The organism is uncultured Kluyvera sp. (assembly GCF_902485085.1).
In the GTDB taxonomy this organism is placed as follows: domain Bacteria; phylum Pseudomonadota; class Gammaproteobacteria; order Enterobacterales; family Enterobacteriaceae; genus Kluyvera; species Kluyvera ascorbata.
Genome location: NZ_CABTJS010000168.1, coordinates 1 through 102,456, shown reverse-complemented (window position 1 = coordinate 102,456; position 102,456 = coordinate 1). Strand labels below are relative to the sequence as shown.

General features: G+C 54.6%; 95 protein-coding genes, 4 pseudogenes and 1 other annotated feature. Of the genes and pseudogenes, 57 read left to right on the top strand and 42 right to left on the bottom strand.

Translation table 11 applies throughout. The features are described 5' to 3' along the window. The 7 genes and pseudogenes from RDN66_RS20790 to RDN66_RS20760 all read left to right on the top strand — a co-directional run. Positions 1-963: toprim domain-containing protein (locus RDN66_RS20790; RefSeq protein ID WP_308538155.1), on the top strand; the 963-nt coding region annotated here is incomplete at its 5' end. 145 nt (positions 964-1,108) lie between these two features. Continuing rightward, positions 1,109-1,510 (top strand): YidB family protein, encoded by a 402-nt coding sequence (locus RDN66_RS20785; RefSeq protein ID WP_123650970.1) that lies wholly within the window; start codon positions 1,109-1,111, stop codon positions 1,508-1,510. Positions 1,511-1,631: 121 nt separating this feature from the next. Further along, positions 1,632-2,444: a sugar-phosphatase gene (gene yidA / locus RDN66_RS20780; RefSeq protein WP_202216901.1), complete on the top strand. Its 813-nt coding sequence runs from the start codon at positions 1,632-1,634 to the stop codon at positions 2,442-2,444. A gap of 201 nt (positions 2,445-2,645) precedes the next feature. Then, positions 2,646-3,634: pseudogene (locus RDN66_RS20775) on the top strand (hypothetical protein). Continuing rightward, a complete protein-coding gene (locus RDN66_RS20770; protein WP_374044036.1) occupies positions 3,622-4,761 on the top strand; it encodes a BamA/TamA family outer membrane protein in 1,140 nt (379 codons plus the stop codon). The pseudogene RDN66_RS20775 and the gene RDN66_RS20770 overlap by 13 nt, the downstream one beginning before the upstream one ends. After that, positions 4,758-5,882, top strand: coding sequence for a DUF4056 domain-containing protein (locus RDN66_RS20765; protein WP_374044033.1), 1,125 nt, complete (start codon positions 4,758-4,760; stop codon positions 5,880-5,882). The genes RDN66_RS20770 and RDN66_RS20765 overlap by 4 nt, the downstream gene beginning before the upstream one ends. Before the next feature lie 64 nt (positions 5,883-5,946). Continuing rightward, positions 5,947-7,173: a DUF3748 domain-containing protein gene (locus RDN66_RS20760; RefSeq protein ID WP_202216904.1), complete on the top strand. Its 1,227-nt coding sequence runs from the start codon at positions 5,947-5,949 to the stop codon at positions 7,171-7,173. A gap of 1 nt (position 7,174) precedes the next feature. On the opposite strand, the gene RDN66_RS20755 is transcribed toward RDN66_RS20760, so the two are convergent. Continuing rightward, positions 7,175-7,504 (bottom strand): YceK/YidQ family lipoprotein, encoded by a 330-nt coding sequence (locus RDN66_RS20755; RefSeq protein WP_035896432.1) that lies wholly within the window; start codon positions 7,502-7,504, stop codon positions 7,175-7,177. Between the two features lie 239 nt (positions 7,505-7,743). Further along, positions 7,744-7,820 (top strand) — a sequence feature (ROSE (Repression Of Heat Shock gene Expression) occurs in the 5'-region of heat shock genes and acts as an RNA thermometer to modulate expression.). Between RDN66_RS20755 and ibpA the strand changes: the two genes are divergently transcribed. From ibpA to RDN66_RS20730, 5 genes are all read left to right on the top strand, one after another. Then, positions 7,814-8,227, top strand: coding sequence for a small heat shock chaperone IbpA (ibpA, locus tag RDN66_RS20750; protein ID WP_035896433.1), 414 nt, complete (start codon positions 7,814-7,816; stop codon positions 8,225-8,227). Its footprint overlaps the feature before it by 7 nt. A gap of 101 nt (positions 8,228-8,328) precedes the next feature. Next, a complete protein-coding gene (ibpB, locus tag RDN66_RS20745; protein WP_035896434.1) occupies positions 8,329-8,757 on the top strand; it encodes a small heat shock chaperone IbpB in 429 nt (142 codons plus the stop codon). A 90-nt stretch (positions 8,758-8,847) separates the two neighbouring features. Continuing rightward, positions 8,848-9,150 carry a type II toxin-antitoxin system HigB family toxin gene (locus tag RDN66_RS20740; RefSeq protein WP_185668144.1) on the top strand — a complete coding sequence of 101 codons (303 nt, stop codon included), beginning with the start codon at positions 8,848-8,850 and terminating at the stop codon, positions 9,148-9,150. 4 nt (positions 9,151-9,154) lie between these two features. Next, positions 9,155-9,514 (top strand): type II toxin-antitoxin system HigA family antitoxin, encoded by a 360-nt coding sequence (locus RDN66_RS20735; RefSeq protein WP_202216905.1) that lies wholly within the window; start codon positions 9,155-9,157, stop codon positions 9,512-9,514. Between the two features lie 140 nt (positions 9,515-9,654). Next, on the top strand, positions 9,655-11,316 hold the full coding sequence (locus RDN66_RS20730; protein ID WP_248537986.1) for a putative transporter: 1,662 nt from the start codon (positions 9,655-9,657) through the stop codon (positions 11,314-11,316). On the opposite strand, the gene RDN66_RS20725 is transcribed toward RDN66_RS20730, so the two are convergent. Next, positions 11,273-12,022 carry a GntR family transcriptional regulator gene (locus RDN66_RS20725; RefSeq protein WP_035896436.1) on the bottom strand — a complete coding sequence of 250 codons (750 nt, stop codon included), beginning with the start codon at positions 12,020-12,022 and terminating at the stop codon, positions 11,273-11,275. The genes RDN66_RS20730 and RDN66_RS20725 overlap by 44 nt on opposite strands. A gap of 298 nt (positions 12,023-12,320) precedes the next feature. On the opposite strand from RDN66_RS20725, the gene RDN66_RS20720 reads away from it, so the two are divergent. Both RDN66_RS20720 and RDN66_RS20715 read left to right on the top strand, forming a co-directional pair. Continuing rightward, entirely contained in the window at positions 12,321-13,943 is a 1,623-nt protein-coding gene (locus RDN66_RS20720) for an alpha-glucoside-specific PTS transporter subunit IIBC (protein ID WP_202216908.1), read from the top strand. Next, complete coding sequence (locus RDN66_RS20715) at positions 13,940-15,262, top strand: 6-phospho-alpha-glucosidase (RefSeq protein ID WP_308538154.1); 1,323 nt, start codon at positions 13,940-13,942, stop codon at positions 15,260-15,262. The genes RDN66_RS20720 and RDN66_RS20715 overlap by 4 nt, the downstream gene beginning before the upstream one ends. Before the next feature lie 194 nt (positions 15,263-15,456). Here the strand turns inward: RDN66_RS20715 and RDN66_RS20710 are convergent, their stop codons facing one another. Next, positions 15,457-16,914 (bottom strand): sulfatase, encoded by a 1,458-nt coding sequence (locus tag RDN66_RS20710; protein WP_035896439.1) that lies wholly within the window; start codon positions 16,912-16,914, stop codon positions 15,457-15,459. Between the two features lie 157 nt (positions 16,915-17,071). Next, complete coding sequence (locus tag RDN66_RS20705; RefSeq protein ID WP_202216909.1) at positions 17,072-18,487, bottom strand: aryl-sulfate sulfotransferase; 1,416 nt, start codon at positions 18,485-18,487, stop codon at positions 17,072-17,074. A gap of 260 nt (positions 18,488-18,747) precedes the next feature. Between RDN66_RS20705 and RDN66_RS20700 the strand changes: the two genes are divergently transcribed. The 8 genes from RDN66_RS20700 to RDN66_RS20665 all read left to right on the top strand — a co-directional run bounded on the left by RDN66_RS20700 (position 18,748) and on the right by RDN66_RS20665 (position 26,195). Further along, complete coding sequence (locus RDN66_RS20700) at positions 18,748-20,100, top strand: glycoside-pentoside-hexuronide (GPH):cation symporter (protein ID WP_308538153.1); 1,353 nt, start codon at positions 18,748-18,750, stop codon at positions 20,098-20,100. A 69-nt stretch (positions 20,101-20,169) separates the two neighbouring features. Beyond that, positions 20,170-20,517, top strand: a complete 348-nt coding sequence (locus RDN66_RS20695) for a YidH family protein (RefSeq protein ID WP_035897558.1) — start codon at positions 20,170-20,172, stop codon at positions 20,515-20,517. Next, positions 20,507-20,869: a DUF202 domain-containing protein gene (locus RDN66_RS20690; protein WP_035897560.1), complete on the top strand. Its 363-nt coding sequence runs from the start codon at positions 20,507-20,509 to the stop codon at positions 20,867-20,869. The genes RDN66_RS20695 and RDN66_RS20690 overlap by 11 nt, the downstream gene beginning before the upstream one ends. Before the next feature lie 14 nt (positions 20,870-20,883). Continuing rightward, the gene (locus RDN66_RS20685) at positions 20,884-21,987 is read left to right on the top strand and encodes an anaerobic sulfatase maturase (RefSeq protein WP_308538152.1); all 1,104 of its coding nucleotides are present in this window, start codon (positions 20,884-20,886) and stop codon (positions 21,985-21,987) included. A 109-nt stretch (positions 21,988-22,096) separates the two neighbouring features. Next, on the top strand, positions 22,097-22,909 hold the full coding sequence (locus RDN66_RS20680) for a helix-turn-helix domain-containing protein (RefSeq protein ID WP_035897563.1): 813 nt from the start codon (positions 22,097-22,099) through the stop codon (positions 22,907-22,909). Positions 22,910-23,155: 246 nt separating this feature from the next. Beyond that, a complete protein-coding gene (locus tag RDN66_RS20675; protein ID WP_035897565.1) occupies positions 23,156-23,470 on the top strand; it encodes a PTS sugar transporter subunit IIB in 315 nt (104 codons plus the stop codon). A gap of 9 nt (positions 23,471-23,479) precedes the next feature. After that, positions 23,480-24,868, top strand: a complete 1,389-nt coding sequence (locus RDN66_RS20670) for a glycoside hydrolase family 1 protein (RefSeq protein ID WP_202216913.1) — start codon at positions 23,480-23,482, stop codon at positions 24,866-24,868. Between the two features lies 1 nt (position 24,869). Then, a complete protein-coding gene (locus RDN66_RS20665) occupies positions 24,870-26,195 on the top strand; it encodes a PTS sugar transporter subunit IIC (protein WP_035897569.1) in 1,326 nt (441 codons plus the stop codon). Between the two features lie 47 nt (positions 26,196-26,242). On the opposite strand, the gene RDN66_RS20660 is transcribed toward RDN66_RS20665, so the two are convergent. The 4 genes from RDN66_RS20660 to dsdX all read right to left on the bottom strand — a co-directional run bounded on the left by RDN66_RS20660 (position 26,243) and on the right by dsdX (position 31,687). Then, on the bottom strand, positions 26,243-27,538 hold the full coding sequence (locus RDN66_RS20660; protein ID WP_202216914.1) for a BNR repeat-containing protein: 1,296 nt from the start codon (positions 27,536-27,538) through the stop codon (positions 26,243-26,245). Beyond that, on the bottom strand, positions 27,538-28,809 hold the full coding sequence (locus RDN66_RS20655) for an MFS transporter (protein ID WP_035895018.1): 1,272 nt from the start codon (positions 28,807-28,809) through the stop codon (positions 27,538-27,540). The genes RDN66_RS20660 and RDN66_RS20655 overlap by 1 nt, the downstream gene beginning before the upstream one ends. A gap of 200 nt (positions 28,810-29,009) precedes the next feature. After that, the gene (gene dsdA / locus RDN66_RS20650) at positions 29,010-30,332 is read right to left on the bottom strand and encodes a D-serine ammonia-lyase (RefSeq protein ID WP_202216915.1); all 1,323 of its coding nucleotides are present in this window, start codon (positions 30,330-30,332) and stop codon (positions 29,010-29,012) included. 17 nt (positions 30,333-30,349) lie between these two features. Beyond that, on the bottom strand, positions 30,350-31,687 hold the full coding sequence (dsdX, locus tag RDN66_RS20645) for a D-serine transporter DsdX (RefSeq protein ID WP_035895020.1): 1,338 nt from the start codon (positions 31,685-31,687) through the stop codon (positions 30,350-30,352). 226 nt (positions 31,688-31,913) lie between these two features. Here dsdX and dsdC point away from each other — a divergent pair, with 226 nt between their 5' ends. Continuing rightward, positions 31,914-32,840 carry a DNA-binding transcriptional regulator DsdC gene (gene dsdC, locus RDN66_RS20640; protein WP_308538151.1) on the top strand — a complete coding sequence of 309 codons (927 nt, stop codon included), beginning with the start codon at positions 31,914-31,916 and terminating at the stop codon, positions 32,838-32,840. Between the two features lie 97 nt (positions 32,841-32,937). On the opposite strand, the gene emrD is transcribed toward dsdC, so the two are convergent. Together emrD and RDN66_RS20630 are read right to left on the bottom strand one after the other, a co-directional pair. Further along, positions 32,938-34,122 (bottom strand): multidrug efflux MFS transporter EmrD, encoded by a 1,185-nt coding sequence (gene emrD, locus RDN66_RS20635; RefSeq protein WP_035895023.1) that lies wholly within the window; start codon positions 34,120-34,122, stop codon positions 32,938-32,940. Positions 34,123-34,297: 175 nt separating this feature from the next. Then, positions 34,298-35,131 carry a DMT family transporter gene (locus tag RDN66_RS20630; protein WP_202216916.1) on the bottom strand — a complete coding sequence of 278 codons (834 nt, stop codon included), beginning with the start codon at positions 35,129-35,131 and terminating at the stop codon, positions 34,298-34,300. A 220-nt stretch (positions 35,132-35,351) separates the two neighbouring features. Between RDN66_RS20630 and ivbL the strand changes: the two genes are divergently transcribed. The 7 genes from ivbL to uhpT all read left to right on the top strand — a co-directional run bounded on the left by ivbL (position 35,352) and on the right by uhpT (position 42,561). After that, positions 35,352-35,450, top strand: a complete 99-nt coding sequence (gene ivbL / locus RDN66_RS20625; RefSeq protein WP_072011409.1) for an ilvB operon leader peptide IvbL — start codon at positions 35,352-35,354, stop codon at positions 35,448-35,450. Positions 35,451-35,553: 103 nt separating this feature from the next. Continuing rightward, positions 35,554-37,242: an acetolactate synthase large subunit gene (gene ilvB, locus RDN66_RS20620; RefSeq protein WP_202216917.1), complete on the top strand. Its 1,689-nt coding sequence runs from the start codon at positions 35,554-35,556 to the stop codon at positions 37,240-37,242. A 3-nt stretch (positions 37,243-37,245) separates the two neighbouring features. Continuing rightward, complete coding sequence (ilvN, locus tag RDN66_RS20615) at positions 37,246-37,536, top strand: acetolactate synthase small subunit (RefSeq protein ID WP_035895026.1); 291 nt, start codon at positions 37,246-37,248, stop codon at positions 37,534-37,536. A 73-nt stretch (positions 37,537-37,609) separates the two neighbouring features. Then, positions 37,610-38,200 (top strand): transcriptional regulator UhpA, encoded by a 591-nt coding sequence (gene uhpA / locus RDN66_RS20610; protein WP_035895027.1) that lies wholly within the window; start codon positions 37,610-37,612, stop codon positions 38,198-38,200. Next, positions 38,200-39,702, top strand: a complete 1,503-nt coding sequence (gene uhpB / locus RDN66_RS20605) for a signal transduction histidine-protein kinase/phosphatase UhpB (protein ID WP_202216918.1) — start codon at positions 38,200-38,202, stop codon at positions 39,700-39,702. The genes uhpA and uhpB overlap by 1 nt, the downstream gene beginning before the upstream one ends. A 9-nt stretch (positions 39,703-39,711) precedes the next feature. Then, complete coding sequence (locus tag RDN66_RS20600) at positions 39,712-41,031, top strand: MFS transporter (protein ID WP_106924829.1); 1,320 nt, start codon at positions 39,712-39,714, stop codon at positions 41,029-41,031. A 138-nt stretch (positions 41,032-41,169) separates the two neighbouring features. After that, positions 41,170-42,561, top strand: a complete 1,392-nt coding sequence (uhpT, locus tag RDN66_RS20595) for a hexose-6-phosphate:phosphate antiporter (protein WP_035895031.1) — start codon at positions 41,170-41,172, stop codon at positions 42,559-42,561. Positions 42,562-42,604: 43 nt separating this feature from the next. Here uhpT and RDN66_RS20590 read toward each other — a convergent pair whose 3' ends face one another. Further along, entirely contained in the window at positions 42,605-43,507 is a 903-nt protein-coding gene (locus RDN66_RS20590; RefSeq protein ID WP_202216919.1) for a LysR family transcriptional regulator, read from the bottom strand. A gap of 105 nt (positions 43,508-43,612) precedes the next feature. On the opposite strand from RDN66_RS20590, the gene RDN66_RS20585 reads away from it, so the two are divergent. Together RDN66_RS20585 and RDN66_RS20580 are read left to right on the top strand one after the other, a co-directional pair. After that, on the top strand, positions 43,613-44,065 hold the full coding sequence (locus RDN66_RS20585) for a DUF1198 family protein (RefSeq protein ID WP_123650991.1): 453 nt from the start codon (positions 43,613-43,615) through the stop codon (positions 44,063-44,065). Positions 44,066-44,179: 114 nt separating this feature from the next. Beyond that, the gene (locus tag RDN66_RS20580; RefSeq protein ID WP_035895052.1) at positions 44,180-44,692 is read left to right on the top strand and encodes a polyketide cyclase; all 513 of its coding nucleotides are present in this window, start codon (positions 44,180-44,182) and stop codon (positions 44,690-44,692) included. A gap of 45 nt (positions 44,693-44,737) precedes the next feature. On the opposite strand, the gene RDN66_RS20575 is transcribed toward RDN66_RS20580, so the two are convergent. Further along, positions 44,738-45,061 carry a DNA-binding transcriptional regulator gene (locus RDN66_RS20575; protein ID WP_202216920.1) on the bottom strand — a complete coding sequence of 108 codons (324 nt, stop codon included), beginning with the start codon at positions 45,059-45,061 and terminating at the stop codon, positions 44,738-44,740. Further along, positions 45,045-45,404: a type II toxin-antitoxin system RelE/ParE family toxin gene (locus RDN66_RS20570; protein ID WP_202216921.1), complete on the bottom strand. Its 360-nt coding sequence runs from the start codon at positions 45,402-45,404 to the stop codon at positions 45,045-45,047. The genes RDN66_RS20575 and RDN66_RS20570 overlap by 17 nt, the downstream gene beginning before the upstream one ends. A gap of 213 nt (positions 45,405-45,617) precedes the next feature. Between RDN66_RS20570 and RDN66_RS20565 the strand changes: the two genes are divergently transcribed. From RDN66_RS20565 to nepI, 3 genes are all read left to right on the top strand, one after another. Continuing rightward, positions 45,618-45,959 carry a type II toxin-antitoxin system RelE/ParE family toxin gene (locus RDN66_RS20565; RefSeq protein WP_308538150.1) on the top strand — a complete coding sequence of 114 codons (342 nt, stop codon included), beginning with the start codon at positions 45,618-45,620 and terminating at the stop codon, positions 45,957-45,959. 9 nt (positions 45,960-45,968) lie between these two features. Further along, positions 45,969-46,268, top strand: coding sequence for a helix-turn-helix domain-containing protein (locus RDN66_RS20560; RefSeq protein ID WP_035895037.1), 300 nt, complete (start codon positions 45,969-45,971; stop codon positions 46,266-46,268). Between the two features lie 84 nt (positions 46,269-46,352). Further along, complete coding sequence (gene nepI, locus RDN66_RS20555) at positions 46,353-47,537, top strand: purine ribonucleoside efflux pump NepI (protein ID WP_035895038.1); 1,185 nt, start codon at positions 46,353-46,355, stop codon at positions 47,535-47,537. A gap of 129 nt (positions 47,538-47,666) precedes the next feature. Here the strand turns inward: nepI and phnX are convergent, their stop codons facing one another. Further along, the gene (gene phnX / locus RDN66_RS20550; RefSeq protein ID WP_202216922.1) at positions 47,667-48,476 is read right to left on the bottom strand and encodes a phosphonoacetaldehyde hydrolase; all 810 of its coding nucleotides are present in this window, start codon (positions 48,474-48,476) and stop codon (positions 47,667-47,669) included. A gap of 9 nt (positions 48,477-48,485) precedes the next feature. Beyond that, positions 48,486-49,589, bottom strand: a complete 1,104-nt coding sequence (phnW, locus tag RDN66_RS20545; protein WP_202216923.1) for a 2-aminoethylphosphonate--pyruvate transaminase — start codon at positions 49,587-49,589, stop codon at positions 48,486-48,488. Between the two features lie 141 nt (positions 49,590-49,730). Between phnW and phnR the strand changes: the two genes are divergently transcribed. The 5 genes from phnR to phnV all read left to right on the top strand — a co-directional run bounded on the left by phnR (position 49,731) and on the right by phnV (position 54,452). After that, the gene (gene phnR / locus RDN66_RS20540; RefSeq protein WP_035895042.1) at positions 49,731-50,450 is read left to right on the top strand and encodes a phosphonate utilization transcriptional regulator PhnR; all 720 of its coding nucleotides are present in this window, start codon (positions 49,731-49,733) and stop codon (positions 50,448-50,450) included. 210 nt (positions 50,451-50,660) lie between these two features. Beyond that, positions 50,661-51,674: a 2-aminoethylphosphonate ABC transporter substrate-binding protein gene (gene phnS, locus RDN66_RS20535; RefSeq protein ID WP_202216924.1), complete on the top strand. Its 1,014-nt coding sequence runs from the start codon at positions 50,661-50,663 to the stop codon at positions 51,672-51,674. 5 nt (positions 51,675-51,679) lie between these two features. After that, the gene (gene phnT, locus RDN66_RS20530) at positions 51,680-52,789 is read left to right on the top strand and encodes a 2-aminoethylphosphonate ABC transport system ATP-binding subunit PhnT (RefSeq protein WP_308538149.1); all 1,110 of its coding nucleotides are present in this window, start codon (positions 51,680-51,682) and stop codon (positions 52,787-52,789) included. A gap of 2 nt (positions 52,790-52,791) precedes the next feature. Then, a complete protein-coding gene (phnU, locus tag RDN66_RS20525; RefSeq protein WP_202216926.1) occupies positions 52,792-53,652 on the top strand; it encodes a 2-aminoethylphosphonate ABC transporter permease subunit in 861 nt (286 codons plus the stop codon). A gap of 2 nt (positions 53,653-53,654) precedes the next feature. Beyond that, positions 53,655-54,452 carry a 2-aminoethylphosphonate ABC transport system, membrane component PhnV gene (gene phnV / locus RDN66_RS20520; RefSeq protein ID WP_308538148.1) on the top strand — a complete coding sequence of 266 codons (798 nt, stop codon included), beginning with the start codon at positions 53,655-53,657 and terminating at the stop codon, positions 54,450-54,452. Between the two features lie 271 nt (positions 54,453-54,723). Here the strand turns inward: phnV and RDN66_RS20515 are convergent, their stop codons facing one another. The 4 genes from RDN66_RS20515 to RDN66_RS20500 all read right to left on the bottom strand — a co-directional run bounded on the left by RDN66_RS20515 (position 54,724) and on the right by RDN66_RS20500 (position 58,310). Further along, on the bottom strand, positions 54,724-56,112 hold the full coding sequence (locus tag RDN66_RS20515; RefSeq protein WP_035896238.1) for a carbohydrate porin: 1,389 nt from the start codon (positions 56,110-56,112) through the stop codon (positions 54,724-54,726). Positions 56,113-56,274: 162 nt separating this feature from the next. Continuing rightward, positions 56,275-56,577 carry a PTS lactose/cellobiose transporter subunit IIA gene (locus tag RDN66_RS20510; RefSeq protein ID WP_147281519.1) on the bottom strand — a complete coding sequence of 101 codons (303 nt, stop codon included), beginning with the start codon at positions 56,575-56,577 and terminating at the stop codon, positions 56,275-56,277. Positions 56,578-56,660: 83 nt separating this feature from the next. After that, positions 56,661-57,983, bottom strand: coding sequence for a PTS sugar transporter subunit IIC (locus RDN66_RS20505; protein ID WP_202216927.1), 1,323 nt, complete (start codon positions 57,981-57,983; stop codon positions 56,661-56,663). A gap of 12 nt (positions 57,984-57,995) precedes the next feature. Next, the gene (locus tag RDN66_RS20500) at positions 57,996-58,310 is read right to left on the bottom strand and encodes a PTS sugar transporter subunit IIB (RefSeq protein WP_035896235.1); all 315 of its coding nucleotides are present in this window, start codon (positions 58,308-58,310) and stop codon (positions 57,996-57,998) included. A 296-nt stretch (positions 58,311-58,606) separates the two neighbouring features. Here RDN66_RS20500 and RDN66_RS20495 point away from each other — a divergent pair, with 296 nt between their 5' ends. The 3 genes from RDN66_RS20495 (at position 58,607) to RDN66_RS20485 (ending at position 62,421) form a co-directional block, all read left to right on the top strand. Continuing rightward, the gene (locus RDN66_RS20495; RefSeq protein WP_035896234.1) at positions 58,607-59,557 is read left to right on the top strand and encodes a LacI family DNA-binding transcriptional regulator; all 951 of its coding nucleotides are present in this window, start codon (positions 58,607-58,609) and stop codon (positions 59,555-59,557) included. A 202-nt stretch (positions 59,558-59,759) separates the two neighbouring features. Continuing rightward, positions 59,760-61,136 carry an aromatic acid/H+ symport family MFS transporter gene (locus RDN66_RS20490; protein ID WP_035896233.1) on the top strand — a complete coding sequence of 459 codons (1,377 nt, stop codon included), beginning with the start codon at positions 59,760-59,762 and terminating at the stop codon, positions 61,134-61,136. A 13-nt stretch (positions 61,137-61,149) separates the two neighbouring features. After that, complete coding sequence (locus RDN66_RS20485) at positions 61,150-62,421, top strand: gallate dioxygenase (protein ID WP_035896232.1); 1,272 nt, start codon at positions 61,150-61,152, stop codon at positions 62,419-62,421. Here the strand turns inward: RDN66_RS20485 and RDN66_RS20480 are convergent. Then, positions 62,414-63,688: a LysR family transcriptional regulator gene (locus tag RDN66_RS20480; RefSeq protein ID WP_202216928.1), complete on the bottom strand. Its 1,275-nt coding sequence runs from the start codon at positions 63,686-63,688 to the stop codon at positions 62,414-62,416. The two genes, RDN66_RS20485 and RDN66_RS20480, sit on opposite strands and share 8 nt — an antisense overlap. Before the next feature lie 129 nt (positions 63,689-63,817). On the opposite strand from RDN66_RS20480, the gene galB reads away from it, so the two are divergent. Genes galB through RDN66_RS20460 form a run of 4 tightly spaced genes read left to right on the top strand, consistent with a single transcriptional unit; the run spans position 63,818 to position 67,230 of the window. Next, complete coding sequence (gene galB, locus RDN66_RS20475) at positions 63,818-64,558, top strand: 4-oxalmesaconate hydratase (RefSeq protein WP_202216929.1); 741 nt, start codon at positions 63,818-63,820, stop codon at positions 64,556-64,558. Then, the gene (locus tag RDN66_RS20470) at positions 64,555-65,268 is read left to right on the top strand and encodes a 4-carboxy-4-hydroxy-2-oxoadipate aldolase/oxaloacetate decarboxylase (RefSeq protein WP_202216930.1); all 714 of its coding nucleotides are present in this window, start codon (positions 64,555-64,557) and stop codon (positions 65,266-65,268) included. Before galB ends, RDN66_RS20470 begins: the two co-directional genes overlap by 4 nt. 1 nt (position 65,269) lies before the next feature. Then, positions 65,270-66,355, top strand: coding sequence for a 4-oxalomesaconate tautomerase (locus RDN66_RS20465; RefSeq protein WP_308538147.1), 1,086 nt, complete (start codon positions 65,270-65,272; stop codon positions 66,353-66,355). A 2-nt stretch (positions 66,356-66,357) separates the two neighbouring features. Continuing rightward, the gene (locus RDN66_RS20460; protein ID WP_202216932.1) at positions 66,358-67,230 is read left to right on the top strand and encodes an NAD(P)-dependent oxidoreductase; all 873 of its coding nucleotides are present in this window, start codon (positions 66,358-66,360) and stop codon (positions 67,228-67,230) included. Between the two features lie 91 nt (positions 67,231-67,321). Here RDN66_RS20460 and RDN66_RS20455 read toward each other — a convergent pair whose 3' ends face one another. Beyond that, positions 67,322-67,615 (bottom strand): YicS family protein, encoded by a 294-nt coding sequence (locus RDN66_RS20455; protein ID WP_202216933.1) that lies wholly within the window; start codon positions 67,613-67,615, stop codon positions 67,322-67,324. A 208-nt stretch (positions 67,616-67,823) separates the two neighbouring features. Between RDN66_RS20455 and RDN66_RS20450 the strand changes: the two genes are divergently transcribed. Then, positions 67,824-68,741 carry an Rpn family recombination-promoting nuclease/putative transposase gene (locus tag RDN66_RS20450; RefSeq protein ID WP_202216934.1) on the top strand — a complete coding sequence of 306 codons (918 nt, stop codon included), beginning with the start codon at positions 67,824-67,826 and terminating at the stop codon, positions 68,739-68,741. A 40-nt stretch (positions 68,742-68,781) separates the two neighbouring features. On the opposite strand, the gene RDN66_RS20445 is transcribed toward RDN66_RS20450, so the two are convergent. The 8 genes from RDN66_RS20445 to RDN66_RS20410 all read right to left on the bottom strand — a co-directional run bounded on the left by RDN66_RS20445 (position 68,782) and on the right by RDN66_RS20410 (position 79,941). Beyond that, complete coding sequence (locus tag RDN66_RS20445; protein WP_035896226.1) at positions 68,782-69,684, bottom strand: EamA family transporter; 903 nt, start codon at positions 69,682-69,684, stop codon at positions 68,782-68,784. Between the two features lie 91 nt (positions 69,685-69,775). Further along, on the bottom strand, positions 69,776-71,227 hold the full coding sequence (murP, locus tag RDN66_RS20440; RefSeq protein ID WP_202216935.1) for a PTS N-acetylmuramic acid transporter subunit IIBC: 1,452 nt from the start codon (positions 71,225-71,227) through the stop codon (positions 69,776-69,778). A gap of 24 nt (positions 71,228-71,251) precedes the next feature. Continuing rightward, positions 71,252-72,151 (bottom strand): N-acetylmuramic acid 6-phosphate etherase, encoded by a 900-nt coding sequence (gene murQ, locus RDN66_RS20435; RefSeq protein WP_035896224.1) that lies wholly within the window; start codon positions 72,149-72,151, stop codon positions 71,252-71,254. A gap of 161 nt (positions 72,152-72,312) precedes the next feature. Beyond that, positions 72,313-73,476, bottom strand: a complete 1,164-nt coding sequence (locus RDN66_RS20430) for a multidrug effflux MFS transporter (RefSeq protein ID WP_308538146.1) — start codon at positions 73,474-73,476, stop codon at positions 72,313-72,315. A 165-nt stretch (positions 73,477-73,641) separates the two neighbouring features. Further along, complete coding sequence (locus RDN66_RS20425) at positions 73,642-75,003, bottom strand: efflux transporter outer membrane subunit (RefSeq protein ID WP_202216937.1); 1,362 nt, start codon at positions 75,001-75,003, stop codon at positions 73,642-73,644. 3 nt (positions 75,004-75,006) lie between these two features. After that, positions 75,007-78,114, bottom strand: coding sequence for an efflux RND transporter permease subunit (locus RDN66_RS20420; protein ID WP_202216938.1), 3,108 nt, complete (start codon positions 78,112-78,114; stop codon positions 75,007-75,009). Further along, complete coding sequence (locus RDN66_RS20415; protein WP_308538145.1) at positions 78,114-79,235, bottom strand: efflux RND transporter periplasmic adaptor subunit; 1,122 nt, start codon at positions 79,233-79,235, stop codon at positions 78,114-78,116. Before RDN66_RS20415 ends, RDN66_RS20420 begins: the two co-directional genes overlap by 1 nt. A gap of 136 nt (positions 79,236-79,371) precedes the next feature. Next, positions 79,372-79,941, bottom strand: a complete 570-nt coding sequence (locus RDN66_RS20410; protein WP_035895966.1) for a TetR/AcrR family transcriptional regulator — start codon at positions 79,939-79,941, stop codon at positions 79,372-79,374. Positions 79,942-80,129: 188 nt separating this feature from the next. Between RDN66_RS20410 and RDN66_RS20405 the strand changes: the two genes are divergently transcribed. After that, on the top strand, positions 80,130-80,546 hold the full coding sequence (locus tag RDN66_RS20405; RefSeq protein ID WP_202216939.1) for a GNAT family N-acetyltransferase: 417 nt from the start codon (positions 80,130-80,132) through the stop codon (positions 80,544-80,546). Between the two features lie 81 nt (positions 80,547-80,627). On the opposite strand, the gene RDN66_RS20400 is transcribed toward RDN66_RS20405, so the two are convergent. Then, positions 80,628-82,130 (bottom strand): MDR family MFS transporter, encoded by a 1,503-nt coding sequence (locus tag RDN66_RS20400; RefSeq protein WP_115074399.1) that lies wholly within the window; start codon positions 82,128-82,130, stop codon positions 80,628-80,630. A gap of 91 nt (positions 82,131-82,221) precedes the next feature. Between RDN66_RS20400 and RDN66_RS20395 the strand changes: the two genes are divergently transcribed. From RDN66_RS20395 to RDN66_RS20380, 4 genes are all read left to right on the top strand, one after another. Next, positions 82,222-82,881, top strand: a complete 660-nt coding sequence (locus RDN66_RS20395; protein WP_202216940.1) for a TetR/AcrR family transcriptional regulator — start codon at positions 82,222-82,224, stop codon at positions 82,879-82,881. A 98-nt stretch (positions 82,882-82,979) separates the two neighbouring features. Then, positions 82,980-83,501: a protein disulfide oxidoreductase gene (locus tag RDN66_RS20390; RefSeq protein WP_035895974.1), complete on the top strand. Its 522-nt coding sequence runs from the start codon at positions 82,980-82,982 to the stop codon at positions 83,499-83,501. Positions 83,502-83,630: 129 nt separating this feature from the next. Next, the gene (locus RDN66_RS20385) at positions 83,631-83,843 is read left to right on the top strand and encodes a DUF1471 domain-containing protein (RefSeq protein WP_202216941.1); all 213 of its coding nucleotides are present in this window, start codon (positions 83,631-83,633) and stop codon (positions 83,841-83,843) included. Positions 83,844-83,858: 15 nt separating this feature from the next. Further along, positions 83,859-84,959, top strand: coding sequence for an alkene reductase (locus tag RDN66_RS20380; RefSeq protein WP_202216942.1), 1,101 nt, complete (start codon positions 83,859-83,861; stop codon positions 84,957-84,959). A 68-nt stretch (positions 84,960-85,027) separates the two neighbouring features. Here RDN66_RS20380 and RDN66_RS20375 read toward each other — a convergent pair whose 3' ends face one another. The 7 genes from RDN66_RS20375 to RDN66_RS20345 form a co-directional block, all read right to left on the bottom strand. Further along, a complete protein-coding gene (locus RDN66_RS20375; protein ID WP_202216943.1) occupies positions 85,028-85,309 on the bottom strand; it encodes a hypothetical protein in 282 nt (93 codons plus the stop codon). 101 nt (positions 85,310-85,410) lie between these two features. Next, on the bottom strand, positions 85,411-86,331 hold the full coding sequence (locus tag RDN66_RS20370) for a LysR substrate-binding domain-containing protein (RefSeq protein ID WP_202216944.1): 921 nt from the start codon (positions 86,329-86,331) through the stop codon (positions 85,411-85,413). Positions 86,332-86,388: 57 nt separating this feature from the next. After that, positions 86,389-87,366, bottom strand: a complete 978-nt coding sequence (locus RDN66_RS20365) for a spore coat protein U domain-containing protein (protein WP_202216945.1) — start codon at positions 87,364-87,366, stop codon at positions 86,389-86,391. Between the two features lie 28 nt (positions 87,367-87,394). Continuing rightward, entirely contained in the window at positions 87,395-89,674 is a 2,280-nt protein-coding gene (locus tag RDN66_RS20360) for a fimbria/pilus outer membrane usher protein (RefSeq protein WP_227675124.1), read from the bottom strand. A gap of 70 nt (positions 89,675-89,744) precedes the next feature. Next, positions 89,745-90,452 (bottom strand): molecular chaperone, encoded by a 708-nt coding sequence (locus RDN66_RS20355; protein WP_202216947.1) that lies wholly within the window; start codon positions 90,450-90,452, stop codon positions 89,745-89,747. 14 nt (positions 90,453-90,466) lie between these two features. Further along, the gene (locus RDN66_RS20350; protein ID WP_202216948.1) at positions 90,467-90,976 is read right to left on the bottom strand and encodes a spore coat protein U domain-containing protein; all 510 of its coding nucleotides are present in this window, start codon (positions 90,974-90,976) and stop codon (positions 90,467-90,469) included. A 410-nt stretch (positions 90,977-91,386) separates the two neighbouring features. Next, positions 91,387-94,158, bottom strand: a complete 2,772-nt coding sequence (locus tag RDN66_RS20345) for an autotransporter outer membrane beta-barrel domain-containing protein (RefSeq protein ID WP_202216949.1) — start codon at positions 94,156-94,158, stop codon at positions 91,387-91,389. Positions 94,159-94,968: 810 nt separating this feature from the next. Here RDN66_RS20345 and RDN66_RS20340 point away from each other — a divergent pair. Further along, on the top strand, positions 94,969-95,451 hold the full coding sequence (locus RDN66_RS20340; protein WP_035895992.1) for an Hcp family type VI secretion system effector: 483 nt from the start codon (positions 94,969-94,971) through the stop codon (positions 95,449-95,451). Beyond that, a complete protein-coding gene (locus tag RDN66_RS20335) occupies positions 95,448-95,927 on the top strand; it encodes a DUF2778 domain-containing protein (RefSeq protein WP_072011421.1) in 480 nt (159 codons plus the stop codon). The genes RDN66_RS20340 and RDN66_RS20335 overlap by 4 nt, the downstream gene beginning before the upstream one ends. A gap of 321 nt (positions 95,928-96,248) precedes the next feature. On the opposite strand, the gene RDN66_RS20330 is transcribed toward RDN66_RS20335, so the two are convergent. After that, positions 96,249-96,539 carry a SymE family type I addiction module toxin gene (locus RDN66_RS20330; protein WP_308538144.1) on the bottom strand — a complete coding sequence of 97 codons (291 nt, stop codon included), beginning with the start codon at positions 96,537-96,539 and terminating at the stop codon, positions 96,249-96,251. Between the two features lie 92 nt (positions 96,540-96,631). Here RDN66_RS20330 and RDN66_RS24365 point away from each other — a divergent pair. After that, positions 96,632-96,822, top strand: a pseudogene (locus tag RDN66_RS24365) (hypothetical protein). A gap of 20 nt (positions 96,823-96,842) precedes the next feature. Here the strand turns inward: RDN66_RS24365 and RDN66_RS20325 are convergent. The 4 genes and pseudogenes from RDN66_RS20325 to RDN66_RS20310 form a co-directional block, all read right to left on the bottom strand. Beyond that, a complete protein-coding gene (locus RDN66_RS20325; RefSeq protein ID WP_202216951.1) occupies positions 96,843-97,070 on the bottom strand; it encodes a hypothetical protein in 228 nt (75 codons plus the stop codon). A gap of 661 nt (positions 97,071-97,731) precedes the next feature. Then, positions 97,732-99,192: a metallophosphoesterase gene (locus tag RDN66_RS20320; RefSeq protein ID WP_202216952.1), complete on the bottom strand. Its 1,461-nt coding sequence runs from the start codon at positions 99,190-99,192 to the stop codon at positions 97,732-97,734. Then, positions 99,174-100,100, bottom strand: a complete 927-nt coding sequence (locus tag RDN66_RS20315; protein ID WP_202216953.1) for a hypothetical protein — start codon at positions 100,098-100,100, stop codon at positions 99,174-99,176. The genes RDN66_RS20320 and RDN66_RS20315 overlap by 19 nt, the downstream gene beginning before the upstream one ends. Before the next feature lie 237 nt (positions 100,101-100,337). Next, positions 100,338-101,333, bottom strand: a pseudogene (locus tag RDN66_RS20310) (IS3 family transposase); the annotation flags it as partial. Positions 101,334-101,399: 66 nt separating this feature from the next. Here RDN66_RS20310 and RDN66_RS20305 point away from each other — a divergent pair. Then, a pseudogene (locus RDN66_RS20305) lies at positions 101,400-102,341 on the top strand (IS110 family transposase); the annotation flags it as partial. Positions 102,342-102,456 lie beyond the last annotated feature (115 nt).

Below are 102,456 nucleotides of genomic sequence, written 5' to 3'. Positions count from 1 at the left end.
CCGGACAAACTGCGTTATCACAGCATCATCATCATGACCGATGCGGACGTCGACGGCTCGCACATTCGTACGCTGCTGTTGACCTTCTTCTATCGTCAGATGCCGGAAATCGTTGAACGCGGCCATGTCTACATTGCACAGCCACCGCTGTACAAAGTGAAGAAAGGCAAGCAAGAACAGTACATCAAAGACGATGAGGCTATGGACCAGTACCAGATCTCCATCGCGCTTGATGGCGCAACCCTGCACACTAACGCCAGCGCACCAGCGTTAGCGGGTGAGCCGCTGGAAAAACTGGTTGCCGAGTTCAACGCGACTCAGAAAATGATCAACCGTATGGAACGTCGCTTCCCTAAAGCGCTGCTGAAAGAGCTTATCTATCAGCCGACGCTGGTGGAAGCTGACCTGTCCGACGAACAGAAAGTCACCCGTTGGGTGAACGCGCTGGTGACCGAGCTGAACGAAAAAGAACAGCACGGCAGCCAGTGGAAGTTTGATATTCAGCACAATGCTGAACAGCAGCATTTCGAGCCTATTATTCGCGTCCGTACCCACGGCGTGGATACCGACTACGTGCTGGACAGCGAGTTCGTTAACGGTGGCGAATACCGTCGTATCTTCACGCTGGGCGAGAAGCTGCGTGGCCTGGTGGAAGAAGACGCGTTCATCGAACGTGGCGAACGCCGTCAGCCGGTTTCCAGCTTCGAACAGGCGCTGGATTGGCTGGTGAAAGAGTCCCGTCGTGGTCTGGCTATCCAGCGTTATAAAGGTCTGGGCGAGATGAACCCGGATCAGCTGTGGGAAACCACCATGGACCCAGACAGCCGCCGTATGCTGCGCGTGACCGTGAAAGATGCCATTGCCGCTGACCAGCTGTTCACCACCCTGATGGGTGATGCCGTTGAGCCGCGTCGTGCCTTTATCGAAGAGAACGCCCTGAAAGCCGCGAACATCGATATCTAATCCGTATCGTAGCCCGGCCGAGCAGCGCGACGCCGGGGTATCAACGCGAAAAACGCCTGAATTTTTTCAGGCGTTTTTTTATGCCCGCCGTCGACGAACTATACTTCTCTACGTCTTCTCTTAACCGTCATTCCGAGGTGGAAAAATGGGTCTTTTTGATGATGTGGTGGGCTCGCTGCTCAGCGGCGATGCGGGTAAATATCAGGCTATCCTGAGCTGGGTCAACGAGCAGGGCGGCATTCAGGCGCTGCTGGAGAAACTGCAAAGCGGCGGACTCGGTGACATCGTTTCATCCTGGATAAGCAATCAACAAAGCAATCAATCCATTAGCAGTGACCAGGTAGTCTCGGCGCTCGGTGCCCCCGCGGTGTCAGATCTCGGTGAAAAGCTGGGGACCGACGCCAGCTCCGCTTCAACGATGCTGGCGGAATATCTGCCGAAAATCGTCGATGCGCTGTCGCCAAAAGGCGAGGTGGACCCACAGGCGCATAACGATTTGCTGTCCGCGGGCATGGATCTGCTGAAAGGTGGCAAGCTCTTCGGTTAACGATGCGGCAAAAGGGGAGCACGCTTTGCGCGTTGTATCCCCGTTTTAAGCGCTGCTGGCTACTGTTTTTTGAGCTAAACCGAGTTAGCATGAGAACAGACTCATCTAACCTGGGGATCTCATGGCTATCAAACTTATTGCAATCGACATGGACGGAACGTTGCTGTTGCCGGACCACACTATTTCTCCTGCGGTAAAAAACGCGCTGGAAGCGGCACGTGCTAAAGGGGTGAACGTGGTTCTGACCACCGGTCGTCCGTACGCCGGTGTACACAGCTACCTGAAAGAACTGGGGATGAACGAGCCGGGAGATTACTGCATTACCTATAACGGCGCGCTGGTGCAGAAAGCCGGCGACGGCAGCACGGTGGCACAGACCGCGCTGAACTACGATGACTATCGCTTCCTGGAAGAACTTTCTCGCAAAGTGGGCTCCCACTTCCACGCGCTGGACCGCAACACGCTGTACACCGCAAACCGCGACATCAGCTACTACACGGTGCACGAATCCTTTGTCGCCACTATTCCACTGGTGTTCTGCGAAGCCGAAAAAATGGACCCGGCAACCGAATTCCTCAAGGTGATGATGATTGATGAACCGGCCATTCTGGATAAAGCGATTGCCCGCATTCCGCCGGAAGTGAAAGAGAAATACACCGTACTGAAAAGCTCACCATACTTCCTCGAAATCCTTGATAAGCGCGTGAACAAAGGCACCGGCGTGAAGTCGCTGGCCGACGTGCTGGGCATCAAGGCCGAAGAGGTGATGGCTATCGGTGACCAGGAAAATGACATTGCGATGATTGAATACGCTGGCGTTGGCGTGGCGATGGATAACGCGATTCCAGCAGTCAAAGAAGTGGCGAACTTCGTTACTAAATCAAACCTGGAAGACGGCGTTGCCTGGGCGATTGAAAAGTACGTCCTGTCCTGATGTTCCTGTTGCCCGGCATTGTCCGGGCACTAACCTTAAGATTGTTTGGAAAATTGTTATTGTATTATCAGGTGTGAAACCGCACGGAAGTCCCCCCAATTAGCCCGTAATTTCTTTACTCTCCCACCCTCTTTTATCTCCGGGCAGATCTGCCTGCAAATGCACTTTTTTATGATTAACAAACGCATCCGTCTGGTGCTGATGATGTCATCCTGTTCGGTTTTTCAGACCTGGGCTGCGACGGATTCTGACTCGACGCTGACACCGCTTTATGGCTATCAGGATGATAGTCAGGCCACCCCTTTGCCTGCGAAACCTGCGGCCGCTGTACCTGAAGAAAGCCACTCCGTTTTACCGTTCTTAGGTGACGAAGCGCGTAAGCGCGGCTATGAGCTGCCATTACCGTTTGGCTTGAATATTAACTACATGAATATCAGGCAGAATATTGATGTGGATAGTATCAATTTCAACGGGCTGTCTCTGAAAGGCCATTCGCTGGATAACGCCTTTAAAATCAACGTGGGTAATACCCGTGAAAGAAGCAAAACCGAAACGGTAAAGCTGGATGCCTGGCTACTGCCGTTTATGAACGTGTATGGCCTGGTGGGATATACCGACGGGCACTCCGTTTCACAGATTGGTGTTGATGTGCTTGGACCACATGGGCACTCAATTCCACTGGCACCAAAGTATAAAAACCAACTGCAAAACCTGGCATTTCAGCTCGATTTCAAAGGCACAACCTACGGCGTCGGTACCACGCTGGTTGGCGGCATCGGCAACTGGTTTACCGCCTTTGACGCCAACTACACCCAGACGCGGTTCGATATTCTTGATGGCAGCATCGACGCGTTCACTATTTCTCCGCGTATTGGCTACCGTTTTAACACGCCGGGCAACGATACCCTGCATCTGCCTTCCGGCAAGTTGAACCTGTGGGTGGGCACCATGTATCAGGACGTGCAGCAGGAGTTTAAAGGCAGCCTGAGCGACCTTACGATGCCGTCCGCCGCGCTGCAGGATATGGTGAATCTGGCGAACAAAGATAACAAAGGTCGTTTCGATGTAAAACAGCACCTGTCATCGCCGTGGAACGTGCTGGTGGGCGCGCAGTATGAGCTCACCTTACCACTGAGATTGGCTTTGCCGACCGCAACAGCTTCTTTGTTGCGGGGGAATATCGCTTTTGACACGCCTCGGCCTGCTCTTGCTGTGCTGCCTGTTTGCTGGACAAGTTCAGTCGGCGCTGCCGACTCGTGACCAGGTTGACGGCTGGCTGAAAAAGCTCGGCGCGAGCGATAACTTTGACGCCAGCAAAGGCGTCGACTGGGGCGTCATGCCGGGGCCGTTTTATACCCCTGAACTGGGGCTCGGCGTGGGTACGGCGGTGGTGGGCATGTATCGCCCGGACCCAAACGATACGGTCAGCCAGAACTCAACCCTGACGCTGAGCGGCTACTTCAGCTCAACCAGCGCCTTTGGCCTGACAATGCAAAATTATGCCTTTTTCGCCGACGATCGCTGGCGTTTCTTTCTTGATGGCTCACTGACCGATACCCCAACATACTACTGGGGACAGGGTTTTAGCGCGGGTGATAAAGACAGTAAAAAAGAGCAGTACACCGCCCAGGACCTCGATTTACGCCCCACGGTATACCGCCGGCTGGCACCGAATATCTATCTGGGGGTGGGCTGGTCATTGCACGCCCAGCATGCGGCGCAAATAAATAATGATGACCCGCAAAAAATTAACAGTACCGCGCAGGGAGAGTCGGTGCTGAGCTCCGGTAGCAGCGTCGAGTTGAGCTGGGACGATCGAGATTTTGTCCCTAATCCGCGCAAAGGGCAGTACGCCGATCTCCGCTACACCCGCTTTACGCCGGATGTCGGCAGCGATACCCGCTTCGATGAATACCAGCTGCATTACAGCCGCTACCACTCCCTCGACGACAAAAACGTACTGGCCTGGGAAATGGACGGCGCGTTCACCCAGGGCGACGTCCCCTGGACGATGATGCCGCTGCTCGGCAGCAATCAGCGGATGCGCGGCTACTACGAAGGTCGCTACCGGGATAAAAATGCCGTTAGTGGTCAACTGGAATACCGCCGCAAGCTTGACTGGCGGCACGGCGTGGTGGGGTGGCTGGGCGCTGGCACCATGGGGCCGTCTTTTCACTCGCTGGATGATGGTCGTTGGTTGCCCTCGGCGGGGGTGGGCTATCGCTTTGAGTTTAAGCCGCGTGTTAACGTGCGGCTGGATTACGGCATTGGCAAAGGCAGTAGCGGGTTTTATTTTCAGGTGGGAGAGGCATTTTGAAGGCGTTGATTAAAATGGTATCGCTACTGGCGCTATTTGCTATCACGCGAGCCGCAGCCGCGCTGCCGGTGGCGTTGGATTTAGGTGAAAAAGCAACGGCGCAGACGGTGAGTGCCTGGCCCACGATGCCCCCGCAGTCGCTGCCCAAAGGGCTGCGTCCATGCTGCGCTTTTGGCTATAACCTGCATGCGGAACTGTTGGGCATGCCGGTACCGTTCTATCGATTGGATAACGTGGTCAATGCCAGCCACCTGGGCCAGCATCAGTACAACGATAAGCTGCTGGCCGGGCTGGAAAATTTGACGGGCTTAAGTAGCGAAAATAACGGTATTCTCTACACCACCCGCGGCGGTTTTATTGATACCGCCCACGTGCGCGATACCGCGGATATGACGGTCTATATCTTTAGCCAGCTGCTGCCGAAACTTGGCCAGACGTTTACCCTCGATCTGGAGAGCGAACTGGCGCAGCGTCGCCTGGTTTTTAAAGCGTTTACCCCGCCTACCGATCCCGTTGAGCGTTACACGCTGGCCGCCTGGCTTGCGGCCCATCTGGCCTTTCAGGTCGCGGAATGGCACGAAATTGCCCAATGGTATGGTTTTGAGTCCGTTCCCGGTTTTTCGGAGGGCGTTTCCGCCTTTTCGCCGGAAGATCTCTACTCAAACCTGCTCGGCGCGCGCTTGGCCGTCTCGCTGATTCTCGACGGACAAACTGTTTCCCAAGGAGTCTACAATGCGGCGATGGGCACGGCGCTTACTCAGGCGCTAATGCATCTGGGCGCGCAGCCTCCAGCGATGACCCGCTTCCATTTCGATATGCTGGACGGCCGCTGGTGGAACAGCCAACGCCGCGTGCCGGAGAAATATCTGGTGCTGCATCGTAATTTTGAGATGGGCGATAACCGGCTGCCAACCCGTGTGCCGGGGGAGCAAACCACACCGCAGCGCCTGACGCTGCCGCACCGCTGGCAGGGTATTCGTCTTCAGGAATTAGGTCAGCTTCAGCTATGGCCTGGAACGTCGATGGAACAGTTGCCACCGCCTGAACGGTATTACACCGCGGTAGATTTCCCCACGCTTGCCGCCAGCGCGCAACGTGCCGATGTTCCCTCTCACCGCTAAAGGCTTATGGGATAAGACGCGCGCGTGGTAAAAAGAGGCGGTATCTTTTGACCGGGACTCCGCCATGAAACAAATCACCTTTGCACCGCGTAATCATCAGCTTACTAATACCCGAACCTGGACGCCGGATAGCCAGTGGCTGGTCTTTGATGTGCGCCCATCTGGCGCGTCGTTTACCGGTGAAACCATCGAGCGCGTGAACGTGCATAGCGGCGATGTTGAGGTGATTTATCGCGCAAGTGAAGGCGCGCACGTTGGCGTCGTCACGGTGCATCCCTCTGCCGAACAGTACGTGTTTATCCACGGCCCGGAAAATCCGGATGCCCAGTGGCAGTACGATTTCCACCATCGCCGCGGTGTAGTCTCGGCCCACGGTCAAATCCAAAATCTGGATGCGATGGATATCACCTCGCCCTACACGCCTGGCGCGCTACGCGGCGGCAGCCACGTCCACGTCTACAGCCCTTGCGGAGAGTACGTCAGCTTTACCTACAACGACCACGTGATGCACGAATACGACCCTGCACTGGATCAGCGTAACGTTGGCGTGGCGACACCGTTCGGCCCGGTTACGCCGCGCGGCCAGCATCCGCGGGAATATGCCGGTAGCCACTGGTGCGTGTTGGTGAGTCAGACAACGGCGCAACCACAGCCTGGAAGCGATGAGATTAACCGCGCCTATGAAGAGGGCTGGGTCGGTTCCTCCGCGCTGGCCTTTATCGGCGACACCGTTTCGCTGACCGGCGAAAAAGTGCCTGAGCTGTTTCTGGTGACGCTGCCGCGCGACGAGGCGGGCTGGAAGCAGGCGGGTGAAGCGCCACTATCAGGAACGGCGACAACGCTGCCTGCGCCGCCGGCAGGCGTTCGTCAGCAGCGACTGACCTTTACCCATCAGCGTGCTTATCCTGGGCTGGTGAATATTCCGCGCCACTGGGTGCGCAGCAACCCGCAGGGGACGCAGATTGCGTTTCTGATGCGTGATGACAATGGCGTCGTGCAGCTGTGGCTGATCTCACCCGCAGGCGGCGAGCCGCACCAGCTTACGCACAATGCGTCAGATATTCAGTCGGCGTTTAACTGGCATCCATCCGGAAAGGGACTGGGCTTTGTGCTGGAGGGACGTATTGCGATGTGTGATGCGCAGACCGGTGCAGTGACGTTTTTAACGGCCGATCACGCAAATCCACCGTCGGCGGATGCGGTGGTCTTCTCACCTGATGGTCAGTTTATTGCCTGGATGGAAGATGTGGCTGGCTTTCGCCAGCTATGGATAACCGAAACCGCCCGCTGAATCAGGGGGCGGGCATTGGCGCTGGCGGAATAACCGAATTGGTTGCCAGCGTCTCTTGTTCGCTCTTTTCTACGCGGGAGCGAACGGAGCTATCTTTACGGAAGAAGTCCCACGGCAGCAGTACGGTGTCCATCACCGCCGTAAACGGCATATCAATGGCGACCAGCGATTTGGCGACCCAGCCGCTGTCATCGTCGCCCAGCATCGCGGCGCTTGCACGCGTGCCAGGATACGTTCCCTCTTTGCCGCCAGTATGCGACATGACGCTGGAACACCCTCCTGACAAGAAGATCCCCCCAACCAGCGCCGCTTTAATCAGAACATTTTTCATAGTGAGTTCTTCTCGTCACGGGCATAAAACGCCCTTCTTTGGGTTATATCTACCCATTGCCAAAATAGGAAGTACCGGCTTGCCGCTCTGTGGCGGCTGTCGCACTTTGGCCTTTTGTGCCATACCCAGTCTAAGCGCTCTGGGGGAAAGTGCAAAAAAAGTAAGACATGAGGACTTGAAAATGGTTCTTTTCACCACATTTTATTGGTGTAGCCAAGAGGAACACGCCTTCGGGGTGTTTGGGCTTCAACAACCTGTCCATGATGGAAGGTGATTAATTTCTCGCTGATTTTCAGGAGCTATTTAACTATGCGTAACTTTGACTTATCCCCGTTATACCGTTCTGCCATCGGTTTTGATCGTCTGTTCAACCTGTTAGAAAACAATCAAACGCAAAGCAACGGCGGCTACCCTCCGTACAACGTTGAACTGGTTGATGAAAACCACTATCGCATCGCGATTGCCGTGGCCGGTTTTGCGGAAAGCGAGCTGGAAATCACCGCGCAGGACAACATGCTGGTGGTAAAAGGCGCGCATGCCGCAGAGCAAAAAGAACGAACCTATCTCTATCAAGGCATCGCCGAGCGTAACTTTGAGCGCAAATTCCAGCTTGCGGAACACATCCACGTACGTGGCGCAAACCTGGTGAACGGCCTGCTGTATATCGAACTGGAACGCGTGATTCCAGATGCGGATAAACCGCGTCGTATCGAAATTAATTAATGATACAGGGCCGCCTGTGCGGCCCTGTTAGCTAAATCATCAATCGGCTTGCCGTCAGGGAGCCGGAAGGTACTTACTCGCTTCTTAGAAGGAGAAACACAATGCGTAACTACGATTTATCCCCACTGCTGCGTCAATGGATCGGTTTTGACAAACTGGCGAACGCGCTGCAAAGCACCAGTGAAGGCCAGACCTTCCCACCGTACAACATCGAAAAAAGCGACGATAACCACTACCGCATTACCTTAGCGTTAGCCGGATTCCGTCAGGAAGATCTGGATATTCAGCTCGAAGGCACACGCCTGACCGTAAAAGGCACGCCTGAGCCGCAGGAAAAAGAGACCAAATGGCTGCATCAGGGGCTGGTTACCCAGGCCTTTAGCCTGAGCTTCACCCTGGCAGAAAATATGGAAGTCGCCGGCGCGACCTTTACTAACGGCCTGCTGCATATCGACCTCACTCGCAACGAGCCGGAAGCTATCGCGCCACAGCGCATCGCTATTAGCGAGCGCCCAGCGCTGGATAGTTAACCGCGATTAGACGATGAAGCCCTGGGATATCCCGGGGCTTTTTTGTACACCCTTCTTGATTTAGTCCCATTTTGGGACCATGATGAGGGCGTGAAGATTATCGCTATAGCAACATTAAGGGATTTTTGGACGGCAAATCCGGACGCAGAACAGCCGTTAAAAGCTTGGGTAGACGAGGCAAAGAAGGCCAACTGGACTACCCCTGCAGAGATTAAGGAACAGTACCGCACGGCTAGCATCCTGAAAAACAGGCGTGTGGTATTCAACATAGCGGGGAATAAATATCGTCTCATTGTCGCCATCGCTTATCAACGCGGTGTGATATTTGTGAAGTTTCTTGGCACGCATAAGCAGTACGACGCCATCGATGCTGAGACAGTGAGTATGGAGTAACAGCATGACTATTAAGCCTATTAAAACTGAGCAAGACTATAAAGCGGCGCTTAAGGCCGTTGAGCCTTATTTTGATAACGAACCAGCCGTTGATACACCGGAAGGCGACTATTTCGAAGTGATGTGCCTGCTGATTGAAGAGTATGAAGCGAAAAATCACCCCATTGACCCACCCGAAGCGATTGAAGCCATTCTGTTTCGCATGGAGCAGCAAGGGTTAACGGTCAAAGATTTGGAGCCTGCTATTGGCAAATCGAATCGTGTTTATGAAGTTCTGAAAGGGACTCGAACTCTTACACTGCCGATGATTCGCCGCCTGCATAAGCAATTTGGTATACCGCTTGAAAGTCTTGTGGGCATTTAATTGTTCTCAAATGGCGGGGCGATAAGAGGCTATATCGCCCCGTTTTACCAACTCATTATTGTGCGCCGTACTACATACAATCACCCAACCCTTCGTCCATAATCCCTGATGTTAATAATGTTATTCACAGGGAAAAGGCGATGAGTGATATAGCATTGACGGTAAGTGTCCTGGCGCTGGTGGCGGTGGTCGGTCTGTGGATTGGCAACGTCAAAATCCGGGAGATAGGCTTTGGCATCGGCGGCGTGTTGTTCGGTGGGATTATTGTCGGCCACTTTGTCGATCAGGCTGGCATCACGCTAAGCAACCCGATGCTGCACTTTATCCAGGAATTCGGCCTGATTCTGTTCGTCTATACCATCGGGATTCAGGTGGGGCCGGGTTTTTTTGCCTCGCTGCGCGTCTCGGGCCTGCGGCTGAATCTGTTTGCCATCCTGATTGTGGTTCTTGGCGGCCTGGTCACCACGCTGCTGCATAAAATCTTCGCGATTCCGCTTCCCGTCGTGCTGGGCATTTTTTCTGGTGCGGTGACCAATACCCCCGCGTTGGGTGCCGGGCAGCAAATTCTGCGCGATCTTGGCGAGCCGTTTAGCGTCGTAGACCAGATGGGTATGAGCTACGCGATGGCCTACCCGTTTGGTATCTGCGGCATTCTGCTCACTATGTGGCTGGTGCGTCTGTTCTTTCGCATTAACGTCGACAAAGAGGCGCAGCGCTTCGACGAGCAGGCGGGTTCCAGCCATTCCCATCTTCAGACCATCAACATCCGCGTTGAGAACCCTAACCTGAACCACATGGCGATTCAGGATGTCCCCGTTATCAACAGCGACAAAATTATCTGCTCGCGCCTCAAACGGGGTGAAACGCTGATGGTGCCGTCGCCAACGACCATTATTGAGCTTGGTGACCTATTGCACCTGGTGGGTGAAGCGGCGGATCTGCATAGCGCGCAGTTGGTGATTGGCAAAGAAGTTGAAACGTCGCTTTCCACACGAGGAACGGATCTGAAAGTGGAAAGGGTGGTGGTGACCAACGAGAAGGTATTGGGCAAGAAAATCCGCGATCTACACTATAAACAGCGTTATGACGTGGTGATCTCCCGCTTAAACCGCGCCGGGGTTGAGCTGGTCGCCAGCAGCAATGCCAGCCTGCAGTTTGGCGATATCCTCAACCTCGTGGGGCGTCCGGCGGCCATTGATGCCGTAGCCTCCGATCTTGGCAACGCCCAACAAAAATTGCAGCAGGTCCAAATGCTGCCGGTGTTTATTGGTATTGGCCTTGGCGTACTGCTTGGTTCCATCCCGCTGTTTATCCCCGGCTTCCCGGTCGCGTTAAAGCTCGGGCTGGCGGGCGGGCCGCTGATAATGGCGCTGATCCTGGGCCGCATCGGCAGTATCGGTAAGCTCTACTGGTTTATGCCGCCAAGCGCCAACCTGGCGCTGCGCGAGCTGGGGATCGTACTGTTTCTCTCGGTGGTGGGGCTCAAGTCCGGTGGCGGTTTTGTTGAAACGCTGGTGCATGGCGAAGGGCTGAGCTGGATTGGCTACGGCATCTTGATTACCGGCATTCCGCTGCTCACCGTGGGCATACTGGCGCGGGTGCTGGCGAAGATGAACTACCTGACCCTGTGCGGCATGCTGGCTGGTTCGATGACCGACCCTCCAGCGCTGGCGTTTGCCAATAACCTGCACGCGACCAGCGGCGCGGCGGCACTCTCCTATGCCACCGTCTACCCGCTGGTGATGTTCCTGCGTATCATCACGCCTCAGCTTCTGGCGGTGCTGTTCTGGGGGATGAGCTAGGGCTTTGAATGCGCCTGAGGTGATAATCCACCTGGTATTCGCTGGCGTTGCGAAACATCACGGAATAATTAAGAAACTCACCGCTGTCGCTGTAAGAAAGGGAGGTAATACGCAGCAGCGGTGTTTGTTCGGGTATGTTCATCGATTGGGCCAACTGCTTATCAGCCAGCACCGGTGCCAGGCTTTCATAGTTGCCGCTTATCGTTATGCCACACTCTTTCTCGATGTAATCAAACTTTGACCCCTCCAGATGCACCAGCGACAGGTTACGAAAAAGCTTAACCGGCATATAACTGTCTTCAAGCATCAGGGGCTTCCCATCAACGTAGCGTACCCGTCGGGAAAAATAGATCCGCTCATTGATTTGAATACGGAGCTGGCTGGCTATGGCGGGAGGAGCGGGCATCACTTCGAAAACCAGGACATGACTTATCACCTCTTTGCCCTGCTTGCGCAATACCTCGGCCAACCCCGTCAGGTTTGAGGTTTCATGGTGAATGTCTTTATGAGCAACATAGGTGCCGCTGCCCTGCCGACGAACCACAAGGCCCCATTCAACCAGCAGGTCGACAGCTTTTCGGATGGTCATTCGCGCCACGCCAAATTCCTGAGCTAACGCTTTCTCGCCTGGAATCGGGCTGCCAATGTTGAAATCGGATGAATTCAGCCGCAATCGCAGCCTTTCAGCAATAGATTTATAGATCACTTGTAGATCTCTATTCCCTATCCCAGCAGGGTTATTGAACCGCTGTTTCTTATTAAAAAGTAACCAATTACAGGCGAATAATGAGAATGCGCATAACGGCACGGAATTAAGTCATATGACATGTCTATTTTTATCCTAAAAATTAGACAACATCGCCTGAAATAAAACCATGAAAGCGATCACGAATCGCACGCTCCCCGCATGTTGTCTGACGGGCGAATTCCTATTCTCGTAGCAGGCCGGAAATCAACATTAATAAGGCCACTTACCCTACGAGTTGTTAAATGAGGATTGCTAAATGCTCAGTCAAATACAACGCTTTGGCGGCGCCATGTTTACCCCGGTTTTATTATTTCCCTTCGCGGGGATTGTGGTGGGTATCGCCATCATGTTGCGTAATCCAATGTTTGTGGGTGAAGCACTCACCGCACCTGATAGCTTATTTGCTCAGATTGTTCACATTATTGAAGAAGGCGGCTGGACGGTATTCAGAAACATGCCGCTTATTTTTGCCGTTGGTTTGCCGATTGGCTTGGCTAAACAGGCACAAGGGCGAGCCTGTCTGGCGGTACTGGTTAGCTTCCTGACCTGGAACTATTTCATCAATGCGATGGGAATGACCTGGGGACACTTTTTTGGCGTCGACTTCTCCGCTGATCCGGTAACGGGAAGCGGGCTGACGATGATTGCCGGGATCAAGACGCTGGATACCAGCATCATCGGCGCGATTGTCATCTCGGGCGTTGTGACCGCGTTGCATAACCGCTATTTCGATAAACCACTGCCGGTTTTCCTCGGTATTTTCCAGGGTTCTTCGTTTGTGGTTATTGTGGCTTTTCTCGCCATGATCCCCTGCGCGTGGTTAACGCTTTTAGGCTGGCCAAAAGTCCAAATGGGCATTGAATCGTTGCAGGCATTTTTACGCAGTGCCGGAGCCTTGGGCGTCTGGGTATATACCTTCCTTGAGCGCATTCTTATTCCGACGGGTCTGCATCACTTTGTCTACGGTCCCTTTATTTTTGGCCCGGCGGCGGTTGAAGGCGGAATTCAGGTTTATTGGGCTCAGCATCTCCAGGAGTTCAGCCAAAGCACAGAATCACTCAAAACGCTGTTCCCGGAAGGCGGCTTTGCGCTGCACGGTAACTCAAAAGTGTTTGGTTCCGTCGGGATTGCGCTGGCGCTTTACTTCACCGCAGCGCCTGAAAACCGCATCAAGGTCGCGGGGCTGCTCATTCCTGCCACGCTGACAGCCATGCTGGTAGGGATCACGGAACCGCTGGAGTTCACCTTCCTGTTTATCTCTCCACTGCTGTTCGCCATTCACGCCGTATTGGCGGCCACCATGTCGACCGTGATGTACATGTGTGGCGTGGTAGGGAACTTTGGCGGTGGCCTTCTTGACCAGTTTATCCCGCAAAACTGGATCCCGATGTTCCATAACCATGCGTCTGTGATGTTTACCCAGATAGGTATCGGCGTGTGCTTCACCGCCATCTACTTCGTCGTCTTCCGGGCCTTGATCCTGCGCTTCAACCTGAAAACGCCGGGCCGTGAAGACAGTGAAATCAAGCTTTACAGCAAAGCAGACTACCAGGCCGCGCGTGGCAAAACCTCTGCGGCTGGCGCGAGTGACACGAAATTAGGCCAGGCGGCGGGCATCCTCCAGGCGCTGGGCGGGGCCGCCAATATTGAAAGCATCAACAACTGTGCGACCCGATTACGTATTGCGCTAACCGATATGGCTAAAACGCAAAGTGATGACGTATTCAAAGCGCTGGGCGCGCACGGTGTGGTGCGCCGCGGAAACGGTATTCAGGTCATCGTTGGCCTGCATGTACCACAGGTCCGCGACCAGCTTGAAACCCTGATGAAAGATTCTCTACAGACCGAACAAACCACCATGACGGAGGCAGTATCATGAAAAAATTCTCAGTTGTTATCGCAGGCGGCGGCAGTACTTTTACCCCAGGTATCGTCTTGATGCTGCTGGCAAATCAGGATCGTTTTCCACTGCGAGCGCTGAAATTTTACGACAACGACGGTGCGCGTCAGGAGACGATTGCAGAAGCCTGTAAGGTGATTCTTAAAGAGCAGGCGCCGGATATTGAATTTAGCTACACCACCGATCCACAGGCCGCGTTTACCGACGTCGATTTCGTGATGGCCCATATTCGCGTAGGGAAATACCCGATGCGTGAAAAGGATGAGAAGATCCCACTGCGCCACGGTGTACTGGGTCAGGAAACCTGTGGCCCTGGCGGCATTGCGTACGGCATGCGTTCCATTGGCGGTGTGCTGGAGCTGGTGGATTACATGCAAAAATACTCGCCGAATGCCTGGATGCTCAACTACTCCAACCCGGCGGCGATTGTAGCGGAAGCGACCCGTCGCCTGCGCCCGGATGCCAAAATCCTCAATATTTGCGACATGCCTATCGGCATTGAAGGACGGATGGCGCAGATTGTTGGTCTGAAAGATCGTAAGCAGATGCGCGTTCGCTACTACGGGCTGAATCACTTTGGCTGGTGGACATCTATTGAAGACCTTCAAGGGAACGATTTGATGCCTAAATTACGCGAAAATGTCGCGAAGTACGGCTATGTTCCGCCATCAAACGACCCGCATACGGAAGCCAGTTGGAACGATACCTTCGCCAAAGCGAAAGATGTCCAGGCGCTGGATCCGGACACCATGCCGAACACCTATCTGAAATATTACCTGTTCCCTGACTATGTTGTGGCGCACTCAAATCCGGAACGTACCCGTGCCAACGAAGTGATGGATCATCGTGAAAAGAATGTGTTCAGCGCATGCCGGGCGATTATTGCGGCGGGTAAATCCTCGGCGGGAGATCTGGAAATTGACGAACATGCTTCTTACATCGTCGATCTTGCTACCGCGATCGCCTTTAACACTCAGGAAAGAATGCTGCTCATTGTGCCGAACAACGGTGCCATCCATAACTTTGATGCCGACGCGATGGTCGAAATTCCATGCCTCGTTGGCCATAACGGCCCGGAACCGCTGACGGTGGGTGATATTCCAAACTTCCAGAAAGGGATGATGGGTCAGCAGGTTGCGGTTGAAAAACTGGTCGTCGATGCCTGGGAACATCGTTCATACCACAAGCTGTGGCAGGCGATTACGCTGTCGAAAACGGTGCCGAGCGCTTCCGTGGCGAAAGCGATTCTTGATGATTTGATTGAAGCCAATAAGGACTATTGGCCGGAGCTGCACTAAGCGGTAGAGCCCGCAGTTTTTTGCTGCGGGCTCGGTTTTAACAGAACAGATTCAGGCGCGTAAATTGCCCAATAGGGCCCCGGCGCGGTGCAAGAAGTTATCGCGCCCGGTGTGTGGATATCGGTGGCGCCATAAGACGACAACATGCGTCGACATAATGAATCAAACATTACCATAATGGCTTTCAAGGCCGCTTATCCTTGGGTTGGTTTTTCTAGCCCCAGACGTTGATATTGTTCTTCCGGCGCGTCGTTCTCAGCCATCATACGGACTATCTCTTTTTTCAACCGCTCGATAACCGCCGGATTGTGCTGAGGTGTTGCCTGGCGTGGATCGTCGGTCACGTTAAACAGCACGCTTTGCCAGTTATGCTCAAGCGGCACCATACCAAGACCAATATCGGCGATTTTCATTAGTCGGCAACCTTTGGTAAAGCTAAAGGACTCTACCATCTCTACCTGTTGTAGCTCCTGTGGGGTGAAGGGATGACGCATATGGGTCGGCATTAAGGTGTAGTGGTTGAGCGGGCGGTTGGCTTGTATCGGGGCGTGGGTGTACACCCAGGTGCCGTCGGTACAGCTCACCTGAGCGCCATAAACGCCAAACAGCGCCGTTTCGCGGACCGGGGTATCGCTGGAAATTGTCTCCTTCAGTGCTTTACCCTGCATATCCTGCGGGATGGGCAGATTAAAGTAGTCCAGTAACGTAGGGGCTAAATCAATGGTCTGAACCAGCTGGCGGCTTCTGCCAGTTTTTTTGCTGCGCGGATCGTAAATAAACAGCGGGGTGTGGGACACCTCTTCATAAAAATTGGCATCGTTAGCTTTGGCCCACCAATCGTGTTCGCCAAGCAAATAGCCGTGATCGGTGTTGATAATCAACAGCGTATCTTCCCAGAGGTGATATTTGTCCATCATGTCGAGCACGCGACCAATACCGACGTCGCACATGTCCAGCAACCCGCTGTACTCTTCGCGTAGATTCTCCATCCATGGACGTTCTTCGTCCGTCACCTGCGCGTAGTTCGGCCAGTCAAACTCAGGGCCAGCCTTTTTCTCTTTTTGGCGACGATGGAAAAATGGCTCATGTGGGTCGAAGGTTTCAATTTGCAGAAACCAGTTATCTTCCTCGTGGAATTTCTCAATAAATTCGAGGCCGAGGTCGAACGTTTTCTCAATGGGGAATTTATCCTGCTGGAGGATTTTCTCTCTGTTGGCACGATCCTGCGACATTATCTGGCCCAGATGCGGCGGGAACTCCTGGGTTTTGATATCAGGCTCCCAATGGTCACCTTCCTGACCGCGAACGATTTCCCAGGACGCATAGCGATTATGATAGGTACAGCCACCATCTTCCCAGTAATGATAATGGTCGCTGATTAAATGGCTGTGTATGCCATTATGCTTCATGATTTCAAAACAGGAGTCGTCGAAAGGTTCTAATGGCCCCCAACTACGGTGCAGAAAATTATAGCGCCCGGTATGTAATTCGCGCCTGGCAGGCATGCAGGGTAGGCTGCCGACGTAGCTTTTATCAAATACCATGCTGTTTTTAGCCAAACGAGAAAAATTAGGGGTATGGGTCCAGTTGGAATTATATGGGCTGAGATAATGTCTATTCAATGAATCATACATAACCATTATTGCTTTCATACTTTCTCCTGCAGATAATGCATCTAAGTGAGGGGAAGCTAATAGTTATTGCGGTAGGATGTATCAGAGAAAGATCACATAAGGGAATAATCATAAGTTGAATGTGGAATATCATAATAACCGAGCGTCAGAAATTCCACTAACGCTCGGCCATTATTTAGATCAGTTGACGTAGTTCATCATAGGAAAAAATATGTCCACGATAAGTCAGGGCAGGGTAAACAGCGTAACATTCAACCGCGACGGTATTATTGGTATCAATGATAAAAAAGTTGCTGTCAACGCCGTACATGATGCTGTAATAATCGGCCACCTCATGAACCTCTGAGGTTATATTGCTACGCTGACCGGCAATGTCAAAAACATCCAGTAGTTCTACTGTCCTGGCCGTGAGATCGATACCATACACCAGACACTGAGAATCAAACGGTGCCTCATAATATTCATCAGGAATTGGGTCCTCCATTTTCTTATCATTCTCAGTACCATCGTCAAAAAGTGCGGCTTTGTTGTTAAACAGCGTAATAGCCAGACGGTTTTCTGTCATGTAGTTAGCATATTTCGCGTTGGTTGTTGGATAAACGGCATGTTCACCGTTTGGATAGATAAAGCTATCGGCATTAATGGGTTGCAGGTTAACAGATTCGGCAACCAGTGAGTAATTGGGGTTGTCGATAGTCCACTCAATATCGCCATTTTCATAGTTGATGCCGTAAATAGTGCTGGTAGAGCGGTTGTTTAAAATAAGTTGATTAACCTGAGAGCTGAACGCCAGTGAATTAAAATGAATATCATTAGGTTGGGCGTCAATGCAGACATCCTGATTATCAAATAGTGAGGAGTAGTTGCGCGACCACAGTACTTCGCCGGTTGCGACATCATATTTGTAGATAGCGGCCTGTTGTCGTTGCTCAGCGGTCTGGTTTTCCAGTGGGGTCATCAGGCAGAACATGTTGCCGTCTGGACCAAAGGTAATGTCGTGATGAAAACCATTACCTGCGGGGGCCTGGAAGGTTTGGCGGGCCTCACCTAATAGATTCATTTGTTTCAATGTTTGTGCGTAGGTTTCACCTGAGGTGGCAAAGATATCGAAGCCGGGATAAATAGCGCTACCGTCACTCTTCAGATTGTTATTATCCCAGGCGTCGGCAAATGCCATACGCAGGTCACCATTTTTATCGTAGGCGGTGTAATAACAGGTTACCAGCCAGCCGTTGTATAACGTCTGGCTAGCAATTTCTTCGTCATTGATAATGAAGTCAACGGTCAGTGGTGTGTCACCATAATCCTGGCCAGTGGTGTCAGCGATAACGCTGAGTGTTTCATGGCTGCCATCCGAAAAAAAACACTCAATAATGATGGTGTTTTCTGCGTTGGCATAAAGGCCAATGACGGGAATGACTGGGTTTAATGTGTATTCATCATTTTCATAGGTAAACGCACTGTCCGGAGTTTTTCCTTGAACGTGATAACTGAATCTCATTGGTAGAACGGCGGTAATGTTAACGTTTGCGGAGAGCATGTTTTGGTTGAACGGATTAACGATAACGCTAGTCTGAATATCGGTAGACATAATGGTCCTCTTTGTTTTTTAAGTGAATGCAGATAATTTTTAATGGCAGCCTAGATGAATCTGAGGATACTATTCAATATGTGAGGTGAATTGTTGATGTGTTTTTATATAATATATTTATGGAGTGTGCTTTCGTGATGTAATTGCGAGCCTAATCACATATAAAAATAAACATAAAGAGAAAAGCAAAAAACATAATTCAAAAATATAAAATGCTAATCTTAATATGGCGTCAGATGATTCAAACCAACGGATAAATTATGAATAATTCGCTGTTGACGCTAAAAGAGAAGATCGGCTTTAGTCTGGGTGATGCGGCAAGCCATATTGTTTTCGACAATGTGATGCTGTATTTAATGTTCTTTTATACCGATATAGCGGGCCTGCCAGCGGCTTTCATTGGAAGTATGTTTCTGGTAACACGAATATTAGATGCTATTTCCGATCCCTGCATGGGATTACTTGCAGACCGCACACGAACTCGCTGGGGAAAATTCCGTCCTTGGTTGCTCTGGGCCTCAATCCCCTTTGGCATCAGTTGCGTCCTGACCTATACCGTACCGGATTTATCGCTTACAGGAAAAATGGTTTACGCGACAATAACCTATATCTGTCTGACGTTGATGTACACCATCGTCAATATCCCATACTGCGCACTGGGCGGTGTTATCACTAGCGACCCTCAGCAGCGAATGTCTTTGCAGTCCTGGCGTTTCGTTCTGGCGACTGCGGGTGGGATGTTATCCACCGCACTGATGATGAACCTGGTCGACTGGTTCGGCGGTGGTGATAAAGCGTTTGGCTTTAAAGCCAGCATCACTCTGCTGTCAGTGATTGCCGTTGTGATGTTTTTTATCTGTTTCTCTACCACCAAAGAGCGTGTTGTCGCCCCGCCAACCAGCGTGGGTTTTAAAGGAATGCTGGGTGATTTACGGGATATCTGGAGAAACGATCAATGGCGAGTGGTTGGGTTTCTGACAGTGTTTACTATTGTTGGCACTTCAGTTCGCGGCGGCGTAATGATGTATTACGTCACCTGGATTATGGAATCACCTAAACTCTTTTCAATATTCCTGACCACCTACTGCGTGGGCAATATTGTGGGCAGTGCCATAGCGAAGCCGCTCAGCGGGCGATTCTGTAAAGTCTCGGTATTTATCTACTGCAACCTCATCCTGACTTTACTGAGCTTTGCGATGTTTTTTGTGCCAATGGACACCATGGTGGTGATGTTCTGCCTGATCTTTGTGATTGGCGTACTGCATCAGATTATGACGCCGATTAAATGGGTGATGATGGCTGATACGGTGGACTACGGTGAAGTGGTCAGCGGTAAGCGCCTGACGGGAATTAGCTTCGCAGGCACGCTGTTTGTGTTGAAAATGGGCCTCGCCGTCGGCGGCGCGGTAATTGGCTGGATGCTGGCCGCAGGGGGATATCAGGCCGGAGCCAGCGCGCAAACCCCTGCTACGCTTAACACCATTATCGCGCTATTTACCATTGCGCCAGGGATTTGCTATCTGCTTTGTGCGCTTACGGCAAAACTGTTCTACAAGCTGACGACCGAGAAAATGACGCAAATTTCAGCTAACCTGGTCGTGCAGCCTGATTGATTGTTTTAGCCCAGTGGTCAGGTAGAATTGTTGATACTTTGAACAATCGGGAACCATCAAGGAGTAAAGATGAAAATTTCCCGCCTTGGAGAAGCACCCGATTACCGCTTTTCACTGGCTAATGAGCGCACGTTTCTGGCGTGGATTCGCACCTCGCTGGGATTTCTGGCCGCGGGTGTGGGGTTAGATCAGCTGGCACCCGACTTCGCGACGCCGGTGATTCGCGAGGCGCTGGCGCTCCTGCTGTGCCTGTTTGCCGGTGGTCTGGCCATCTATGGCTACCTGCGCTGGCTGCGTAATGAAAGAGCGATGCGCCTGAAAGAGGATCTGCCCTATACCCGCAGCCTGCTGGTGATAAGCCTGATCCTTACTCTTGTCGCCGTGGTGGTGATGCTGCTGGTGCTTTATGCCGGATAGCCGCAAAGCCCGCCGTCAGGCTGACCCTGGGCTACAGCCTGAGCGCACGTCACTGGCCTGGTTTCGCACCTTGCTTGGCTACGGCGCGCTGATGGCGTTAGCGTTGAAGCATAATTGGCATCAGGCAGGCGCACTATTTTGGGTTTCGCTAGCCGTGTTGGCGGTTGTCGCCATCATCCTCTGGCGCTACACCCGCAATCGTAATGTAATGGACGTTAAGCACAGCGATTTTTCCCAGCCGGGCGCGGTGCGTGACAAATTTATGATCTCTCTCGCGGTGTTATCCCTCGCAATGTTGTTTGCTGTTACCCACATTCGCCAACTCATTATTTTTATCAGGGATTTAGCATGACAGGATGTCAGGTAATGGCCAAACCGGCCAGCTCTCGCTGTAACCTTAACTGCCGCTACTGTTTCTATATCGAAAAACCCGAACAGCCGATGATGGATGACACCACGCTGGAGCGATTTATCAGCCAGCACATCGCGGCGCAGCCGGGGCCGGAGGTTAGTTTTGCCTGGCAGGGCGGAGAACCTACGTTGTGCGGGCTGGCTTTTTTCCAGCGCGCGCTGGCGTTACAAAGGCAGTATGCCAATGGCAAAAAGATCCACAACGCCTTCCAGACCAATGGCCTGTTGCTCAACGATGAATGGTGTCGTTTTTTTCGCGAGAACGGCTGGTTGGTGGGAATTTCACTCGATGGCCCGGCGGACCTTCACGATGCCTGGCGCGTTAATCGCAGCGGCAAACCGACGCACCATAAGGTGATAAAGGCAATTGAGACGCTGACGAAACACGGCGTTGAGTTTAATCTGCTGGTGGTGGTTAATCGCCTGAATAGCCAGCAACCGCAGCGCTTGTATCGTTATCTCCGCGGCCTCGGCACGCCGTTTTTACAGTTTATTCCGCTGGTTGAGCGCAATGGTAGCGGCAAGCTCAGCGCTGAATCGGTCACCTCTGAGGACTGGGGTGCCTTTTTGACGGGCGTATTCGATCTCTGGGTACGTGAAGATATTGGCCGGGTTTATGTTCAGCTGTTTGACTCGACGCTTGGCGTCTGGAGAGGCTATCCGTCGCAGATGTGTGCATTCAGCGAAACCTGCGGCCATGCTTTTGCGCTGGAGGCTAACGGCGATCTCTACCAGTGCGATCACTACGTGTATCCCGAATATTATATCGGCAATATTCATCAACAGACGCTACAGGCGCTGAACGTGACGCCTGAGGCGATCGCTTTTGGGCAGCAAAAAAAACAAAGTCTGAAAGATGACTGCCGCCAGTGTCCAGTGCTTCAGTTTTGTCACGGCGATTGCCCAAAACACCGGCTGGCCAACGGCAAAAGCGCGCTTTGTCACGGCTATCGCCACTTTTTCACCTACAGCGCGCCATACATGAAAGCGATGCGTGACCTTCTCAAACAGCGCCGCTCACCGCGGGAATTGATGGCGATGTTAAGCCAGGCTTCATAAGCTTTTTCTGTTTGCCAGACGGGTCTGCCGGATGGCAAACAGGTCAAGGTCTCCGCTACGGATTCTGGTATCACTATCTCTTCACTGTGATGATGCATCTGGAGTCTCTATGCCGCTCGTGCTGCCCCGGGAAACGCACTTTCACCATCCGCTGGAAAGCGTGGTATTCCATTTCTGGAAACCGGAAAAAAATATCAGCCATGAACACACCCATGAATACTGCGAACTGTTTCTGGTGGGCAGCGGCAGCGGGATACACGTCATCAATGAAAAACCGTATCTGCTGAGTAGCGGTACGCTCTGCTACCTGAATCGCCAGGACTACCATCTGTTTGAAGAAATGAAAGCGTTACAGCAGGTGAATCTGCTTTATCTGGGGCGCGATAACTTCAACTTTATCAAGCAGATCGACTATCTCCTGCCGCAAGAGGATGAGAGTAACGTCTGGCAGGTGGACGTAGGCATTATGCAGCGGGTATTTGACCGTCTCGCCAGCCATAACGAAGCGGAGTTCAGCGACAAACTGCTGGCGGAAAGCCATAAAGAGATGATTTTTCTTGAAGTGCTGCACACTCTGAATCTGTGGCGCTATAAAACCCAGGATTTTCACTCCAGCGAAGACCGCATCAGCCAGGTGCTGATTCGCCTCAACGGCCAGTGGCAGCAGCCGCTCGACCTCGACGCGCTGTGCCACGAATTCGGTCTCTCCCGACGCACGCTCCAGCGTGGTTTCAGCGACTACACCGGCGTCTCTCCCCAGCAATATCTCGCCCGCGTGCGGCTATTGCAGTCACACTATCAGCTGCGTTTTACCAACGATTCGGTGAACGACATTGCGATTCGCTGCGGCTTTGGAGACGTTAGCTACTTTTCTCGGGTTTTTCGTCGTCAGTTTGGCGTTTCACCAAATCAGTGCCGTTAATCGGCCAGAGTGGGAGGTAATGCATAAAAAACGAATAAAAATAACACTAATAAATTTAAAAATAACATTTGCATCTTGCTGTTTATAAGAAATAAATTGTCATTTTATTCATCTGTAACAATAAAAGTACCAGCGATATAAATCGGTTTTGTGCCGCCCTTCACTTGTCGCTTTCTACCATACTACGCAGAATATATTTTGCCGCATTTCAGCGGAATATCACGCTTATAACGCCAGGGGAAAATGATGAAGAAGATCTTTTTATGCTGCGCAGCGGGCATGTCGACCAGTATGTTAGTAGAAAGAATGAAACAATCTGCCGCTAGCCGCGATATTGATGTGGATATTACCGCCGTCCCGGTTTCTGAATTCGATCAGATCATCGAAGAGGCCGACGTTATTTTGTTAGGCCCGCAGGTGAAATTCCAGCTTCAGCGTTTAGCGGCCGCCGCTGAGCCGCAGGGCGTGCCGGTGGCTGCTATTGATATGATGCAATATGGCTCGATGCAGGGCGATAAAGTTCTGGATCACGCGCTGTCTTTATTAGCCAAAGCACAATAAGGACGGGCCATGAAATACCATTTTCCTGATAATTTCTGGTGGGGCACCGCAACCAGCGCCACGCAATCTGAAGGCCGAATTCCCGGCGATGGCAAAGGCGATAATATCTGGGATTATGCCTCGCATCACTTTAACGAGCGCTTTTTCCAGGGCGTCACGGCGGATGATACCTCGACGTTTTATCAGCATTATCGGGAAGATATTCAGCGCGCTAAAGATATTGGTCTGAACTCCTTTCGCACCTCGCTCTCCTGGTCGCGGCTGATCCCCGACGGCGACGGTGAGGTCAATCAACAGGCGGTAGCGTTTTATAACGCCGTGATTGATGAATTGCTCGCGCATGGTATTGAACCCTTTATTAATCTCTACCACTTCGATATGCCGATGGCGCTACAGGAAAAGGGCGGCTTTGAAAATCGTGAAGTGATTGATGCCTTTGCCCGCTATGCGCGTATTTGCTACCAGCTGTTTGGCGATCGCGTCCGCTATTGGTTCACCTTTAACGAACCGTTAATTCCGGCAGAAGCAGGGTATTTACACCCTCGTCATTACCCCTATGTCACCGATTTCCGCCGCGCGGCACAGGTGTTGCACCACATTGTGCTGGCGCACTGTAAGGCGGTGGCCGCGTGGCGTGAATTGGGTCTCGACGGGCAGATTGGCATTATTATGGACGTTATTCCCGTCTACCCGCGCAGCGATACGCCGGAGGATTTACGGGCCGCCGCCATGGCTGACCTGTTTTATACCCGCAGCATTAATGAACCTATTTTATTGGGGAAATACCCGGACGAACTGGTGGCGATTCTACGCGAACATGATCGGTTGCCGGAATATTTAGCACAAGACTGTGCGCTTATCGCCAATACGCGTATCGACCTGCTAGGAATTAACTATTACCGTCCGCGTCGGGTAAAGGCGCGCGAAACGCCGCTGGCAGAGCCACACGGTTTTGTGCCGGAGCGCTTCTTTGAAGAATACATTATGCCGGGACGCAGAATGAATACCTCGCGCGGCATTGAGATTTATCCTGCGGCGCTTTATGACATCGCGATGGTGGTGAAAGAACGCTACGGCAATTTACCGTGGTTCGTTTCTGAAAACGGCATCGGTATTCAGGACGAAGAACAATTTATGGTGAACGGCCAGGTGCAGGACGATTACCGCATTGAATTCCTGAAAGAACATTTGGGCTATCTCCATCAGGCAATAGCTGACGGCAGCCATTGTCTGGGTTACCACATGTGGACGTTTATTGACTGCTGGTCGTGGCAAAACGCCTATAAAAATCGCTACGGATTCTATCGCCTTGATTTAGTCACCCAACAGCGGTCGCTGAAAAAATCCGGGCAATGGTTCTCAACGGTGATTGCCAATAACGGATTCGAGGGGGAGTAACATGTCTTACTTTGAACGGCTGGCGGAAAAAATGCTGCCGGTAGCGAATGCTATTGGCAATCAGCGCCATATGCAGGCTATTCGTAACGGCTTAATCTCTATTCTACCGCTGACGATTGTCGGTTCGTTTTTCGTTATTCTGCTGAATATCCCGATTAAAGGGTACATGGATTTTATCGCACCGTGGCGCGATATTCTTGATGTGCCTTTCCGCTTTACCGTCGGGCTGATGTCGCTGTACGCCGCGTTCACCATCGGCTCGTTTTTGGGCAAAAGCTATAAGCTCAACGACATTACCAGCGGCCTGCTGGCGATGCTCGCCACGCTGCTGATGATTGTTCCGGTCAATATTAAAGAGGGCGTTACCGTCGCCGGTGATGCGATTTCCGGGCGTTATATTCCGGTGGCTTCGCTGAGTTCACAGGGGCTGTTTGGGGCGATCATCTCCTCGCTGATTGCCATTGAAATCTATCGTTTTATTAAAGTGCGCAATATCGAAATTAAGATGCCCGCAGGCGTGCCGCCGGTGGTTGCCAGCTCCTTCTCGGCGCTGTTTCCGACGCTGGCGGTGGTGCTGATTTTCTGGGTTCCACGACACTTTTTAAACATCGATATCAACGCCATCATCAGCTACATCATCATGCCGTTGAAAGGCTTTATGACCGGCACCAACCTGTTCGGCGGTATCGTCACGCAGTTCTTTATCGACCTGTTCTGGGTCTTTGGTATTCACGGTCACGCCGTAATGGGGCCGCTGATTCGCCCGCTGTGGGATCAGGCGATTGTGCAGAATATGGAGTTATTCCAGGCCGGGACCAGCGCTTACGACCTGCCGAATATCTTCACTGAACAGTTCTTCCAGTGGTACGCGCAGATGGGCGGTACGGGATCGACGTTAGCACTGGTGGTGTTGTTCATCCGATCTAAAGTTATCTATCTGAAATCACTGGGTAAGTTGTCATTTATTCCCGGCCTGTTCAACATCAATGAACCGATGATTTTCGGCGCGCCGATCGTCATGAACCCGATACTGGCAGTGCCGTTTATCCTGGCGCCGATGGTCAACACGGTGGTGGTGTATCTCTTTACCATCAGTGGATTGATTCCGCGCATGATGGTGAAACCGCCGTTTACCATCCCGGCGCCGCTGGGGGCGCTTATCACCACCAACTGGAACCTGATTGCCTGCGGTCTGGTGTTTATCTGCTTCTTTATCTCGTTGGCTATCTACTACCCGTTCTTTAAGGTCTATGAGAAGAAAATGCTGGAAACGCAGCAGGCCCAGCAGGAAGAAGAGGAGAAGGCGAAGCTGCTGGCGGATGCCTGATAGGATCAAAGTGCGCGCCCGCCGCTGCCCTGGCAGGCGCGCTTTTATTAATTTTTGACTTCAATGACTTCCAGCAGCGTGGACCCGGTTTTTGCCTCGTGTGGCACATCGCGGAAAATAGGCAGTGATTCCCAGCGCAGCCAGTAGCGATTCTGCGGACTGTAGTCGCTGTTTTGCGCGGCGATCAACTGCACTTCCGCCTGCGGCGCAATACCCTGCTGCGGTTGTCGCAGCGCATCAGGCAGCGGTGAAATCAGCGGGCGTTTGCCCACCACCGTAAGCTCCCGGTCATCAATAATCCACACTCCGCTTCCGGCCCAAATAGAGGTCCACTCCACCTCAAGTTTGCCGTTGCCGATAGCGCGCGGCGCACTGAGCGTCACGTCTGGCGGAATCGACCCGCCGCCGTTAAAGTCCCAGCGGAATTCCCATTGGCTGATCTGCGTTTTTTGCCAGCGACCGGTGCCATCCGGGCGAGCCAGGTAGGCCTGCGACAATCCCCGGTCATCATAACGATGATAGATCAGAACCGGGCGCGCCTGATTATCAAAGCCCACTTCCTGCACCATATTAATCAGCCCGCCGCCGATGCCCGCATCGTCGACAATCTCGCCCTGATGGCGGGCAATGGGCAGCGTGAGCGGCGTGCCGTCTGATTTTTCCCAGTGCTGAAGGTCGCGGCTGCGTGCGTACGAGAGGTTATTGTTGGTTTCGCAGTGCGGCGTTTCGCGCCACATCCACACCATATGCCAGTAGCCGTCCGGCCCCAGCAGCGGCCGGCGGGCGTAGCCGTTGCGTGCGCCTTCTCCGTTGAGCAGCGGTGTCTCCAGCAGGCGCGACCACTGCTGACGCTCGGCGTCGAAAATGTTGTACAGGTCATCGCCATTACCGCTGCAACCGTCGCGATAGCGGAACAGCAGGCGGCCCTGCACGTCTTTGAAGAACACCGGATAGGTGGCCCGCGCTTCGCGTTCGCCGGTCATCGACGGCACGCACTCCAGGGTGGTGACGTCCAGCGGCGCGCGGCTTCTGAAGTAAATAAGCGGATCCACGTGCATATTGCCGGAAAGATGCAGGTATCCGGCGCTATCTACAGCCATCGTCAGATAATTGTGCGAATCAAACTCAGTGATATGTGAATAACGTTCACGCTCTGGCAGCCAGAGCCCCTCTGGTTGAAACGTCTGCCATGAGCCGTCGGGCAGCTCGCGCTGGCCCACGGTGATACGGTGTTCTGCGTCATACCAGGCGGCGAACTGGTGATTGCCGTGATTAATCAGACAGTAAAGTACGGTGAAATCTGCGCAGGCGTGAGCCACGGGCGCAACAACGATATCGGTCATCAGACGGTCTCCGGACGAGAAACAAACGATTTTTTACGGCGTAGGAAGAAGGCGGCTAGCACCAGCGCGCCAATAGGATGCAGGGTCGCACCGGCATAAATCGGCATCGAATAACCAAAGTGGTCGATAATGGTGCCGACAAAGCCGTTAAAGATAATGGAGGTCACCCCCCCCAGCGCGCTCATCACGCCGATAGCGGTGGCGATAGCTACGCGCGGTGCCAGCCCGCCCATCATGATGGTGGCCATACTGAGCCAGGCGGTGCACATAAAGTTAATCACCGTCATGATAGCCACCGCCGCGTAGGCGTTGCTGATGGACGGCAGCAGGAACACCAGCGGTGCCAGGCAGGTGACGGACCAGATAATGGTTAAGCGGGCGCGAGTTGCGTCCATACCGCGTGCCACCAGACGGTCAGAGGCCCAGCAGACCGCGAGCACACCAAACACGGCAACCAGCGGCGGCAGCCACATCAACTTGCCGACTTCCGCCAGCGTCAGGCCGATTTTTTCCTGCATAAAACCCACCTGCCAGTACTGGTAGAAGAACCAGAACGGATCAGTGAGCAAGCGAGCAATCAGCAGCGCCCAGATAGGTTTTGAGGTCAGCACCATCTTGTAGCGCTCAACCAGCGGCACGCTGACGGCGCTCACCTGCGCCGTGTCGTCGGCCGCAGGCGGCGTTTTACGGCTGGAGAGATACCACATCACCCCGACCACCACGCCTGCCATTGCTGGAATAAAGAACGCCCAGCGCCAACCGGTAGATATCGTCACCCAGGCGACAAACGGTGGCGCAAGAATCAGCCCTAATGACTGAATAATATTGGTGAGCTGGAAGGCGAAGGCGCGCTGCTCGGCGCGAAACCAGGTAAAGACCGCCAGCGTTAGCGCCGGTACGATCCCGGACTCCGCCAGCCCCAGCATCACGCGCCCGACAATAAGCCCGGTCATCGAGTGCGATAGACCGGTAATGAGCGTGGCAATCGACATCAGTACCATCAGCGCGCACAGCACATAGCGGCTACCGAAGCGATCGACGATGCCGCCGACGAAGAAATACATGAAAGTGTAGGGGATCATAAAGGCGCTGATCAGCACCGAATAATCACTATTATCGAGCCCCAGCTCCTGCATCAGCGTGGTTTTGAGGATGGAAACTATTTGCCGGTCGAGCGAAAAGAAAAACAGCACGCAGCCGAGGAGCAGAAGCAGTACCCAGATGAGCAGGGTAAAACCGCCGCGGCCGACCGATTTTTCAGCCTGTTGCATTGTGTTCTCCGGTTTATCGTAGGGATACGAGGTAAGTCGGAGTATATCGATGCCATTTCTTAACGTTGGTGGCAGGGGAGAGGAGTGTGACGTGCGGCAATACGCTTTGACCTGAGATGCCACAATAGGGGGAGAAGTGGCACGATTGTCATGCAGCAGCATCGCGTAATGGCGGCGATGCTGCTTGAGGTTAACGTGACTTAGCGTCCTTTCGCCAGGTACTGCGCCATTTCGGCTTCTGGTACCATGCCGCCGCCCGTCGCCCACACCAGATGGGTGGCGTGATTGAGCTGCTCTGCGCTGAAGCCATGCATCTGCTGGTAATCCGTGGAGGCGCAAACGTGCTGAGGGCCAGCCATGCCTGCCAGCGCCGACGGCTCAAGACGAATGCCTTCTTCCTGCGCCAGCCAGCCCAGCATGTCGTACAGGGTCTGGTCATCCAGCGTATAAAGACCGTCGAGCAGACGTTCCATCGCCCGGCCGACAAAGCCCGAGGCGCGACCGACCGCCAGCCCATCCGCCGCTGTCAGGTTATCGATGCCGATATCCTGCACGGAAATGGTATCGTGCAGCCCGGTGTAAATCCCCAGCAGCATGCACGGTGAATGAGTCGGTTCAGCGAAGAAGCAGTGTACGTTATCACCGAATGCCAGCTTCAGGCCAAACGCCACGCCGCCAGGGCCACCGCCGACGCCGCAAGGCAGGTAAACAAACAGTGGATGGTCTGAATCCACCGCGCGTCCCTGCTGCGCAAACTGCGCCTTCAGACGCTGACCGGCGACCGCATAGCCTAAAAATAGCGTGCGGGAATTTTCATCATCGATAAAGAAACAGTTTGGATCGGACTGCGCCGCCTTACGACCTTGTTCAACCGCCACGCCGTAATCTTCTTCGTACTCCACTACCGTTACGCCGTGGCTGCGCAGTTTGGCTTTTTTCCACGCGCGGGCGTCAGCGGACATATGCACCGTGACGTTAAAGCCGATGCGCGCGCTCATGATGCCAATCGACATCCCGAGGTTGCCGGTGGAGCCAACCGCGATGCTGTACTGGCTGAAAAACTGTTTGAACTCCGGCGAAAGCAGCACGCGGTAATCGTCTTTGGTGGTCAACAGACCGGCTTCCAGCGCCAGTTTTTCCGCATGGGTCAGTACTTCATAAATGCCGCCACGTGCTTTAATCGAGCCTGAAATCGGCAAATGACTGTCTTTCTTCAGCAGGAGTTCGCCGTTAATGTGCTGCCCGAACGCTTTTTCCAGCCGTTTTTGCATGGCCGGGATCGCGGCCAGCTCAGATTCGATAATGCCCCCGGTGGCGGCGGTTTCCGGGAAGGCCTGAGCCAGATACGGCGCGAAGCGCGTCAGACGAGCGTGGGCGTCCTGAACGTCGTGTTCGGTCAGGCCTACATACGGTAAACCTTCCGCAAGAAAGGTGGTGCCGGGGTTAAACCAGACCGTTTCCTTAAGAGCGACCAGGTCTTCCACTAAAGGATGCTGGGCGATAAGTGTTTGAATGTTTTCCATAGTCAGTCTCTTTGCGCTTAGATAATAAAGGAAAGCAGGAATGTGCATGCCAGTGCAATCACTGACGCGATAAATGTCGCAGTCGTATAGTATTTGAACGTCTCATTCAGGGTGGCACCACAGTACTGCTTCACCAGCCAGAAGAGGGAATCGGTGACGATCGTGCAGCCAATAGCGCCAGAACCGATGGCAATAGCGATGATCTCCGGGCTGACGTTAGGGTAGAGTGGCAGCATCGGTGCCACGATTGCCGTCGCACCCATCATCGCCACCGTGGCAGAACCTACCGCCGCGTGCAGAATCAGTGCAACCAGCCAGGCCAGCAGAATCGGGTGCATATGCATGTTCGAGAGGATCAGCGCGAGGGTATCCGCCAGCCCGCTGCTCTTGAGGATAGCGTTGAATGCGCCGCCTGCGCCGATAATCAGCAAAATGTTAGCAATGGAGCCAAAACCGTTTTCGGTGTGGGTCAGCAGCGCCCCCATACCGATGTGCTGGCGCAGGCCGAGAATGTAATAGGCCACGAAAACGGCGATAAACATCGCGGTGATCGGGTTACCAATAAACTCCAGCAGCGTATACACCGTGCTGCCTTTCGCCATGTTCAGTTCCGCGACGGTTTTCACCAGCATCAGGCCAATTGGTAGCAGTACGGTAAATAGCGTCGCGCCCAGCGATGGTAGCGTGCTTTCATCACGCACTTTCAGGTCGGAAAACTCAGCCGGTACTGGCTTAAACGGCAGACGATTACCGAGAAACTTCAGGTACAGCGGCCCGCCGATTAGCGATGCCATTAAGCCCACCAGTAAACCGTAGACAATCACGGTGCCAATGTCCGCGCCCAGCTTGTTAGCCACGAACAGCGCCGCCGGATGCGGTGGTACTACGCAGTGCACCGCCATCAGCGCGGTACACAGCGGGATCGCCAGCTTCAGCAGCGAAGTATTGGTCTTTTTGGCAATAGAGAATGCCAGTGGAATTAATAGCACCACGCCCACTTCAACGAACAGCGTGATCCCGCAAATCAGCCCGACCAGCACCATAATGACGTCGGCGGAAAGCCAGCGGCAGCGCTGTAGCGTCAGGCCGATGCGTTCGGCCGCGCCGGATACTTCCATCATTTTTCCGAGGATAGTCCCAAGGCCAATAACCGCCGCGAGGAAGCCCAGCGTGCCGCCGATGCCGTTCTCGATGGCATTGACCATATCCAGCGGCCCCATGCCCATCATTGTCCCCACGAAGAAACTGGCTAACAGCAGCGCCAGAAACGGGTGGAATTTGAACTTCACGATGGTCAAAACGATTAACACGATGCTTATCAGCAGCGTGCTCACAACCCAGATCTGAGAGTGCATAGCTCACCTTGCCCTGTGATTAATATGGGTTTATTGGACAAAAATAAGGCACCCGCTGACAAACGATATAAATCGTCCTTCACGTGAGCCAGATTGAATCAAGAGCGTGATTTACGTCTTATTACCGGTGATTTATGCGATATGAGTCATTCTGATTCATCTTTGTGCTGATTTTGTCGGTGATTTTTTTTACACTCCGGCGAAAAAAGGCAATACGGAGAGGAATATGGAACCCCTGCGCGAGGGCAGAAATCGTCTGCTGAATGGCTGGCAGCTATCAAAGCTGTATACCTTCGAAGTGGCGGCCCGGCATCAGTCGTTTGCGCTGGCGGCAGATGAACTGTCATTAAGCCCCAGCGCCGTCAGCCACCGTATTAACCAGTTGGAAGAGGAGCTGGGTATTCAGCTCTTTGTCCGCTCGCATCGTAAAGTAGAGCTCACTCACGAAGGTAAACGCGTGTTCTGGGCGCTGAAATCGTCGCTGGATACGCTCAACCAGGAGATTCTTGATATCAAGAATCAGGAGCTATCGGGGACGCTCACCGTCTACTCGCGGCCTTCTATCGCCCAGTGCTGGCTGGTTCCGGCGCTCGGCGACTTTACCCGCCGCTACCCGTCCATTTCACTGACCATCCTGACCGGCAACGACAACGTTAATTTACAGCGCGCTGGGGTCGACTTGGCTCTCTATTTTGACGATGCGCCTTCCGCACAGCTTGCGCACCACTTCCTGATGGATGAAGAAATTCTGCCGGTATGCAGCCCGGAATACGCCCGCCGCTACGCTCTGACCGGCTCGCTGGTGAACCTACCGCACTGTACGCGGCTGCACGACAGACAGGCGTGGAGCAACGACTCAGGGACCGACGAATGGCACAGCTGGGCGCAGCAGTATGCGGTGAATTTGCCGACATCGTCTGGCATTGGTTTCGATCGTTCTGATTTAGCGGTGATTGCGGCGATGAACCACATCGGCGTGGCGATGGGGCGAAAGCGGCTGGTGCAAAAGCGCCTCGACAGCGGGGAGCTGGTGGCTCCTTTCGGTGATAAGGCGCTGAAATGTCATCAGCATTATTACGTCACCACGCTGCCCGGCAGGCAGTGGCCGAAAATTGAGGCGTTTATTGGTTGGCTTCAGGAGCAGGTTAAATAGGCGTTTTATGCCGGGTGGCGGCTCCGCCTTACCCGGCCTACTCATGCCCAATGTAGGCCGGATAAGCGAAGCGCTATCAGGCAACGGTCGGACGTGATTACACCGCCTGACCCTGATGCGCAAAGCGCGACGCCAGCGGCAGCCAGCAGAGGAAAATCAGCAGCCCCATCAGCGTCATCAGCAGCCCGATGCTGGCCTGCCCGGTTTGCGGCATCATCGCCGACAGCCAGGCCAGCACGCCGGAACCAATGTTTTGCAGGCCGCCAACCAGCGCCCCGGCGGTACCGGCGAGGAACGGGAAGGGCTCCATCGCGCCGCTGGTCGCCAGCGGGAACAGCATCCCCGCGCCGAAGAAGAACAGCGCCGCAGGGACCAGCAGCGTCCAGATATTCATGACGCCGAGCAGACCCGGTATCCACATCATCACGCCCGCTGCCAGACAGCACACCACCGACTGCCACATCAGCGTCGGGAAGCGTTTTTTCGGCCGTCCGGCGAACCAGGCGCCAAAGAACGCTGCCGGAATCGGCAGAATAAACAGGATGCTGACCGTCATGCTGCTTAAGCCCAGCACGCCGCCCATCAGCACGCCGGAGCTGGCTTCAAACACCGCAATACCGGCCAGGCCGCCAATCAGCATCAGCAGGTAGCAGTTAAAGCCGCTGTTACCGAACAGCGTTTTGTAGTTGCTGATAAGCCGGGTTTTCGGTGCGCCGGTCGGGCGCGTTTCCGGCATCCAGCGCGCCATGCTGAAGGTGACGCCCGCGCAGAGCACCAGCAGAAAACCGTAGCAGGCACGCCAGTTGATGAGCGTCTCCAGCACGCCGCCAATCAGCGGTGCCAGCAGTGGACTCACCAGAATACCCATGTTTAACAGGCTGTTAGCGTGGCGAAGCTGACTGCCCTCATAGAGATCGCGCGGCAAGGTTCGCGCCATCACGCCGCCCACGCCGGTCCCCATCCCCTGCATCGCGCTGGCAATAATCAGCACCGTCAGGCTGTGCGTAGTGATAGCGACCAGCGTCGCCAGCATAAAAATCGACATCCCGACGAGGATCACCGGGCGGCGACCCACGCGGTCAGAAAGTGGGCCGTAGAACAGCTGTGAAACGCCATAGGTCAGCAGATAGGCCGCCATCACGCTCTGCACCGCCCCTTCGCGGACATTCAGGTCGTTCGCCATCTGCGCAATTGCGGGAATATAAATGGTTTGCGCCATCTGACCGACGGCGACGAGCAACACCAGCATCACCAGGATATTGACGTTTCTATCTCTTTTCATTTCGCTGATAACTTTATAAAAATTAGGTTTATAAGAATAAATGTCCAGGAATTGCGCTAAAAGCGAGAGGAATCTACCACAATGAGGTGACGATTTAATCATACGTCATGTAAATGAAATGTGTGATGCAGGCAGGATTTATACACGTAAACGGCAACAATAGTTGCCAGTTTAGTCAAGAGAGGCGTAACAGAATGGCACCCGCGGCGATACCGCCAGCGGCCAGCAGACGCAGCCCGGCCACCCGTTCTTTGAGCAGCAGCCAGGCAATCAGCGCGCCAAACAGAATCGAGCTTTCACGCAGCGCGGCGACCACCGCCAGCGGAGCCTGGGTCATCGCCCACAGCGCCAGACCGTAGGAGCCCATGGTCCCCATGCCGCCAAGAACGCCTTTCTTCCAGTGCTGCACCAGATAGCGAGACGCTTCACGACGGCGGGCGATCATCGCCCAGCACAGCAGGCTGGAGCCATTGAGGAAAAACGACCATAGCGTATAGCCCAGCGCGGTGCCCGACAGGCGCACGCCGGTGCCGTCGATCAGGGTGTAACCGGCAATAATCCAGGCGTTCAGCAGCGCTAACATCACGCCACGTTGCGAACCACCTCGGCCATTGAATGCCATGCAGAGGATCGCCGTACAGATAACCGCGATTCCGCACCACGCCAGCGTGGATAGATGGTCGCCAAGAAACAGCACGCTGATGATTGCTACCAGCAGCGGCGCGGTGCCGCGCATCAGCGGGTAGGTCTGGCTCATATCGGAAATCTGATAGGTCTTCGCCACCAGTACGGTGTAAATCACCTGCAAGACGGTGGAGACCACCATAAACGGCACGCTGGCGGCCGAGGGCGTTGGCGCAAAGGGTAAAAGCAGCAACGCGATGAGCGCGGCGGAGCCGGTGACGCCGATAGCCGAATAGAGTTTGTCGTTTCCTGCCTTAACAATGGCGTTCCAGCTGGCGTGTAAAAGTGCGGCAAACAGCAAAATGCAGAAAACAGAAAGCGTCATGATAATGCGTTGCTTAGGGAGATTTCACCAAAACTTAACACAACCCACGGGCGGTGACCAAGGCCAGAAATAGGGGATAAATGGGACAGCCTGGATAATTTCCCTGATCACGATAATGTGATCTTTGCTGCATTTTTGTGCGGATGGAAATATTTCCATTGTCAGCCCGGAAAAGCTGTGTTTGTATAAATTCACTAAACGAATTGAGAGAAGACCCTTAATGACCCCATCAATGCTGACTTCGACCCTACTAAAAACCGCGCTACCAGCCGCGGTGGTCGTCGTGCGTGTGGTGGTGGTCGTCGGCAATGCGCCGTAGGGTCAGGAACACACACGATTCCAAACCCCGCCGGCGCAAACCGGGCGGGGTTTTTAGTTTCTAGCCCCCTCCGGATAGTCGGCCTAGTTGAAAGGACTGGAGCATGGCAATTTCGGGCACAACATCACAGACAACGCGTTTTACCGGCGCGCAATTAATCGTTCATTTACTGGAACGTCAGGGTATTACCATGGTCACCGGCATTCCCGGCGGCACGGTTCTGCCGCTGTACGACGCCTTAAGCCAGAGCACCCAGATCCGTCATATTCTGGCGCGACACGAGCAGGGCGCGGGCTTTATTGCCCAGGGCATGGCGCGTACCCACGGTAAACCGGCGGTATGTATGGCCTGTAGCGGCCCCGGCGCCACCAACCTGGTGACCGCCATTGCTGATGCGCGCCTCGACTCGATTCCACTGGTGTGTATCACCGGTCAGGTGGCCTCCTCGTTAATCGGCACCGATGCCTTCCAGGAAGTCGACACCTACGGTATCTCTATCCCCATCACCAAACACAACTACTTAGTCCGTAACATCAATGAATTACCACAGGTTATTGCTGATGCCTTCCGGATTGCACAGTCTGGCCGCCCAGGCCCGGTGTGGATAGACATTCCTAAGGACGTTCAGACCGCGGAAATCGATATCAGCGAACTGCCGGAACCCGGTGGCCGCGCGGCAACGCCAGAATTCAGCGCCGAGAGCGTGAGCGCAGCGGCGGCGATGATCAACGCCGCACAGCGCCCGGTGCTCTATCTGGGCGGCGGCGTTATCAACGCGCCGGAACGCGTGCGTGAACTGGCGGAAAAAGCCAACCTGCCGACCACCATGACTCTGATGGCGCTGGGCATGCTGCCAAAAGCGCACCCGCTGTCGTTAGGCATGTTGGGGATGCACGGCGCGCGCAGCACCAACTTCATCCTGCAACAATCTGATTTGCTGGTGGTTTTAGGTGCGCGTTTTGATGACCGGGCGACCGGTAAAGTGGCGGAATTCTGCCCGAACGCGAAGATTATCCACGTTGATATCGACCGCGCAGAGTTGGGCAAAATCAAACAGGCACACGTGGCGATTCAGGCGGACGTGGACGACGTGCTGACCCAGCTGCTGCCGCAAATTGCCGCCCAGCCGCGTGACGCGTGGCGCGGTAAAGTGGCTGAGCTGCAACAAGAGTTCCCGGGCGCCATTCCTGAAGCGGGCGACCCGCTCAGCCACTACGGCCTGATTAACGCTGCGGCGGCCTGCGTTGACGACAAGGCAATTATTACCACCGACGTTGGTCAGCACCAGATGTGGGTGGCGCAGGCTTACCCGCTGAACCGTCCTCGCCAGTGGCTGACCTCCGGCGGCCTCGGCACCATGGGCTTTGGCCTGCCTGCGGCCATCGGCGCGGCGCTTGCGAACCCGGACAAAAAAGTGCTGTGCTTCTCCGGTGACGGCAGCCTGATGATGAACATTCAGGAGATGGCGACCGCGGCGGAAAATCAGCTGGATGTGAAAATCATCCTGATGAACAACCAGGCGCTGGGTCTGGTACACCAGCAGCAGAGCCTGTTCTACAAACAGGGCGTATTTGCCGCCACCTACCCAGGCATGATTAACTTTATGCAGATTGCCGCCGGTTTCGGTCTGGAAACCTGCGATTTGAACAATGAAGCAGACCCGCAGGCGGCGCTGCAGGCGATAATCAACCGTCCGGGCCCGGCGTTGATTCACGTGCGTATCGACGCAGAAGAAAAAGTGTATCCGATGGTGCCGCCGGGTGCGGCAAATACCGAAATGGTGGGGGAATAAGCCATGCAACAACAGACTCATGACAACGTTATTCTGGAACTCACCGTGCGCAACCACCCGGGCGTAATGACCCACGTCTGCGGGCTCTTTGCCCGTCGCGCCTTCAACGTGGAAGGCATTCTCTGTCTACCGATTCATGACAGTGATAAGAGCCGCATCTGGCTATTGGTCAACGACGATCAGCGACTAGAGCAGATGATTAGCCAGATAGACAAGCTGGAAGACGTGGTGAAAGTAACCCGCAACCAGTCCGACCCGTCGATGTTCAACAAGATAACCGTCTTCTTCGAGTAGTCCGCTCAAGACTTGAACAGTCGCGCGCTTATCGTTAAGGTAGGCGCGTTTTTTTACCCGCCAGGACAAACCCATGATCACCATAGCCCTTATCGACGACCACACTATCGTTCGCTCCGGCTTTGCCCAACTGCTTGGCCTTGAGCCTGATTTGCAGGTGGTCGCCGAGTTTGGTTCCGGGCGCGAAGCGCTGGCGGGGCTACCGGGGCGCGGCGTTCAGGTCTGTATCTGCGATATCTCCATGCCGGACATCTCCGGCCTTGAGCTGCTCGGCCAACTGCCGAAAGGCATGGCTACCATCATGCTCTCCGTTCACGATAGCCCGGCGCTGGTCGAGCAGGCGCTGAACGCGGGCGCGCGCGGATTTCTCTCCAAACGCTGTAGTCCGGACGAGCTGATTGCGGCGGTGCATACCGTGGCGACCGGTGGCTGCTACTTAACGCCGGATATCGCCGTCAAGCTGGCGGCGGGCCGTCAGGACCCGTTGACCAAGCGTGAACGTCAGGTGGCGGAAAAGCTGGCGCAGGGCCTGGCGGTGAAAGAGATTGCCGCCGAGCTGGGGCTGTCGCCGAAAACGGTACACGTTCATCGCGCTAACCTGATGGAAAAGCTGGGCGTCAGCAACGACGTGGAGCTGGCGCGCCGCATGTTTGACGGCTGGTGATGAATAGCGTCTTTTCGCGGTGTATTACCGTTGTCGCCTGTTTCTTTATCTTCTCCGCCGCGTGGTTCTGCCTGTGGAGTATCAGCCTGCACCTTGTGGAACGCCCGGAGCTGGCGGTGCTGCTGTTCCCGTTCGGCCTGCGTCTGGGGTTAATGCTGCAATGCCCGCGTGGCTACTGGCCGGTGCTGGTGGGCGCAGAGTGGCTGCTGATTTACTGGCTGGCGCAGGAAGTGGCGCTGAGCCACGCATTATTATTGATGACCGGAAGCGCGCTGACGTTACTGCCGGTAGCGCTGATTTCCCGCTATCGCCATCAGCGCGATTGGCGCACGCTGCTGCTCCAGGGGGCGGCGCTTACCGCGGCGGCGCTGCTGCAATCTTTACCCTGGCTGTGGCAAGGGGAGGCGGCGCTTAACGCCTTACTGCTGACTTTAACCGGCGGGCTGACGCTGGCCCCTATCTGCCTCGTGTTCTGGCACTACCTCACCAGCACCACCTGGCTGCCGCTTGGCCCGGCGCTGGTGTCGCAGCCGGTGAACTGGCGCGGGCGGCATCTGGTCTGGTATCTGCTGCTGTTTACCGTCAGCCTGTGGCTACAGCTCGGTTTGCCCGCAGAACTCTCGCGCTTTACCCCGTTTTGTCTCGCCTTACCGATTATCGCGCTGGCCTGGCACTACGGCTGGCAGGGGGCGCTGATCGCCACCCTGATGAACGCTATCGCCCTGATTGCCAGCCAGACCTGGCACGATCACCCCGTTGATTTACTGCTCTCGTTGCTGGCGCAAAGCCTGACCGGGCTGCTGCTCGGCGCGGGCATTCAGCGACTGCGCGAGCTAAACCAGTCGCTGCAAAACGAACTGGCGCGCAACCACCGGCTGGCGGAGCGCCTGCTGGAAACTGAAGAGAGCGTACGCCGCGACGTGGCGCGCGAGCTGCATGACGATATCGGCCAGACCATCACCGCCATTCGCACTCAGGCCGGGATCGTGCAGCGTCTGGCCCCGGAGAACGCGGACGTGAAGCAGAGCGGGGCGCATATTGAGCAGCTTTCGCTGGGCGTTTACGACGCCGTACGCCGCCTGCTGGGTCGGCTGCGCCCGCGCCAGCTCGACGACCTCTCATTGGAACAGGCCATTCGCTCGCTGATGCGCGAAATGGAGCTGGAAAGCCGGGGCATCGTCAGCCACCTCGACTGGCGAATTGATGAGTCAACGCTGAGCGAAAGCCAGCGGGTAACGCTGTTCCGCGTCTGTCAGGAAGGGCTCAACAACATTGTGAAGCACGCGAACGCCAGCGCGGTGACGCTACAGGGCTGGCAGCAGGATGAACGGCTGATGCTGGTGATGGAAGACGATGGCAGCGGCCTGCCACCGGGGTCGAATCAACAGGGCTTTGGCCTCACCGGCATGCGCGAACGCGTGACCGCGCTCGGCGGCTCGCTCACGATTTCCTGCATGCACGGCACGCGGGTCAGCGTCTCTTTGCCTCTGCGCTACGTGTAAGGAACGGCGATGTTTCAATTTCTCAAGGCTCCGGCCAACGCACCGCGCATCACCGATAAGCAGGAAGTGGATGCGCAATATCGCTACTGGCGGCGGCATATCCTGCTGACGATCTGGCTTGGCTACGCGCTGTTTTACTTCACCCGCAAAAGCTTCAACGCCGCGGTGCCGGAGATTCTCACCACCGGCGTACTGACCCGTAGCGATATCGGCCTGCTGGCGACGCTGTTTTACATCACCTACGGGCTGTCGAAGTTTATCTCCGGCATCGTCAGCGACCGCTCCAACGCCCGCTATTTTATGGGGATCGGGCTAATTGCCACCGGGGTGGTCAATATTCTGTTCGGCTTCTCCACTTCGTTATGGGCCTTCGCCCTGCTGTGGGCGCTGAACGCCTTCTTCCAGGGCTGGGGCGCGCCGGTCTGCGCCCGCTTGCTCACCGCCTGGTACTCGCGCAACGAGCGCGGCGGCTGGTGGGCTATCTGGAATACCGCGCATAACGTCGGTGGGGCGCTGATCCCTATCGTCATGGGGGCGGCAGCGCTGCACTACGGCTGGCGTGCGGGGATGACCATTGCGGGAACCATGGCGATTGTGGTTGGCCTGTTTCTCTGCTGGCGGCTGCGTGACAGGCCGCAGGCCATTGGTCTGCCGCCGATTGGCGACTGGCGGCACGACGAACTGGAGATAGCCCAACAGCAGGAAGGGGCCGGGTTGACGCGCAAAGAGATCTTCACCCGCTACGTGCTGCTCAACCCCTACATCTGGCTGCTGTCGCTGTGCTATGTGCTGGTGTACGTGGTGCGCGCGGCGATCAACGACTGGGGCAATTTATACATGTCCGAAACGCTGGGCGTTGATCTGGTGACGGCGAATACGGCGGTCACGATGTTTGAGCTAGGCGGGTTTATCGGCGCGCTGGTGGCGGGCTGGGGCTCAGACAAACTGTTTAACGGCAACCGTGGGCCGATGAACCTGATTTTCGCCGCCGGGATTTTACTCTCGGTGGGCTCGCTGTGGCTGATGCCGTTCGCCAGCTACGTGATGCAGGCGGCGTGTTTCTTCACCACCGGCTTCTTCGTCTTCGGCCCGCAGATGCTGATCGGCATGGCGGCGGCGGAGTGCTCGCACAAAGAGGCGGCGGGTGCCGCCACCGGTTTTGTTGGCCTGTTTGCCTACCTCGGCGCGTCGCTTTCCGGCTGGCCGCTGGCGAAGGTGATGGAAGTGTGGCACTGGACGGGCTTTTTCGTGGTGATCGCCATTGCCGCGGGCATCTCCGCGCTGCTGCTGCTGCCGTTCTTAAACGCCCAGGCGCCGCGAGAAGCGTGACCCGCTTCACCTTTCTAAGACGAATGACCTAAAACTAGGAAATTTTCCCGGTTTCACCTGGACGCTGTCTCAGGCCAGACGCGCCGCTGATTTTTACAATACCGGCTATCACGCAGGTATAAAAATCAGGAGATACCCATGCTGGCCTTCTTAAACCAGGTGCGCAAGCCGACCCTGGATCTGCCGCTCGAAGTGCGGCGCAAAATGTGGTTCAAACCGTTCATGCAGTCCTATCTGGTGGTCTTTATCGGCTACCTGACGATGTATCTGATTCGTAAGAACTTTAACATCGCGCAGAACGACATGATCTCCACCTACGGGCTGAGCATGACCCAGCTCGGGATGATTGGCCTCGGCTTCTCCATCACCTACGGCGTGGGTAAAACGCTGGTCTCCTACTATGCCGACGGTAAGAACACCAAGCAGTTCCTGCCGCTGATGCTGATCCTCTCCGCCATCTGTATGCTCGGCTTCAGCGCCAGCATGGGGCCGGGCTCAACCAGCCTGTTCCTGATGATTGCGTTCTACGGTCTGAGCGGTTTCTTCCAGAGTACCGGCGGCTCGTGCAGCTATTCGACCATCACCAAGTGGACGCCCCGCCGTAAGCGCGGTTCCTACCTCGGCATGTGGAATATCTCCCACAACCTCGGCGGTGCGGGCGCGGCAGGCGTGGCGCTGTTCGGTGCTAACGTTCTGTTCGATGGTCACGTTATCGGCATGTTTATCTTCCCGTCGATTATTGCGCTGATTGTTGGCTTTATCGGCCTGCGTTTTGGTAGCGACTCCCCGGAATCTTATGGCCTCGGCAAAGCGGAAGAGCTGTTCGGTGAAGAGATCAGCGAAGAGGACAAAGAGACCGAAGATAACGACATGACCAAGTGGCAGATCTTTGTTGAGTACGTGCTGAAAAACAAAGTTATCTGGCTGCTGTGCTTCTCCAACATCTTCCTGTACGTGGTGCGTATCGGTATTGACCAGTGGTCTACGGTCTACGCCTTCCAGGAGCTGAAGCTCTCTAAAGAGGTGGCGATTCAGGGCTTTACCCTGTTTGAAGTCGGCGCGCTGGTGGGCACCCTGCTGTGGGGCTGGCTCTCCGACCTCGCCAACGGTCGTCGTGCGCTGGTGGCCTGCGTGGCGCTGGCATTAATCATCGCCACGCTGGGCGTTTACCAGCATGCCAGCAACCAGTACGTCTATCTGGCGTCGCTGTTTGCCCTTGGCTTCCTGGTCTTCGGCCCGCAGCTGTTGATTGGCGTGGCAGCGGTTGGCTTCGTTCCTAAAAAAGCGATCGGCGCGGCCGATGGCATCAAAGGCACCTTTGCCTATCTGATTGGCGACAGCTTTGCCAAGCTGGGTCTGGGGATGATTGCCGACGGTACGCCAATCTTCGGCCTCACCGGCTGGGCGGGCACCTTCGCCGCGCTGGATACCGCCGCCATCGGCTGTATCTGCCTGATGGCCATCGTCGCGGTATTTGAAGAACGTAAAATTCGCCGTGAGAAGAAGATTCAGCAGTTAAAAATGGCGTAAGTGTGTTTGGTAACTTCTTTGCCCGGTTCTGCACCGGGCTTTTTTATGCCTGCTGGCTGGTCTCATGCAGCAATTCACGCAGCCACTGCTGCGCCGGGTCGCGATGTGTACGCTCGTGCCAGGCCATGCTTTTGGTAAAGCCGTGAATCGCCACCGGCGGCTCCTGCACGCAGATTGACGCGCGTGCGCTGGCAAGACGGCTCGGCACGACGGCAATCATTTCGCTGACGGCCAGCACTTCCGGCAGCACCAGGAAGCTGCTTACCGATAGCCCTACCCGGCGTTTGCGGCCGACTTTTGCCAGTGCGTCGTCGGTCACGCCCCAGAAACTCTCGCCCTCGTAAGAGACCAGAATATGCTCCAGCGCGCAAAAACGGTCGAGACTCAGCGGTGCTCGGGCATCGGGATGGTCGGCGCGCAGCATGCAGACATAACGTTCCTCATACAGCGTGCGGCTGTGCAGGTCGCCCGGCGTGGTGCTGGGGGTCAGCAGCGCGAGGTCGATTTTCCCCTGCTCAAACTGTGCGGTCAGCCGCTCCGGTTCAACGGGAATCACCCGTACGCGAATATTCGGCGCGCGCACCTTTAGCGCGGCGATAAACGGCACCACCACCGCTTTCAGCGCGTAGTCGGTGGCGGCGAGGGTGAAGGTGAAGTCGGCGGTGAGCGGGTCGAACCGGGCTGGCTGTAGCAGCATGTTGATATCGTTCAGGATCTGTTTGACCACCGGTGCCAACTGCTGGGCGCGCAGCGTCGGCACCATGCCGTGCGGGGCGCGGATAAACAGTGGATCGCCAAAATTATCCCGCAGCCGGGTCAACATTCCGCTGACGGCGGGCTGGGTCAGCGACAGCCGCGCGGCCGCTCGCGTCACGCTGCGTTCATCGAGCAGCGCATCCAGCGTTTTCAGCAGGTTGAGGTCGAGGGTTCTGAGATCCGGTTTCATCGGCGGCTTCCTTCAGGGAGGTAACGCACATTATGGCATGTTCGAATATCGACAGGGCGCGAAATCCCATTATTATGTCGAGGTTTAGCTAAGGTGAGAGCGTGCATGATCTGGTTGATTCTGGCCACCCTGGTGGTGGTGTTTGTTGTAGGATTTCGGATCCTGACCTCAAGTTCCCGACGGGCAATTCGCCGTCTCAGTGAGCGGCTCGGCATTACGCCAGAGCCGGTGGAGTCGATGGTAGACCAGCTAGGGAAAGCGCAGGGCGAAGAATATTTACACTATCTGGAGCGGCCGAACGAAGCGCATTTGCAGAACGCGGCGCAGATGCTGCTTATCTGGCAGGTGTGTATTGTCGACGGCAGCGAAGCCAACATGCTGAGCTGGCACCGACGGCTGCAAAAGGCCCGTCTGGCGGCACCGATTACCGACGCCCAGGTTCGCCTGGCGCTGAGCTTCCTGCGCGAGCTGGAGCCGGAAATCAGCGAGCTGAACGCCTTCCAGTACCGCTATAACGCGCTGTTCCATGATGAAAACGGCGTGCATTGGCTGCATTGATATCACGTTGAGTGATGTTGTTTATCAATATTGATGATTATATTTATATCACTCACGAGCGCATGATTTACCTCGTCAACACAATCACTCACGAGGTTCATCATGAAACAGTCCATGCAGCAAAGCGCAATCGTCTGGCCGGAAGGCTATCTGCCGGGTACCACCGACAACTTTGCCTCTAACGAAATCATCGTCAGCGGCCTGACCGCCAAACAGATTTGGGCACAGCTTGACGACACCACGCTGTGGCCAACCTACTACAGCAACGTAGCGGATATTCATTTTCACGACGGCAGCGGCCCGATGCTGAGCGCTAACGCCCGCTTTCGTTTCTCGACTTTCGGCTTCCCAATTGAAGCACAGATAACTGAATACGTCCCACCGGTCGACGGTGAAGCCGCGCGCATAGCCTGGCACGGCTGGGCGGAAGGCGATGCAACGACCCGTCTGGACGTGATCCACGCCTGGCTGTTCGAAGACCTTCCCGGCAACCGCGTACGCATCCTGACCCAGGAATCACAGGTTGGCGTCCCGGCGCAGGAGCTGGCGCGTACCGTGCCGAACCCGATGATCAACGGCCATCAAGAGTGGATTACCGGGCTGGTGAAATCGGCGCGCGGGGAGTGAGTTGGTGGGTGCCGGATAAGGCGAAGCCGCCACCCGGCACACTCATTACATCAATACTTTCAAACCGTGTTTTTGCACAACGCTCAGCAGCTTCAGCGACATCCCGCTCGGGCGTTTAGCGCCGGTTTCCCATTTTTGAACGGTGGATACGCTGGTATTCAGGTAACGGGCGAAAACGGGTTGGCTGACGTTAAGTTCTTCCCGCAATGCTTTTATTTCAAGTGGTTGCAGGTCTTTAACGCAGCTCAAGCAGGCCGTATCAAAACTGCGCATGGTTTCCTGAGGGATGGCATCCACGCTAAATAACCCAGAAGCCGCGCTATGAATGGCTTCGAAGGCTGGGCTTTTGAATTTAGTTTTTGCTGTCATGGAGCACCTCGACCAGTTCTTTGCTGTGAATTAACGCGGTTATTTGAGGAGCAGTGAGGCAAGCGTAGTGCTTTGCTAGCTCACGAAAGCCCGCCAATTCTCGATAGCTGATATTTGCCATATCCTGCTTGACGTAAAGGAAGGTGTAAAACCAGTGTTCTCCACCTTTCGCCAGAACGATTGCACGATCCCGGTTCTGATTGAGACGTTTTTTATAAACTCCGCCGCCGAGATTATCCGCTTTTCCCTGGAGCACAGCTTTAATCGCCTCGCTTAACTCATCGTCTTTTATCGCGTGGGATTTTGCTTCCCTATTGAACCACTTGGTTTTGAAGATTCGCATCGGTTTGACGTCCTGTCCCTAAAAGTATAGCACTTAGTGCCATGTTATGCGTGAGTCGTTATTCTTGCACGCATGAACAAAGTCATATTTCTCAATGCTCGAGCCGCTTCGCAAAATGCTATGCAACGAGTTGTCGCTGGGAAGGGAATTCCTTGCTTTAATAGCCAGTAAGCTATAATTTATTGATAGCTTATTGGCTATGAGGGATCGCAGATGTGGTCGGTGGAAACAACGGATGTTTTCGACAGTTGGTTTGAGGAACAGGCCGAAGCCTTGAGGGAAGATGTGCTTGCAGCGATGGTGATTTTATCCGAGTACGGACCGCAGTTGTCGCGCCCGTTTGCGGATACGGTTAATGGCTCCGCTTTTTCAAATATGAAAGAGCTTCGTATACAGCATCAGGGAAATCCCATTCGGGCCTTTTTTGCGTTTGATCCTTCTCGCTGCGCCATCGTGCTATGTGCAGGAGATAAAACAGGATTAAACGAAAGACGGTTTTATAAAGAGATGATCAAACTTGCTGACGCCGAGTACCGTAATCACCTGAATAAGTGAGGAGTAATGATGGCGACCCTTAAAGAGCTAATGGCTAAACAGAGCCCGGAAAGTCAGGCGCGAATTGCTGAAAAAGTCGAAGCGTTACGCCAGACCGTCACGTTAAGCATGTTGCGTGAAGAGCTCAACCTGTCTCAGGCGGAGTTGGCTGCCGCAATGGGCGTAAAACAGCCCACCGTGGCGAAGATGGAGCAGGCGGAAAACGATCCTCGCTTGTCGACACTGAGGCGTTACGTCGCTGCACTCGGCGGTGAGATCAGCATTGATGTCACGCTGCCAACGGGAAAGAAGATAGCGTTTCATCTTTAACCGTTGCCAAAACGTTAAATCCATCACACTTAAAATGTTACACTGCGCACCCTTTCAGCAAAAACACCGCGCAGGTAACAAGAAATGAGTGAGCATAGTGAAGAGAAGCCCCGCACAGAGGGCGTTCTGCGGCCGAACTGGTCGGCGGTTTTTGCCGTGGCGTTTTGTGTGGCCTGTCTGATTACCGTGGAATTTTTACCGGTCAGCCTGCTGACCCCGATGGCGGAAGACCTGGGCATTTCAGAAGGCGTCGCCGGTCAGTCGGTCACCGTGACGGCGTTTGTCGCCATGTTCTCCAGCCTGTTTGTCACGCAGATTATCGGCAGCCTTGACCGTCGCTACGTGGTGATTTTGTTCTCCATTCTGTTGACGCTTTCCTGCCTGCTGGTGTCGTTTGCTAACTCGTTTACGCTGTTGCTGATGGGCCGCGCCTGTCTGGGTCTGGCGCTGGGCGGGTTCTGGGCGATGTCGGCTTCGCTGACGATGCGGCTTGTACCGGCGCGTACGGTGCCGAAAGCGCTGTCGGTTATCTTTGGCGCGGTCTCTATCGCGCTGGTGATTGCCGCACCGCTCGGCAGCTTCCTGGGCGGCATTATTGGCTGGCGCAACGTGTTTAATGCCGCGGCGGTAATGGGCGTACTATGCATCTTTTGGGTGCTGAAAGCGCTGCCGTCGCTGCCGGGTGAACCGGCGCACCAGAAGCAGAATATGTTTAGCCTGCTGCAACGCCCCGGCGTTATGGCGGGGATGATCGCCATTTTCATGTCCTTTGCCGGGCAGTTCGCCTTCTTCACCTATATTCGCCCAATCTATATGAATCTGGCGGGATTTGGCGTGGATGGCCTGACCTTAGTTCTGCTGAGCTTCGGGATTGCCAGCTTTGTCGGCACGTCGTTCTCGGCGGTTATCCTTAAGCATTCGGTTAAGCTGGCGCTGGCCGGTGCGCCGCTGATTCTGGCACTAAGTGCGCTGGCGCTGGCGCTATGGGGAAGCGAAAAGGCGGTGGCGGCAGGTATTGCTATTATCTGGGGGTTAGCGTTCGCGCTGGTGCCGGTAGGCTGGTCGACGTGGATCACCCGTTCGCTGGCCGACCAGGCAGAGAAAGCTGGTTCGATCCAGGTTGCGGTTATCCAGCTGGCGAATACCTGCGGCGCGGCGATTGGCGGTTTGGCGCTGGATCGTCTGGGGCTGACGTCGCCGCTGATGATTTCCGGGGCGCTGATGCTGCTGACTGCGCTGCTGGTGACGGTGAAAGTGCGGATTAAATAACCATGCTGTTGCCGGATGAGGCCCGGGTGCCTCCCCGGGGTCGGCATAAATGCCTCGCCCGGGCTACGGGCTCATCCATGTAGCCCGGCCAAGCGAAGCGCCGCCGGGAACGGCGCTGATGTTGCCTGTTTACGGGCGTTCGCCCTTCGCCAGACGCGCATTAATCTCGGCAATTACGCCCGGTAAATCCGCCAGCGAATCCACCACGTAATGCGCCCCGGCGGCATACAGCTTGCTGGCCGCATGCTCGCGGCGGGTGGCAATCTCTGCAACAGGCATCGCCTGATACTCTTCCCACGTCGCCCCGAACTCATTGCCCGACACCGCAAGACCCACGGTCCACATCCCGGCGTTAAGCCCTTCGGTAATGCCCGGCGCGGCATCGTCTACCTTCACGCAGCGGCTGACCGCATCGATACCCAGCGTAATCACGTTTTGCAGCGCCATCCACGGCCCCGGACGCCCGCCCGCCGCGAGATCGTCGGTGGCGACCCAGCAATCCGGCGCGTAGCCGTGCTCGGCGGCGGCAGGCACAAGGCGTTCCATTACCGCACGCGGGTAGCCGGAGCAGGAGCCAATCTTGATACCGGCGTTACGCAGTGCCGCAATCGTGTCGATAACCCCGGCGATCGGTGTGGAAAAATCGACAACTTTGGCAATTTGCAGCGGCATAAAGGTGGCATAAATCTCATCGATATCCGCCGCGTTCATGGCACGGCCAAACTTCGCCTGCCAGCGGGCATCGACGGACGGAAGTTTGCCCAGCGCTTCAATATGTTGCCACTTGCCAAGCCCCATCGGCACGCGTGCTTCGGCAAGCGTTATCTCCACGCCAAACGCGCGACGAAAAGCCTCGACAAAAATCTGCGTCGGTGCGAAAGAGCCAAAATCGACGGTGGTACCCGCCCAATCGAGAATAACAGCGTTAATGCGGTTCATGATGGCTCCTTATTTTGTCCAGTACATCGCATTGCGAACGGCGGTCAGCAGGGCGGCGATATCGGTGTCGTACACCTCGCCAATGTTGCCGATACGGAAGCAGTCGCTCTGTGACACCTTGCCAGGATAGATAACAAACCCCTGATCTTTCAGGCGGCTATAAAATTCTTTAAAGCGGTACTGTGGGTTCTCGGGTGAATAGAACGCGGTGATGATCGGCGAATGCAGCGCATCGTCCAGCAGGGTGGTAAAGCCCAATTCCCGCATACCGGCAACCAGGCTGCGCTGGTTTTGCTGATAGCGCTGATAACGCGCTGCCACGCCGCCTTCTTCCGCCAGCTCTTTCAGCGCCTGAGCAAACGCCAGTACGGTGTGGGTTGGTGAGGTGAAGCGCCATTTGCCGTGGTTATCTTCCATGCAGCGCCACTGGGCGTAGAGATCCAGCGATAGCGAGCGGGAGCGGCCTTTGCACGCGGCGAGCTTGTCCGCGCGGGCAATCACGAAGGCAAAGCCCGGCACGCCCTGAATGCATTTGTTGGCAGAGCTAATCAGAAAATCGATATTCAGCTCGGCAATGTCCATCGGAATACCGCCGAAGCTGCTCATCGCATCCACAATGTAGGTTTTGCCGTACTGACGAGCCAGCGCGCCGACTTCGTCAATCGGGTTGAGCATCCCGGTGGTGGTTTCGCTGTGCACCATCGCGATATGGGTGATCGCCGGGTCGGCCTTGAGGATCTCAGCGATCGCCTGTACGTCCGGGCGGGAAACTTCGCCGCAGTCATAGGCGTGATGGGCGATATCCATCATCCCCGCCATCTCCACCATACGGGCACCGTAGGCGCCGTTGCTGACAATCAGCACCTTGTCCTGCTTGCCGAGCGCGCTGCCCAGCACCGCTTCCACGGCGTAGCTGCCGCTGCCTTGCAGGAGCACGGAGGTGTAGCCTTCAGCGGCCGTCGCCAGCGCGGTCAGCTGCTGGCGGATAGATTCCACCACGCCGATATTGTAATCATCGTCCCAGGTGCAGCTATCGAACAGCATCGCTTCCTTCACGGTGCGAGAGGTGGTCAGTGGGCCAGGGGTCAGCAGCAGATAGTTACGCGAAGTCATGTTATTTACCTTTGGTCTATACCAGATTTGCATTTATCATGACGATCTTTTCGGCAAAGGGTCAAAGGGAAAATGGCTCTGCAACAAAAAATTCATCTGCGTCTGTATAATGGCGGCAGAGAAAAGTGACAGCGAGTGACTATGAAAGCGATTCCGGGCGATGTCCCACAGTACCTGTTGATCAAGGCGCAGCTTCAGGCGCGCATCCAGAGCGGTGCGTTGAAAAGCGGCGATAAGCTGCCGTCTGAGCGGGAACTGTGCGCTATCTTCAACACCACGCGTATTACCATTCGCGAAAGCCTGGCGCAGCTGGAGGCCAGCGGGCTTATCTGGCGCGCTGACCGTCGCGGCTGGTTTGTCACCCCGGAACGCCTGTGGCTGGACCCGACCCAGAACACCAACTTCCACAAGCTATGCCGTGAGCAGGGCCGTGAGCCGAAAACGGCGCTGTTGAGCGGCGTGCTGACCACCGTGCCGGTAGAGGCGATGGAGCCGTTGCAGCTCCAGCCGTTTGATCAGATCTACCTGCTGACCCGTCTGCGCTACGCCGACGGTCGCGCGGTCTGCTACAGCGAAAACCACTGTCTGCCCGCCCGCGTGCCGGAGCTGTTGCAGTACGATCTCAACGGCAGCCTGACCGAGGTGTACGAATCGCACTACAACCTTGTCTATACCAGCATGCATCTGTCGTTCTACCCGACCGCGATGCCAGCGCAGGCCGCGCAGGCACTGGGAGTGATGGAAGGGCGCCCGGCGCTGTTGCTGCGCCGTCTAAACTACGATCAGCACGGGCGCGTGCTCGATCTGGATATCGAATACTGGCGTCACGATAGCCTGCGTATTGAGGTGGATACCCACTAACCGCTGCTTGCCGGATGGCGTCGCTGCGCGCCTTATCCGGCCTACAAACCGCATCGCCCGAACAAATTGCACCATCCTGTAGGCCGGATAAGCGCAGCGCCATCCGGCATTCAACAAATCCTTCATCGTATTGTCACAAAAGCCGTTTAGCGTAAAAAGCAAATCTGGTATAGGCCAGAAACACAAAACGCACGCTATGAGGCTAACACGATGAAACTTTCCCGACTTGCTCTGCTGTCTGTTTTCGCCCTCGCCAGCGCCCCGACATGGGCGGAATCGGTGGTCACGGTTTACTCCATCGACGGGCTGCACGATGGCGACAACAGCTGGTATCAGGCGCAGTTCGACGCGTTCACCAAAGCGACCGGCATTACCGTACGCTACGTTGAAGGCGGTGGCGGCGTGGTGGTTGAGCGCCTGGCGAAAGAGCGCACCAACCCGCAGGCCGACGTGCTGGTGACTGCGCCGCCGTTCATTCAGCGCGCCGCGTCTGAAAAACTGCTGGCGAGTTTTAAAACCGACGCCGCCAGTGCGATTCCGGATGCCAACGACTTCTATTCGCCGCTGGTGAAGAACTACCTGAGCTTTATCTACAATGGCAAGGTGCTGAAAACCGCCCCGGCGAGCTGGCAGGATCTGCTCGATGGTAAATTCAAAAACAAACTCCAATACTCTACGCCGGGTCAGGCCGCTGACGGCACGGCGGTGATGCTGCAAGCCTTCCACAGCTTCGGCAGCAAAGACGCCGGGTTTGATTACCTCGGCAAGCTACAGGCCAACAACGTCGGGCCATCTGCCTCTACCGGCAAGCTGACCGCGCTGGTCAATAAAGGCGAACTGTATGTGGCAAACGGCGACCTGCAGATGAACCTCGCGCAGATGGAACGTAACCCGAACGTGAAAATCTTCTGGCCGGCAAACGACAAAGGCGAGCGCAGCGCGCTGGCTATCCCGTACGTGGTTGGCTTAGTCCAGGGCGCGCCGGAGAGTGAAAACGGCAAAAAGCTGATTAATTTCCTGCTGAGTAAAGAGGCGCAAACCAGCGTCAGCGCACTCTCCTGGGGGATGCCTGTGCGTAGCGACGTGACGCCGAGCGACGACCACTACAAAGCGGCAACCGCCGCGATGGCGGGTGTGCAGAGCTGGCAGCCAAACTGGGATGACGTTGCTGTCTCGCTGTCGGCAGACATCTCCCGCTGGCATAAAGTGACCGATAGCGAGTAAGTCTGATGCTGATGAAAACGACCGCCATTCCGACCCCTGCCCTGCAGGGGACCTCGGGGATAGTCCTCGACTCGCTGCGCGTGGCGTACCACGGTAATGTGGTGCTTAAACCGCTCTCTTTGACGATTGAACCCGGCGAAGTACTGGCGCTGATTGGCCCTTCCGGCTCCGGAAAAACCACGGTGCTGCGCGCGGTGGCGGGCTTTGTCCAGCCTGCGGGCGGTCGCATTCTTATCGGCGATACGGATGTGACCCAGCTTCCGCCTTACAAGCGCGGGCTGGCGATGGTGGTGCAGAACTACGCGCTGTTCCCGCATATGAAGGTGGAAGATAACGTCGCCTTCGGCCTGCGGGCACAAAAGCAGCCCAAGGCGCTGATTAATGAACGCGTGACCCAGGCGCTGAAAACGGTCGGCATGAGCGATTACGCCACCCGTTATCCGCATCAGCTTTCCGGCGGCCAGCAGCAGCGCGTGGCAATTGCCCGCGCCATTGCCGTGCGCCCACGGGTGCTGCTGCTGGATGAACCGCTCTCGGCGCTGGACGCGCAGATTCGCCACAACATGGTGGAAGAAATCGCCCGCCTGCACCGTGAACTGCCGGAACTCACCATTCTCTACGTCACCCACGACCAGACCGAAGCGCTCACCCTGGCAGATAAAATCGGCATCATGAAGGACGGCTCGATGATCGCCCACGGCGAAACCCGCACGCTGTATCGTCATCCGCCGAATCGCTTTGCCGCCGAGTTTTTAGGCCGCGCCAATATTCTCTCCGCCACGGCGCTAGGCATCACGGATGCGCCAGGGCTGGTGGACGTGAGCTGCGGCGGCACGGTAATCCGCGCCTTCAGCCAGGGCAGCCACCACGGCTATAACAAGCTGCTGTGCATTCGCCCGCAGCACCTGAGCCTGACGCCGCGCTCCGCCGCTAGCAACCGCTTTAACGCCACGCTGCAATCGCTGCACTGGCAGGGCGATCTCACCCATCTGCTGTGCGATGTGGCGGGTGAAGCGGTGCGTATCGTCCTGACGCACGTGGACCCGCTGCCGAAGCCCGGCGATAAGCTGGCGCTGTGGTTTGAACCCGATGACGCGGTTTTGATTGAGGTATAACGATGTCGCTCTCTCTGACCCAGACCAAACCGCTGCCCAACCTGCGCCCAATGTTATGGCTGCTGTTGCCGCTGCTGGTGTTGACCACGCTGTTCTTCTGGCCTCTGTCGCTTATCGTCGAGCAGGCGCTGCGCGACGTCAACGGCAATGTCGGTCTGGACATCTTCTGGCAGGTGGTGGGCTCCCGGCGCTTTGTCAGCGCGCTGATGAACACCCTGCAAATTGCGCTGACCGCCACCGCAGGCTGTCTGCTACTGGGCAGCGTGCTGTCGCTGATTCTGGTGTTTATCCCATTTCCCGGCAGCGAACTGATTGGTCGGGTGGTGGACACCTTTATCGCGTTGCCCACGTTTCTGATTACCCTGGCCTTCACCTTTATTTATGGCTCGGCGGGGCTGCTCAACGGCACGCTGATGCATCTGTTCGCCTTCGACCTGCCGCCGGTCGATTTCCTCTATTCGATGCAGGGCGTGATTCTGGCGGAGATCACCGTCTTCACGCCGCTGGTGATGCGCCCGCTGATGGCGGCGCTGCGCCAGATTGATAAAAGCCAGCTTGAGGCGGCCAGTATTCTCGGCGCGCACCCGCTGCGGGTAATTGCGCAGGTGATTTTTCCGGCGGCGCTACCGGCACTGATGGCGGGCGGCAGTCTGTGTCTGCTGCTAACCACCAACGAGTTCGGCATCGTGCTGTTTATCGGCGCGAAAGGGGTTAATACGCTACCGATGATGGTTTACAGCAAAGCGATTCTGGAATCTGACTACAGCGTCGCCTGTATGATCGCGTTGATTAACATTGTGCTGTCGCTGGGGCTGTTCTCGCTCTATCGCCTGGCGGCCGCGCGCACGGGCGTAAGGGGTTAACCATGTTGATTTGGTCGCGCAAAGGGCGCGTCGCGGCAGGCATAGTGGCTACCACGCTTGCTAGCGTCTTCTTTTTCCTGCCGCTGGCGGTGATTTTAATGTCCAGCCTGAGCCAGCAGTGGAACGGCATTCTCCCGAGCGGCTTCACGCTGAACCACTTTGTGAATGCCTTTCGCGGCGCGGCGTGGGATGCGCTGCTCGCCAGCCTGATTATCGGTTTTTGCGCCAGCCTGTTTGCGCTGCTATGTGGCGTCTGGGCGGCGCTGGCGCTGCGCCAGTACGGCGGTAAGGTGCAAAAGGGGCTGAGTATGCTGTTCTACTTGCCGAGCGCCATTCCTTCGGTCTCCGTCGGACTTGGCATTCTGGTGGCCTTCAGCCAGGGGCCGCTGCAGATGAACGGCACGCTGTGGATTGTGCTGGTGGCGCACTTTGTGCTGATCTCCGCGTTCACCTTTAGCAACGTTTCCACTGGGCTGGCGCGGGTTTCCGCCGATATTGAAAACGTCGCTTCAAGTCTTGGCGCATCGCCGTGGTATCGCCTGCGCCACGTCACGCTGCCGTTGCTGATGCCGTGGATGTTGTCGGCGTTGGCGTTGAGTCTGTCGCTATCGATGGGGGAGTTGGGCGCGACGATGATGATTTACCCGCCGGGCTGGACTACGCTGCCGGTGGCTATTTTTAGCCTGACCGATCGCGGCAATATCGCCGACGGCGCGGCGCTGACCATCGTGCTGGTGGCGATGACGCTGCTGTTGATGATGAAGCTGGAGCGCGTGGCGAAGCGGTTGGGGCAGAAATAAAAACCCTCACCCCAGCCCTCTCCCTTAAAAAGGGAGAGGGAGCACATTGGTGCCGCTGATAAGCTCGGCAGGAAAATCCTGCACAAAACGATCCCCTCGCCCCTTTGGGGAGAGGGTTAGGGTGAGGGGAAAAAGAGGGCACATCAACAAAGAAGGTCCCCCTCTCCCCCTTTAGGGAGAAGGTGAGAGTGAGGGGTGTATGTTGGCTCGAAAGTCAAACCCTCACCCCAACCCTCCCCGTAAAAGAGGAGAGAGGGTTTATCACGCTAACTTAGAACCAGGCTTCAAACATCCCGCCGAAGTTTAGTGAATCCAACTGCTCGTCCTGCGTTCCGTTCACCTTCGCCGTACGCTTGTTATCTACCTGACCACCGGTCACGTAGAAGCGCAGCATTGGACGGAATTCCGGCCCCATACCAATCGCGATGTTCTGCGACAGCGTCAGTTTCCAGCCGTGGTTATCACCGCCCTGATCGTAATCTACGCGCTGGTAGCCCGCTTCCAGCCAGGTGGAGTGCACGTCGTTCCAGAAGTACATTGGACGAACAATGGCGCCGTAGTTTTTACGGTTATCGGTGTTGTCTTTGCTGTTGTCATAGTCGTGGAAGGCCAACAGGTATTCCACCTGCGCCTGCTGGGTGAACTTATAGTTACCCTCGAAGCTGGCGTAGATAGCGGTCAGGCCGTCGGTTTTGTTAAACACGCTGTTATCCGAGTTATCGGAGTAGCGCAGGATAACCTTGTTCACGCCGCTGTCGTCGCTGTTGGTGTGGCTTAACAGCAGGCCGCCCTGCCAGGCATCCAGCTGCTGGTCGTTATCCACCGCTTTGGAGTCGAAGCCGTAGTTGGCGTAAACCTCAACGTCAATCGGGCCTGCTTTGATGTTGTGGGTTTTGGTGGTCAGCGCGTAGTGGCCGTTATCGCCGGTATCAGAGTTACCGGTACAGGTGATGCGCGATGGGTTGGACTCATCGGCCATCACTTCCGGGCTACAGGATTTCACCTGTGCCACGGTGGCAACGTCGAACTGCACGCCGCCGACGTCAAAGTTTTTCACCCCTGCGCCCTGGCCGTCGTGGTTCATCCAGAAGTAGTCGTTGATTCCCTGTTGCGGACGCTGGTGGAAGTCGCGGCCTGCCCAGATATAGGCGTTAGGGTTCGATTCCAGCACGTTGGTCACGCCAACGTAGGCTTTTTTCAGGTTAACTTCGTCACTCCAGTGGTCGAACATAACGTTGATATCCCAGATAGCGCCCTTGCTGCTCTTAAAGGCTTTGGTTAACTGGAATTCACCGCCGTTCCCTTCGTTACCCAGACGGCCAATAGCCGAGGCACCGTTATAGGAGCCGTCCACGCCGACGTATTTCTGGTCGCCTGCCTGGAAGTGTGCGCCGTAACGCGCGTAGCCGCTGAACTTCAGACCAAACGGCACCGCCATGTCTGGCGTCTGCGCGGCGCTTTGTGGGTTGGTTTCCAGATCCACCTTTTTAGCCTGGGCGGCATCCATTTTGGCCTGGCGGTCAGCCAGGGCTTTATCGACGGCCTTGGCCACAATAGCGTCGATTTGTTCCTGAGTAAATTCTTGTGCCATTACAGAGGAAAGCGGGCAAAGTGCGGCAATAACCGCCATAGCTAAAGGAAGTTTTTTTACAGTTTTCATGGTTATCTCAAATTAATTAATTATATTTTCAGACAATAACCATCTCGTTCGGGTGGATATTCGCTATCGCCACCAGAACAAGCTGATTTTATATTTTATGGTGTAGGGTACAATTAAATTATTAGCGTAATTAACGTCTCCGTAGTTAAATGAAATTAAATATCAACGTTGATAAAGGTGAATAATTTCTTCAGAAAGCTCACGAGCGAGTAATGAGTTCATTAAGTGGTCCTGCGCGTGAACCATAATTAAGGTCATGGGCTGCCGCGCTTCACCTGCATCCTGCTCGATAAGCTTGGTTTGCATATGGTGCGCCTGACGGGCGTAGCCATCGGCTTCCCGCAGAAGATTTCTGGCTTCCTCCATTTCGCCCTGGCGCGCGGCGTGCAGCGCTTCGAAACATAGCGATCGGGACTGGCCTGCGTTAATGATTATTTCCATTACCGCGTCCTCTAACCTAACCATAATAAGATCCCCTAACTATTTAAAGTCATAATAAGAACAGGGCGGAAATAATATATTAATGCTTAATGTTAAATTAATCTGATTTAACTAACGGTTTCCGCTAATGGCGATGCCGTTTTTAATTTCTGCTCTTCAGTTTTCATTAATGAACGCTCGTAGGCGCGCAGGAATGGTAAATACATGGCCGCAGAGACCAGCATACAGATAACGCACATCACCACCGGACTTAATGCCCAGTTTGCCGCCCAGGAAGCACCGATAGGCGCAGGCGTGGTCCACGGCGTCAGCGAAACCACCTGTGCCAGCCAGCCAAGACGGGTAGCGGTATAGGCGAGAACGGCGTTAACCATTGGAATACAGACAAACGGAATAAACATCATCGGGTTCATAATAATCGGCGCGCCGAACAGAATCGGTTCGTTGATATTAAAGAAGCTTGGGACGACGCCCATTTTACCGATGGTACGCAGGTGCGCGACGCGGCTACGCAGCAGCAGGAACGCCAGCGGTAAGGTACAGCCTACGCCGCCAATCAGCAGGTAGTGATCCCAGAAACCTTGCAGGTAGACGTGCGGCAGAACGGTGCCCGCAGCCAGCGCGGCCTGGTTGGCAGAGAGGTTCGCCATCCAGAATGGGTTCATGATCCCGGTGACAATCAGCGAGCCGTGGATCCCGGCAAACCAGAAAATCTGGCACATCAGCACCGACAGCAGGATCGCGGGCAGAGAATCAGAAGCAGAAACCAGCGGGGCCAGTACGTGCATAATCGCCTGCGGCAGAATCATACCGGTCTGCGCTTCAATGAACAGGTTCAGCGGGTGCAGCGTACCAATCACCACCAGAACCGGAATCAGGATCTCGAATGAACGCGCCACGCCGGTCGGGACCTCTTTTGGCAGGCGAATGGTGACGTTGTTCTGCTTAAGCCAGGCGTACACGCGGGTGGAGTAAATCGCGGTAATCAGCGCGGTGAAAATCCCCTGACCAGACAGATACTGGGTGGAAATCTTACCGTCTGCGTACGGCGCGGCAACCAGCAGGAAGGCCATAAACGCCAGCAGGCCGGACATCACCGGGTCGAGGTTAAACTGACGACCAAGGCTTGCCCCGATACCGACGGAGATAAAGAAGGTCATCACGCCCATGCTGAGGTTAAACGGCAGCATCAGCTGATCGCGATAGTGAGCGGAGAAATCGAGCCAGCCGCGGGCAAAACCGTTGGTCGTATCCGGTGAGAACGGTGGGAAAATAAACACCAGCATGAACGAGCCGATTATCATAAACGGCAGCGCGGCGGTAAAACCATCGCGAATGGCGATGACATATTTTTGCTGTCCGAGACGGCCGGCCAGCGGGGTAATGGATTGCTCAATAACGGCAACCATGGATTGATAAAGAGAACTCATTTGGAAACCCTTTTAGTGCGCTGCGGAAATCAGCGACAGAGCGTAATCGAGTACTTTGTCACCCCGTTGCATTCCATAATCCATGGTATCAATCGCCTGGACGGGAATATTTTGGGTGGCGGCCTTTTCTGACAAACTTTTTAACATGTACTTCACCTGTGGACCCAGTAACACCACCTGATATTGCGGGTACTGGATGTCAAATTCGGACACGCCATAGGCATCAATTTTTACCGGCAAGTCCCGTTCCTGCGCGGCTTCCACCATTTTTCTGACCAGCATGCTGGTCGACATTCCGGCGGAGCAGCAGAGCATAATTTTGTACATCTACGACCATCCTCTAAATGTAAAAAGTTGTTGCGATCGTGATTTGATATGAAACTGAAACCGGTTTCTATTCATAAAACTTAGAACTGTGATATCCATCAATTTCTCATGCTTATGAGACTAATTATTTCGTCCTGGCTCACATAAAATTGTCGTTTTGAGGTGAAATGGACATCAAATGGATAATCGGTTTCCATGGGAAAAGGGAAACGGATATACTGTCGGCAGCTATAATTTGAGCCGTTGTTGTACCGAGGATTTACAGGGCAACTCGTGTGCCTTTTCAGGGGAGAATGATGTCTACAATCAACGATGTATCACGTCTGGCCGGAGTGTCTAAGGCCACAGTTTCACGTGTGTTGAGCGGTTCACGAGGAGTAAAAGAGGCCAGCCGGCTTGCAGTTTTACGCGCGGTTGATGAACTCAATTATCGGCCCAATGTGATTGCCCAATCGCTGCTGAGCCAGTCTACCGGCTGCATTGGCGTCATTTGCGCCATGGAGAATATTAACCAGACCACCGGCTATCTCTACGCGCTGGAAAAGCAGTTTAGCCAGCACCAAAAACACCTGCTGCTGCGCTTTGCCAATACGCGAACCGGCGTGATGTCGGCACTAGATGAATTGACCAGCGGACTGTGCGATGACGTGCTGGTGATCGGCGCGCGTTTCCCGCTGGAGGTCGATAGCGACAACGTGGTGTTGATTGACTGCCCTGAAGCGGAAAACACCAACAGCATCCAGTTTGACCACGTTTTTGCCGCGGAAACCGCCTGTAACTACCTTGCGAGCCAGGGCCGTCGCCAGATTGCGCTGATTCAGCCGTTGGGCAGCGGTTTTGTCGACGACGTGCTGCTGGGCTACAAGCAGGGTCTGGAGAAAAACTTTCTGCCGTTTAATCGCAACCTGGTGTTTATGGACAGCAACTCTTCGACCGTGGCGTTGCAGGAACTGCTGAACAACGCCAGCACCGTCAACTTTAATGCGCTGCTGGTGGCCGATGAACAGGAAGCGCAGCGGGTGATCCCCCAGCTTCTGGCGTTCAATAAACGCGTTCCGGAAGATGTGATGGTCTTCAGCCTTGCGGGGACGCTGCACCTGCCGGGCATTCCAACCATTCCGGCCATCGAATACTCGATGGATGCTATTGCCGCGCGCATTGTTCACTGGCTGGAAGAGAAAACCCAGTCTCCGGGCAACCACGCTTTTCGCGGCGATCTGATTATTCCAGAGATGCATAGACGCTAATCCTGTCGCCCGCCGCTGCCTGGCTGCGGGCGTTTATTCCCTCCCATTGTTTTGCCACGCCGCTCACAATATAAAAATAACTCATACCCACCCGCGGATTTTTGAACCGGACAGCGTCGGGCGACTGCCTTAACGTGGGCTGAACGTTCATCCAATAACACAAACCAGAACATTCATACCTCCTCTTTAAGGACGTAACCCTATGAGCCTCTCGACCGGTGTAGATGTAAAAGCGTGGATTGATGCCCGACCAATCTCGCGCTTTCAGTGGAAAATTTTGTTTCTCTGTTTCGTGATTATCATGCTCGACGGCTATGACGCGGCAGTGATGGGCTTTATCGCCCCGGCGCTGCTGGAAGACTGGGGCATCAGCCGCGCGGCGCTGGGGCCTATTCTGGGCGCGGCGATGTTCGGCGTAGCGCTGGGTGCACTGATTGCCGGGCCGCTCGCTGACCGCTACGGGCGTAAGCGCATTCTGCTGTCCTCGGTGGCGCTGTTCGGCGTCTTCAGCCTGGCGGCGGCAATGGCGCAAACGCCTACCCAACTGGCGCTGCTGCGCTTTTTAACCGGGCTCGGTCTTGGTGCGGTGATGCCAAACTGTGTGACCCTGGTGGCGGAATACATGCCTGAGCGGCGTAAAGGATTGATGATTACGCTAATGTACAGCGGGTTTAACGTCGGCTCTGGGCTCGGCGGATTTATCGCCGCGGCGCTGCTGTCGCACTACAGCTGGCATTCGGCGCTGATCTTCGGCGGCGTACTGCCGCTGGTGGTGCTGCCGTTTATGCTGGTGATGCTGCCGGAATCGGCGATGAACATGGTGGCGCGGCGCGTGCCGGGAGCTGAGATTGCCCGCGTGCTGAACCGCCTGGGCGGCCAGTTTGCCGCTAACACGTTATTTACCCTGAGTACGCCGCAAATTTCCCGCCACGCGAAGGTGATTCAGCTGTTCCGCGGTGGTTACGCGCGCGGCACCGTCGCGCTGTGGCTGACCTATTTTATGGGACTGTTCGTGATTTACTTGCTGAACGGCTGGTTGCCGACCATTCTGCGCTCCGGCGGTCTGTCGTTGCAGCAGGCGGCGATTATCACCGGCCTGTTCCAGCTTGGCGGCCCGCTCGGCGGCATTCTGGTGGGCTACCTGATGGACCGCACCTCGGCAAAAGTGGTCATTGCGGCAACGTATTTTATTGGCTGCCTGTGCCTGCTGTCCCAGGGGCTGATGGACTTTGGTTCAGCGGCGCTGTCGGTGCTGATTTTCGTGAGCGGGATGTGTATTAACGGCGCGCAAAACGGCCTTCAGGCCTACTCGCCAGCCTTCTATCAAACCGAAATTCGCGCTACCGGCGTGAGTTGGATGCACGGCATTGGGCGTATCGGAGCGATTTTAAGCTCAACACTGGGGGGCGTAATCATGCTGGCGGTGCCGGGGCACTCGTCAATTTTCCTGGTGCTGGCGCTGCCGGCCTGCCTCGCGGCAGCCTGTATTCTGCTGCACCGTATGAATCAGCGTAACGCCGCGCAGAGTGGGCGTACGGCGGGCGATGTGGCGCTACCAAACGCCGCCCATCATCGATAAGTGGAGTTCCGTTATGGCTAGAATTATTGGCGGTATTGCCGTCTCTCATACCCCGACCATCGGCTTCGCAGTCGATCATCATAAACAGCATGATGCGGCGTGGGCACCGATTTTCGAAAGCTTCGAGCCGTTGCAGCGCTGGCTCGACGAGAAAAAACCGGATGCGCTGGTCTATATCTTCAACGACCATGTAACCGCTTTTTTCTTCGACCACTACTCGACCTTCGCGCTGGGTATTGATAACGAATACGGTGTGGCGGACGAAGGCGGCGGCCCGCGCAGCCTACCGCCAATCAAAGGCAACGCCGCGCTCTCGCGCCATATCGGCAGCAGCCTGATGGCGGACGAGTTCGACATGTCGTTCTTTATGAACAAAAAGCTCGACCACGGCCTGTTCTCGCCGCTTTCAGCGCTGCTGCCGTGGCAGAGCGGCGAATGGCCGACCAAAGTGGTGCCGCTGCAAATTGGCGTACTGCAGTTTCCGGTGCCGAGCGCGCGACGCTGTTACAAGCTTGGGCAGGCGCTGCGCCGGGCGATTGAGAGCTTCCCGGAGGATATCAACGTCGCCATCGTGGCGACCGGCGGGTTGTCGCACCAGGTGCACGGTGAGCGCTGTGGGTTTAACAACACCGAATGGGACGCGCAGTTTGTCGATATGCTGGTGAACGACCCGGAGAAGCTGACCGAGATGACGCTGGCGGAATACGCCGAGCTTGGCGGTATGGAGGGTTCGGAGGTGATCATGTGGCTGGTGATGCGCGGCGCGCTGTCGGCCAACGTCACTGAAACCTGGCGTGATTATTACCTGCCATCAATGACCGGTATCGCCACGCTGATCCTGGAAAACCATGCGCGGCTGCCGCCGGTCGATACGCTTACGCGTCATCGTCAGCATATGGCGCGCCAGCTTGCGGGCGTGGAAAAGCTTCCCGGCACCTATCCGTTCACTCACGAGCGCAGCCTCAACGGTATGCGGCTGAATGCCTTTCTGCACAAGCTGACGCAGCCCGCGTGGCGCGAGCGTTTCCTCAACGAACCGCAGGCGCTGTTTGCCGAGGCGGCGTTAAGCGAGGAGGAGCAGAAGCTGCTGATGACGCGGGACTGGCGAGGGCTGATTCAGTACGGTGCCAGCTTCTTTCTGCTGGAGAAAATGGGCGCGGTGGTGGGGGTGTCGAACCTGCATATCTACGCCGCCATGCGGGGGCAGACGCTCGACGAGTTCCAGAAAACCCGCAACCAGCAGGTGACCTATTCGGTGGCGGGTACAAAAACACCGGCTAACTAGCTGGCGGTGTTTTTGCCGGCCTGATAAGCGTAGCGCCATCAGACGTCGCGGCCACCTGCTGATGAATAAAGTTCACCAACGTTTGGGTAGCAGGCGAGGGCAGACTGCCTTCGCGGAAGGTCAGCCCAATGCGCCGCTGCGTATTGGGCAGCTTCACCGGCAGGATGGTCAGCAGGTGGTTATCTATTTCAAAGCGCATCTGGCTGGCGGAAACGGCGGCCAGCAGCGGTGAACCGAGCAGCAGGCCGCGCACCATCGCGGCATCACCGGTTTCGACTACCGGCTGCGGCTGCGGCAGGCCGAGGGCGGCAAAGGCTTCATCCAGAAGATGCCGCGCCGGGGCATTGCTGCGCGGCAGCACCCACTGGGCGCAGGCGAGCTGGCTTAGTGGGTCTGGATGGTTGAGCAGCGGGTGATCGTTGCACACCAGAATCAGCATTTCCTCTTCAAACAGCGGCTGGCAGGTGAGCTCCGGCAACTCATCGTGCTGGCGCAGTGCGCCAATGATAAAATCGATATTTCCCGCCCGCATGTCCGACACCAGGGATTCGTACGGGCTTTCATTGGTCACCACACGGATTCCCGGATGCTGGGCCAGAAAGGCGTTGATGGCGGCGGGCAGCAGCTGCGTACGACTAAGCGGCAGCGCGCCAATGCGGACATTTCCCTCCAGTACGCCGCGTATTGCCGCTAAATCACCCCAAATGTGCGCCAGTTCGTTCAAGGCACGGCTGATGTTCGGATACAGCGTATCGGCGGCCGTGGTCGGACGAACTCCCTCCGGCGTGCGGCGAAACAGCGGCGAACCAGCCCCTTTCTCCAGAATCTTCAGCGCGGCGCTAATCGCTGGCTGCGTCACGCCGAGCTGGTTGGCGACGGTCTGGCTATGGTTGATGTGGTACAGCTGAATAAAAATCTCCAGCCGCCGGGTGTTGAACAGCCAACCCGGGTCGGGCAGATCCTTGTGCGGCGCGGTGTGTGCTTTGAGCTTGTGCATCAGCGCGGGAATGGCCTGTAAATCTCCAATCGCCCGCAGCGCGCGCGGCAAAATGCATTTGCCGTATTCCGTCAGCACCATGCCGCTGTAGTGGCGCTCAAACAGCGTCACGCTTAGCTCTGCTTCCAGATCGCGGATGGCACGAGTAATGGCGGACTGGGTGCGAAATAAGTCGTCGGCGGCACGGGAAACGCTACCGCGGCTGGCGACCTGGCAGAAGAACCGTAACTGCATGATGTTGATGCCTTTCTCGTGCTTCGTCTGCCACATGCCGTTGCTCGCCTTTTGTGGGGTATTTTTTATCCAACATAAATAAAAATCATAGCCTTCGCAAGTTAACGAATTACCCGCTGTGAGCTGGACATGACAAGCTGAAAAAAAACCAAGAAGGAAGCCCACATGTCTACTCTGATTACCCCTAAAAGCGCCCTAGTCATCAGTGCTCACTCGGCGGATTTCGTCTGGCGCGCGGGCGGCGCTATTGCACTGCACGTTGAACAAGGTTACCAGGTGCATATCGTCTGCCTGTCGTACGGCGAGCGCGGTGAGTCCGCCAAACTGTGGCGCAAAGGCAACATGACCGAGGCGATGGTGAAGCAGCATCGCCAGCAGGAAGCGCAGGCCGCGGCGGAGATCCTCGGCGCCAGCGTCGAGTTCTTTGACATTGGCGACTACCCGCTGCGTGCCGATAAAGATACGCTGTTCCGCCTCGCGGACGTTTATCGCCGCGTGCAGCCGCACTTTGTGCTGACCCACTCGATGCACGACCCGTACAACTACGATCACCCGCTGGCCTCCAATCTGGCGCAGGAGGCCCGCATTATCGCCCAGGCCGAAGGCTATCGCCCCGGTGAGCCGGTAGTGGCAGCCCCACCGGTTTACTGTTTTGAGCCGCATCAGCCGGAGCAGTGCAACTGGAAGCCGGACGTACTGCTGGATATCACCCGCGTGTGGGAGAAAAAGTACCGTGCTATCCAATGCATGCAGGGACAGGAACATCTGTGGGAATACTACACCCGCGTGGCGCTTCAGCGCGGCGTGCAGGCAAAACGCAATATCGGCATTACCGCTGCACGCGACATCAGCCATGCGGAAGGTTTCCAGAGTATCTTCCCGCGCGTTACGGGGGATCTGGCATGAATTTACTCAATAAAAAAGGTATCGCCGTGCGCTATATCCCGCGCACCGACGGCGGTAAGCTGCGCCAGTTTGCGGCGGCGGGCGTGGCAACAATCCATGAATCCCACGAACGCCAGGGGCTGATGAGCCCGGATATTCGCCCAATTCAGCAGGGCATCAGCCGCGCGGGTAATGCCGTAACGGTGCTGGTGACGCCGGGGGATAACTGGATGTTTCACGTGGCCGTCGAGCTGTGCCAGCCCGGCGATATTCTGGTCGTCGCGCCAACGTCTCCCTGCGGCGATGGTTTCTTCGGCGACCTGCTGGCGACCTCACTTCAGGCGCGAGGCGTGATTGGTCTGGTGGGGGATATCGGCATTCGTGATTCCCAGACGCTACGTGAGATGGGCTTTGCGGTGTGGTCGCGTCAGGTTTACGCCCAGGGCACCGTCAAAGAGACCCTCGGTTCGGTTAACGTGCCGCTGACCTGTGGCGGCCAACTGGTGGTGCCGGGCGATGTAGTGGTGGCGGACGATGACGGGGTGGTGGTGGTGCCGCACGCTCTCGCCGATACGGTACTGGCAAAAGCACAGAGCCGTATCGCCAATGAAACGGCGAAGCGTGAGCGGATGAGCAACGGCGAGCTGGGGCTTGATATCTACGCTATGCGTCCGCGCCTTGCGGAGAAAGGGCTGCGCTATTTTGATTCGGCCGAGGACGTGAGGGACTGATATGGCGCAACGCAGAATCCCCTGCCTGTGGATGCGGGGCGGAACCTCAAAGGCGGCCTGTTTTCTGGCATCAGACCTGCCCGCATCAACCGAGCAGCGCGACGCGGTGCTGCTGGCGGTGATGGGCTCGCCCGATCTCCGCCAGATTGACGGTATCGGCGGCGGCGACCCGCTAACCAGCAAAGTGGCCATTATCCAGCGCTCAACTCGCCCGGATGCCGACGTGGATTATCTGTTTGCGCAGGTCAACGTAGAGCGTGCAGTGGTCGATTACGGCCAGAACTGCGGCAATATTCTGGCGGCGGTGGGGCCGTTTGCTATCGAACGCAGGTTGGTGCCGCTTAACGCACCGGTAACTCAGGTGCGGGTGCATATGGTCAACACTGGGCAGATTGCGGTGGCAGAAGTCGCCTGCTTGTCGGACGGCGTGAAGTACGACGGCGACGCGCGTATTGACGGCGTACCGGGCAGCGCCAGCCCTATTATCCTCAACTTTCTTGATACCGCCGGTTCGACCTGCGGCGCGCTGCTGCCTACCGGCAGCGTGGTTGACCGCTTCGACGGCATCGACGTCACCTGCATTGATAACGGCATGCCGGTTATTCTGCTGCGTGCCAGCGATGTTGGGCGCACGGGCTATGAAACCCGGGAGCAGCTCGATGCAGACGATGAACTGAAGCTGCGGCTGGAATCCATCCGCTTGCAGGCAGGGCCGCGTATGAATCTGGGTGACGTCGCCCAACGCAGCGTGCCGAAAATGACGTTGATCGCCGAACCGCGTAGCGGCGGGGCTATCAGCAGCCGGACCTTTATTCCGCACCGCTGCCATGCGTCGATTGGCGTGTTCGGCGCGGTGAGCGTGGCGAGCGCCTGCCTGTTACCAGGCGCGGTGACGCAGGGGCTGGCGAAGGTGGGGGAAGGGCGTGAACAGCTGGTCAGCGTTGAACATCCAACCGGCGAGTTCAGCGTGGCGATACAGCGTCGGGATGACGGCAGCCTGGCGGGCAGCGGCCTGCTGCGCACCGCCCGGCTGCTGTTTGTCGGTGAGGTATTAATTCCGGCCGCCGTCTGGCCTGCGAAGGAGTAATGATGAGACATATTGCGTTTATTGGTTTTGGTGAAGCGGGCGGCATTCTGGCCAGTGAACTGGCGGCACAGCATCAGGTGGTTATCTGGGATAGCAAGCTCGGCGGCGGTGAGCGTGAAGCGATGCTGGCGAAGGCCGACAAGGCTGGCGTGCAGGTGGCGGACTCTCTTGCGCAGGCGCTGGACGGCGCGGCGTGGGTCTTCTCTACCGTCACCGCAGGGTCGGCGCTGGAGGTGGCGCAACAGAGCGCGGCGTTGATGCAGGCCGGGCAGTATTTTCTCGACCTTAACTCGGTGGCACCCGATACCAAGCGACAGGCGGCACAGGCATTTTCCCCCGGCGTCTACGTTGACGTGGCGGTCATGGCTCCGGTACCTCCCGTGCGGATGAAAACCCCGCTGTTGGTCGGCGGTCCGCAGGCGGAGTCGGTGACCGATGTACTGAATCAGCTAGGCTTTAACGCCCGCTTTGGCAGTCTGGTTGTTGGCAAAGTGTCGGCCATTAAGATGTGCCGTAGCGTGATGATAAAAGGGCTGGAGGCGCTGACCACCGAGTGCCTGTTTGCCGCACGTGAATACGGCGTGGAAGAAGACGTGCTGGCCTCGCTGCACGCCAGCTTCCCGTCTCTCGGCTGGGACGGTGCGTTTCCGGGATACCTGATTAGTCGCGTGGCGGAACATGGGATACGCCGCAGTGAAGAGATGGAAGAAGTGGTAAAAACGCTGCGCGATGCGGGCGGTGAGGGGATGATGAGCCAGTCGACGGCGCGAGTTCAGCGCCATTTACCGCAGCAGATGCGGGGATTAGGATTGGATTATGCTGGCCTACAGCCGTTTAGCTGGCAGTCGCTAGCGGATACGCTGAAAGGGCGGTAATTATCCCGGGGTCGCTGCTGTACGCCCGGGCTACACAATGCAATGGTAGCCCGGTCGAACGCAGTGACGCCGGGGAGCCCTGCTTGTAGTGCTACTTGGCCGGGCACTGAATGCTTTTAATCGCCTTTTCATAGGCAGAACGATCGTTCTTATCCAGCGCCCGCGTGGCGCTCTGCACCGCAGTTTTATTCTCTTTCGACTCCAGCACGCGGTTAGCAAACTGCGAATCGCTTAGCCCACTGCTTGCCGGACAGTTCTGCTTCACGTCTTTTACCACCTGCTGTTTTTGCTGCTCAAACTTCAGCCCTTCCAGCGGTGCGGCCAGCGCGACGGCAGGCAACAGCAGGGAGGCGGCAAGCGACATGGCGATACTGATTTTCTTCATTGCGGATATCCTTATGTTAATGCGTTTAGTTAACTATAGACGCATTCCCCGGCGCGTCATTCTGCGTAGTGGTTTCCAGCAAAATGATGGCGTTGCACTGGCTCATTAACACCTTTCGTCGTGGCTCGTAAAAGCGGTAAATCAGAACTGCTTTACCGCTGCTCTGCGCGTAGAGTCCTGCAATCAGTTCTCTGGATGACGGAACATCATGACGACTTCTACACCGCACGATGCGGTCTTCAAACAGTTTTTATGCCACCCGGAAACGGCGCGGGATTTTCTGACTATTCATCTGCCGGAGGCGCTAAGGTCGCTTTGTGATCTGCAAACGCTAAAACTAGAGTCCGGTAGCTTTATTGAGCCGAGCCTCCGTGCCTATTATTCCGATGTGTTGTGGTCGTTACAGACCACGGAAGGTGAAGGTTATATCTACGTGGTGATTGAACACCAAAGCTCGCCAGACTCGCATATGGCATTTCGGCTCATGCGCTACGCGCTGTCGGCGATGCAGCGTCATCTGGATGCAGGGCACCCGACGTTACCGTTGGTTATTCCTATGCTTTTTTATCATGGCATGCAAAGCCCCTATCCCTTTTCGCTGTGCTGGCTGGACGAGTTCGCTAATCCGGCGGCGGCTCGCGCGCTGTATGCCGATGCGTTCCCATTGGTGGATATCACGGTCGTGCCAGACGATGAGATTATGCAGCACCGGCGAATTGCGCTGCTGGAGCTGGTGCAAAAGCATATTCGTCAGCGCGATCTGCTGGGGCTGGTGGACAGGCTAGCCCTGCTGCTCGTTACAGGGTGTGCTAATGACAGCCAGATGGAAGCACTGTTTAATTATTTGCTGCGGTCAGGAGATGCGGTGCGCTTTCATGAATTTCTCCAGGCTGCGGTAGCGCGTTTACCCGAACAGAAGGAGAAGATGATGACGATTGCGGAGAGGCTGCGGGAAGAAGGGCATCTGGCGGGATTACAGGTGGGGGTTCAGCAAGGGCTACAACAGGGCATTCAGCAAGAAGCCCTGCGCATTGCCCGTACCATGCTGGAAAACGATATAGATAGTGCTCTGGTTCAGCTCATCACCGGGCTTTCGGCTGACGAACTGGAGGCACTGCGGCACTAAAATTTGGCCCGATAGCGCGGTGCTACCGGGCATTACCGTGCTACGCCGTTTTCGTTCTGCGGCGTGAGTCCAGTGAAATCAGTACCACCGAAGAGAGGATCAGCAGCGTGCCCAGCCAGTCTGGCAGGGTGAAGCTGATGCCCAACAGCAGCAGCGACAGCAGCGCGCTGCTGAGGGGTTCGGCGCAGCTGAGGATACTGGCTTTCGGGCCGCCGATCATCTGCGCGCCTTTCAGGTACAGGCTGAAGGTGAGGGAGGTGCCAATCACTACCAGATAGAAGAACGCCAGCAGCAGGTTGCCGGTAATTACCACGTTCGCGCCATCTCCCGCGTAGAACGGCAGCAGCATTGCACCACCGAGCAGCATACTCCAGCCGACGATCGGCAGCGTGCCGTAACGGGCAATCAGCGTGGAGGGGTAGGTGGTGTAAAACGCCGCCGCGAAGGCCGAAGCGATCCCCCAGAACAGCGCGGCACCGGAAATTGAGAGCGACGTCGGGTCGCCGTGAGTGACCAGTAAGAACGTGCCGATAAGCGAGGTTGCAATGGCGGCAAAGACGAAGCGCCCCGGACGGGCTTTGCGCACGATGGCGAACCAGGCGACGATAATGGTCGGCGACAGGAACTGCAAAATCGTTGCGGTGGCGGCGTTGGATTTTTCAATCGCCAGCAGGAAGGTGAGCTGAACGGTCATCGCGCCAACAAGGGAGAACAGCAGCAGGCTGATAATGTCTTTGCGGTCTTTCAGAATGCGGAAAATGCCGTCGCCGTGCAGGAAAGAGAACGTTAGCAGGATAAAGCCACCGGAGAGCAGGCGAATCATCGTCAAAAACGGCGACGGCATCTGGCTGTGTTCCATGATGTACTGCGCACAAACGCCTGAACTTCCCCACAATATGGCGGCAACTAAGACGTTCAGCATCCCTTTTCTGGTGGCACCCATTTTTCCCCAACCCTGTCATATGATTTTATTCTGGCGGGCATCATAGCATGGGCAGAGGCTTGCCCCCAGCGGTGCGCCGGGGGCAAAAGGGTTAGCTGAGGTCGACGTTTTTGCTGCCAAACAGCCAGGTGAGCAGGAAGCCGAAGAAGTAGGCCACGAGCAGACCCGCGGCGTAGACCGCCATCCCGGCGTAGATGCCGCTGTGCGAGGTCATCAGCGGCAGCGCCACCAGACCAGATGGACCAAAGACGGTGTTGAGGCCAACCGGCAGCCCTAGCCAGGCCACCAGACCGATAAAGAAGCCCCCGCAGGCGCCGCCGAGACAGGCGGTGACAAACGGCTTCATGCGCGGCAGCGTGACGCCGTAAATCAGCGGTTCGCCCACGCCGAGCAGGCCGGGAATAATGGCCCCTTTAATCTGCGTACGCAGCAGTGAATCTTGCTTCGCGCGGAAATAGAGCGCCAGTGCCGCGCCAACCTGGCCCGCACCGGCCATCGCCAGAATGGTGAACAGTGAGTTAAAGCCCTGGGCTTCCATCAGCGCAAAATAGACCGGCACAAAGCCCTGATGCACGCCGAACATCACCGCCAGCAGGAACAACCCGGCCAGCACCGCAGAGCCGAACGGGTTACCGTTGAGGTGCAGGAACAGCCAGGACATCCCGGTAAACAGGTAGCCACCGATAGGCATAATCACCACGAAGGTGACCGCGCCCATGATCAGCAGCGTCACCGCCGAGGTGAGGATCATGTCCAGGTTGGCGGGCATGATGCGACGCACCCGTTTTTCTACCCACGCGCCAATAATCGAGGCAATCAGTACGCCGATAATATTGCCGCGCGGGTCGATGCCGTGGCCGAAGAAATCGGTGATACCGGAGTAGAAGCCGACGGTGGCTTTCGGGTCATAGCCGAGGATAAACAGCGCGGCGATGATGGCACCGTTGACGCCGGAGCCGCCAAAGGCTTTCTGTGCGTTATAGCCAATCAAAATGCTCAGGAAGGTGAACATCCCTTTGCTGAAGATTTTCATGTAGCTGATGATGCCAACCAGCGTGGCGTTGGGGTGCGCGTTCTCCAGCACGAAAAGCTGTTCGGCGAGCGTGGCAAAACCCAGCAGCAGCCCGACGGCGATAAAGCCCGGAATCAGCGGGGTAAAGATAGTGGCAAACTTCGCCAGAAACTTCTGCACACCGCCGGTCTGTTTGCCTTTTAGCTCCTGCTTTTTGGCGCTGGCGATATCGGCGAGTGACTCGCCGCTGGCGGGGGTTCCCCGTGCGGCAGGTTCGTTTTCCAGCAGCTCGTTCATCAGCTCGGCGGCGGTTTGCGCTTTACCCGGCCCGAGGATTATCTGGAACTGCTCCTCGCTGACGACGACCCCCAGTACGCCTTCAACCTGGCGGATGGCCGCTACGTCGGCGTGAACGTCGCTGCGTAAGGTTAAACGCAGTCGGGTCATACAGTTACCCGCCTGGACTACGTTCGGCGCGCCGCCAACCAGGTCGAGGAGGCGAGCTATCATCGCTTTATTTATTTTGGCCATTCCACGGTATCCCAGTCAGTTGAATCAGTGTTTTAACGCTTTACGGATAAAGCCGTTGTTGTCTGCCAGCAATTGCTTCGCTTCTTCGGCGCTCAGGTTTGCCAGCACCATCACGATGGCGGTTTTGCAGTGTCGGCCGCAGGCATCAAGCGCAGCCATCGCGGTGGTGCGATCGCATTCGGTGGCTTCCATCACGATGGAAATCTGACGTTCAATCAGCTTGGCGTTGGTGGCTTCCACGTCAACCATCAGGTTGCTATAGACCTTGCCGCTGCGGATCATCGCGCCGGTGGTAATCATGTTCAGCACCAGCTTCTGTGCGGTGCCAGCTTTCAAACGGGTAGAGCCGGTGACCACTTCCGGGCCGACAACCGGGGTGATTGCGATATCCGCGCGCTGCGCCATTTCACCGTGCGGGTTGCAGCTTACAATGGCGACCAGCGCGTTCTGCTGGTGGGCGTATTCCATAGCGCCGAGGACGTACGGGGTGCGGCCGCTGGCGGCGATGCCGACCAGAACATCATGTTCGTTAAAGCCCAGCGCCTGTAAATCTTCTGCGCCGCGCGCCGCGTTGTCTTCAACGTTTTCTACGGCTTTCAGAATGGCGGTATGGCCGCCGGCAATCAGGCCGACAACCTGTTCTGGGCGGGTGCCAAAGGTCGGCGGGCATTCGCTGGCATCGAGGATGCCTAAACGCCCGGAGGTGCCTGCGCCGATGTAAATCAGGCGCCCGCCGTGGCGGAAGGCGTCGGCCACGGCGTCAACGAGCTGGGCAATTTGCGGAATGTAAGGGGTGATCGCATGGGCAACCAGCTGATCTTCGTTGTTAATCACCGTCAGCATTGCTTCGGTAGAGAGGGTGTCAATGTTGGCGCTGTTGGCGTTGCGGCGTTCGGTCAGCAGTTTGCTCAGGTCGATACTCATAGGAAACCTCATCATTCTCAGTGGCAGGCAGTATAAGGAATTAATTATTCCAATCATGTGAAGGGTATCACGATTAGCGCGTTGGGGATACGCAGTGATTTAGATGAAATAAGGGAAGTTGCGGTAATAACATTGGAATATTTTATTACCACAGAAAGGGATTATTGTGCGTCGCGAGGTTTAAGCAGGCCGAAGAAGAGCGCCAGCGCGTAGGAGATCGCCATGGCGAGGCTCATCTTGAGCATCGTTTCGCCGCCAAGCCCAGCGAGCGGTGCGGCAATGCCGCCGCAGACGAACATCAACGTGCCCATCAGCGCGGAGGCGGTGCCCGACTGTGCGCTATCCACCGCGTTCATCGCTTCGGCCCCGGAGACGGTGCTGATGCCGCTCATAAACGACACGGTGAAGAACAGCCCCACCAGCGCCAGCACCGCGTGCTGTTGCCAGGCGAGCAGTAGCGTCACCAGCGCGCAGAATACCGCCAGCAGCAGGCCGCGGCGCAGCAGGGTTTCAGCGGGGACGCGACGGGCCAGGCGGGAGAAAATCAGCGCGGCGATAATCAGCCCGATGCCGTTCAGGCCAAACAGCAGGCTGAACTGCATGGCGCTCATGCCATATTCGCTTTGAATGACGAACGACGACGAACCGATGTAGGAGAACAGCCCGGCCATCATAAAGGCCTGAATCAGGCAGTAGCGCATAAAGCGGCGGTTCTTCAGCACCGGCGTGCCTTTGGTCTGCTGCGCGGCGTTGGCGCTTTTTGGCGGCAGCGTTTCATGCAGCACGACGAGACTCAGGAGCAGCAGCACCGCGCCGATCCCCGCCATCGTCCAGAACAAAATGCGCCAGTCGAAGGCGGTGATGATATAGCCCCCCAGCACCGGTGAAAGCACTGGGGCGATGCCGTTAACGGTCATCAGCAGGGCGAAAAACTGCGTAAGCTGCGTGCCCTGATAGCGGTCGCGGGCGATGGAGCGAGACAGCACGGAGCCGCCCGCTCCTGCGAAACCCTGCAGGAATCGCCAGACAATCAGCATATGAATATCGTAGGTGACGGCGCACATTGCTGAGGAAAAGATAAATAGCAGCAGGGAGATAGCCAGCGGCTTGCGGCGGCCGATGCGGTCGCTGAGCGGGCCGAAAAAGAGCTGACCAAGGCCAAGGCCGATAAGCGCGGCGGTGAGCGACAGTTGGGTCTGGGTGCCGGTGGCGTTCAACTGGTCGGTGATTTCCGGCAGCGCCGGGAGGTAAAAGTCGGTACACAGTGGGCCGATTGCGCAAAGCAGGCCAAGCACCACGACCCAGGAAAGGGAAATACGCGGCATGAAAGCTCCTTTTTATTCTTCATAATCAATGTGGGGGATGGTGCTTGTTGCACCCTCACCCCGGCCCTCTCCCTGAAAGGGAGAGGGCCTTGTAGGCCTGATAAGCGCAGCGTCATCAGGCATCGCGGGCACATTGCCGGATGGCGGCGAAACGCCTTATCCGGCCTACACCCCGCCCCCCAGCGACTGCCACAGCGTAATCCGGTTCGCCAGATCCGTTTCCTGCAGTGCAATCAGCGTCTGCTGCGCTGACCACAGCGTACGCTGCGCCGTCAGCGCGGTCAGGTAATCCCCGATGCCTGCCTGATAACGCTTCATCGCCACGTCCAGCGTCTGCTGTTCCGCCGCCACGTATTGCTTCTGCGCGTCAAGCTGTTCGCTCAGCGTCTGGCGACGCGCCAGCGCATCCGCCACGTCTTTAAACGCGCTCTGAATCGTTTTCTCGTAGGTGGCAATCAGCCCCTTTTTCTCCGCCTCGGCGTAGCGAAGCTGCGCCAGATTGCTGCCACCGGTAAACAGCGGCAGTGAAATGGACGGCGCAAATGACCAGACGCTCATACCGTGGCTAAACAATGAAGATAGCGCATCGCTGCCTACTCCGGCGCTGGCGGTGAGTGAAATGGTCGGGAAGAAGTTGGCGCGCGCCGCGCCGATATTGGCGTTGGCGCCCTTCAGATTGTGCTCCGCTTCCTGAATATCCGGGCGCGTTAGCAGCACGGACGACGAGACGCCCGCCGGGACCAGCGAGATGGTGTTGGCGGCCAGGCTCTCCAGCGTACCCGGGAGCAAGGAATCCGGTACGGTGGTGCCGGCCAGCAGGTTAATGGCGTTTTTATCCTGCATCACCAGCGTTTGATAGCTGGCGACGCTGGCGCGAGCCTGCTGATAGACGCTCATCGCCTCGCTCACGTCGGTGGCTGCCGCAGTGCCAATCTGCTGCTGGCGCTGGACGATTTTTAGCGAATCCGCCGCGCTCGCCATGGTCTGCTGCGCCAGCGCCAGATTGCTGTTATCTGCTGCCAGCGTCACCCACGCGGTGGTGAGCTCGGAAATCATCGTCAGACGGGTGTTCTGCGCGGTGAATTCGCTGGCAAGCCAGGTTTCACGGGCCGCGCGGGACAGGCTCTGATTACGGCCAAACAGATCTAGCTCGAAGCTGGAAACCGCGCCGTCGGCCTGCGCGGTGGTGCTCACGCCGCTGGCCAGCGTGCGGCTGCGGGTGTTGCTCAGTTCGGCGTTGACGGTCGGCATCAGCGATGCGCGGGTTTCGCCGTATTGCGCGCGAGCAGCGTCAATATTGGCAATCGCTTTTTGCACATCGCGGTTGCTGTTGAGCGCCTGGCTCACCAGCTTTTGCAGGCGCACATCGTTCACCACCTGCTGCCAGTTACCGACAACCGCGGTGGCTTCACCGTGTCTGCCCGGCAGGCTCGCTGGAATCGGCGCGTCCGGGCGCTGATAGTTGGGGTCCATCGACACGCAGCCGACGCTCAGGAACGCAATAAATAACACTGATAAACGAAACATGGCTTACTCCTGACGACCGCGTTTGCCGGCGAACAGACGTTTCACCAGCACAAAGAACAGAGGAACAAAGAAAATCGCCAGCAGGGTCGCCGTCAGCGTACCGCCGATAATCCCGGTACCGATGGCGATACGGCTATTCGCGCCTGCACCGGTCGCCACCGCCAGCGGCATGACCCCGGCGATAAACGCTAGTGAGGTCATGATGATTGGTCGCAAGCGGGTCTGCGCTGCCCGCAGCGCTGAACGGCTGAGCGAGTAGCCCTGAGCCACGGACGCTTCGGCAAATTCAACGATCAGGATGGCGTTTTTCGACGACAGCCCAATGGTGGTGAGCAATGCGACCTGGAAGTAGACATCGTTGCTCAGATCGCGCATCCAGGCTGCCAGCGCGGCCCCCAGCAGGCCGAGTGGAATCACCAGAATTACGGAAATCGGTACTGACCAGCTTTCATACAGCGCTGCCAGACACAGGAACACCACCAGAATCGAGATGGCATACAGGCTCATCGCCTGACCGCTGGCCAGTTTTTCCTGCAATGACAGGCCGCTCCAGGCCCAGGTGGAACCGGCAGGTAGGCTGTTAGCGAGGTTCTCCATGGTCGTCATCGCGGTACCGGAGCTCGCGCCGGGCGCGTTTTCGCCCTGGATTTCATAGGCCGCAGCGCCGTTGTAACGCACCAGACTTTCCGGGCCGTATTCCCAGCGGGTCGTGGCAAAGGCGGAGAATGGCGTCATGCTGTCATCGCTACCGCGTACGAACCATTTTCCGAGATCGGACGGTGCCGAGCGTGAATCGCTATCGCCCTGGATATAGACTTTTTTCACGCGTCCGCGGTCGATAAAGTCGTTCACGTAAGTGCCGCCCCAGGCGCTGGAAAGCGTTGAGGTGACGTCGCTTAACGACAGCCCCAGAGACACCGCTTTGTTGTTATCAATGTCCACCTGTAGCTGCGGCGTTTGCGGCATATCGTTGGCGCGCACGGCGTGCAGGGTGGCATCCTGATTGGCTTTACCAATCAACTGGTCGCGCATTTTCAGCAGTTCGGCACGATCGGTACCGCCGCTGGCCATCAGTTCAAAGGTAAAGCCGTTGCTTTGTCCAAGGCCGTCCACCGACGGTGGCGTCATCGCAAATAGCGTGGCATCGCGAATCGCGCCCAGCTCTTTGGTGGCGCGCAGGGCAATGGCCTGGGCGGTATTTTCCGCGCCTTTACGCTCGGACCAGTTTTTCAGTGAGACGAAGGCCATACCGGCGTTTTGCCCGCTACCGCTAAAGCTAAAGCCGTTGACGGTGAAGATAACGTCGGTATTGGCTTTCTCTTTGTTGAGGAACCAGTCGGTTACCTGCTTGCTGACCTCGGCGGTACGCGAATTGGTAGCCCCGGCGGGCAGAGTGTACTGCACCATGATCTCGCCCTGGTCTTCCACCGGCAGGAAGCTGCCCGGCAGTTTCCACATCGCCAGCGCCATGCCGCCGCAGATGGCTAAATAGACCACCATGACCAGCCCGGAACGGCTCAGGGTATTGAGCACCCGGTGTTTGTATTTACGCTCAGTAGAGCCATAAAAGCGGTTAAATGCGCCGAAAAAGCCTTTTTTATGCGGTGGCGTATGTTGCAGGATTGAGCCGCACAGTGCGGGCGTCAGCGTCAACGCCACCACTACGGAGAGCATCATTGCCGAGATAATGGTGACCGAGAACTGACGGTAAATCACCCCGGTGGAGCCGCCAAAGAAGGCCATCGGCAGGAACACCGCGGACAGCACCAACGCAATGGCGACCAGCGCCCCGGAGATTTCGCCCATCGACTTTTCGGTCGCTTCACGAGCGGGTAACCCTTCATCGCGCATAATGCGCTCGACGTTTTCCACCACCACGATGGCGTCATCCACCAGTAGCCCTATCGCCAGCACCATGGCGAACAGCGTCAGGGTATTGATCGAATAACCGAACAACGCCAGCACGCCAAACGTGCCGAGCAGCACCACCGGCACCGCCAGCGCAGGGATAAGCGTAGCGCGGATGTTTTGCAGGAACAGATACATCACGCAGACCACGAGGAAGATGGCTTCAAACAGCGTTTTCACCACATCTTCGACGGAGATCTTAATAAATTCAGTGCTGTCTTTCGGATAAGCGACGTCATAGCCCTGCGGCATATTGCGCTTATATTCGTTGATTTTATCTTTCACCAGCGTGGCGGTGCTCAGCGCGTTCGCCCCGGGTGCCAGCATCACTGCCATCCCGGCGGCCGGGTGGCCGTTCAGTTTGGCGACGGCGGTGTAGTCTTCGCTGCCCATCTCAACGCGAGCCACGTCGCCGATGCGCACCACCGCACCGTTGGACTGGCTTTTAATGATGATGTCTTTGAACTGGTCAACGGTCTGCAAGCGCGACTGGGCGCGTACGGTGGCGGTGAGCTGCTGGGTATCCGGCGACGGCAGAGCACCGATTTTACCGGCGGAAACCTGCACGTTCTGCGCCTCAATGGCGCTCTGCACGTCGGACGGCATCAGTGAGTAGGAGGCCAGCTTCGCCGGGTCCATCCAGATGCGCATGGCGTATTCCGCGCCGAACACTTGCAGGCTGCCGACGCCCTCGAGACGGGCCATCGGGTCCTGCATGTTACTGACCAGCCAGTCGGCGATGTCGGAGCTGCTGGCCTTATCGGTTTTGTCGTAAACCCCCATGATCAGCAAGAAGTTGCTCTGGGATTTCACCACCGTCACGCCAGATTGCTGTACTTCGCTTGGCAGACGGGATTCGGCCTGCTGCACTTTATTCTGCACCTGAACCTGCGCGGTATCCGGGTCGGTACCTTGCTCAAAGGTGACGTTGATGCTTACGGAACCGTCGGAGCTGCTGGTGGAGGTAAAGTAGAGCAGGTTATCCAATCCGGTCAGCTGTTGTTCAATGACCTGGGTGACGCTGTTTTCCAGCGTTTGCGCCGACGCGCCGGTATAGGTGGCGGAGATTTTAATCGACGGCGGCGCGACGTCCGGGTATTGCGCGACCGGCAACGTTTTGATGGCCAGCATCCCGGCCAGCATAATCAGGATGGCGATAACCCAGGCGAAGACCGGGCGACGCACGAAGAAACGGGCAAACATCAGGCGTTTCCTCCGTTAGCTTTCACTTCAACCGGTTTCACCTGCTGGCCGACGGTGACTTTTGCTGTACCTTCGACAATAAGTTTATCGCCAGCTTTCAGGCCGTTGAGTACCAGCCATTTGTCACCGTAGGTTTCGCCGGTTTCCAGCTCACGCTGCTCGACTTTGTTGTCGGCGGAGACCACCAGTGCGGTCGCGATCCCTTTAGCATCGCGGGTAATACCCTGCTGCGGCGCCAGGATGGCATCGCTCATGATGCCCTCATCGACTTTCGCTCGCACGAACATGCCCGGCAGCAGTTGGTGGTTCGGGTTAGGGAACACGGCGCGCAGGGTAACTGAGCCGGTGGACTCGTCCACCGCCACTTCGGTGAGCGCCAGGCGACCTTTTTCGCTGTAGGTGCTGCCATCTTCCAGGGTTAGCGTCACGCCGAGCGTGTCGCTGTTGGTCGCCAGCGACTGCTTACGCAGACGCAGCAGGTCAACGCTGGTACGGGTGAGGTCAACGTAGATGGTGTCGAGGCCGCGAATAGTGGCAAGCGCGGTGGTCTGCTCGGCGGTGACCAGCGCCCCCGGCGTGACTGAGGAGATGCCGATACGCCCTGTAATCGGTGCGGTGACGGTGGTCCAGTTGAGGTTAATGCGTGCGCTTTCCAACGCCGCTTTTTTCGACTCAACGCTGGCCTTGTCCTGTGCACAGGTTGACTGTGCGTCGTCGGCATCCTGCCGCGATACGCCGTTATCTTTCACTAACAGCGCGTAACGCTGCGCTTTCTGGCAGTCGGCGACGACCAGCGCCTGCGCCTGTTTCAGCGCGGCGGCGGCTTCGTTATAGGTGGCGCGGAAGCTGGACGGGTCAATCTGGTACAGCGCCTGGCCCGCTTTGACGTTATCGCCTTCATTAAAAAGCCGTTTCTGGATGATGCCGGAGACCTGTGGACGAACTTCAGCGCTCAGTGAGGCGGTGGTGCGCCCGGTCAGGTCACTGACTACGGAAACGGGTTGGCTTTTTAATGTGACGATGCCCACTTCCTGAGCGGGACGCTCTGGAGAGGCGGTAGGCGCATTATCGCATCCGCTCAGGAGAAATAATGCCGCGATGGTGGTTGTTATGTATTTCATATTTTTCTCAGGGTGAACGACACCCTCCTCGCCGAATAAGGGTGAGGATTTCAGGTGTAAGAAAGCCTGCATCTCCGGAGGGCCGGAAACGACAAAAGGGGGATGAAAATATCCCCTGGTATCTAAATGGAATTAATTACTTTGCGGATACGAGCATATTAATAATTTCCTGATAGATTTTTTCCATCTCGTCAGATGCCACCTGTTGGGGGATCTGACGACGATAAATTGTGCCTTCAACCATCACCGCCATCACTTCTACGCAGCAGCGGATTCGGCTTTCACTCAGCTCCGGATAGGTTTTACGCAGATGTTCGCAGGCGTTGTTAAACATGCGTTCATCGGCGGCTTTCAGCCAGGCGGCGACCTGCGGATTACGGGTGGCTTCGGCGGACATCTCCAGCATCAGCGCATCGTCGTCTTCGCTCAGCGTCTCGCGCCATGCCAGCATGTGCGGCATCAGATGGGTCTGGGTTTTGCCCTCCATCTCGGCGATGCGGTGGTCGATAATCCGGCGGATCATCTCTTCGATAATGGCGTCTTTGTTACTGAAATAACGGTAGATTTGCCCGACGCTGAGCTTCGCCTCGGCGGCAATCTGCGACATGCTGGCGGCATGAAAACCACTGTTGCGAAAGCAGCGGCGGGCAGCGGCGATGATATCGTCCTGGCGGGCTTTTTGCCTGGCTTCCAGCTTGCTGGTCATGCATGTCTCCGTGAAGGTTGCTGATGAGAATGATCGTTCTCATTTTCATCCATTATACGTAGCGAGCGTCCGATGAAAAGCATTTTCTGATACTGTTTTTTTCTTTTTTTATTTGTGCAAAAAAGAATGGAGAAAAAAAGAATTTTTTGTGAAATTAACCCATCGGCCAATAAAAATAAGGAATAAATATGCCTTTTGTTATTAAAGAAATTATTACGCAGGAAGATAAAGACGAATTACTGACTGGACTTCGCGCCTATAACCGCCAGTTTGTGGATGCCACAGACTGGTGCGATGTCTGCGTTTACCTGCGCGATGAGCAGGACGTAATGCGCGGCGGCCTGATTGGTCAGCGCAAAGGCGATTGGCTCAGTATCGACTATTTGTGGGTGTGTGAAACGGTGCGTGGCGACGGAGTCGGTAGCGAGCTTATTAAGCGCGCGGAGGCGCTGGCTCGGAAGAAAGGCTGCCGCCATGCGCTGGTGGATACCATCAGCTTCCAGGCGCTGCCGTTTTATCAAAAGCAGGGATTTGAACTGGTGAAAACGCTGGAGGATTTCCCGCTGGCGGGGATGGCGCGGCATTACCTGACCAAGGCGTTATAAGGGTTGCCGAATGACGCTGCGCTTATCCGGCCTACAGAACCACGTAGGCTGGGTAAGGCGTAGTCGCCATCCGGCACTGCTCTACGCGTGCCGGGTTTTCAGCGGCGCTTCTTTCAGCCACCACGACAGCAGGAACGCCACCACCATAATGCAGGCTGCCATAATAAACGCCGCGTGAATGGCCGAGCCAAAGGCGGTGAGATAGTCGGTGCGAATGGCCTCTGGAAGCTGGTGAATCGCCACCGGGTTCATCCCCGGTGGAATAGCCGCCCCTTCCGGTAACAGGCTGGTCAGCCGTGATTGCAGCACTGAGGTAAACACCGCGCCAAACAGCGCCACGCCGATGGAACCGCCAATGGAGCGGAACAGCGTCACCCCGGACGTCGCCACGCCGTAGAGGTTCGCCGCCACGGTGTTTTGCACCGCCAGCACCAGCACCTGCATCACCATTCCAAGCCCCATCCCCAGTACGCCGGTAAACAGATACAGCTGCCAGGTTGGCGAGGTAATGGTAATGCGCGTCAGCAGCACCATCCCAACAAAGCCCATCAGCGTCCCGACGATTGGGTAGATGCGGTATTTCCCGGTGCGGCTAATGGCGCGGCCGCTGATAATCGACGTCAGCAGCAGCCCACCCATCAGCGGAATCAGCTGTAGCCCGGCTTCCGTCGGCGTGGCGTTTTTCACCACCTGTAGATACAGCGGCAGGAAGGTTACTGAGCCGAACAGCGACATGCCGATGATAAAGCCAATCAGGCTACACAGCAGGAAGCTGCGGTTGCGGAACAGCGACAGCGGAATAATCGGCTCAAACGCCAGCCGCTCTTCATAGATAAACCCGGCAATGCCCACCAGACCAAAGGCCAGAATGCACCACAGCTGTGGGTCGCTCCACTCGCGCACCGTGCCGCCTTCGGTGGTAAAGAGGATGATGCACACCAGCGCCATGGTCAGATAAATTGCCCCCAGCCAGTCAATCTGATGCTGGCTACGCTTGTTGCTGGAGTGGAACACCGCACCGATAACAAACAGCGCGAACAGCCCCAGCGGTAGGTTGATGTAGAAGATCCAGCGCCAGGAAGCGTGCTGCACGATAAAGCCGCCGATGAGCGGGCCGATCACCGTCGCCAGGCCAAACACGCCGCCGAATAGCCCCTGATAGCGCCCGCGCTCAGCAGGCGGGATCACGTCGGCTACCGCTGCCATGCTGATGACCATCAAGCCGCCGCCGCCGAGCCCCTGAAGGGCGCGCATCAGCACCAACTGCGTCATGTTCTGCGCCAGCCCGCATAGCGCTGAGCCCGCGAGAAACAGCAGAATCGAGATTTGCAGTACCCGCTTGCGGCCAAACAGATCGCCGAACTTACCGTACAGCGGCACCACGATGGTGGAGGTGAGGATATAGGCCGTCACCACCCAGGAAAGCTTGTCGAGGCCGCCCAGCTCGCCGACAATGGTCGGCAGCGCGGTGGAGACTATCGTCTGGTCGAGCGCGGAGAGCAGCATCACCAGCAGGAGCGCGCTGAACAGCAGACGGACTGAAGTGACACCCGCCTGTTGGGGCGGCTGTGCGTTCGTCGTCATTTCGGATGCCATCATGTTCTCACTTGAAATTAATTAAATGCATAATTAATATTTATTGAAGATCATTCAGAGGTCAAGAGATCCCGTTTCTATGCCAGCACAAAAAGACAATCTCAAACCGCGTAAGCCCGGTCGCCCGCGCGGCAGCAAGCCCGATGCGGCCAAGCGCGAACAGCTGATAGACATTGCGCTGCGGCTCTTCTCCCAGCAGGGAATTGCGCGCACGTCGCTGAATGCCATTGCCCGTGAAGCCGAGGTGACGCCAGCAATGCTGCACTACTACTTTAATTCACGTGAGCAATTGCTCGATGTGATGATTGAAGAGCGTTTTCTGCCGCTGCGCGCCCAGATAAGCGGCGTGTTTGGCGACCATCCCGACGAGCCGGTAAAGGCGCTGACGGCGATGGTTAAGACGTTGTCGGCGATTGCCGCCGAGCACGAATGGTTTGCCCCGCTGTGGATGCAGGAAGTGATTGGCGAAATGCCGGTGCTGCGTCAGCATATGCACGCCCGCTTTGGCGACGACAAATATCATGCCACGCTGGCGATGGTGAAACGCTGGCAGGCCGAGGGGAAAATCAACCCGCACCTGAGCGCGGAGCTGCTGTTTACCACGCTGTTAAGTCTGGTGCTGGTGCCGTTTTCCCGCATGCGTAACGACGAGCGGCTGGCGATGCTGACGCCGGAGGTCATCACCCATAACGTATTGGCGATGATCCAGCAGGGGATTGGCCCGGTGAGCGGCGCTTGAATGCCGTTTTGCTTCAGCCATCGACACGGCGAAAGACACTTCTTTACAGCACTGATTAAGCGGGCTCGCTAAGATACGCCTCGTACTATGATGAGGTCATGATGAGCAAATTTTTCCAGCGTCGCCGCGTATACCGCTGGCTGCGCGAAATAATAGTGCTGCTGCTGTTGGCCGCGGTGCTGATGTGGGGCGTTGACCGCTTCCGCAGCCCGACGCTGCCCGACACCTTCTCTGGCACGACCATGCAGACGATAGACGGCCAGCAGCTGGATTTCGCCGCGATGAGCGAAACGCGCCCGCTGCTGGTTTACGTCTGGGCAACGTGGTGCAGCATATGCCGCTTTACCTCGCCGTCGGTTGAAAAGCTGAAGGAGCAGGGCGGCAACGTGGTGAGCATTGCCCTGCGTTCCGGCGATGATGCGCGGCTGGCGACGTGGATGCAGAAAAAACAGCTGACCATGCCGGTGGTGAACGACGCGCGCGGTGAGCTGGCTCAGCGCTGGCAGGTGAGCGTCACTCCGACGTTGGTGGTTATCGACAAAGGCAAACCGGTTAGCGCCACGACCGGCTGGACGAGCTACTGGGGCATGAAAATGCGCTTGTGGTGGGCGGGCCTATAACCGTTCAACTATTGCGATATTGCTAATAGTCTATTGCGATTTATACCATTTATGTAATTAGTCTGCGGTCGTATCCTTCTTCGCATCACGTTACCGAGCGTAACGTCCCATACCGAACAGGATACGACCATGAAAACCCTTACCACGATTTTTGCTGCTTCTCTTCTCTGCGCTGCTGCTTTTAGCGCCTCCGCGCAAAGCGTCACGGCGACCGCCACCACGCTGGACTCCGCTGAAGCGGTTATTGCGCAGAAAGCCAAAGAGATGAACGCCTCCGACTACAAAATCACCAGCGCACGCATGGGCAACACCGTGACTATGAGCGCTGAACTGTACAAATAAGCGGAGGAAAACAGCATGTTATTCAATAAATACGCTCTGAACGACCTGCCGCTGGCTAACCGTATCGTGATGCCGCCGATGACCCGCTCCCGCGCCGGCGCTGGTGACGTCGCCACTGATATGATGGCCGACTACTACGCACAGCGCGCCAGCGCCGGGCTTATCATCAGCGAAGGCACGCAAATCAGCCAGCAGGGTCAGGGCTATGCCTGGACGCCGGGTATGTACTCTGAAGCACAGATTGAAGGCTGGAAAAAAGTGACCTCCGCGGTGCATCAGGCAGGCGGCAAAATCTTCGCCCAACTGTGGCACGTGGGTCGTGTTTCACACAACGTCCTGCAGCCGAACGGCGCGCAGCCGGTCTCTTCTTCCGCGATCCAGGCCGAAGGCGTGAAAGTGTTTGTTGACGTAGAAGGGCGTGGCCCGGAAAGCGGCGTCGGCGCGATGCTCCAGCATGATATGCCACGCGCCCTGCGTACCGATGAGATCCCGGCTATCGTTAACGACTATGCCCAGGCGGCGCGCAACGCCATTGCCGCTGGTTTTGATGGCATTGAGCTGCACGGGGCGAACGGCTACCTGATTAATCAGTTTATTGATTCGCAGGCCAACCTGCGCGACGACGAATACGGCGGTTCGCTGCAAAACCGTCTGCGCTTTATGAAAGAGGTGGTGGCGGCGGTGTCTGAGGCGATTGGTAAAGAGCGCGTGGGGATTCGCCTCGCACCGTTGACTACGCTGATGGGCTCCCGCGACGATACGCCGGAAGCGACCTATCTGGCAGCGGCCAGCGTGCTGAGCGAGATGGGTATTGCCTATATTCATATCGCTGAAGCTGATTGGGACGATGCGCCGGTGATGCCAGCGGCGTTTAAAGAAGCGCTGCGGATTATCTTCCACGGCACGCTGATTTACTCCGGTAAGTACACCAAAGCCCGTGCCGAAGAGGCGCTGGCAAAAGGGTGGGCGGATTTGATTGGCTTTGGTCGCCCGTTTATTGCTAACCCGGACCTGCCGTATCGTCTGGAGCATGATTTACCGCTGAATGCGCCGGTGAAGGAGCAGTTCTTTGGCGGTGGGAAGGCGGGGTATCTGGATTATCCGACGGCTGAGTGATGGGTGCTGCCCCCCTCACCCTAACCCTCGCCCCTTTGGGGAGAGGGCCGGGGTGAGGGGTAATTCCCTTAAGCTACATCGTAAATACGCACGTCCGGCGCGCGGTTCAGATACGGCTTCAGCGCTTCGACCACGTCCTGGGTGAACAGGTCGCTGCTGAGATAGGCCTGCGCCTGTTCGCGGGTGTTAAAACCGTGCAATACCTGCACGTCTTCCTCGCGGATCAACAGCTCTTTGGCGGTTGCCCCGGCGATGGTGTTGAGGAACGGTGCCTTGTACTGCTGATAAACGCCTGCAGCAGCGGGACGGTTTGCGGGGCTGATATCGAGGGTGATTTGTAACCAGGCCATGATGTTCTCCTGTATTCATAGTGGCAGTTGGGTTGCCTGAATTATCAGAAGTCATGGCCGACGCCACAAATCAGATCTTCTTGCGATACAGGATAGTTTTTCTACGCGGCACCGCTTTCCGTTGCGATATCTGCAATCAACCAGTCGTGGAAAATACGCACTTCCGGGCGCATGACCGCATGCTGTGGCGTGACCAGATAATAGGACCAGGTGAGCGGCCAGCGGTGATCGGGGTGCAGTTGCGTCAACTGTTCGGTGCTAATCAACGCTTTCACCAGCGCATGGCGCACAATCGCCACACCGCGCCCGCTTAAGGCGGCGAGGATCACCGCTGAGGTGGAGTTGATATGCAGCCCGCTCTCTTTTGCCGCAGGCGCGTTCAGCGTGCTGAGCACCTCGTCCCAGCCGGGGAAATTAGCGCCGGGGTGCGGGGTATCGTCGTGAATCAGCTTTTGCTGCGAGAGCCAGACGCTGCAGGCGGTTTTCTCCGGCGGCACCAGGCGCGGGCTACAGACCAGCACCGCCTCTTCGTCCATCAGCCAGGTTTTATCCACACCCGGCCAGTCTCCCTGACCGCAGCGAATGCCGACGTCGGCCTCGCCGTGGGAGACATCCATCAGCTTTTCGGTAACGTTCAGACGCAGGTCGATAGCCTCATGCGCTTCAGAGAAGCGGTTCAGGCGCTCCATCAGCCAGTTCATCATCAGTACCTGCGAGGCGGTGACCACCACCACCGAACGCGCCCGGCGGCCGCGCAGCTTGTTAAGCCCGGACTCGAGCTTATCCAGCCCCTGGGTGATGTCCTGCAAGGCTTCCTGCGCTTCACTCACCAGCGTCAGCCGCTCTTTTCCGGTGCGCGCGCGGTGCAGCAGCGGGTGCCCGACCCAATCTTCCAGCGCCCTGACTAATTGCCCAACGGCGGCGGGCGTCACGCCCAGTTCCTGCGCCGCGCCGGTAAAGCTGCCGTGGCGGGCGGTGGCTTCAAAGGCGTGCAGCCATTTGAGGCGGTTTAGCGAACGCATACGAATTCCTCACGGGAGATAATGGGTTTCAGTATACGTTATCGATAAAGATTTTCTTTAGTAGTTCACATTGATGGTGACGGTATCGGCATAGGTATCCGGGCGATAATTGGCGCTAGGGGCTACGGCGTAAACCGTCTGGTTGACGGCTAATCCGGTGCCTGTACCTGCTACCGTATTGGTAGAAATAATATTGCCCCATGCCGTGCCGCTAACGCCCGCCGTCGAGTTGAGCTGATAAGGTACCTGATCGGTATTGGTGGCAGGAACCGCGGTACTTTTCATCGTACCGCTGCCGGTGGTGCTGCCGTTGGAAGGCGACAGGCCAATGGTATACGGCGTAGAGTTGGTGCAGGCCATGGTGAAAAAGTTATTACCGGTAATATTGGTCTGCGAGCTGGGAACCGAGCCGAGGTTGATGTTATTGACGGCATTGATATTGCACTGTTTGTTGACGGAGGCGGTCACCAGGAATGGGAAGGTCTGTAAGTTGGTTGTGCTACAGGTTCCCGGCGGTGCCAGCAGCGCGCCGTTGATGGTGACGTATGCTGTCGCACCGGTATAGGTGTCGGTATAGTTACCCGGTACGACAGTATTTTGCCCGCTAGGGACGGTGCCATAGACAGTCAAACTGCCGCTGACCGTGGTGAGATCCAGCAGGTTGATACCGACCGTGGGGAAGGTGCCTCCGCCAGCTGTCTGATTTCCCCAGACCTGGCTATTCCCACTGCTATCCTTGTAGTAAAGCTGATAGTTCAGTGTACCACCGCCGGTGGTGGTCATTTTGCGGGTGGCGATCGTATTGCCGCCAGGTGCACCGAGGTTAAAGCACAGCGTATATCCACCCAGCAAATCCCCGACGACTTTTGAACAGCTGTAGTTAAAAGTCATCGAGGCCTGGGCATCGGTCGTGGATAACGGGTTTACTGAGCTAAACGCCACGTTCGAGACGGCGCTGATTGAGCAGTTCACCGCATGGCTTTTCATGGGAAAACAGAAAACCCCAATGAGTAAAATCAACACGCGTAGCCACATAGCGTCAGCTCCTGTTCAGTGAAAGCGTTTATTGGCACGTTAACGGGCCAATCTGCGGGATATCCCGTGGTTTTTGCGGGTAGTCGAACTGGGCAGAACAGCCGCCTGAGCGGGTGCTCACCCTCAGCGTGTTGTGTATTTTCAGCGTATCGAAGTAGACCATACCGTCGAAACCGACCACCGCACGTTGCCCGGATGCGCCGTTAAGCACGGCGGTTGAGCCCTCGGGAATGTCCTCCCCTTTGCTATCTTTCAGGATAATCAATGCGGAGCGTACCGGCCTGACGGTGAAATTCACCATCGTCCCGGAACGGTCGGCAGGGGTTGCCACGGCGTTAACGGGGTAGATCTGCATATTCGCAGGCAGGTTTAACGGGTTAATGCTGATTTGGTTTTTCTGATAGCTGTTAAGCGGCGTAACGAGCAGCAGCCCCTGGCTATCGCTGGTGCCAATCGGGTTGTTCTGCAACTCAATGGGCACGCCCGGCACGCCGTCAGTCGAGACCACCGCGAAACCGTTGTTGATAAGGCGTGAAGCAAACACGCCGCCGCCCATCAGCACCAGCGAACCGTCAGCGCCCGCATAGGCTGTCTGGCTGTCAGCGATATGGCTATAGCCGCTGTACACTTTGCCGTAGCGCCCCAGATAGCCGAGTTCGCCTTGCCCATTTTGCTGTGAATCCTGTTGGTTGAGCGCCAGATTCCAGCCCCAGCCGCCGTCCGTAGGCTGTGTCTTGCTGGCGTTGAGCATGTAGCTCATCTGATCGTTGCTGCGCTGCACGGTGCTGCTGGCGCTAATGTTGTTATCAAACGAGACGCTGACCATCAGATACAGGCTACGGTCGCGGCTCTTATCCACGTTCTGATTGAGCCCAGCGTTGAGATAGACGTTATCCGTCACGGATTTATACCAGTTGGCGTTGGTATAGCGCTGCGTGCTTTCACCGGGATAACGAAACTGCAGGTAGCCCACGCTAAAGCTGCCGAGTGCATCCGTGGTGTAGCCCACAATGGTGCTCTGATTCAGCGAAGGCGGCGCCTGGCCGTAACGGGTGGCAACGTCGTGATAGTCATTGACGGTGGCCGTGGTGGCGGTGCTGAAACTAAAGCGGCTGTTGCTCCAGCGGTAGCCCAGGGCGTAGAGGAGGCCGTTTTTCCCCGAGTCTGCGCTCATCGCCAGCGAGGTAGAGATGATGCCGCTGCTAGCGCCGGGTATCCAGTCGCTGCTCAAACCGCCGTTTGCCAGGCTGTCGGTGGCTTCGGCGTGTCCGCCGAGGGTAAAGCTATTGCTGAAACCGTGCCGCCAGGTACCGCTAAAGGCGGGATTGCTGGAGTAATCGAAGGAGGAGTAGCCGTAGTTGTTACGCACCACGCCGACTTCCGCTGACCACTGGGTAATGCCTTTGCGCAGTAAAGACTGGTCGGTATAGAACGAGAAATTCTGCACCGTCGTTTTGCCTAAGGCATCGGTCATCGTGACCTGGCCGGTGCCCGCGCCGTTAATGTTCGGCAGGGTATTAATTTCAAAATTCCCCGCCGGAACTTCGCCGTTGTAGTACTTCACGCCGTTCATATACAGCTCAACGCTTGAAGGCAGGGTAGCAGAGCCAAAAAACGACGGCAGCGGCGTGGTGGGCGTGTAGGGCTGAAGACTATAGTCCGTGCCGAGCTGTATCCCGGCGATGCGGGTCGGGCGTGACCAGTTCAGCGCGCTGGTAAAGGTATCCCCGACGGTGACGGAGAACACCCGTTCCGGGAAAGAGGAACGCCAGCTGGTGTCCAGGCGCGTCATCCCGTTTCCCTGATCGTAATCGTCATGGCTGCTGCTGTAGCGGGCTATCTGCGTGGAGCTCAGCACGCCCGCGCTACTGAAGGCGCGAAGCTCGGTGTACGCGTTGGCGTTGTTCTGTTGGTTTTTTTCCTGCGAGGCGTAGAGATCGTAATTGAGCAGCAAACCGCGCGACGTGCTGACCTTCGGGTTAGCATCATCCCGGTCGCTAATCTCCGTGGTGCCCATATCCAGCATCGGCAGCGGGGCGGTGAGGGTCAGCGTTTGCAGATTGGCATCGTAGTCCAGCTGCAACTGGGCAATATCATTCAGACAGACCGGGTCCGGCGTGCCGGAGGCTACCCGCAGCCCAATCTGGCGCAGGCTGTCGGCGCTGGCGTACAGCCGGTTGTTGTCATAGCCGAACCGGGCAATGCCGATATGGGTTTGGTTCAGCGTAACGTCGAGATAAAGATCGACCCCGACCAGCGGTTTACCATCGGTAATCACCCCATCCTGCGGCGGTTTGTCGCTTTTCATTTCCGCAGACATACCCCTTGTTAAAAATAACACATTGAAAATTAAAATAATTAAAAGCCAGGTTGGCCTGCTATAGCGGTTGCAGCGATTTTTTGCCATTGACCGTGACTTCAAGCTTCCCTCCCTGTCCTGCGTCACCGGCGCTGGCGGGAATAATCCAGCGCATCGTCGAGCCGGGAAGCACGTAACCTAATAACCCCGGGGTAATCTCTTTGCGGCTACCTGACGCGGAGAAAATGCTGACCGCAGAAATTTGCGCGTGCCCGTCTCCCTGATTGCTGACTTGCAAGAACGCTTTCCCGTCTTCGCGATGGATCTGCCATTGCAGTTTGGCGAAGGCATCAGCTACGCCCGGAGGCTGGATAAAGACGGGAATGGAGTAGTGCAGCACAAACTGCAGGGCATTTTTTTTCGGCACTGACGGCGGCAGCTCGTTAATGGAGAGCCGATAGGCATCTTCGGTGGCCGGCGGCGGCCCGGTGCGGATCACGCGGATAAGCTGTCGCCCGCCGGGCGCTAAGGTCAGCATCGGTGGGCTTATCACCAGCCCCTGCGACGCGGCGAGTTTGTCGCCATAGTCGCTCTGGCTCCAGTGAAACACCCGCACCTGAGCGTTGATAGGGTTGCTGCCGGTGTTGCTCAGCCATATGCCCTCCGCCCGCTGGTCTTGTTGCAGCGTCAGGTTGACGGGCGTGACCTGCAGGCCGTCTGCCATCGCCAGTCGGCTGACGAAGACCATCCCCAAAATAAAGGCAAGCGCACTCTTTTTCCCATTCATGTGCCGTCCCTGAACTAGTAGTTAACGCTGATGGTGACCGTATCGGTATAGGTATCGGGTTTGAAGTTGGCGTTAGGGGCCACGGCATATACCGTGATGCTCTGCGCCAGGCCGCTACCGGTTCCCCCGACCCCGTTACCGGCGCTGCTGGAGGTGGCGGTATTGCCCCACGGTTTGGTACCGGCGGAGTCCTGGTTGAGCTGGTACGGGACTTTATCCGTGTTGCCCGTCGTGCCCGCCATAAAGCCGTTACCGGTGGTACCACCGCCGTTAGCAGAAGACGGCGTCAGACCCACAAAGTAAGGCGTGGTTCTGGAACAGGTGACGGCCATACTCGTTGAGCCGTTGGCCGTTGTGGCATTGGACGCCACCGACCCCATATTCAGCGCCGCAGGTTGCGCGACACTACAGCTGCTTGTAATAACGAGCTGTACCTGAAAGGTATTTGTTGCCACTGCCGCGTTTGCTGCGGGAATAACGGCGGATGCCAGGCAGAAAAAAATGAACTTGAAAGACGTGTTCATAGTATTGACCTCTACATAGGTGTTACTTTTCCCTAGTAAAACAATGACGTATGAATCTTAAATCCCTTATATAAAAGTAGAGTAGGTGGTTATATTCCGCCAATTTACCTTAAGACTTTTTTATTAAAAATAGATCCCCCATCACCTTATTGGGTGAGAAAATAAAGATATTTAATATATGATATATTTAATGGTTAAGTGATTATTTGAAATGGAATAGTAGATAATAAGCATGGGTATAAAAAAGGAATTTATTTTATATTTTATAAAATAATATGTAGTAATAATTAAATGATTTGAATAATACTGGCGCTGCGTTTTCGGATCATTCCCTAAAAATAGTAGGGCTTGTGTGTCTGTTTCTTGCCGGGTAAAACTGTGTTTACCCGGCCATTCTTCAGCTTTGATCGTTAGAAAGCGTATTTTACGCCCAGCATACCCTGAGTATCCTGATAGCTGTTGGCCCCTATTTGCTGAGCTACGCTGCCCCACACGCTCAGGTTTTCGCTTACGCGACCTTCCACGCCCGTTTTGAGTTCGGCTACATTGCGTTGACCCTGGATGTCAGAGCGTTCATCACCCATTTTCACACCATAATCTTTTGCGGTGTATACCCAGTTAGCTTCTACAAACGGCTCGAATTGACGTACCGTACCTTTGTTCAGACGGCTCTGACCAGTCATTGATAAACGTACACCCAAACGAGTCTGTATGTTATCACTGCCACGGCCCTCAACTTTCGTACCGTTTGCTTCTGTATGGTCATCGGCCTTCACCCCAGACCACAGTACCTGTGCCTGCGGCGTTACGTAAACGTTATTCACCATGCCGCCTGATGTCATGTACGAGCCGGTATGGAAGGTATATCCGGTCTCCAAAGAAGCAGTAAGACCTTTTGATTTGTACTTTTCATACGATAGTTCATCGCCCTTCACGGAGTTATTAAACCAATTCCAGGCAAGCCAACTATCCGCATACAGACCTGTTTTGTCTTTCGCGTTCTGATACCAGGTACCGTAGATTCCGGTGCTGTAACCCCACACAGAACCTTTTGATTTGTAACCCGATAGGTTATTAAGGGTGCTGCTGTATTGTTTCCCATAGCCACCCATTATGCCGAGGTTCCAGGCGTCATCGATGCCAAGACTGCCGTTAAGAATGTCGTTCCCAATCTGAAATACCATGCGGTTTGCAGAATACTTAGACTGGCCATCTGACATCCGTCCTTCTGAATGGGCGCCCACAGAACGTACCCACAGACTACTTTCCTGGCGCGCACCGGTGACGGGATTGATATAAGCCCCGTTTCCTTTTCGGTCTTCCAAGCGCATATTAAACATTGTTGCTGCTGCCTGCAGGTTTGAGGCATAGCTGCCTCGCTCAGGTCGATAAACTTCATTACTGGTTAAATACCAGTTGTTCATATTTGCCCCTGAAGCTGTCCCCTGCTGGAGATGATATTCATAGCTGCCCGCAACGATACGGCCCTTCTGAGTGAAGGCATCAGAGGTTGAGCTGCCGGTAGAAATGACCTCAATCCCTTCCAGCGTTTTAGCCCCAGTTCCGCCTTCATTGGCTACCGTCACATAGGTTTTTCCGGTTGCTGAGCCGCTAATAGACAGTTTGTCTGTCAGGCTGTCGTCACCACCCAGCACGGTTCCTATAGATAAGGTTCCCTGGTTACCGACGTAATTTCCATCAACAGTCAATGTATAACCAGCACAGGATGAACAGGAATTAAGTATTACATTTCCGCTATTTGTTAATGAAGAAATCACGGATGAAGATAGTAAATAAATATAGCCACTGTTATTTAATATACTATCACCCGTTAATAACGTATCGGTTAAATATGCTATCCCTGTATTATTTAATGTGCTTCCATCAACATCTTGCTGTCCATTTGCGAATAATTCACCAGTGTTATTTAATGTCGAGTGGGTAAAGCTATTCCCCTCTTTTAAATACATCTTCCCTGCATCTTCATTCACAATATTTACCGAATCACCACTATTTCCGGAGAAGGATAATTCCCCGCTGTTTGTTATGATGGCAGATGATGTGGAACTATTAGAAAGATCCAAGTGACCATCGTTGTTAATGGTACTCTTGGTCGCTATCCCTTCATTTATATATGCAGAGGATGTTTTGTCTATATTTATTTCGGTTGAGATTACCGAGTCATTATTTGAAGTTAACTGACTTTTATTGCTCAGAGTGATGGTTGCATCATTTACTGTATTTGATTTGAAATTTAGCGTTGAATTGTTAGCGGTTATTTTTGAATTTGATGAATCATTGCCCTCGCCTGAAAGTACGCCTCCGTTACTCACTTCCATTATATTTTTTGTGGATACGTTATTCTTTAATATTGTATTTGCATTATTAGTTATTATCGTGGTTCCTGGAGCATTATTGTTTGTTGCCGTTAGTACGCCACCATTCTCATTTATCAAGGTTGATTCAGCAGCATAATTTGAGTCAAGAACAACCGTTGACGCATTATTTAGCACAGAAACTTCACCCGCATCGTTTCCATACATAGTCACCGATGAACCGTTCTTTATGGTAAAGTTTGAGGATGTTGCGATATTTTTATCAAAATATGCAGTAGAGGCATCTAATGATATTGTCGCGCCAGATGCATGGTTTGAACTAACAAAAACCATCGAGTCATTATTGGCATCAATCTCTGCGTTAACGGTATAGTTCTTATATAGAATTAGCGTGGCTCCCGTGCCGGATGCTGAGAACTTTCCCGAAGTTGTAGTCGAGTTCCCCTCGTAATAATGAATCACGCCATCTGAGTTTTCGGCTGAGAACTCATCTGAGTAGTCGCCGCTAATAGAGTTTTTTAAATAATATGCTGCCTCTGAGGAATATAATTTCCCTCCTGTCAACGGATTGACTACCGAATATGAATTTGCATTTCCGGAGCCTGAGTTCTGTTGTAATTGGTAAGGAGAGTCCGTTGATGATATATTGTTTGAATCAAATGTTCCAGAATATCCTGATCCTGTTTCATCAATACTTTGTATTGCATTTGACGCGACTTCATTACCAGATGCATCGGTATGAGCAGCGAAAGCAGTTTGGTTAAAAAGGAAAATAATTGAAATTAGTTTATAGTATGTTTTATATTCTTTTTTATCTTTTATTTTTTTCGACTTGATTAGAGACATTCCTGAAATCCTCATCCAGTTACAACAACATAAATACGACATGTATAACTTATGATTGTATTATGATTTTTATTTTGGAGCTAAATGTCGTTGCATTTATCACGCTTGGTAAGAATTTTCCTAATGAAATATATTCTAGGCAATGCTGGATTCATGCGGTTTCTGATATTAATAATAATTTAAGTTATTTTTTGTATATAGGCTGTGGTTATAGTTAATCGTTGGTTTCTTATACTGGATTTTTTGGGTAGTGATAATATTTTTATTATTTTACTGATAATTTAAAATAAACAAATGGAATCAACGCATTGATTTTAAACAAGTATTTATATAATTCGTTTACTGGTGCTGACTTTTGTTTAATAAATTTTATATTATGAAAAACAATAAGAGTCAAAAACAATAGAAGAATTTTGGGGGCTATTTTTTTATATACTGTGTGCGTGCAGCCTTCCATCACTGTTACGCTAACCTGTTGCCCGGTTTCGACCGGCCTCGCACAGCCATTTCCCGGAAAGGGTGAGACTAGGCGTGTTTTTGTTTGCACCCTGCGGACGATATCTCACAATCAATATGTGTTGAGTATTTTTCATGTGTAATGAGAGGGTTTTTATTTTGGTAAATGATTAGCTTCATAATTGGAGATATTGCTCTGCAATACATTTTCCATTCTTGCAAAAATTAATGATGGAATAATTAGCATCAATATAAACAACATATAACCAATGGCTATAGCATTTTTTGCTTTGGTCTCATCTTGATATCCCCGCTATTAATATTTCTATAAACCAATGAAATGGAGTTTTGCATATGGCTATTCCTGCATATTTATGGCTTAAAGATGATGGTGGTGCTGATATTAAAGGTGCTGTTGATGTTCAAGATCGAGAGGGCAGTATAGAGATAATGGGTTTCGGTCATGGTTTGCATCTACCGACCGATAGCAACACGGGAAAAATTACCGGTACACGTGTTCATACGCCTCTCGTTTTTGAGAAGGAGTTCGACAGTTCGAGCCCATATCTATACAAGGCAGTAGCCAAAGGGCAGACGCTAAAAAGTGCAGAATTTAAGTGGTACAAAATTAACGACGCTGGACAGGAAGTCGAATACTTCAACATGTTACTTGAAGGTGTGAAAGTCGTTTCAGTTTGCCCGCTTATGCATGACGTAAAAGACCCAGTGATGGAAAAACATAATCATCTTGAAAGTGTGGCGCTGCGTTACGAAAAAATAACCTGGAAACATTGTGATGGGAATATCATCTTTTCAGATGCATGGAACGACCGATGATCCGCTGTACGTTTCACCTTAATAACGCACAGCTTTCAACGCTGAGCTGTCCTGGCATTGGTTTTTTCCCTGCTTATTCTGGTAACGCTGGAAAATATAGAAACAACCCCGAGGAATCCAGTACTGCTGAAAGGGGACCACTTCCACCCGGTAGATATTTTATCGTGACGCGCCAGAAAGGTGGGCTTAGATCCCGGTGGCATGACCTTATAAAAGAACTGGAGAGTGGATCAAACCGTGATTTATGGTTTGCACTTTATCGCGAAGATGGTGTGATCGATGATATGACATTCATTGATAATGTTCAGCGCGGCTCCTTTAGGCTACATCCTGCCGGGCAATCAGGTATAAGTAATGGATGTATAACGTTACCCAACCATTCACATTATAGAGTTTTACTTGGCGCTTTGCTCCGAACGGGGTCTATTATGATCACTCCACAATTAAAAGCATTTGGTACGGTACAGGTATATTAATGAACCCCAAAAAGCATGTATGTATTTGGTTAATTGAAACGCTGATGCTTTTCGGTATTTATAGCATCCTGTGTTTCTTTATGCCGGATGTATGGCTGTATCATTTCTACACCAGAAATTTTGGATTTGTAACTGAACTAGAATGGAGCGATAACTATACTTTGGTATTGTTTATAGCTTCATTGTTTCTGAATATTATATGTATTTATTTATTCACAAATCGAAAATCAAAAGCATGTAAGAAATTACATAACCATCCATGACTTTTTGTCGGTTTTACCATTGAACCTGTAAGTCTGACTTACAGGTTCATCTTTACTCTTAATGCACCGCCGACACCGCCGCTTCAATCCCTTTCAGCTTCAGCTGCGTCTCCTTCAACTCCGCCAGCAGCTTCTGCTCCTGTTCGCCATAGGCCATAAGGACTATGCATCCTTCCATCACTTTTACGCTAACCTGTTGCCCGGTTTCGAACCCGGCCTCGCGCAGCCACTTCCCGGAAAGGGTGAGGCTCGGCGTATTTTTGTTTGCACCCTGCGGGCGATATCCCACAATTATCGTGCGCTCGGTTTTTGCTGCGGGTAAGTCTTGGGTAGAATGCGGGTTAGCCATAATCAATTCCTTGATCGTTGGTGAGGTTAGACGCTCTGTTTGTGTTCCCGCACATCAGAGCGTTGTCCAGCTAAGGAGGTTGAAGTGGCCTCATGTCAATCGTGTCGCGCGAAAAAAATCAAAAGGTGGTGGTCAGTCACCGCAGTTCAAGATGCATATTGATCCGGCGTTGAAGGGGCAGTTGTATGCCGTGGTAGCGGAGGAAGGCGTTTGTCTCGCCAGTTGGTCGAAGGCATTGGCGAGAGAGGCATTGAGGAGCAAAGGGCTGGAGTCAAAAGGGTAAATTATTTCTTATTGGTGTGTTTATCTAATTTTTTGTGCGTAATTAGCGCGAACGTAACGGTTAATATAGCTATTTAAACCTTCACCTGATTGAGCAAGTCTTGTCATTTCTGCAACCATTTGCACACCAGGAGCTGTAGCATTATATAAATATGCGGAGTCGTCTGAAAAATATACAGCAATGGAATTTGTGCCTGTCTCGAATTGTGTGATGCCTGAGTCATGGCCTCTATTTTGATAAACATTCATTATTTTTTTACCTCTATCTTATTAATAAACTAATTAATTGGAGTGTTTATTATGATTACGAGGCATGAATATGTTAATACGGTAAAATGGCTAGATATTTATAGGCAGGCTGAATGTAATTTTGGCGGAGATCACAGGAGTGTGTATTTTATCATAACTATATGTATTTGTTGGTTTTTATAAGTCTTGATATTGTTTGTTATACACATTCTTTTGGCTGATAAACTATCTATCGATAAAGCACTAGTGATGAAGTTTATCTGAAAATTTTTTTTGGAAAACTGTTAACACTGTCCTCTACGCGTTTTATTATAAAATATTCATATAGTTATGTGGTGAATGGTTGGTGGGCAGTGAATACTTTACTGTTCACACTTGCCGTTTTACAGATAAACCAGACCGGCATCAGTCGGTCTAGGTAGTTTGTTCCGCAGTGTATTCATCGCACTTCGGTAGCCAGTCGGCTTTTCGTTCATCTTTTAGAGTTAGATTGATTTGTATGTCCTGATTATTTACAGCCCTTATCATAGTTCAGTCTGGGCGGTGGAGCCTGAATTAATCAATGTATTGCTTATATTGATTTTGAATAAATTAAAATTTCATTGGTATACCTAAATGTATACCAATGTTTTGTATGTCTTCTTAACCATCTATGGGATATTTAAACTGTATGTGTTAATAATGTTACCCCTGGAGACTCATTATGCATTAGCTCTCTTACAAGTACTTCTATGCGGTCAGAGTGGATTGTTAGTATAGAGTATGAGTTTCTTTCAGAACTGATCATCCTGTTTGCGTTTACACTTGTACTTCCATTTGCGACTACGGTTATATTTCTTTCCTGCCATTCTCGACCACGTTCAAATAAATTATATTTAGCCATGCTAAACATATGTTGGTGACCATGAATCGCTACTTTTATATTTTTAGCTAACGCATTTTTTAATATTTTCAATGAATCTATCGATAAAGATGGTTTCCTATCGACAGCTTCAATGTCGTAAACTGGTAGCAAATGATGATGAAGGAAAACTATCCTTTGAACATTTGATGCAACGTCATCTTTTAGTTGCCTTATAGTGTCAATCCCTTCAATGCCTACACATCCATATTCTGACATTCCTTTATAAGGAACTATTTTACATGAGTTAAGGATGGTTATATCTAAATCTGCATTGTGATTTTTAATATGATAATAATCATTGTATGATAGATTTTCATCCCATCCCCTACCATTGAGTTGGTGAACGAACAACCTAAAATCCATTTCGAAATGATTGTCAGATAATTTATTTACATTATTATAAATCAGAGAGTTATTGCTTTCTGAATCACTTTCAACTTTTCTAAGTATGTCATGATTGCCAGGCACTGCAATAATGTTTTTTTTGTCTAAACCCAATTTAGAACAAAGTTCATGAAGCTCAGAAATTATCCTTGCTTTTTGTTCATGGGTCCAGTTTCCTTTTGTGGTAAAGTCTCCTGTAATAACTAATAAACCAATATCGTTTTGGATTTTTAATTCTTGTAAGTCACGATACAATGTTCTCGATAAAGTATCCTTTGTTTGCCCAGGTTGGTGGAGTTCATTTTCTAGGCAGAACGCAAAGTCTTCACCAAAATGTAAGTCAGATAATATTAATAATTTGTTTTTTTCAAGATTCTTTCTATTTGACGTCTTGTTTTTTTGAGGTGAAGAAACGTTATTGTTACAAATCAAATATGTTGGGTTACCTGCTTCAGCAAAAAGGTTGTCATAATCACTTGAGTAATTATCTAATTGCTCTATTTTTGTAAAAACAAACCACCTGTGTATTTTATGAATGCTTTCTCTATAATAATCAGGAACTTGTTGCAATTGTTTTTCACTGGGAGATGTATTACTTATTCCAGATAATGTTGCTTTATATAATTTATTTAGATCACGGTTAATTAAATAAACATATTCTAAATCATAATCATGAAGAAAATTAGACTCTTGTTGCGTCAGTATCTCCGAATCCTTTTTCCACCACCCCCAGCGAACAGCTCCTAATTCATTAATAATTGAAATATGAGAAGAAACAGTATTGATTGTTTCCTCTGGATCTCTAAATCTCAATATCAGCACGTTTGAATCCATTTGTGTGTCCTAGAAAATGGTGGGTGTGGAATATCCCAAGCTAACAGCTCTGGAAAGTTATTAATCACAGGTTTTATTTTTCCCGTGGTTATCATTTCATCAATTGATGAGACAAGTTGAAGCGGATTATCAATAGAAGCTACTTCATTCTCTGAACTCCAAAGCTCAATATATTCCCTCCCAATTGCTCTTTTGCTTACTGAAGGCCAAATCCAACCAGAGGCTTGCTCAATTTTTCCTATGTGAGTTTTGTTCGACCTTCTAGAGTTACCATCAAGTCTGATAGCTAGTTGATAGTTGTCTAAAATGTATCGACACCACTTTTCATCAGTTAATATTAATTCTTGTAATGATGGTTTAGACTCTAAAGTTATAATTACCAAGTCTCCTTTTCGAATGCCAATATCATGTGACAACATATACGCATGTTTCTCAAAGATAGGGGTTTCATAGCACAGATAATTATTAATTATTTTTATTTCACCCCAACTGTTAATCCATTTGAATAAAGCTTTCTTCTCCTCTGCTGCATTAGGTCTCGTATCATCAGGCCAAATAGATAATAATATTTTTGATTTTTTATGACATGAAAATGCGACCCAACTTAACCAGCGATAATATACATCTAAATACCAAGGTGGATCCATTACAACGTTTTGGAAAGTGGTTCCGATAAATGGAGGTTCGACATTAATATCAATGGTTAAGTGTTTATTTACTTCCTGTATTGGATGTCTATCGATTAATAAATAAGGTCTAAATTTACGAGCCAATAATGATGCAATTGAAGGAGTACCCAAACATAAAACTGTTTGTGGGCCACATAAATTTACGAGTTGGACAGATGTATCATAACTAAACCTCCAATCATAATCTAATGGATGCGGGTCAGGCCTACTGGGAAACATGTCTTTTCCTCATTTTGTATGGCGTAAAAGAAAGATTTTACACAAAATTGTGCATACTGTTCACTTATGGTTTTTTTCCTTAAATTTCAATTAATTGTTTGATGATTGGTTGGTGAAGGGTTATGTGTTCTAATCAAGGTTAGTTCTTTCTGATTAAGAAAACCGGCTTTCACCGGTTCACAATATTAGGCTCGAACACCCTCATCATACTTCGGTAGCCATGTAAGTATCCCAGCTTTAGTTCCACACACTTTTTGAGAATTCCGGTTTTTCAGCCATCAGCCGGTACTCTTCCGGCGTCAGGTTGTTCAGGGATTCGTGAGGTCGCTCGTTGTTATATTCCATCAGCCAGCGTCCGGTGATTTCCCGTGCTTCATTCAGTGTTCTGAACAGGTAAAAATCCAGGATTTCTGTCCGGTATGTCCGGTTGAACCGTTCGATAAACGCATTTTGCGTCGGCTTACCCGGTTTGATAAATTCGAGCTGCACGCCATGTTCTTCGGCCCATTGTGCCAGCGCCAGTGAGACCAGCTCTGGCCCGTTGTCCATCCGTATCTTCAGCGGGTAGCCGCGGTTTGCCACGATCCTATCCAGCACCCGGATGACTCGCTGAGCCGGGATATTCAGGTCGATTTCTATCGCCAGTGCTTCGCGGTTAAAATCATCCACCACATTGAAGGGTCCGGAAGCGTCTGCCGCAGACCAGGGCGTCGTGCATAAAATCGATGGACCAGCTCTGGTTTAATGCTTGCGGTGTCGCCAGTGGTGCTGGATTACGCACTGGCAGCCGCTGTTTTCCCTTGCGACGAAAATTCAGTTTCAGCAGGCAGTAAATCCGGTGAACACGTTTATGGTTCCAGGTATTGCCCTGCCTGCGCAGCAGCTGGAACAACTTCTTAAAACCGTAGCGCGGATAGCGTTCTGCCAGTTCAGTCAGCGCACAGATCACCGGTTCATCACGTCGGGTATCGGGCTGGTAAAAATAGACCGTCCTGCTCAGCGATAACGTCCTGCAGGCCTGGCGTAAACTCATGGCAAATTGTGCCGTCAGATAGCTGACGAGTTCACGCTTTATCGCTGGTTTTAAAGCTTTTTTTCGATGATGTCTTTCAGTGCCCGGCACTCAAGGCTGAGATCAGCAAACATCTGTTTCAGACGTCGATTCTCATCCTCAAGGTCTTTGATTTTTTTAATATCGGCCGCTTCCATCCCGCCATATTTTGCCTTCCAGTTAATGGGATGGACTACCTCCTCCCTCTACGGTTAACTGTACGAAATGTGCTCACCAGGAGAATCACCATGAATATCGTATTTCTGGGTATTGATCTGGCTAAAAATGTTTTTCAGATCTGCGGGTTAAACCAGGCCGGCAAACCGGTTTATACGAAACGCACTGGCCGAAAAGAATTGCTCCAGACGCTGGCAACTATTCCTGCATGTCTGATTGGGATCGAAGCGTCCACCGGGGCATTTTACTGGCAGCGTGAGTTTGAGAAACTGGGTCATAACGTAAAAGTCATCAGCCCCCAATATGTAAAACCTTTTGTCCGGGGGCAAAAAAATGACGGTAACGATGCGCAGGCGATAGCTGTGGCTCTGATGCAACCTACGATGCAGTTTGTTCCACCGAAAAGCCCTGAACAGCAGGATATTCAGGCTCTGCACCGAGCAAGACAGCGTATTGTCAATCATCGTACTGCGACAGTCTGTCAAATCCGGGGACTGCTGCTTGATCGGGGAATAACAATCGGCGCGGCAGTCTCAAGAGTTCGTCGTGCTGTTCCGCTTATCCTTGAAGATGCTGAAAATGGTCTTAGCGTTAGAATGCGCAGGACGATTGCCGAACTCTATGATCTCTTTAACGATCTCGAGCGTCGGATCCATTTTTTTGATAAGGAAATTGAAACAGTATTCAGGCAATCAGAAGCCTGTCAGCGTATCGCCAAAGTTAAAGGCATTGGCCCTAAAACGGCCACGGCCGTTATTGCTGCTATTGGCAAAGGAACTGAATTTAAGAATGGCCGCCACTTTGCTGCATGGCTGGGTCTGGTTCCACGCCAGCATTCGAGTGGCGACAGGCAGGTGCTGATGAATATGACGAAAAAAGGCGACAAGCATCTGCGAACACTTTTTATTCATGGTGCCCGCGCTGTCGTCAGAGTTGCCACGAATAACAATGATAGTCATATGAATCAGTGGGTTAACCAGTTAAAGGAACGGCGCGGATTTAATAAAACGACTGACCTGCCCCCACGATTAGATACAACACTCAGTTAGTAACGTCGGAATCTTCATTCTCAGAATGACCCTTTCTCCAGCCCGCTGCAAATTCAGACGGTGTCTGATAATTCAGCGT

What these genes read in the sequence shown, in the direction of transcription:
- RDN66_RS20785 (WP_123650970.1), top strand. Translation starts at nt 1,109, where the DNA reads ATGGGTCTTTTTGATGATGTGGTGGGCTCGCTGCTCAGCGGCGATGCG.
- yidA (WP_202216901.1), top strand. Translation starts at nt 1,632, where the DNA reads ATGGCTATCAAACTTATTGCAATCGACATGGACGGAACGTTGCTGTTG.
- RDN66_RS20760 (WP_202216904.1), top strand. Translation starts at nt 5,947, where the DNA reads ATGAAACAAATCACCTTTGCACCGCGTAATCATCAGCTTACTAATACC.
- RDN66_RS20755 (WP_035896432.1), bottom strand. Translation starts at nt 7,504, where the DNA reads ATGAAAAATGTTCTGATTAAAGCGGCGCTGGTTGGGGGGATCTTCTTG.
- ibpA (WP_035896433.1), top strand. Translation starts at nt 7,814, where the DNA reads ATGCGTAACTTTGACTTATCCCCGTTATACCGTTCTGCCATCGGTTTT.
- ibpB (WP_035896434.1), top strand. Translation starts at nt 8,329, where the DNA reads ATGCGTAACTACGATTTATCCCCACTGCTGCGTCAATGGATCGGTTTT.
- RDN66_RS20735 (WP_202216905.1), top strand. Translation starts at nt 9,155, where the DNA reads ATGACTATTAAGCCTATTAAAACTGAGCAAGACTATAAAGCGGCGCTT.
- RDN66_RS20730 (WP_248537986.1), top strand. Translation starts at nt 9,655, where the DNA reads ATGAGTGATATAGCATTGACGGTAAGTGTCCTGGCGCTGGTGGCGGTG.
- RDN66_RS20720 (WP_202216908.1), top strand. Translation starts at nt 12,321, where the DNA reads ATGCTCAGTCAAATACAACGCTTTGGCGGCGCCATGTTTACCCCGGTT.
- RDN66_RS20715 (WP_308538154.1), top strand. Translation starts at nt 13,940, where the DNA reads ATGAAAAAATTCTCAGTTGTTATCGCAGGCGGCGGCAGTACTTTTACC.
- RDN66_RS20710 (WP_035896439.1), bottom strand. Translation starts at nt 16,914, where the DNA reads ATGAAAGCAATAATGGTTATGTATGATTCATTGAATAGACATTATCTC.
- RDN66_RS20705 (WP_202216909.1), bottom strand. Translation starts at nt 18,487, where the DNA reads ATGTCTACCGATATTCAGACTAGCGTTATCGTTAATCCGTTCAACCAA.
- RDN66_RS20700 (WP_308538153.1), top strand. Translation starts at nt 18,748, where the DNA reads ATGAATAATTCGCTGTTGACGCTAAAAGAGAAGATCGGCTTTAGTCTG.
- RDN66_RS20695 (WP_035897558.1), top strand. Translation starts at nt 20,170, where the DNA reads ATGAAAATTTCCCGCCTTGGAGAAGCACCCGATTACCGCTTTTCACTG.
- RDN66_RS20690 (WP_035897560.1), top strand. Translation starts at nt 20,507, where the DNA reads ATGCCGGATAGCCGCAAAGCCCGCCGTCAGGCTGACCCTGGGCTACAG.
- RDN66_RS20685 (WP_308538152.1), top strand. Translation starts at nt 20,884, where the DNA reads ATGGCCAAACCGGCCAGCTCTCGCTGTAACCTTAACTGCCGCTACTGT.
- RDN66_RS20680 (WP_035897563.1), top strand. Translation starts at nt 22,097, where the DNA reads ATGCCGCTCGTGCTGCCCCGGGAAACGCACTTTCACCATCCGCTGGAA.
- RDN66_RS20675 (WP_035897565.1), top strand. Translation starts at nt 23,156, where the DNA reads ATGAAGAAGATCTTTTTATGCTGCGCAGCGGGCATGTCGACCAGTATG.
- RDN66_RS20670 (WP_202216913.1), top strand. Translation starts at nt 23,480, where the DNA reads ATGAAATACCATTTTCCTGATAATTTCTGGTGGGGCACCGCAACCAGC.
- RDN66_RS20665 (WP_035897569.1), top strand. Translation starts at nt 24,870, where the DNA reads ATGTCTTACTTTGAACGGCTGGCGGAAAAAATGCTGCCGGTAGCGAAT.
- RDN66_RS20660 (WP_202216914.1), bottom strand. Translation starts at nt 27,538, where the DNA reads ATGACCGATATCGTTGTTGCGCCCGTGGCTCACGCCTGCGCAGATTTC.
- RDN66_RS20655 (WP_035895018.1), bottom strand. Translation starts at nt 28,809, where the DNA reads ATGCAACAGGCTGAAAAATCGGTCGGCCGCGGCGGTTTTACCCTGCTC.
- dsdA (WP_202216915.1), bottom strand. Translation starts at nt 30,332, where the DNA reads ATGGAAAACATTCAAACACTTATCGCCCAGCATCCTTTAGTGGAAGAC.
- dsdX (WP_035895020.1), bottom strand. Translation starts at nt 31,687, where the DNA reads ATGCACTCTCAGATCTGGGTTGTGAGCACGCTGCTGATAAGCATCGTG.
- dsdC (WP_308538151.1), top strand. Translation starts at nt 31,914, where the DNA reads ATGGAACCCCTGCGCGAGGGCAGAAATCGTCTGCTGAATGGCTGGCAG.
- emrD (WP_035895023.1), bottom strand. Translation starts at nt 34,122, where the DNA reads ATGAAAAGAGATAGAAACGTCAATATCCTGGTGATGCTGGTGTTGCTC.
- RDN66_RS20630 (WP_202216916.1), bottom strand. Translation starts at nt 35,131, where the DNA reads ATGACGCTTTCTGTTTTCTGCATTTTGCTGTTTGCCGCACTTTTACAC.
- ivbL (WP_072011409.1), top strand. Translation starts at nt 35,352, where the DNA reads ATGACCCCATCAATGCTGACTTCGACCCTACTAAAAACCGCGCTACCA.
- ilvB (WP_202216917.1), top strand. Translation starts at nt 35,554, where the DNA reads ATGGCAATTTCGGGCACAACATCACAGACAACGCGTTTTACCGGCGCG.
- ilvN (WP_035895026.1), top strand. Translation starts at nt 37,246, where the DNA reads ATGCAACAACAGACTCATGACAACGTTATTCTGGAACTCACCGTGCGC.
- uhpA (WP_035895027.1), top strand. Translation starts at nt 37,610, where the DNA reads ATGATCACCATAGCCCTTATCGACGACCACACTATCGTTCGCTCCGGC.
- uhpB (WP_202216918.1), top strand. Translation starts at nt 38,200, where the DNA reads ATGAATAGCGTCTTTTCGCGGTGTATTACCGTTGTCGCCTGTTTCTTT.
- RDN66_RS20600 (WP_106924829.1), top strand. Translation starts at nt 39,712, where the DNA reads ATGTTTCAATTTCTCAAGGCTCCGGCCAACGCACCGCGCATCACCGAT.
- uhpT (WP_035895031.1), top strand. Translation starts at nt 41,170, where the DNA reads ATGCTGGCCTTCTTAAACCAGGTGCGCAAGCCGACCCTGGATCTGCCG.
- RDN66_RS20590 (WP_202216919.1), bottom strand. Translation starts at nt 43,507, where the DNA reads ATGAAACCGGATCTCAGAACCCTCGACCTCAACCTGCTGAAAACGCTG.
- RDN66_RS20585 (WP_123650991.1), top strand. Translation starts at nt 43,613, where the DNA reads ATGATCTGGTTGATTCTGGCCACCCTGGTGGTGGTGTTTGTTGTAGGA.
- RDN66_RS20580 (WP_035895052.1), top strand. Translation starts at nt 44,180, where the DNA reads ATGCAGCAAAGCGCAATCGTCTGGCCGGAAGGCTATCTGCCGGGTACC.
- RDN66_RS20575 (WP_202216920.1), bottom strand. Translation starts at nt 45,061, where the DNA reads ATGACAGCAAAAACTAAATTCAAAAGCCCAGCCTTCGAAGCCATTCAT.
- RDN66_RS20570 (WP_202216921.1), bottom strand. Translation starts at nt 45,404, where the DNA reads ATGCGAATCTTCAAAACCAAGTGGTTCAATAGGGAAGCAAAATCCCAC.
- RDN66_RS20565 (WP_308538150.1), top strand. Translation starts at nt 45,618, where the DNA reads ATGTGGTCGGTGGAAACAACGGATGTTTTCGACAGTTGGTTTGAGGAA.
- RDN66_RS20560 (WP_035895037.1), top strand. Translation starts at nt 45,969, where the DNA reads ATGGCGACCCTTAAAGAGCTAATGGCTAAACAGAGCCCGGAAAGTCAG.
- nepI (WP_035895038.1), top strand. Translation starts at nt 46,353, where the DNA reads ATGAGTGAGCATAGTGAAGAGAAGCCCCGCACAGAGGGCGTTCTGCGG.
- phnX (WP_202216922.1), bottom strand. Translation starts at nt 48,476, where the DNA reads ATGAACCGCATTAACGCTGTTATTCTCGATTGGGCGGGTACCACCGTC.
- phnW (WP_202216923.1), bottom strand. Translation starts at nt 49,589, where the DNA reads ATGACTTCGCGTAACTATCTGCTGCTGACCCCTGGCCCACTGACCACC.
- phnR (WP_035895042.1), top strand. Translation starts at nt 49,731, where the DNA reads ATGAAAGCGATTCCGGGCGATGTCCCACAGTACCTGTTGATCAAGGCG.
- phnS (WP_202216924.1), top strand. Translation starts at nt 50,661, where the DNA reads ATGAAACTTTCCCGACTTGCTCTGCTGTCTGTTTTCGCCCTCGCCAGC.
- phnT (WP_308538149.1), top strand. Translation starts at nt 51,680, where the DNA reads ATGCTGATGAAAACGACCGCCATTCCGACCCCTGCCCTGCAGGGGACC.
- phnU (WP_202216926.1), top strand. Translation starts at nt 52,792, where the DNA reads ATGTCGCTCTCTCTGACCCAGACCAAACCGCTGCCCAACCTGCGCCCA.
- phnV (WP_308538148.1), top strand. Translation starts at nt 53,655, where the DNA reads ATGTTGATTTGGTCGCGCAAAGGGCGCGTCGCGGCAGGCATAGTGGCT.
- RDN66_RS20515 (WP_035896238.1), bottom strand. Translation starts at nt 56,112, where the DNA reads ATGAAAACTGTAAAAAAACTTCCTTTAGCTATGGCGGTTATTGCCGCA.
- RDN66_RS20510 (WP_147281519.1), bottom strand. Translation starts at nt 56,577, where the DNA reads ATGGTTAGGTTAGAGGACGCGGTAATGGAAATAATCATTAACGCAGGC.
- RDN66_RS20505 (WP_202216927.1), bottom strand. Translation starts at nt 57,983, where the DNA reads ATGAGTTCTCTTTATCAATCCATGGTTGCCGTTATTGAGCAATCCATT.
- RDN66_RS20500 (WP_035896235.1), bottom strand. Translation starts at nt 58,310, where the DNA reads ATGTACAAAATTATGCTCTGCTGCTCCGCCGGAATGTCGACCAGCATG.
- RDN66_RS20495 (WP_035896234.1), top strand. Translation starts at nt 58,607, where the DNA reads ATGTCTACAATCAACGATGTATCACGTCTGGCCGGAGTGTCTAAGGCC.
- RDN66_RS20490 (WP_035896233.1), top strand. Translation starts at nt 59,760, where the DNA reads ATGAGCCTCTCGACCGGTGTAGATGTAAAAGCGTGGATTGATGCCCGA.
- RDN66_RS20485 (WP_035896232.1), top strand. Translation starts at nt 61,150, where the DNA reads ATGGCTAGAATTATTGGCGGTATTGCCGTCTCTCATACCCCGACCATC.
- RDN66_RS20480 (WP_202216928.1), bottom strand. Translation starts at nt 63,688, where the DNA reads ATGTGGCAGACGAAGCACGAGAAAGGCATCAACATCATGCAGTTACGG.
- galB (WP_202216929.1), top strand. Translation starts at nt 63,818, where the DNA reads ATGTCTACTCTGATTACCCCTAAAAGCGCCCTAGTCATCAGTGCTCAC.
- RDN66_RS20470 (WP_202216930.1), top strand. Translation starts at nt 64,555, where the DNA reads ATGAATTTACTCAATAAAAAAGGTATCGCCGTGCGCTATATCCCGCGC.
- RDN66_RS20465 (WP_308538147.1), top strand. Translation starts at nt 65,270, where the DNA reads ATGGCGCAACGCAGAATCCCCTGCCTGTGGATGCGGGGCGGAACCTCA.
- RDN66_RS20460 (WP_202216932.1), top strand. Translation starts at nt 66,358, where the DNA reads ATGAGACATATTGCGTTTATTGGTTTTGGTGAAGCGGGCGGCATTCTG.
- RDN66_RS20455 (WP_202216933.1), bottom strand. Translation starts at nt 67,615, where the DNA reads ATGAAGAAAATCAGTATCGCCATGTCGCTTGCCGCCTCCCTGCTGTTG.
- RDN66_RS20450 (WP_202216934.1), top strand. Translation starts at nt 67,824, where the DNA reads ATGACGACTTCTACACCGCACGATGCGGTCTTCAAACAGTTTTTATGC.
- RDN66_RS20445 (WP_035896226.1), bottom strand. Translation starts at nt 69,684, where the DNA reads ATGGGTGCCACCAGAAAAGGGATGCTGAACGTCTTAGTTGCCGCCATA.
- murP (WP_202216935.1), bottom strand. Translation starts at nt 71,227, where the DNA reads ATGGCCAAAATAAATAAAGCGATGATAGCTCGCCTCCTCGACCTGGTT.
- murQ (WP_035896224.1), bottom strand. Translation starts at nt 72,151, where the DNA reads ATGAGTATCGACCTGAGCAAACTGCTGACCGAACGCCGCAACGCCAAC.
- RDN66_RS20430 (WP_308538146.1), bottom strand. Translation starts at nt 73,476, where the DNA reads ATGCCGCGTATTTCCCTTTCCTGGGTCGTGGTGCTTGGCCTGCTTTGC.
- RDN66_RS20425 (WP_202216937.1), bottom strand. Translation starts at nt 75,003, where the DNA reads ATGTTTCGTTTATCAGTGTTATTTATTGCGTTCCTGAGCGTCGGCTGC.
- RDN66_RS20420 (WP_202216938.1), bottom strand. Translation starts at nt 78,114, where the DNA reads ATGTTTGCCCGTTTCTTCGTGCGTCGCCCGGTCTTCGCCTGGGTTATC.
- RDN66_RS20415 (WP_308538145.1), bottom strand. Translation starts at nt 79,235, where the DNA reads ATGAAATACATAACAACCACCATCGCGGCATTATTTCTCCTGAGCGGA.
- RDN66_RS20410 (WP_035895966.1), bottom strand. Translation starts at nt 79,941, where the DNA reads ATGACCAGCAAGCTGGAAGCCAGGCAAAAAGCCCGCCAGGACGATATC.
- RDN66_RS20405 (WP_202216939.1), top strand. Translation starts at nt 80,130, where the DNA reads ATGCCTTTTGTTATTAAAGAAATTATTACGCAGGAAGATAAAGACGAA.
- RDN66_RS20400 (WP_115074399.1), bottom strand. Translation starts at nt 82,130, where the DNA reads ATGACGACGAACGCACAGCCGCCCCAACAGGCGGGTGTCACTTCAGTC.
- RDN66_RS20395 (WP_202216940.1), top strand. Translation starts at nt 82,222, where the DNA reads ATGCCAGCACAAAAAGACAATCTCAAACCGCGTAAGCCCGGTCGCCCG.
- RDN66_RS20390 (WP_035895974.1), top strand. Translation starts at nt 82,980, where the DNA reads ATGATGAGCAAATTTTTCCAGCGTCGCCGCGTATACCGCTGGCTGCGC.
- RDN66_RS20385 (WP_202216941.1), top strand. Translation starts at nt 83,631, where the DNA reads ATGAAAACCCTTACCACGATTTTTGCTGCTTCTCTTCTCTGCGCTGCT.
- RDN66_RS20380 (WP_202216942.1), top strand. Translation starts at nt 83,859, where the DNA reads ATGTTATTCAATAAATACGCTCTGAACGACCTGCCGCTGGCTAACCGT.
- RDN66_RS20375 (WP_202216943.1), bottom strand. Translation starts at nt 85,309, where the DNA reads ATGGCCTGGTTACAAATCACCCTCGATATCAGCCCCGCAAACCGTCCC.
- RDN66_RS20370 (WP_202216944.1), bottom strand. Translation starts at nt 86,331, where the DNA reads ATGCGTTCGCTAAACCGCCTCAAATGGCTGCACGCCTTTGAAGCCACC.
- RDN66_RS20365 (WP_202216945.1), bottom strand. Translation starts at nt 87,366, where the DNA reads ATGTGGCTACGCGTGTTGATTTTACTCATTGGGGTTTTCTGTTTTCCC.
- RDN66_RS20360 (WP_227675124.1), bottom strand. Translation starts at nt 89,674, where the DNA reads ATGAAAAGCGACAAACCGCCGCAGGATGGGGTGATTACCGATGGTAAA.
- RDN66_RS20355 (WP_202216947.1), bottom strand. Translation starts at nt 90,452, where the DNA reads ATGAATGGGAAAAAGAGTGCGCTTGCCTTTATTTTGGGGATGGTCTTC.
- RDN66_RS20350 (WP_202216948.1), bottom strand. Translation starts at nt 90,976, where the DNA reads ATGAACACGTCTTTCAAGTTCATTTTTTTCTGCCTGGCATCCGCCGTT.
- RDN66_RS20345 (WP_202216949.1), bottom strand. Translation starts at nt 94,158, where the DNA reads ATGTCTCTAATCAAGTCGAAAAAAATAAAAGATAAAAAAGAATATAAA.
- RDN66_RS20340 (WP_035895992.1), top strand. Translation starts at nt 94,969, where the DNA reads ATGGCTATTCCTGCATATTTATGGCTTAAAGATGATGGTGGTGCTGAT.
- RDN66_RS20335 (WP_072011421.1), top strand. Translation starts at nt 95,448, where the DNA reads ATGATCCGCTGTACGTTTCACCTTAATAACGCACAGCTTTCAACGCTG.
- RDN66_RS20330 (WP_308538144.1), bottom strand. Translation starts at nt 96,539, where the DNA reads ATGGCTAACCCGCATTCTACCCAAGACTTACCCGCAGCAAAAACCGAG.
- RDN66_RS20325 (WP_202216951.1), bottom strand. Translation starts at nt 97,070, where the DNA reads ATGAATGTTTATCAAAATAGAGGCCATGACTCAGGCATCACACAATTC.
- RDN66_RS20320 (WP_202216952.1), bottom strand. Translation starts at nt 99,192, where the DNA reads ATGGATTCAAACGTGCTGATATTGAGATTTAGAGATCCAGAGGAAACA.
- RDN66_RS20315 (WP_202216953.1), bottom strand. Translation starts at nt 100,100, where the DNA reads ATGTTTCCCAGTAGGCCTGACCCGCATCCATTAGATTATGATTGGAGG.